Source organism: Nostoc sp. DSM 114161, assembly GCF_052692665.1.
On the sequence record NZ_CP195141.1, the window covers coordinates 1735146 to 1850488 of the forward strand.

Here is a 115343-nt window from a genome sequence, read left to right on the forward strand (position 1 = left end):
TGCTGAAGAAACTACAGAAAAAGCAAATTTCCATAATTGCGGCTGCGGCTCTGTTTGCCTTTTCAGCTGGGGCAATGGTATCAGCACCTGAGATTGGCAAATCTCTGGGGCAATGGCTCAAATTGGGTAAAAATCAGGTAGAGCAAACATCTGAGGCTAGCGTTGCCCAATCAGCGGTCTTTCCACTGATATCACAATCTCTGCCAGAACGGGCGGGAAAACTAGCTGCGATCGCACAGCAATCGCCTTCTGTTGACCGCAATCGCGCTCGTTATCTTTTGGCGAGCGATTACATTGAAAGAACCCAAGGAAAAAAAGCTCTGGCTTTATTGGAAGGATTAGAGAAAGACTATCCCATTCTCGCGCCTTACATCTTGCTAAAACAAGCTCAGGCAGAGGATCTGCTGGGTGAGGACGGCAAAGCCTCGGATCTCAGGCGAAAAGTGCTCAAAGCCTATCCCAAAGAAGCAGCCGCAGTTAAAGCCCTATACCTAATTGCCCAACCAAAGGAACAGGAAACCGCGATCGCTCAATTTCCTTCTAACCCCTTGACTTGGGAAATTATCCGCAAACGCTTACAAGAAAACCCCAATCAGCCACAATTACAGTTGATTTTGGCAAAATACGCCTACGACCAACCAGGCATAGTGGGGGTTTTGGATGCGTTAGTTAAACAACCTACTCTCAAACCCGAAGATTGGGAACTCATTGGTACAGCCTATTGGGAAAATAATCAATTTCTCAAAGCAGGGAATGCTTATGCCAAAGCACCCAAAACAGCCCGCAACCTCTACCGCACCGCACGGGGGTTACAGGTAGGAGGCAAAGATAGAGAAAAAGCGATGCCTGCGGCGGGCTACGCCTACGCCACCTATAAACAAGTGGTGCAGCAATTTCCACAAGCTAAAGAAGCTGGTACTGCACTGCTGCGATTAGCAGAAATGGCAAAAACTCCCAAAGATGGCTTACCTTATCTTGACCAGGTAATTAGTAAGTTTCCCGGTCAAGCTAGTACTGCACTGGTACAAAAAGCCAAAACTCTGCAAGCACTCAAAGATCAAAAGTCAGCTAGTTCAGCTTGGCAATTACTCTTGGGTAAGTACGGTAATTCTGACGAAGCAGCAGAGTATCGCTGGAAAATCGCCCAAGATAAAGCCAACAACAAAGATTATATCGGTGCATGGCAATGGGCAGAACCAATTGTTAGCAACAACCCCAACAGTATTTTGGCGCCGAGAGCAGGCTTTTGGGTAGGTAAATGGGCAGCTTTACTAGGAAAACAGCAAGAGTCTCAAACTGCCTATGAATATGTGATTAGCCAGTTTCCCTACTCTTACTATGCATGGCGATCGGCGACAATGTTGGGGTTGAATGTTGGCAACTTTGACAACGTGCGCTCAATGAACCCTGAAGTCATCGCACCCCAGCGTTCGTTACCTCCTGCGGGTTCTGAGACTTTCAAAGAATTGTATTTGTTGGGTCAAGACCGCGATGCTTGGTTACAGTGGCAAACAGAATTTCAAAACAAAATTCAGCCAACGGTAGCAGAGCAATTTACTGAAGGCTTGATACAGCTGGCAAGGGGAGAAAATCTCATAGGAATTGACAAAATTTCTAAATTGGAAGACCGGGAAATACCAGCTGAACTTGCTGAATATCAAACTTTGAGCAAACAAATCTCCTACTGGCAAGCCCGTTATCCATTTCCCTATCTGCGAGAGATTGAAAAGTGGTCTACTGAGCGTCAACTCAATCCTTTGTTAGTCACTGCCTTAATTCGTCAAGAGTCCAGGTTTCAACCAAAAATTAAATCTGTGGCAAATGCTACTGGGTTAATGCAGCTATTACCGAGTACCGCTCAATGGATCGCCCCGCAAATTAAGGTGGATAGCAAAACAATAAACTTAGAAAATCCCAATGACAACATCATGCTGGGTACATGGTATTTGGATCATACCCATCAGCAATATAACAATAACTCCTTGTTGGCGATCGCTAGTTACAATGCCGGCCCTGGCAATGTCTCTAAATGGCTGCAAACTTACACTACACAAGATCCAGATGAGTTTGTTGAAGACATTCCTTTTGATGAAACCAAAAATTATGTACGTCAAGTATTTGGCAATTACTGGAATTATCTTAGACTTTACAACCCAGAGATTTCTGGCATAGTTGCAAAGTATTCGACTACACATCCAAAATTGCCGACGCAGTGAGGGAAGAGAGCAGGGGGAGCAGGGGGGCAGGGGAGGCACGGGAAGAGGATAACTGTTAAATCCTCGCTAAGCACTTCCAATGCCCCATGCCCAATATTCAATACTCGAAGAGTTCCATTGACATTGAGCCGTCAGCTACTTTGGTGACGGCGGCGGTCATTGTGATTGTAAAATCTTCGCTGATGGCGATCGCAATTTGTCCTCCTGGCATGTGAACTACGATCTCTGAATCACACAAGTTCAATTTGTAGGCAACAGCCGCCGCAGCACTGCTACTACTGCCAGATGCTAAGGTGTAACCTGCTCCTCTTTCCCAAATCTCAATTTGAATATTTTGCCGGTCTTTAACTTTCATAAACTGAACGTTGGTACGGTTGGGAAAGTAAGGATGAACTTCTAGTAAAGAACCATACTGCTTGGCTATTTCGGGTGTGACTTCGGGTAGCTGGATAACGCAGTGTGGATTTCCAATAGTGGCTGCACAAAAGCTAAAAGTTTGGTCGCCAACGGTAATACTTTCTTTGAGAACTTCTCTGGAGTGCCCTGTCACCGGAATCTTTTCACTTTGGAAGCTTACACGACCCATTTCTACTCGAACACTTTTACCTGACTGGGCAACTCGCGCTATGACTCGCCCGCCAAGGGTATCAATATCAAATTCTTCTTCTCGAACAAGCTGGTTATCCCACAAATAGCGGGAAAAGATTCTCAACCCGTTGCCACTTTTCTCTGCTTCACTGCCATCTGGGTTAAAAATTCGCAATCCAAATTTGGCATTGTTGGATGCTAAGGGACCAAACAGAATGCCGTCTGAGCCAATTCCAAAGTTTCGATGACAAATTCGCTCAATTTTTTCTAGGGTTAATTCAAATGCTAAATCTTGAGGGGAAATAACTAAATAATCATTTCCGAGAGCATGATACTTGGAGTATTTCACTGGAGTATACATAACAGATATTAAAAAAATAAATATTTTTGGGTAATTAAATTATCTTTATATTTTCTGAATTTGCGTTGCTAATTTTTGAAAAATTTTAAGATTTGTATTATTTTAGCAAATAAATAATTCTAACTCTCTTTTTTATAAGTAACTATTCATAAAATGTATATAGAACTATGTATTATTAATGTAGTACAATAAAGTAGCAAGTCAAAATTCAGATTTCAGGAATTTTTAAAGTAGGAGTATTAAAGCCACCTATTCGTACATCTTTATTAGCTTTTTTCTGAGGTCGCGGCTTTTGCTAGCCAATAAGAGTATTATATTTTACAAAACTACCAGCACATATCATTAACGGAATATTATGCTGTTTAGTCTAAACAACTTGCCCTATTGGATTTTTCTGGGAATGGGGGTTTTGCTGTTCTTTTTTATGATAATTTCCGGCGGGGGAGGTGAAGATTTTGATATTGATGCAGATGTGGATGTAGATGCAGATGTAGACGCAGATAGCAATAGTGAATTGGGCTTTGGGCAATTTCTGGGATGGGCTGGGATTGGGAAAGCTCCATTGATATTATTACTGGCTACAGATTTGAGTTTGTGGGGCGTTTTGGGGTGGATGTTGAATGTTTGGTTTGGTGGAGCTTCCAATAATACTGGTAGCTTTATCGCCAGCATTATATTATTTGGTTCGCTGATTATTAGCTTGTTGTTGGGAGGATTAATAGCGCGACCAATTGGCAAAATATTTGCGGAGTTTGGTGAAGATGTGAGTAGCGATCGCTTAATAGGTTGCGTTGGAATTGTAACATCTGCTTATATCCCAACTGAGAATCAAGGCAGAATTGGACAAGTAGATGTGCTAGATGCAAAACGCAATCTTTTAACTATTAGTGCTGTTTTACCAGATTGGGGAACTGTTGCACCAGAACGTGGAGAAAGGGTTTTAATTATTGAACATAAGGCGCAAATTTACGTAGTTATTGCTAAAGATAGTCCTGACCACGAACACTGGTTAAATAATTCGTCTCGTAGAGATTCAATTTCTTAAGAGGTAAAAAAATGCTTTTTTTGTTAACTTTTATCCAGTCTTTACCGAGTATCGAAATAGCTGAAGTTCCAGAGATTAAGTTACAACAAAAACAAATAACATTAATTGACCAAACACTCCCAGTAAAAGTTATGCCTAATTTTGCTCAAGTCAATGGCGGATTAGTATTTCCAGTGGTGATTGCTGGCTTAGTTTTATTACTATTATTCAGCTTGTTTGCTTATACGCGGGTTTATGTAGTGACACCCAACAACGAAGCTTTCGTGAGGACTGGGGGTCTTTTTCTGAAAAAGAAAGCGGTGATTCTCTATGGGGGTTGTATTGTTTTACCCGGATTCCACCAGCTGACACGAGTACCTCTGCGAGAAATTTCTATTGATGTAGAACGCACTGGTAAACTTGCAGTCCGGACTAAAGATTACTTACGAGCAGATATCCGAGTGACTTTTTATGTATGTATTAATGCCTCTGAAGAAGATGTTTTGACAGCAGCCGCTAGACTATCTCAAAATGGTACTAAAATTACTCCAGAAGATATAAAAAATGCTTTAGAAAAAAGAGCAGATGACGCAATTAGGGCGGCAGCTAAAACCAAAGATTTAGCAGAAATTGATTCTGATAAATTGGGTTTTGCTCAAGAAGTACTGAACTTGGTAGGAACAGATTTGAAAAAAGTCGGCTTGACTTTAAATAACATTGCTATCTCCGAAATATTAGAAAGTGTTACTTACGATCCAGATAACTTTTTTGATGCTCAAGGTGTGCGTTTACGCACCGAAATTATTCAGCGCTCGATTCAACAAAAACGTGAAGTTGAGTTAGCAGCACAAGTGACGATTGAGCAAAAAGAACTCGATGCTCAAAAGCGATCGCTCCAAATTGCCCAAGAACAAGAAAGTGCAAAACTAGAACAAAAATTACAAGTAGAAGCACTAAAAGCACAGCGAGAACGGGAAATTCAAGAATCCAAAGACAGGGAAGCTGCAACAGTACGCCGGACTAAAATTTTGCAAGAAAAATCAGTTGAAGAAGAAGAAATTCGCAAAAATTTATCGGTGCAACAAAGTCAAATTGAAGCTGATATTGCTCTGGAAGAACGCAATAAACAGCTAAAGGTAGTACAAGCACTGCAAAAACAGGAATCCGAACTTGCAGAGATTACGCGTCAACAAACTGTAGAATCAGGAAAACTACAAGCACAAGTGCAGATAGTTGAGTCAGAACGACTGGCAAAACTGGCTCAAGAAGATGTGGCGATCGCTATTGCTAACAAAAAACGCGAAAGCTTTGTGGCGCAAGCACAACAAGCCAAAGCCGAAGAATCAGTTAAAACCGCCGGTGAAGTGGAAAAAGCCGAACGCAACAAACAGCTATCGATTATTGCAGCCGAACGAGAAGCGCAAGAAAAGAGTATTGGCGATCGCAACGTTGTCGAAATCGATGCTTTCCGCCGCCGCCGTCAAGCCGAAATTGCCCAACAAGCAGCAGAATTAGAAGCAGAAGCAATTCGCACCTTAGCAGCAGCTAACCGCGACCAAGTTTTAGCAGAAGCCGAAGGTATTCGAGCTAAAATCGCCGCCGAAAATTCCATTAGTAATGCCAATCTCACTGCCAAAATTATTACAACTATTTGGCCAGAATTAGCCGATAAACTACCAGAAATTGTTACTGCCTTAGCACCGCAACCAGGAGTTTTAGGAGATACTCGCATTTATTCATTCCCTGGTGCAAATGGTAGCAACGGCAGTCAGGATATTAACAAATTGCTACTATCTACTAGTGGACTTTCCTTAATAAATACTTTACTAGAGGAAGGTAAATTAGGCGAACTAATCGGTCAAATCAATCAGCTAGTGCATGGCAATAACCCAGTAATAACTGGCACATCAAGTCAAATTTCCTTAGAAAATCCTCCAATACAAGGTGCGATCGAAAACAATATACAAACTGATGGAAATAAATTGTAATTCAGTTTTGTAATGGTGATTTAGAAAAAGTACACAAAAGTACACAGTAAATAGAATACGCTTGGTGCTTTTACTCTGACAAATACAGTGTATTTCAGTTAAATGAAATACGCTGTATTTGATTTTTGGAGTACGCATTGACATAGCCACGACTTACGAAATAGATAGCCGAAAACCTTATTTTTGCATGGCGGTAATTCATGAATTAGGGCTACTTTCGTTATCTTTTGCAAAAATCAAAAACGTTGGTTTCTATCAATACCTCAAAAATCTATTGCATTATTTTAGCCGTGTCAGTCAAATAGGGTGCGTTATGCCTCTGATTAACCCACCATCAGGAAGTTTGGTAAGTTACGAGTCGCACAAGTTCTACCAATTCATGCTTTTAGCCGGTGTTGTCAAGCAGAAATGGCTCAGCAAGTAGCAGAATTAGAAGCAGAAGCTTAAGATATTGCTGTTGTGGACGATTTCTTTTTGCACTTCATTACAGAGAGATCGTGTTTGTAGCCTTCATTATTGCTTAAAAATACCAAGAGTCAAAATACAGTTTCTTTATGTACGGGATGTTATTTCACTCAAATTTTATAATTCTTTGTTGATTTAAATATTTACTTCATTTTTCTACCAGTAGAAATAGCATTTTAAAACTAATATCTGTTGAAAAAGCTACTCAAATATTAATTTAATGATGAGACATGAATCTAGTAATTTTGCCCTGTTATTTTCTAGGGAATAAATCACATAATTGGTGCATAAATAAGAAAAAACAGGAACTAAAAATAATGTTTATTAAAAAAATTGCTTGTATTGCTGCTCTCTCTACAATCGCTTCTATTAGTTATGCTGGTTCAGCACATGCTTTAGGATTTACATATGAAGCTGGGGCTTACCGCCAACCTACAGCAACAAATGAAGGTGTTTTTTCTGAGAATGTTAATAGCGCAGGTTATACAACCTTTGATTTTAATAATGGCCAAGTACCAGGCAATGACCTAGTAAAATATTCTTTTTCTAAAGGTACTTATTCTACTACAGCTTATTCTGGTCAAACTGGTATTTACTCCGATGTTTGGGCACCTTCTGGCGCTCACGCAGAAGTCAACCAAACTAATTATTTAGCAGTTTTCTCCGATAGCGATACCATCATTGAAGCTAAAGGTAATAATACTTTTAGTTATTTCGGTTTTGATGCAGGCGCTCTAAGTGTAGGCAACACATTGAAATTCTTTAGCGGCACCACTTTAATAAAAGAGTTAACATACGACATCTTAAATGGAGCAGCTACCGTTGGAGCTTCCCAACATGGTGGTCAAAAGAATGGCTTCTTTGAGTTTTTCTCAGAAGGTGGGAATGACAAGTTTAATAAAATTGTCATTTCTCAAACAGAAGGTGGTGGCTTTGAAAGTGATAACCATACATTTCGTGTTGAAAGCGTGCCCGAACCTAGTGTTACTTTAGGTATGTTAGCTGTCGGCGGGTTATTTCTACGCAAACGTAAAAACCAAAAATTGCAAACTGCAAAGGAATCTGCTTAAACAAAAGTTTAGTTTGGTTAACTTAATAAATTTTTCAGTAAGAGCGTTCGGTACATAGCGAAGGATTTTCAAAATCCTTCGCTTTGCTTTATTTGATGGAAGTATTTTTTCGCTGACTAGCTCAAGAAGATGTCGCGATCGCCATTGCTAACAGAAAATTACGAATATCTCAACTCAACACTGCAAATGGTTAAACCGGGATAAAACTGGATTCTACTAGTTGATTGGCTTTGACTCCAGCTAACAGCGCTAACGTATCATTACCAAAGAGAATCGCAGCACTGCCATTCACATTAGCAAAAGTTAGTTGACCAAAACTCAGTCCGCAGGATAAGCCGATCGAGTCTTGTCCAAGGGTAAAGTCTTGGATTGTGTCAGTGCCGTTGCCATTACGAGTAAAGACGAAAGTATCTCGACCATTACCACCATTAAGCAGGTCATCGCCATTACCACCGAACAACGTATCATTGCCAGCGTTACCAAACAAAGTATCTTTCCCATTCCCCCCGCTGAAGTTATCATCGCCACTAGTGCCAGTGAGGGTATCTTTGCCATTGCCGCCATTGACTGTTCTGCCGACTTCTAAGGTAACGATCGCCTGACTGGTGAGGCTGCCATCGCTCGCTGTGTACTTGAAGCTAGCCGTACCGCTAAAACTAGAGTTCGGGGTAAATATGACGTTAGTGCCGCTTATAGCAACGCTACCACCCACAACATTGGTAAATCCATTGGGCAAAATAGACAGCGTTGTGTTGGCATCGGGGTCAGTGTCGTTGGCCAGCACAGTGGCGATGGGGATTAGCTTCGCGACACTCTGGTTAGCTGTGAAGCCACTGTCATTATTCGCAGTGGGTGTCTCATTGACATCTGTAACTTTCAATATAAAGTTAGTGCTGGCATCAGGAGTGCTACCCACATTGGCATCATCCACCGCAACAGTAACCGCATAGCTAGATTTTGTTTCAAAATCGAGACTGGTGTTGGCTTTGAGGTACAGAACATTGCTAGCAATTTCAAAGGCGCTAGCATCAACTCCGCTGAGGCTGAGGACGTTAGTGCCTAGAGCATCATCGGTCGCCGCGATATCTGCCACTTTAATCCGTGTTGCGGTGCTGGTGTTTTCAGCGATCGCTGTAACCGGATTATTCAACACTACAGCCGTGGGAGCTTGATTCACAGTTACAGTCGTGCCTGGAGAGCCAGTCTCTGGAACATTGGTTGCAACGAACGCACCATTGACTCCGGCAACACTCAACGTCGAGACAGTCGGCAGCGGAAGCGTAGTGCTGCCCACACCGGCCTTGTTATCAAACGTGAAGCCTGTGGTGGATGTACCAAACCTAATACCAGTAATCCGGTTTCCGCTCAAATCAAAGAGATTTACTGCGTCGCCCCCGGTACTTAGACCTATGCCAGAACCACTGTAAGTACCGATAGTGAAGTTACTGGGGAAATTATTGCCAAACCATGCCGTCTTGAATGCGCTTGCGGTACTTGCATCACCTTCGATAAAGATAACCGATTGCCCAGGAGCGATGCTAGTAAGGCCGTTGAGCGCCACAGAATTAGCGAAGTTGTTCGAGTCGTCGTCTATTCTCCAGCCAGTAATGTTCGCAGTGCTGGTGCCTGTATTTGTTAACTCGAACCAGTCGGCACCATAGGGGCTGTTGCCACTGCTCCACGGTGACACCTCGGAGATGATGACGGAGGGAAGTGAGGGTGTTTCATTCACCACATCGGTGACAGCCAAAGTAAAGTTGGCGATCGCATCCGGAGTGTTGCCAACAGTTGGGTCATCTACATTGACGGTGACGCTATAGCTGGTTTTGGTTTCGTAATCTAGAACGGTTCCGGCTTTGATGTAAAGTCCAGTGCTGTCAACTTCAAAGAAGTTAGCATCAGTTCCAGTCACAGTTAGGTTATTTGTTCCTAGTCCATCGTCGGTAATGGTAATGTCTGCTACTTTCAGCCGGGTTGTGGTGCTGGCGTTCTCCGCGATCGCTGTAACTTGATTGTTCAGCACTACAGCAGTGGGGGCTTGATTCGCAACTGAAGAAGGCGCGTAGACCCAGAGTTGCGGGTGATTGATATTACCACCACCATTCTCACTGACGACATAAAGATAACCATCTTTATCCATCGTCAGACCTTCATGTTGCTGGTCTACAACGGACAGGGGATTACCTGGATTGGAGACAATCGTCAGCGAACTGTAGATATTTCCGGAGCGATCGATTTCGACGATTTTGCCCGATTCTTGACTCAACACCAGCAGGTGACTGTAATCAGCTTGTCCGTTCAGAGATGATAAATTCGACAACGCGTAAACATCCGCAAAATCCAAAAGGTTGGCCAGTGCAGGATTAAAAAGGTCAGTCGAGTTGACTGTGGTGGGCGAACCGTTTGTCGCAGTCCCGGCTGCAAAATCGATGTTGGTTTGAAATATCCCTTCTGGTTGCGTCTCCTTGACGGCGATGAATCCGTTTGTCAGTGGGTCATAGGATATGCCTTCAATGCCAATATTTCCCACCGTTGTACCGAGCTTGACGGTTTGTACGTCGCTTTTGGTAAGGGTAGTGTTTGGTAGGTAAGTAAACAAGTTGGCCTGCCGATCTCGCTCCTCAATCAAGACGAATTTGCCGCCGCCAATGTAAGTAAGTCCTTCCGTATCATAGAAGTCGGTACCTTGGGGACTATTGCCAGGAGCCAAGGTCATTGAGTCGATCAATTGCCCCGTCTTCGTTACTTGAACAATGGATGTGCTACCGTCGCCGACGACGAACAGCGTATCGGTGTCCCAATTGTAGGTTACGGCCGAGACTTCCTGAGCTAGTTTGCTGTTGGGAGGTGCAGTGGTGCGCGTAGGTTCGGGCAGGTCGTACCGATCGATTAAGGTATAGGTTGACAGATCTACTGAATTAATTGCTGGCATTACTATTTGTCCTTAGAAGGGTAAAAGTTTGCAGGAAAATATGGTGCAGAGTGAGCTAACCTATCAACCCAAAAAACCTGCAATATGGTCTAGGAAAACTTGCTATCAATAGCTTGTAGCGATTTTTAAATAAGATTTATATGAGAGTGCTATTTTGGTGTATGCGATCGCTACAAAAACAGAAGTATTTATTAACTTGATTAATGATTTTTATCGCACAATACTCATAAAATAGTTGAAACAACAGCTTTTATTGGACAATACACTTTAATTTCAAATAAAAATTTAAGAAAAATTTAAGAAGAGTTTATGGGTAAAAAGTTAGATACCCAGCTTTTAACCCCTTTATTGAATTTGCGATTGAAAATCTAGAGCGTACAATTGCTATTAGTAATAAAAAATATCAAGATAGAGCAAAAACTGACTCAAGTTTTGATAGTATTCGGGAAGATGAACGCTTTCAAGCATTCATTCAATAACCGCTAGAAAGACTAAACTAATATAGCAATCGCCCTAGATTGCTAGCCAAGAAAAAACGCGAAAGCTTTGTATGGAATATTCACTCAAAGAATATCTTGGCGTAGGAACGTTATTCAGTATCATCCAGGCGTAATTTGTGTGGATTTTTCAGAATAAATATATCGTTATACTTTATTAAGTCACCCGTGCAATAAACGGGTAGGTGTTCTTGGTAAGCCTTTAGTGCGAGAATGTAGTTGCGATCGCTTAATTCAGTGTAGATGAGACGCAGTTTATCAACAAAAATACCCGACTAAGTAAGCTTCTACTTGTAGCGGGTCGATATATTTGAATTTTTCCACATCCGGGAAAGAAAATAGCTGTCATAGAATGAATTCAGAGGCTTGAAAGCTGTTTAAATTTTGGATTTTGAATCTTCAATCCAAAATCCAAAATTTAAAATCTAAAATAGAATTGCTATATCATCGCCGATATTCATCACCACAATCGCCAATTATCTGATACAAATCGCGTGATTGACGAGAAACAGCATCAATGCGATCGCGATCGTCAGTATCTAAACTAAAACTAAAAACTTTGGCGTTATCTTCTATATGTTCGGATACTCCAAGTCTGGCACCAACTATTACACCTCCCACAGTTGGTTTATCTAAAATGTAACGCACTGCCACGTTGGCAATGCTTACTTTATGCTTATTAGTAATTTCTTTGAGGATAGCAAGCAACTCTTGAAATAATTGCCAACCACCCCAAGCATCAATCATATTTTTATATTTTTTCAAGCTAGCGGTAGTTAAATCAAATCCTCGCGGTTCTGGTTTACCCAAATACTTTTCTGATAACAAACCGCCGCAAACTGTACCGTAGGTAAAAAGTTTTATATCATGCTGCTGACAAAATTCAATCATCTTCACTTCCGGACGGCGATCGACGAGTGAAAATTGTACTTGGTTAGAAACAATTTTAATGCCTGCTTCGGTAATAATTTTTAAGTGTTCTGTGTCAAAATTAGTCAAAGCTAAATGCTTAATTTTGCCCTCAGTTTGCAATTCTGCCATATATTTGAGGGCATCTAGATAATTTTTATCTCGATATTCCCACCAATGGAATTGCATCAAATCTAATGATTGCACATTCATTCTTCTCAGGGAAATATCAATATTTTCCTCGACGAATTGTTTGGTCATTTTGCCAGGACGAGGCACCCATTTTGTAAAAGCTTGTACTTGAGATAAAGCATCTTTGCCACGGGTATCAACTAGTTGACAGCGAAACTCACCGATAAAATCTTCTGCGGGGCCGTAATGATCTGCTAAATCCCAAGTTGTGAAGCCTGCATCGAAATATTTGAACATAGTATCAATGGCAGCTTGGGGATTGATGCGTCCGTGTGCGCCAGAGACTTGCCACATCCCATTTAATATGCGGCAAATGTTTAAATCAGGAGTGAATTGGAGACGACTAGCTGCGGGTAAGTTCATTTTCAAGTTAGGAGTTAGAAGTGAGGAGTTAGGAGTTAGGAGTTAGGAGTTAGGAGTTAGGAGTTAATAGTTAATGAGTTGGCAAGAATTTTTACAGCCTTTTTAACTTTTCTACTTTATTATGAATGATTTAGCACTGCTAGAGATAATTAAGTGTTAAAGTTTAACTCTTAACTCCCAACTCTGAACTCCTAACTTTTTTTAATGCCAGCCTTTTTCAGCTTGTTCGATAACATAAACAGCAACATCTTGAATTTGCTGTTCGGTCAAGCGGTCTTTATAAGCTGACATATTATTTTTACCATTGGTAACTATCGATGTAACTGCCTCTATTGAATCCATACCATATTTCTTAAGTGCTTGCTTTTTGAGGGTTTTACCTCGCCTGACTATGTTACCACCATTAATATGACACCCAGCACAATGAACGCTGAATATTTGTTCGCCGTTAGCTGTATCTACTGCATTAGCTGGGAACGTCAAAGTACTTACCAATAATAAAAAAGTTACTAATACCGATGTTAAGAGTTTTTTCACTCAGTTTCTCCAGATTTTGAAATAGCGATCGCCAAAACAATTGTCATAATCAATACAAAATAAACTAAGTCTCACCCCCACGAATCAAGGCTGTTTTACTTCTAAATTCTCCTGTATTAAAGCGATTCAAAATCAGATGTGAATCCAGCAAATTGCGTACAATCTTCCTGAAAAGCTTCAGCATCGCTAACATCCTCAATTTTATATGACATGATGCGGGTGCCATCTGGCATTTTTTTAGAACCAATTAATTCACCTTGATATTTTTCGGCGATCGCCTTAAATTCAGTACCATATACCTTCCATGCATCGCCAGAACAACTAATATTTACTCGCCACATATTTGATTCTCAATTATTAGCAACAAATATTCATCATCTCACAAATAGGTAACACCTCTTTAGGATTATGGCTTTCTATCTAAAGGATGTGCCAAGCATAATAACCCTACGCCACAATGGGTATGTAGAAGCATGTCTATAAATTTTTATCCCAATTAGTAAAATCTCCAGAGTTGAAAATGCCTAACAATATCAAACAACAAATTCAAGCAGACTTACAACAAGCTAAAGAAACCGGACAATTAAGAACTGAAAGGATTCGGGAAATTGTCAAATCCGCAGTTTCTCAAGTAGCTTCTGAGTTCAAACAAGGTTCTAGTGAAATTCGTACTCTTGTTAAAGATGCCGTTTCTGCTGTGATTGACAACTTCCAAGAAAAAGGTAGCGAACTTAAAGATGAAGTAACAGCTTCCATTGAAGGAGCCTTGGAAGGAATTAATAGTCAAAGACACGAAAATATTGTTAAAACTCAGGCAGATATCAAACGGCTACAGGCTCAACTAGATGGTGAAGAAGAACAACTCCAGCAAGAAGTTGATGTAATTTTGGCAGAGATTGAAGAAACAAGTAAGGAAAAACCTGCTAGTACCAAAACTGCGATTGATTCTGCTATCAATGCCATTAAAGATAGCGACGAAATGGCATTGTTAAAGAAACGTTACGCGCAACTGCAAGCACAGCTAGCAATTGTTCGAGCTAATATGGCTGCACGCTATGGCGGACGTTCTATGGAAGTTCAAGATTATCTCAACGAAGCCAAACACTGGTACAATCAAGCTCGTCCCCAAGCGGAAACTCTTGCTACACAGGTAGAACAAAAGCGATCGCAGTTAGAAGACAAGCTAGGTGAAGCAGGTACATCTTTAGCTAGAAAAGAGTACCAAATTAAACAAACTTTGAGAGAGTTACTGTTAAGTGCGGCTGACTTGTTCAAAGATAAGGAACCTGCTGATAAAGAACGGGAAACTATCCACAAATAGACGGCTTTAGTATTTATCTATTAACTCATTTCTCGTAGGGTGCGTTACGCCAAAGGCTAACGCACCTGTTAATTTACGTAATCTGTGGAAATAATATCAAATCTAAAATTTAAAATTTGCTCACGCGCAAGAAACAGTTATGCGGTCAATTTAAAATTCACAATTGTTTCACGTTCAAAAACATTATTCTACTAATGTATTCGTATTATTCTTAAAATAATATCATGTTCGGTTAATTAGTAAACCCAAAGAACCCCACCCCGCCAAAGCTGTGCTTTGTCTCCCCTCCCCTTAGCAAGGGGAGGGGATTAAGGGGTGGGGTCTAATGATTACTGAAATCATAACTAATTACCCGCACATGATATAAAATGGTGCGTCAGGCTTTAGCCTAACGCACTTGAGATTACTAAACTTAATCTTGTTGCGTATTAATAAATACGTCCTTCTCGGCTCATTTGTTCGTCAAACTTGGCAATAACCCAAACTGCATGAATACTACCAGGAAGCCAACCGAGAAGTGTGAGCAAAATGTTGATAATTAATGTCGGCCCAACTCCAACTGTCAAGAAAACGCCTAAGGGAGGCACTAACAAACCGAGAAGATAACGAACTAATTTCATGATGTTGTTACAAGTGTGTAAATTTGTTTAATTTCATTCTCCAAAAGAGACCGAATTAGAAAATCCATCTAATGAGTTATCTTAATTCGGAAATTTTGTTTGGAGTAGAGACGCGAGTCAATTAGCATTTCTACTCCTGCCGATGTTTATCTAGAAGGTAATTCACCTTGTGTTTTGACATTTCCACCACTGGTTAACAGGTTTCTTTCAACAAAGTAGTTGTTAATCAAGGTGTTAGCAAAAGATAGAATTACAGGCCCAAGGATAAAACCTATAAGTCCGTGAACTGAGAACCCAGGCACTAAAGCGGCTGCTAACCAGAAGCAAAAACCGTTGATGATGAGGGAAAATGCTCCAAAAGTTAAAAAGTTGAGTGGCAAAGAAAGTGTAGAAAGAATCGGCTTTAAGGAACCGTTTATTAAACCGATTACGAAAGCCGCAATTAAAGCTGCGGGAAAATTAGCAATGTCAACATCTGGAACAATTAAATCAACAATTAATAAGCTTAAAGCTGTAGCTAGGGCTGTTAAAAATGGCGTCAACATTGTTTTTACCTAATAAAGATTTTTTCTTTTCAAACTTCTTATTTCATCTTTAACTAGGCACTAGATTTTAACCTCTCTTGAAAGATAGAATTTGCTTCTATCCTTAGGTCGAACGGTAAAAAACTACAGTAGGAACATCCAGCTATGCGTCCCTACTGTGTAATGTTTTTCAAGTAATGTTACATTTCTTTAACCACCCAAAAAATTTAATATTTATTTAATGCTAGAAGGTCGCGATCGCTCAGATTTTCCAGACTCAGGTTTATAGTAAAGGGCTGATTTATATAAAACTTGTTCTTGATGGGTTTCTAAAGTACAATCCGACAGCGGATAAGTTACACAAGTAACAACATAACCAGCCTGTATTTCACTTGGACGCAGAAATTTTTGCTCGCTTTGATCGACTTCACCACCGATAAGTTTGGCGATACACGCAGAACATTCGCCTTGCTTGCACCCAGATGGTAGGCGGATATGAGCGTCTTCTGCTATATCCAAAATATATTCATCGTCTGGTACTTGGATGGTGCAATCTAATCCCAGACTAGGATTGATGAGTCGGACTTGATAAACTGCCATTTGCTGTTTCTAATTATTGCTTAACTGCTTTCATCGACAAACTAATTCGCTTTAATTTCTCGTTGACTTCTAGTACTCGCACTTTCACAACTTGTCCCACCTTTACAATTTTCTTGGGATCGTCAACGAACCTATCCGCAAGTTGGGAAATATGCACCAAACCATCTTGATGTACGCCGATATCAACAAAGGCACCGAAGTTAGCGACATTGGTAATCATTCCCTCTAGTTCCATTCCTTCCTTTAAGTCGGTAATTTCCTTAATTCCTTCTTTGAAGGTGGCGTACTTGAACTCAGCACGGGGATCTCTCCCTGGTTTTTCGAGTTCGCTGAGGATATCGCGCAGTGTGGGTTCCCCGACGGTATCGGTTACGTATTTTTTCAGGTTGGTTTTTTTGAGTTTTTCGGCAATTTGCGTCACCTGATTTAATGGCACATTTAAATCCGATGCGATCGCCTCTACTACAGCATAACTCTCTGGATGCACTGCTGTATTATCTAATGGATTGTCACCACCGCGAATTCGCAGAAAACCCGCTGCTTGTTCAAAAGCTTTTGGCCCCAATTTCGCAACTTTCAACAGTTGACGGCGATTTTTAAAGGCTCCGTTTTGGTTGCGATGGGCAACAATATTATTAGCCACTGCTGCGGTAATTCCTGAGACGGAAGTTAGCAGTTCTTTGGAGGCGGTATTTAAGTCTACACCTACGTAGTTAACGCAGCTTTCTACAGTTTCATCCAATTTCTTTTTCAACAACTTTTGATCGACATCGTGCTGGTATTGTCCCACACCAATGGATTTGGGATCGATTTTCACCAGTTCCGCCAAGGGGTCTTGCAAACGCCGGCCGATACTAATTGCCCCACGCACGGTAACATCTAAATTGGGAAATTCTTCCAACGCCACTTTACTCGCAGAATATATAGATGCACCAGACTCGTTCACTATCACCTTAACTGGTTTGCGTTCCATAGTTTGGAGAACTTCCGAAACAAACTCCTCTGTTTCGCGGGATGCTGTACCGTTACCAATGGCGATTAACTCAATTTTGTACTTTTCAAGCAGATTTTTGATGGTTTGTGCAGCTTTAAGCCTTTGTTCGGCTGCTTGGTGAGGAAATACCGCTTGATATTCCAAAAATTTCCCCGTTTCGTCCAGAACTACAACTTTACACCCAGTTCTAAATCCGGGATCTATGGCTAGGGTTGGTTTCATTCCGGCTGGTGCAGACAACAACAACTCCCGCAGATTTGTTTCAAATGTCTTGATTGATTCTATATCTGCGTAGGTTTTTTTCTCAGAAACCACCTCTCCCATTAGAGATACTTTCATTAAACGGTTGAATGCATCCTTTAACATTGCTTGATAAAAATCGCGAATTGTTCGGACTTTAGTTTTGATTTCTTGAGATTCCAGATAATAAAGTACCGTATCTTCATCGAAAGCAATTTCAAAGCTTAATACTTTCTCTGCTTCACCGCGACACAAGGCCAGCATATTGTGGGGTGCAATATTTTTTACCTTGATTTGATAGTTTCGGTACATCTCAAATTTGGTTGTACCTTCAGGGTAATCATCTTTGATGCGGGAGACAAACACTCCTTCTTCAAGAAAATAATCGCGGATATGTGCGCGTAACTCAGCTTTTTCAGCGACCTCTTCCGCTAAGATGTCAGCAGCACCTTTGAGCGCTTCTTCTGGTGTTTTTACTCCCTTGGCTTCCGAAATATACTTAGCTGCTGCTTCCTCCAAAGAAGCATTAACAGCGTTTTTGGCATTTAGCGACTTGATGAATTCCGCTAGGGGTTCGAGTCCTTTTTCCCTGGCGATGGTAGCGCGGGTGCGTCGCTTTGGTCGATACGGTAAGTATAGATCTTCAAGTTCTGTTTTTTGTAAACAAGATGCGATCTTCGCTTTGAGTTCGTCTGTAAGTTTACCTTGTTCGGCGATCGCATTTAAAATGACAGACTTACGTTCTTCTAGTTCTGTTAAATAAGTATATCTATCAGCTAGTTCCCGAAGTTGCACTTCATTCATTTCATTAGTGCGCTCTTTACGGTAGCGTGCAATAAACGGAATCGTTGCACCCTCCGCCAAAAGTTCTAACGCGTTTTGTACTTGGTGGGGTTTGAGGTTTAATTCAGTTGCCAGTAATTGAGGAATGTTCAGCATCGAGTCTTACAGTTGAAAATGCTACTCCTAAAGCTAATATGCTAAATCGTTTTACCGAAACCAGCCCAAAGTTTTAAGCTAATTTACTGGATGACTTTTTTCCTTGATTTCCTTAACCACGATAACGTGGCCGTAGGACTATTTGTCGCCCGACTAGGGTGTAAAATAAGAGATTGCATAATCTTGACTTTTACTAAGATTTATATCGATAGACTGTTGTGGCTAAAACCTTCTTGGATGTAAAATTAACCACAATTCCAAAAACTTTTATAAACACCACATTTTTAGTCCATAGGTAATTGACAATGGCTTTGTTTTTCCTGATACCACTGTGTACGGCTTTAGCTACTGGCTACCTATTTAAAAAGAGTACTGATGAAATTGCATATCTCGCCGGGGTTTTTGCAGCTATTAGCCTCATTTTAAGTTTAGTATTAGCACCCTGGCAGATTCAGTTTGCATTGTTAATAGTTGTCTTCGCTATTACTAACAAGCTTTTGCAAGAAAATGACTCAAAACCGACTCAACTTACACAAAAATCACCTAGAGAAACTAAATGATCGCAACCGACACAATTAAATTTCTCTCAACTCGAAAATGCTGCCAATTATCCAGATAGTTGCTCAAATCAAGCCATGAACGCGGCTTTTTGACCTGTGAGCATGGTTTTGATTTATTTCAACTGACTTTTTAAATATAAATATTTCCTAACAAACTAGCTTTATATTCTACTCACCATATTAACCCGATCCTAAGTAAGGTAAGTCAACTTTTCCAGACTTAATTTACAAGAATTTCCAGTATCAAATCACGTTTTAATATCTAAACCAAAGTATGATTTTCTTACTTACTGTGTATCCAAACAAACTAGCAAGAAAGTGAGAACTCAAATATCTAAATTGGTAAATTATTACAGTTAGAGAAAAAACGATTCAACTTCTACTTTTTTGTCTGTGTTTACCGCTTGAAAGCAGTATCTTTTGGTTCTATCTTTAGCTATCACCTCGGCTACTATTCTGAAAATTATGCTATGGCAAAATAAACTTTAGGCTTTATAATTTCTTTAGAACTGAAAGAAAATTGCAACTTCGGCAAATTTATTACCGAAAAAGTGCTTTATAAATTTCCAGTTTTGACGAAATAAAAATTTATATAGCAGATAAGTCTATTAGGTTTCTTGTAAAAGTTCTGCTTTTAGCTTTCTCCTTGGCACTTTCATATCAGACCAAGAATGATTGATACAACAGACTCTGCGATCTGCACTCACAAAGAAAAATGAAAATTTCTCTTCCTTGCAATGTACCATGTATTATGACTGATTTCAAGGAAACTACTGACGGTAAAAATCCACAACTAACAATGAAAAAGGTTTCCTCCCCTAGTCCCTACTACCTTTTTCTGGCTAGTCTAGTGTAAGGAGGTCGGTGTTGAAAATCGTCGTGATGACGAGGCAGAAAGCAGAAGCACAAGGCAGAAGGGAAGAGCTTTTTGAGCAACTTTACTTTCCGTTACATACTTCGGTTTTTGGGTCATTCTACTTATAAATTTATTGTTTAGATGGATTTTAGTAAAGTAAATTTTTGATGTGGAATTGCCTTTTTTAGAAGTTCAGGAGCCAAAAGCCAATAAAAATACACAATGCAAGCAAGTAAAAATTTACATAGAAGAGACTGTCTATTTTATGAAGTTTTTGTTTAAGTAGATTTTCAACAAGTAAATTTTTCATGAAGTACAGCGATAAATTTGCAACATGCTTTTCTCGTGGTATTCTAGTAAGTAATTACATGTAGCAATAACTTTTGAGAAACAACTCTAGTAAAAACTATATGTAATCAATAAAAATCAACGAAAATCAATTAGACGTAACACCGATAATGTAAAAACACTTGAATCCTAATTCAATTGCTATGAAATCCGAATCGTCTTAGCCTGCCTTAGTTGAGATTAACGCTTCCTCTCATCAGAGCTTGAGTTTAGACATTGAGTAAAGTTTCGATAAAGCTCTAAAGTAATTCATCTATTTCAAGATTTTACTATAGAGCTTAAGATATTTTGCTAATTATTGTATTCGATGTCCAAATAGAGCAGAAAAACAAATTCAGCGACTTAGTTTCCAGCCTAGCTCACAACTATATATGTGAGGTTGAAGATACTTTATACAGAGGAGCAAAAAAATTAATAAACTCTCCACTACTAAATTGCAGGAAATTATTAATTTGAGTAGGTTCTAAAAGATAAAGTTAATAGCTTGACAATTTCAGTACTGTATTCAACCAGATTTCTACAGGAAGATACATAAAACTGATGAAACTTAATGGATGGATTGATAAAATTTTTACAATCCATGTTTACTGGCTGAAATGTTAAGAATGAGTATCCTCACCAAATATAGCGATCGCCCATTGGTAAACTTTATCTAGAAGGAATTGTTGGCAAAGCTGTTAATCTTTAGTATACGTGTATAGTGTGTTACATTTCCTAATAGTCATGAAGTGTGGGCGATTGGCTGCGAAATATGGCAAGCTGGCATGATGGACAACTATATATCCAAAGTTGATATTACTTAGTTTTGAACTTTTAGGACATGAGCTTCAATGGTCATTTTGATCTCAGTTCCTTCAACCCAAACCTCTGAATTTTCTTGTCTATTTGCTGAAATGAGAGGTCAAATTGCTGGGAAAGTGTGACCGAAATCCAAAATTTTTAAGTTAATACTTATTATTACCATTGAGGTAAATATATTATGAGATCTATATTACAAAATTCCCGTTTTCAAATAACTTCCTATATTATCTTACTGGTTAGCATTTTATTTAGTATTTCTGGACAATTGCTGATGAAACATACCATGAGCAATAGCCATGCAGGACTATTGAATTGGCAATTTCTTCAGCAATTGGCATTATCTGTGGCTGTTTATTGTTTAGGAATAGTAAGTTGGATATTAGCTTTGCGAACAGTAAAACTGAGTATTGCTTATCCAGTAACTAGCCTAAACTATGTCGGCATATTTTTAGGTTCGTATTATTTTTTTAATGAAGTAATTACACTAACTCGAATATTAGGAGTTCTCACTATTTTTACTGGTGTTCTTTTAGTGGTTATTCCCATAAAGAAGTCACAATAATTTTATAGTTAACTATCCCAGAAAGTATTAAAAAATGGACATCATAAACTGGCTAAATTTAATGTTTGTAGTTTTGCTTGGAACAGTGGCTAATGTATCCCTAAAGTACGGACTTTACATAACCAACTCTAGCAAAGAAGGAAGCGCATCGATTCGCAATTTGGTATTCTCTCCTTATTTTGCGATTTGGTTTATTTGCTATGGATTCATGACTTTATTGTGGCTGTATGTATTGCGGACAGTTCCTCTGAGCCAAGCATTTCCAGTTCTGGGATTAATGTATGCACTTATACCTATTGCTTCTTACTATCTTCTTAAAGAGAAGGTTGTATTGAGCCAGTGGCTAGGAATTTCAATTATCATCACTGGTGTAATACTTGTTGTACATTAATAGCTCAATCAGCTATCACCTTTAACAAAGTCGAAAGATAAATTTGAACAACATACCCAAGAAATATTTAAGTTTATGAAAATAGGCATCATTGGTGGAGGAATAACTGGATTAGTATTAGCCCAACGCCTTTCAAACCAAGGACATATAGTAACTGTTTTTGATAACAGCAAGCAGCTTGGTGGACTTACTACCTATCATGATTACGGGTTATTTACCTGGGATCGCTTTTATCACGTTATTCTACCTTCTGATACTCATTTAATAAATTTTATAAGAGATATTGGTCTTGGAGATAAACTACGTTGGCATCGTAGTTTAACGGGTTTTTATGACAATAAAAAGTTTTATTCTATCAGTAATGCTATAGAATTTTTGCGTTTTCCTTTGTTTGGGCTGATTGGAAAAATTAGATTAGCTTTTACTCTTTTATATGGTTCGCGCATCAATGATTGGCAGCGTCTAGAAAAGATTTTAGTTGAAGATTGGCTATTAAAACTTGGTGGTAAAAATACATACGAAAAGCTTTGGAAACCCTTACTTCTTTCAAAATTAGGAGAAAACTATAAGCGAATCTCAGCTGTTTTTATTTGGGCTTACATCAGAAGATTGTTTTCAGCGCGGGATTCTTCATTAAGTAAAGAACAACTTGGTTATGTTTCTGGCGGTTATAAAACTGTAATAGACCGTTTAGAAGAATTAATTAAGGCATCTGGAGGTCAGGTTCGCACAAGTACTGCGGTAGAGTATATTGCACCTGCTCAAGAAGGTGGAATTTGGGTAGAATCTCAAGGGAAAAAAGAACATTTTGATAAAGTCATATTTACCGGCCCGGTTAATGTCCTACAACAAGTTGTTGCAAATGACCTAGTGAAAGTTTCCCAAAGTGAAACAGTAGAGTACCTGGGCGTAATTTGCATGACACTTATTACTCGTAAGGCTTTAATTCCTTATTACGTAGTAAATATTGCCGATAGAAATATTCCGTTTACTGGAGTTATCGGCATGAGTAACCTAGTTTCTTTGCAAGAAACTGCGGGATATCACATGACATTCCTACCAAAATATATCCTTTCTACCGACCCATTGTTAAAACAGCCAGATGATGAATTGCGACAAGTATTTTTCCAAGGTATACGTTTGATGTTTCCAGAACTCAAACAAGATGACATTGTAGCAGCACACATAAATAGGGCGATGAAGGTACAACCACTACAAGTTTTAAACTATTCAAATCTTGTTCCTAAAGTGAGTACTGAAAACGCTGATTTTTTTGTTGTGAATACATCACAGTTCGTGAATGATAGCGTTAATAACAACGCTGTGGTCAGACATGTTGATGAATTCCTCAAAAAATCAACATTACTAAATTCTTGAAATTTGAGTACTGGTATTTTCAAAATTACACGAGGCATTTATGACTCTTTTTATTCTTTTACCCGCATACAACGAAGAAGCATCAATTCCCCCATTGTTCAAAAGATTTCAGGCATTGCAGGAAATCTCTAAGATGGACATCCAGCTGATTTTAGTTGATGATGGCAGTAGCGATCGCACTGCTGAAACTGCCATAGAACAATCTCAATCGCTGGGTGTATCGCTGAAATTGGTACAACATGCTAAAAATGGTGGTTTAGGTCAAGCAATTAAAACAGGCTTCACAACTTTCTTAGAAATTTCTCAAGAAGGTGATTTTTTAGCCGCAATGGATTGCGATGATACTCAACCACCAGAACTCTTAATCAAAATGTATGACACTACCATCGCTGATGGTTATGATATTGCGATCGCATCTAGATATCGCAAAGGCTCAAAAGTCATCGGCTTATCAAAATTTAGAGAGTTCATGAGCTACGGAGCAAGTTGGCTATTTAGAATTGCAGCTCGCGTTCCAGGTGTTAGAGATTACACCTGTGGTTACAGACTCTATAACCGGACTTTGCTCAGTAAACTTGATGCCTATTATGGCGACAATCTCTTCACAGAAAGTGGATTTGCTTGCATGATAGATTTACTGCTCAAAGCTAAAGTATTCAAACCGAGAATTGTAGAAATTCCAATGGTTTTGAGATACGATCAAAAGCCGACTGCCAGCAAAATGAAAGTTCTTAAAACTATTGTTCGCACGCTGAAGGTTTTGTTTAAAAATATATCATCCCCAAGACCAGTTCCGAATTTAGATCGAACTTTCGATGGTCGAGAAACAGTAAGAATTCCCTTGAAAATAGCAAATCGTAAATAAACCTAAGAGGAGAATCTGGATCGAATTAACCTTATCAGCAAATAAAATTACATATTTTGTAGGAGTTATATTAATTCCGAATTCGCAATTATCACTCCATACCTGTTAGCATTTTGTGGTACTTTTGGTAAACAAAAGTGCAAACTAAATACATATAAGGCATCTCGTTTATTTGAACCACAATCTCTTCTAGGGGCGTACACCGTGCGCCCCTTTATGGTTTAGTTAGCTCAAAATTGTTGTAATAGGAGGGAAATCCACACTGCCTTACTGCCAACTGTGGCTTTCACTCATTTGTTAGACTGAACACACCAGGATTTTTCAGTCAAATCTCTGAATTCCGCCAGCAGACGAGGCTACCCATGCTTACAAGTACGCTACTTCTCTCGAATCAACTTCCCACTCTACAATATTCTTCCACCCCAGAGCGTTTCGATGAAACCTGGGAAGCCCCACTGGCTACCCTCCTGGGACTAGGACGCGCCGCCGGTGCTGACTTCATCGAATTCTTCTTAGAACGTCGCAACTACATTAGTTCTCTTGCAGAAGACGACGCCATCACCAGCATTTCACCGAGTTTGTCTACAGGCGCCGGAGTCAGAGTCTTTCGCGGTAAAGCCGACTGCTACGTCAGCACTAATGACCTTTCCTTTTCGGGTTTGAAAGCAGCCTTAGAAAAAGGTCTTTCGATTTTGGGGTTACACCTACCCGCACCTAGTTCCTTCATTCCGGAAATCTACCTCGAATTACTCAGAGATTACGCCACCAAAAGAGGCAAAGATGCTTGGCTACCAGCGTGTAGTTCCATCCGCGAAATGGGAGAAGTCCTCCTTGATGGTACTGCTTACCTGAAACAAAAAGCCAGCCACATCCAATCGCGCCGCGCTAGTTATTTTCGAGATTGGCAAGAAGTTTTAGTCGCCGCCAGTGATGGTACTTTTGCCCGTGACATTCGCCTCACTCAATCAGTAGGCTTTAACCTGTTGTGTGCCGATGGTGCTAATCGCACCTCAATTGGCGATCGCGCCGGTAACACCAGCGATGCCAACTTCTTAAGAACCTGGGACTATCAACAAGCTGCCGAGAAAATATCAGAATCTGCTGGGAAAATGCTCTATGCAGATTACGTGGAATCAGGAACTTACCCCATAATTATGGCCAATCACTTTGGCGGCGTAATCTTCCACGAAGCTTGCGGACATCTCCTAGAAACCACTCAAATCGAACGCAATACCTCTCCCTTTGCTGATAAAAAAGGCCAAAAAATTGCCCACGAAAGTTTAACAGCTTGGGATGAAGGACGTTCTGACAATGCCTTCGGAACAATTGATATGGACGACGAAGGTATGCCCGCCCAAAGAACCCTCTTAATTGAAAAAGGCGTTCTCAAAAACTTCTTAGCAGATAGAACAGGTTCCACACTCACCGGACACCCCAGAACGGGAAGCGGACGCCGCCAAAACTATACCTTTGCCGCCGCTAGCCGGATGCGTAATACTTATATTGATTCTGGCGACTACACCATTGAAGATATATTTGCCTCTATTGATAAAGGCATTTACTGTAAAAAAATGGGTGGCGGTAGCGTTGGTGCCACAGGTCAATTTAACTTTGGTGTCGATGAAGCTTATTTGATTGAAAATGGCAAAATTACCAAGCCATTAAAAGGAGCAATTTTGATTGGTGAAGCCACGGAAATTATGAATAAAATTTCCATGTGTTCCCAAGATTTAGAAATTGCCCCAGGTTTTTGTGGTTCCGTCAGCGGCAGTATTTACACCACAGTCGGACAACCACACATCAAAGTTAATTCTATTACCGTGGGCGGAAGATAATAATTTTGGATTTTAGATTTTGATTTTGGATTTTCAACCAGCCAAAGCTACATCTAAATCTGCATAATATTAAACTCTACATTTCTTGTGGGGTGGGCCGGAAAGCCCGCCCTAAATATAAGAGTTTTATGTGCAATACCTTAAAATCCAAAATCCTAAATCTAATATTCCAAATAAATAGCTGCTAATCCCAAATCTCAAATCCCAAATCTCAAATTGGTCATGCCGAATATCAATGAAATCGCAAATTACGCCAAGGAAAATGCTGATAGACTTGGCATCAAAAAATTTGACATTTATGGCTCAACAGTAGATGATACTAACGTGCAAGTAGATCGAGGAGAGCCAAAACAAGTCAAAGCTTCAAATCGCTCTGGCGTTACCGTTCGTGTCTGGAATGAAGATAATACAATGGGCGTCACTAGCACCACGGACGTAGATCCCAAAGGATTAGAATTAGCTTTGAAAACTGCTTACGAAGCCAGTTTTTTTGGTGTTAAAGAAAATGTCCCTGATTTTAGCCCGGAAGCTACTATTCCTATTCCCAACAAACCTGAAAACAAAGCACCCCAAGCACCCGTAGCTGAACTTATAGACAAACTATTGCTAGCCGAAAAAGAATTACTAGCAGCCCATCCAGCAATTCAAGGTGTACCGTATAATAGCTTAGCCCAAAGAGATATTGATAGATTTTATCTCAATAGCGACGGTGCCCTCAGAACTGAATCTCACTCGTTTGCGTCAATTTATCTTTACAGTAAAACAGAAGAAGAAGGAAAAAAACCTCGCAGTGCAGGTGCTTTTAGAATCAACCACGGTTTAGAGAATCTAGACATAAATGGTTGCATCAAAGAAACCGCAGACAAAACTATCAGCCACTTGAATTACGAAAAAATTCAAAGTGGAAAATATCGGGTAGTTTTCTCACCCGAAGCTTTTTTAAGTTTGTTGGGCGCTTTTTCTAACTTGTTCAATGCCCAAAATATTTTGGATAAACAAAGTTTATCTACTCCTGACGATTTAGGCAAAGAAATTGCTTCCCCTCTGCTTTCAGTTTACGATGATGCACTACATCCAGCTAACATAGGCGCAGAAAGTTTTGATGGTGAGGGTACTCCAACTCGTCAAATTTCGCTGATTGAAAATGGCATTTTAAAAAGCTTTCTCCATAGTGCCGGCACTGCCAAAAGGTTAAATGCTCAACCTACAGGTAACGCCAGTATTGGTGCAAAAGTCAGCGTCAGCCCCAATTTTTATCACGTTTTTACGACAGCAACGCCTGAGCAAGAATTTAGCTTAGAAACTGCGGAAAACGTAATTCTTATTGATGATTTACGGGCCCTTCATGCAGGGGTAAAATCATTGCAAGGTTCATTTTCCTTGCCGTTTGATGGTTGGTTAGTAAACAAAGGTGTGAAAACGAGTATAGAGTCAGCAACAGTAGCTGGTGATTTCTTGGAACTGTTGAAGTCAATTATTTATGTAGAAAAAGAGGTGGAGTTAACACCAGGGGGAGTTTGTCCAAGAATCTGGGTGAATGAACTAGCGATTACTGGTGAATAAATTTTAGATTTTAAATTTTGGATTTTGGATTGTCAGATTCAAAATCCAAAATTGTTTAATATTTTCTGAAGTTTCTACACAGAGTCAATCCAAAATCCAAAATCCAAAATTGATTAATATTCACCACCAACGCTAATAGCAGTATTAAATACATCAGCACCGCTTAAATCGATATTAGCCAAAATTGCACCATTTACATCACTATTATATAAACGAGAATTACTCAAGTTAACATTGGTGAGATTAGCATTATTTAAGATAGTATCGCTAACGAATGCTTCTTCAAGATTAGCAGAACTCAAATTAGCACCAGTCAAATCAGCACCTTCTAAGTTGGCACCCTCTAAGTTGGCACCTTTCAAATTTGCATTTCTCAAATCAACACCTATTAGATGAGCGCCTTTGAGATTTGCTCCTGTTAAATCACATCCAAAACATTCTCTAGTTTCCAGCAAACGCCGGACAGGGGCGGAGTTTTCAGCTTTGACGGATATAGGAGCAGCAAAAGATAGCGTAGTGAGTAAAGCTGCTGCCGTCAAAAATATTGGTTTCATATTTATTTACCTCCGACACTTCTAAAAGCCATGAAATTCTTGACTTTTATAGTTAAATCTTCCCAAAATTCCAGAGTTGCGTCTTCATGCGATCGGAAGAAGAGATAATATCTTTGAGACCATGTATTTTGCCCTAAAATAATCCTATGGTATTAAAATCAAAAGATTGTTACCAATAACTTTAGGCATACGTAATCCTAAATAATTCGTGAAAAATTAGGGGATCTCGACAGCGCGAATTTCTGCAAAATGGTATTATGTCGCCACTATTGAAATTAACTTTATGGTTACCAGCCCATTGACATTAAAGCTAGACACAGTTCACCTCACAGACGAACAGTTCTACCAGTTATGTCAAAATAACCGCGAGTTACAATTTGAGCGAACGGTTAAGGGAGAATTGATAATTATGCCGCCCGTTGGAGGAGAAAGTGGTAACCGTGAAGCCGACTTAATAATTGATTTGGGCATTTGGAATCGGCAAACTGACCTCGGTTATACTTTTAGTTCCTCTACCATCTTTAAATTACCCAATGGAGCAGACCGTTCGTCTGACGCTGCTTGGGTGCAACGAGAACGTTGGCAAGCACTCACTCCCGAACAAAGACGTAAATTTCCCCCCATTGCACCGGATTTTGTCATTGAATTAAGGTCAGCAATAGATAATTTAGAAATGCTGCGCCAGAAAATGCAGGAATATCTGGATGCAGGGGTGAAATTGGCATGGTTAATTAATCCCCAACAGCAGCAAGTAGAAATTTACCGCCAAGGACAGAATGTAGAATTGCGAAATCTGCCTACACAATTATCTGGTGAAGATGTATTGCCACGATTTACCTTGAATTTATCTTGTTATTAAGCTTTACCACTGCCTAATAAATACAACAGCGCCATCCGAACGGCAACACCGCTGGTAACTTGCGATTGAATGAGACTAAATTCTGGGTCATCCATCAACTCAGAACTAATTTCGACACCACGGTTTACTGGCCCTGGATGCAAAACTTTAACATCGGGTTTACAAAGTTGCAGTTTTGTGCTTGTAATGCCAAATAGCTGATGATATTCTCGCAAACTTGGTAATAAATGAGCAGTCATCCGTTCCTTTTGCAAGCGCAAAGTCATCACAAAATCAGCATCTTGTAAAGCTGGTTCTAGCTGCCAATGAAGAAATAGTTGGGGAGTAGGGGACGCGGAGGTAATAAACTCCTGATTTGTGAATTCTGAATTCTGACTTCTGCCTTCTGATTCCAAGATGTACTCGGCGAATAGCTTGGGTAAAAGTGTGGGTGGTGCTGCCAAGTGTAGTTGGGCGCCACTGGCGATAAAACTCCAAATATTCGATCGCGCCACACGAGAATGCAAAATATCCCCAACGATCGCAATCTTTTTACCCTTTAAAAGTTCCAGTCGCGGATGATTTGGGTCAATTAAACTACAAATGGTAAATAAATCTAGCAGTGCTTGGGATGGATGTTCGTGCTGACCATCACCAGCATTCAGCACGCTAACTTTTACACCTAAACGATCCATTTCTTGAGCGATCGCATTTGGTACCCCCGCCTCCTTATGCCGGACTACCATAATATCAGTGCCCATAGCCAAATAAGTCTTCGCTGTGTCGAGAATAGTTTCTCCCTTAGTCATAGAAGACGTGGCTGCGGCAAAGTTCAATGTATCCGCACTCAAGCGTTTCGCAGCAAGTTCAAAACTGCTACGGGTGCGGGTAGAGGGTTCAAAAAATAAATTTGCCACCACCTGTCCCTGCAACGTTGGCACTTTCTTCGTCCGCCGCGATAGCACCTCTTGAAAAGAAGCCGCAGTTTGCAAAACGGTATCGTATTCAGCCGCCGTGAAGTCAGCGAGGGAAAGAACGTGGTGACGATTCCAGGTTGTTGTAGGCATATTTTAATATTGGGCATGGGGCATGGGAAATGGGCAGGGGAAAAGGTTAAAGGGAAAAGGTTAAAGGAATAAATTTAATCTTTCCCCTTTTCCCCAGTTGGTGAGCTTGCCTGTCCTGAGCTTTGTCGTTGGCGAAGCCTCTCGTAGAGAAGGGTCGAACCATACCCCTTTCCCTTTCCCCATACCCATGCCCAATGCCCCAATCCCTTCATGTTGGTAAGTGAAAAACGTTTAAAGCTAGAGAAATGAGGCTCAGGAATGTTAAAAAGCCAATTGTATCTAGCATTGTAGTCACTAATGGGCCGCTAACCAAGGCAGGGTCGAGCTTCAAACGTTTCAAAGCCATTGGCAATAAAGTACCAAGAGTCACGGCTACTATTGTATTTGTTGCCATGACCATACCGGCAATAAAAGCCACCCATCGTTCTTGGGGTCGCGCCCAAATCAAGGAAAGCAAAATCATCGTTGTGGCTAAAGCCAGTGCTGTACCTAAACCAGCGAAGATTTCCTTGCGGAGAATTTTCACAGTGTCTTTCGGTGTCACCTCTCCCACCCCCAAGCCCCGGATTGTCACGGTTAATGCTTGGATTCCCACGGTACCGCCGGTATTAGAAAAAATCGGCATGATCACTGCGAGAACTGGCACTGCGGAAATTACAGACTGAAAAGGAGCGATCGCGCTAGCTGCACCAATATACAAGGCCATGATGCCCAACAGCCAGGGTAAGCGGTTGCGGATGGTGAGTAAAGGAGAAGACAAAGCAGCTTCATCGCCACTTACACCTGCAAGTTTTTGAATATCTTCTGTGGCTTCCTCTTCCAAAATATCGATCACATCATCGATGGTGACAATCCCCACCAATCGGTCTTCCCGATCGACTACGGGAATAGCGATTAAGTCATAGCGCTTCATGACTTGGGCGACTTCTTCTTGGGAAGTTTCGGTTCTCACCTTAATGACGCGATCGCTGGCAATATCTCTGATATAAACATCGGGAAAGGTAAACAATAACTGGCGCAGTGAAACCACTCTCACCAGTGTCCGGTTGTCGTCTGTGACGTAGGCGTAGTAAATTGTCTCTTTATCTTCGTCTTGACGGCGGATTTTACTGAGGGCTTCACCTACAGTTAATCCTTCTCGTAACCGGACATATTCGGTGGTCATGACTCGGCCAGCGGTGCCTTCGGGATAACCGAGAATTGTTGCTGTGGCTTGCCTTTGTTCTGGACTCAATTCCTTTAACAGCCGTTTGATTACTCCAGCAGGTAATTCATCAAATAATTCTGCTCTTTCATCAGGACTCATCGCTTCTACAAGCTGCGCTACTTGTACATCATGTAGGGAATTAATTAGCTCTTCTTGTACCTCTGTTGGCAGATATTCAAATACATCTATTGCCTGATTTTTGTTGAGCAAACGAAATGCGATCGCCCGTTGTTTTTCAGACAATTGTTCAATGTATTCCCCTACATCCACTGGTTGTAACCGATTTAAATCCCATTTCAATTGATTTAAATCGGTAGCATCAATCAGTGCATCCCTAAGTTCCTGTGTGAGCATGATACATACCTCCTAATATCTCCCCCGCGCTGGGAGACTGCCTCACAGCTCAGAGGAGGTTGATACTGCCATCTTGGGGACTTTGGCCCATAAAATCTCAATAATTCAATATCGATATCCAATCAGGGCATCGCTAGTCATCATCCTAACCCGGAATCGCCATCTCCGGTAGATACTGGGTAATCTTATCGGGAATTTGTGACGTTCTTCACCAGTAACCAATTTCAAGCCTTGATTTTCAGGTAATTTTCGCGTAACTTAAAGTAGATTTTACTACTGTTAGCATCTGTGTCAAGCTAATCAATATATTTCCTGGTTAACTTCATACAGCTAAAATATTTAGTATTGCCCAATTTTAAATAATTCAGATAAATATATAGAAGCGTATAACAACTGTATGTTTATCTAGGCGATCGCGTGTTAGCAACTTTTTTTAAAGCAATAGATAATGGGCAATAGGCAATAGTAAAAATAACCTGCCCTAATAACTTGGTCAATACTATTTTTCGCATAAAATTCAAAGCCTCTTCCATACAAATGGAGAGGCTTCGACATATATTTACTACAAAATAAAAAACTAGAGCTTGCTTTAAGTTGACAATAGAGAATTACTTACTTTCACTTACCCAATAGAACGCTTAAGTGAACCATCAGCGTATAACTCTAGTGGTACTAATTCAATTTTTCCATTAACTTTCACTTGAGAGTAAACCACTTTCACTAACTGAGCATGATTTTCGTTGTAACGCAGAGACATAATTAATCTCCTTTTAGATAGGCTTTTGTTGTGTTAAAAGGTTTTTATACCTACTGATGTGCTCGATGTGTTTCTGGCTAACGTTGCCTATTTTCAAGTTATCAAAAACAAATTGAAGATCGGTATAAATTTATCTAAGTATTGATGAAGATTTGAACAAATGTTGTATTTGAGTCCAACTTCACTAAAATTCAGTACCTAGAAGCCTGTTAACACGAGATAATAATAAACTCACACCACCCTGGGCTGTTTCCCATCAACCATTACAAAACTTATTCTAATTAAGTTTAGGTCGTTCGCTTCACAGCCACAGGATAGAACTTCCGATGCTCCTGCCAACAAAATTATGAAAACATCTACCGAATTGCAAACTCGCCTAGAGTATTACTATCAACAAATAAAGAGGATCGTTCTCGCTCGTCAAAATCCCATCACAGGTTTACTGCCTGCGAGTACAGCAATTACAGCCCACGGCGATTATACAGATGCCTGGGTGCGGGACAATGTTTACAGCATTTTGGCAGTTTGGGGTTTAGCACTTGCATACCGCAAGATTGATGACCACGAAGGACACAATTACGAACTAGAACATAGTGTCATCAAGCTGATGCGGGGGTTACTGTTTGCAATGATGCGACAAGCTCATAAAGTAGAGACATTTAAACATACTCAATCGCTACTGGATGGGCTGCACGCCAAATACAATACCAGCACAGGGGACATCGTTGTTGGTGATGATGAATGGGGGCATTTACAACTTGATGCCACATCTTTATTTTTACTGATCTTGGCACAAATGACCGCTACGGGATTGCAAATTATTTATACGATTGATGAAGTTAATTTCGTTCAAAATTTGGTTTACTACATTGGACGAGCTTATCGCACACCAGACTATGGTATTTGGGAACGCGGTAATAAAATTAATCATGGTAATGCTGAGTTAAATGCCAGTTCCGTAGGCATGGCAAAAGCAGCTTTAGAAGCGATGAATGGGCTGGATTTGTTTGGTGTGCGTGGCAGTCAAGCATCAGTAATTCATGTGCTACCAGATGAAATTGCCCGCGCTCGAATTACTTTAGAATCCTTATTACCGAGAGAATCTGGTTCCAAAGAAATTGACGCGGCCCTGTTGAGTATTATTAGTTATCCTGCCTTTGCAGTGGAAGACTTACAACTGCGCGATCGCACTTTAAACGATATTATCAACAAACTCGCAGGTAAATATGGCTGCAAACGCTTTCTACGTGATGGACACCAAACCGTTTTAGAAGACAGCCAACGTTTGCATTACGAACCTTGGGAACTCAAGCAATTCGAGCATATTGAATGCGAATGGCCGTTATTTTTTACTTATTTAGTTTTAGATGGATTGTTTTGTGGCAAGCAAGAACAAGTTACAAAATACCAAGAACTTTTATCAACATTACTTATAGAGCAAAATGGATTATATTTGCTGCCAGAACTCTATTATGTTCCTGCCGAAAACGTAGAAGCTGAAAAATTAACACCCCAAACTCAACCACGTTTACCTAATGAGAATATTCCTTTAGTGTGGGCGCAAAGTTTATATTTCCTCGGTCAAATGTTGAATGAAGGGTTAATAGCAGTTGGTGATATCGACCCTTTAGGGAGACATTTGTGCGTTGGCAAACAGCGCGAAGTATTAGTACAAATTGCCTTGTTAGCAGAAGATGAAGATTTACAAGGCAAACTAGAAGTTCATGGAATTGAAGCCCAAACACCCACCCAAATAGAACCAATCCAGGTCAGAAAAGCTGGGGAACTTTCAGATATTTATACCCAAATTGGACGTAACAACAAACTTGGTTTAACTGGGCGTCCAGTGCGACGGTTGCGGAGTTTAACAACATCGAGAATATTTCGGATTCGCAATCAAACAATTGTATTTTTGCCATCATTCCTAGATTCCCAGCAGTTTTACTTAACCCTCGATTACCATTTTCTGCTAGATCAAATCAGAAGCGAACTAGCTTACATTCAAAAATATTGGAGCGATTTAGGGCGTCCTACCTTGACTTTAATGCTAACCCATACCATGTTAGAAATTGGTTTTGAGGCATTACTAGAATTGATGCAAGAACTCAAAGATGGAATTTGTAACGGCGTGCAAGTAAAATTAGGGCGGCTAAATCAGTTAATGCTAACAGCTGGAATACAAAGAATTGATTTTCTTGAAGATGTGGAATTTTCTCTATCGCCAGTGAAAAATGCCGGACTGCGTTGCTATTATCTGGCTTATCATCCTGAGAAAAACTGGCGCTTAGGACATACCCAAGAATTTAAGATGGAGTGTGAAACCAACTTAGGATTATTGCTTTCTTATTTGCGCTCATCAGAAAATCTTTACGAGCAAATTGAGCTATTACAAACTTTGACTCGTTTGCAAGGAATCGAATTTGATACAGGATATGGCGGCCCCGGACATGCTGTCACCGTAGCCGATTTACTAGATGAAGTTTACACCAAAGCTGGAGATTTAGGCATTTGGGCGGTGGTACGTCGGGCTGCGGGGTTGCGTAAAATGGTTGATATCAGCTTATCAGATGCGGTGACGAGTATTTTGGTGCAAGGTAAGCAAATTGCTGTGGGTAGGGCTTACAGTGAAGCTTCCTTAATTACCGTACCCATGTCACACCATGAGATTGCTGATAAGATTAGTCATTTTTGTCGTGAAGATATCCGCGATCGCGTCCTTACCCAAGAAATTTTAATCTATCTCGGAGTCCTAATCAAATCGGAACCCGAACTATTTCAGGGACTACTGACGGTGAGAGTCGGCTATCTCATTTTATTGATTACCAGCGAACTTACGCAGGAATTACATGTTACTCAAGATGAAGCATACGATCGCTTAATGCAACTTCCACCCTTTGAAGTGAAAATGCGCTTGCGTCAAGTATTAACTGGATATACTGGCATGAGTAACCTGTTACGCCAGCAAGAATCATTACACGTCAAGCAAAAAGAAAGCGATATTGATTGGGTGGTGTCACCAGGAATTTCAGAAGAAATGCAAGTTCCTTCAGGTGGTTGGCGGCGATTTCGCCAAAGCGAGGGGACGACAGGACGAGTACCAAAAGACTTTTTTAAGCAAGTTTGGCTAATAATGCAACATTGCAAAGGTTTGGTAATTGGCGATAAATTAGAGCGTCGCAATCGTTTAGATAGCGAGGTGATGTTGTCAGAAATGACAGCGGGAGAAAGGAATTTTGCTTTGTTAGTCGAACATCTGCTAAATAAAATTGAAGCTCCAGAATACCGCCAAGTTAATATTGAAGCATTAATAGAATTAGCAGCGATCGCCGCTAATAATCCCAAGCTGCAAATCGAAGAATATATAGTATTAGATGTGTTAATCGGTCATGCAGTGAGATTGGCATGGTTAGAACATCATCCAGATAAACGCGATCGCTATGATGAAGATAAGGCCAGTGCGTGGCGATCGTTTTACAACACCTCTCCTACAGATTGCGCTAGTTATATTTTGAAGGCTTTCCGATATTTAACGGAATTTGTGAAAGATTTTTAAACGCATAGCCAACAACCTCTAACTCTGACTTTGCGAACCTTTGCGTTTTCCTCTGCGCCGCTCTGCGTTAAAAAAATATCCCCTACTTCGGACGCCAAAAGTAGGGGGCTTATTAAATTGTATTTTATTATTAAAACTACTTGACAGAAACAGCATCGACATCAATGGTGCTTGCAGTGGAGGTAGAACCCTCAGTGGTACTCGATGCTTCTGTATTTAAATCGCCTTTACGAGCTTTCCAGCCTTCAATCACTAACCCGGACACCTCACTTACTAGCAGTGTCAAAAGGAAAACATCGTCAATCTGCCCAACGATGGGGAAAACATCAGGAAGAAAATCAATTGGGCTTGCCAGATAAACTAATGTTCCTAAAATTACCCACCAGCGGTATTTAGGGTTACGAAGCAAATTACGATACCAGGTATAAACTGATTGAATTGAAAATTTCATATTTTGGACCTCCAGTTATCTTTAATTCTGACAAATTATCTTTTAAACTCACGGTGGGAATAACCGCCCTAATTAGTCTGGAAGACGCTACAAATCTAAAGGGGAGTGCGGAGGCAGGGTAAAAGGTTAAAAGTTAAAGGGAAAAGGAATAAATTTAATCTTTCCCCTTACCTCTTTCCCTTTCCCCATGCCCCATGCCCTATGCCCTATGCCCATTAATCTCTAAAATTAATAATGCTTGGGGATAGTTGCTTTAGTTATGGAGGGAGGAAATTTAAACAGTGGATATTTTAGATTTGTTTTACAAGGGCGGACCAGCGATGTGGCCTTTGCTGGTTCTGTCGATTTTGTCTTTGAGTGTAATTTTCGAGCGTTTGTGGTTCTGGTTGCGAATTTTAACTCAAGAAAAGCAAATAGTCGATCGCGTCCTAGATGCTGCCCATGATGATTGGCAAGTCGCTGCGGATATTGCAAGACAAGCAAGCCATCAGCCTGTAGGGCGTTTTCTTTATTCACCCTTACATTTAGGCAAAAGCGATGCGGAAACCTTTCGTCTAGCCCTAGAGTCCACAGCCGAAGATGAATTAGCTGGAATGCGGCGGGGCGAAAAACTTTTAGAAGCCGTAATTGCCCTGGCACCACTACTAGGATTATTGGGTACCGTTTTGGGTTTAATCCACTCTTTGCGGGCAATTCGGATTGGCGATTTGGGAACTGAATCTACTGCTGGGGTGACTACTGGTATTGGTGAATCGTTAATTAGTACAGCAACAGGGCTAATAGTTGCCATCATTAGTTTGGTATTCTATCGCCTATTCCAAAGTTTTGTAGTTAACCAAGTCAAAGTTTTTCGTCGGGCAGGGAATGAGTTGGAATTACTCTACCGTCAGTCTCCGCCCGATTTTAGTAATATTACATCACCAGTTATGCGGGATAATTTAACGCCACCTCGCAAACAAGGGAAAAACAGGTTTTCTGAACCTCCTGAGCCGCCAATCCTACCTTAGTAATAGTCAAAAGTTCAACCCCTAAACCAGGCGATTAAATTGAGAAAATGAAAGTTAATCTGCATACTCCAATCGAAGAAGTTCAAATTCAAATTATTCCTTTAATTGATGTTGTCTTTTGTATTCTGACGTTTTTTTTGTTAGCAGCACTGCAATTTACGCGCCAACAGGCAATAAATGTTGATTTGCCTAAAGCCAGCGCTAAATCTGTATCTGGGATAACGTCACAAAGTGGCAGTCAGATTGTAACTATCGATGCCGTTGGCAACACCTACATAGAAAAACAGCCTGTAAAACGTGAAGATTTGGCACAAAGGTTAAAACTCTATCTCCAAGCAAATCCCAATGGGGTTGTGGTGCTGAATGCTTCCCGTACAGCAACTTACAATGATGTGATTGAGACATTAGACTTGCTGCGGCAAGTAGGAGGCGATCGCGTTTCTTTAGGAATTATTCCCGGGCCGTCTCAACCACCAACAAACCCACTCAACCAGCCTGCTGTGCCTTCTTTTCCAATTAATCCTGGCGAAGCACCAGTTCCAGGCATCAACCCCGAAGGCAATCTTGCCCCCAGATTTCCCTCAGCGCCCGGACAAAACATCAGCCCAATTAATCCTAATATTTCCAATCCACCAGCATCTATAGCACCCGGACAAAGCCAATCTTCTCCAAAAAGGTAAATGGGCATTGGGCATTGGGTATGGGGCATGGGGAAGCGGAAAGGGTTATGGGGAAAGATTAAATTTATTCCTTTTCCCTTTAACCTTTAACCTTTTCCCCTGCCTCCCCTACCCCCAAACCTAAAGATATCCAGAATAAAATTCCGCTAGAGAAAAAAATTCTGTTAATTTACAAATAATTGGTTGAGTTTGAAATATTTTTCCATAGGTAGGCTCGGTAGCTTATCACCAATTGCCATTCACGTTTCAGGGGTTGTGGCATGAATATTGTGACGCTTTTAATTGTTTGGATAGTAACAGGTATCAGCTTGTTAATAATTAGTAAATTGCCTTTGGGAGTTGAAATTGACACTCCAAGTAAAGCCTTCCTTTCCGCAGCAGTGCTTGGTATTGTGACAGCAATAGTTCGACCAATTTTAAGACTCATTTTCGCAGTACCAAATTTACTTACCTTGGACTTGTTATCCAGCATTTTCACATTTATGATTGCTGTAGTTTGTTTTAGTATTGCGGCTTGGTTAGTCGAAGGCTTTCGTTTGCGCTACGGTGTTTGGAGTGCTGTTATTGGAGCATTTGCGCTGACTTTAATTAACAGCTTAATCTACAGAATATTGGGTGTATAAAGTTATAGAGTTAAGAGTTAGGAGTTAGGAGTTAAGAGTTATTGACCCTTTTTAACTCCTCACTCATAACTCCTAACTATTTTTAATTCTTAACTATTCATTGGAAGCTGGAGGAGCAACTTGAGTAGTTGATTGTTGTTTGCGTTGTTCGCGTTTTTTGCGATCGGCTGAGAGCATATCTGCCATCACTACCAGGGCTTGCGCCATTTTGTCTAGGTTAGAACGGTATAGTTCCAAATCCTTGCTGAATTTGTCATCAGACAGATGTAAGCCAGCAGCGATCGCTTTGAGTGCTTCAGTGAGTCGTTTTTCGTCTTTTACTAGTTCAGGATCTGCCAATTCTAATAAAGAAAATACACCAATTGCAAACAAACGGTTGTATTTAAAGTTAGGATTATTGGCGATCGCTTGCAATTGCCCTTGCAAGTCAGCATCTCGATCTAAGTTGTTGGTTTGACTCAGCCACGCAATTAAATCTTGAACTGGCAAACCTTTAGCTACAGATCGCAATCTTTCGGCATCCTGGCGATAGCGTTGCGGGTCTTGTTCTATAGCCTGACATAAGGCGTTAAAAATAGATTCTCGATCCCGTTCTGGTTGATAGCCTTCCATGAAGCGGTCAAAAGTAGTGACGACGCCCAAGGCATAAATTGGATTGTAGCTAAAATCAATATTTACTGACAGCAGATGCATTTCCACCATCAACTCTTCTACTACCCGACGATAAATAGTGTTGATCGGACGGGTATGCAGATTGTAGAAAGTTCGCTTTGTATCAGAGACAGTACGGACGTTATTCACAAAGAAAATCTTAAGGAAGGGCGACGTATTTTTATTTTCCCGCTTAAAGGCTACTTTGCCAAGTTGAGGTTTTGGCTAGTGCAGTTTCATTTACAATATAGACAAATCAAAATTAGTTTGTAACTTGGTAGCCACAAGGGCTAAGAACTCTGCCCTAAAAAACTAACCAAAAATAATTACCTTTAAAAAATTCATCGATCTCATTTATGAACTTCTCGCCACAGTTAATTGCTTTGGGTGAGTACCTAGCTGGTGAATTTGATAATCGGGAACAAGCCATAGCAGAACCAGTTTGGTATGTCCACCTGCGCCTGTGGCAAAGACCAGTTAATCTGTTCGCAGAAGATAGCATCACCCTGTTTGCCGAACAGGCTAATATTATTAACCTAGATCGACCCTACCGCCAACGAATTATGCGCTTGCATCAGGGAGGCGATTCTCATGCGCCTCTGAAAGTGCAATACTATATGCTTAAAAATCCAGAAGCATTAAAAGGCGCAGGTGATAATTCTGCCCTACTAAATACACTCTCACCCGATGGATTAGAATTACTGCCAGGTTGTATCCTCACAGTTAATTACGAAACGTTAGCTGGCGATCGCTATAAGTTTACCGCTACCCCATTACCGGAAACTCGTTGTAATTTTACTTATCTTGGAAATACCATCGAAGTTTCCTTAGGCTTTGAAGCCACACAAGCAGAATTTTACAGCTACGACAAAGGAATCAACCCAGAAACTCGACAAGCAACTTGGGGAGCAATTATGGGACCTTATCGTTATACAAAGCGAAATCAGTATTGAGTAAGATCGAGTTATGAGTTATGAATTATGAATTTTCAATAAACTCCTCACTCTTGTACAGACGCGATTAATCGCGTCTCTACTCCTAACTCTTTTCTTAGCTCGCGATACTACGAGGTACACCTTCTAAAGCTTCCTCTTCGGTTTCAAAGATTTCAAACACAGTATCCATCATCGTCACTTCAAACACGAGTTTGGCCTCTGGATGTACGTTACAGATGCGGAAACTACCCTTGACTTTATCTGCATCACGCATTCCAGCTACCAAAGACGTGAGACCAGAACTATCAATAAAATTGACCTGACCCAGATTTACAACCACATGGCGACTGAGTTTAGAAATACACTCCTGTAACTTTAAGCGAAATTGCCAAGCGGTGGTGATGTCTAGGCGACCTGCTGGTGTCAAGACAATCACGGTATTTCCATCTTGGGTTGTATAACTTTTTTGGTCTATATGAATCACTCAAACCCTCCCCGTGGGATTTCTTTTAAATTGACTAGCTACAGAACCGTTATAATGCTGCCACTTGAGATTAGCAAGCTACAGCTAAAAATGTCACTTTTTTTATGCTAAGTGCTTATCTTTAGTAGTTTAACTCACCAAAACAGTGCTGAGTAGCAATTTTAAATGGGGAGTGGGGAGTGCGGAGTGAGGAGTGAGGAGTGAGGAGTTTGGAGTGGGGAGTGGGGAGTTTGGAGTTTGGAGTTATTGTATCCCTTGTCTCCCCATCTCCCCATCTCCCCATCTCCCCATCTCCCGTCTATTTCCAATCGAGCCAATCTTGAGGTTTTAAGAAGGTTTCATACAACTCGGCTTCGGGGGAATTGGGTTCTGGCTGATAGCCGTATTCCCAACGCACCAGAGGTGGTAGGGACATGAGAATTGATTCGGTGCGTCCGTTGGTTTGCAGTCCAAAAATCGTACCTCGGTCGTAAACCAAGTTAAATTCTACATATCGTCCCCGGCGATAGAGTTGGAAATTGCGTTGGCGATCGCCATACTCAAGCCCATGTCGCCGTTCTACAATTGGTACATAGCCTGGTAAAAATGCTCTGCCACAGTCTTGTACAAAGGCAAACAAATCTTCCCAATTACGTGGCGCTGGTTCTCCCACCTTATTGCTATGAATAGCTGCTGGCCCATTGGGATCGGGGCCGCGATATAAAGTACCCTGACCATCTTGGTAATCAAAAAATAAGCCGCCCACACCCCTTGTTTCACCGCGATGCTTGAGGTAGAAATATTCGTCACACCAACGTTTAAACACTGGGTAATATTCTGGGTGGTGTTGGTCGCAAGCTTGTTTTAAAGTTTTATGTAAATGTATTACATCTTCAGCAAAGGGATAATAAGGAGTTAAGTCCAAACCGCCGCCAAACCACCACACAGGCCCAGCTTCAAAGTAGCGATAGTTTAGGTGAACTGTAGGAACATAGGGATTGCGGGGGTGTAACACCATTGAAGTGCCAGTGGCATAAAAGCCGTGTCCTGCGCCTTCAGGACGTTGAGCTAAGATTGAGGGCGGTAAATGGGAACCCCAAACTTCAGAAAAATTGACACCACCTTGTTCAAATATTGCACCATCCCGTAGGACGCGCGATCGCCCTCCACCTCCTTCTGGGCGTTCCCAACTATCTTCATGAAACTTACCCACACCATCCAGTTCTGCCAAAGCTTGGGTAATCTCCTCTTGCAGCTGTTTCATAAACTGACTAACCCTTGCCTTAGCGTCAGTTGGTGGCAAAGACTTGGATGATTGAGCTGGTACAGTTGGTGTTTGCGAGTTGGTCAACATAGATTCCCGAACCTAAATTACAATTTCCAGAAAGCCACAAATTTCTCATCTTAAAATTTGGGGAAAACCGCGCCAACAATCAAGCTCTATTTGCCCAACCTGCTTTTTTCTTATCGGTTAAGCATTTTATAGAATTGATGGGCATCACTAGAGTTATTTTCCCTCAAATGCGTATAGGCTTGTATATTGACTGAGTTTTTTTTGAAATTTTTAATTGGAGTATTCTGGTATAAACACTAAAATTTAGTCTTAACCTTGAGCTATCAAGGGTTTGATTCTTCTACTCAAAACTTCTGCGCCATATTTATTTATGATATTGGCGGTTGGCATCTGCACTGAATATACCATTGCTATGCCCAGATAAATTTTGAGAAAGTTTTGGTCTAGGGGTTAAGCTTAGTCGCCAAAAATACCAGAATTACCAGAAAGTGTCTAGCGAGGAGGAGGATTAGGAAAATGCAAGGTTGGTTATCCAAATTCATCCACCGCAAACGTCGTCGGTTTTGCGCTTCTCTGGTGCGGACGTATCGAGAGATTAGTTCTGCTTCTGTAGATGAACTATGGCAAAAAGTGGTTGACTTAACAGATGTTTCTTGGCATCCACTACTTAAGAGTACTAACGTGCCCTACGGATTAGTACCCAAACCAGGATTAATTTTTCAAGCTGTAACGCGCTTTTCGCCAATTCCCATCCGGATTTTTGTGGAACGCGTCAATCCCAGAGAAATGCTCAGTATCCGAGTCCTGGCAATTCCTGGAATAGAAGAACGGATAACTTACCAAGTAGAATCAACAGTTTGTGGTACTTGTTTATCTTATTCTGTAACACTACGCGGTTGGTTGTCACCTTTAATTTGGTCTTTATCTCGTCCTTACGCAGACCGCGTTGCACGCTCTTTAGTCGAAGCAGTAGAAAAGGCGGCATTACCAGCAGTATCAGGTAATAAAAAATCTATTAATGACAGTTGTTTTGATTTTTAGGTATGGGGCATAGGGCATAGGGCAAGCAGCAGGTGTGGGAGGTGTGGGAGGTGTGGGAGGAGAGGGAGGTGTGGGAGGAAAGGGGGGCATAAATTCTCTTTCTCCCCACACTCCCCACACTCCCCCATCCCCCCACACTCCCCTCTCTCCCCACACTTCCTTGTCTCCCCTGCCCCCCACACTCCCCACACTTCCCCATCTCCCCATACCCCCTGCCCTATGTGCCATTCCCTATACCCAATAACGTTAAGATTCTATTTAGGTAATAATCCAGTTTCCTAAGTTTTATTACGGCAGCGATCGCGAAAATACCAATCTGCTCTTGCTTTTATTTGCATCCAGTTAATAGCTAAGATGCTGACTAGGATTGTATTTCATCAGTTGCAACAGAAGTCAGGAGCTTCAGCCTTCCTTAAATCAGAACTTCGGTAAATTTGGAATACTTCGACTACGCTCAGTACGAGTTTTGAATTTTTTATGTACGATGTCCTTGATTCCCGCTCTGTCTTAGAAGTATTGCGACCAGTGCAAGACCCAGAACTTCGCAAAAGTCTGGTAGAACTGAATATGATTCGCAATGTCAAAATTGATGGTGGTAAAGTTAGTTTCACTTTAGTGTTAACTACTCCTGCCTGTCCTTTACGTGAATTTATTGTTGAAGATTGCCAAAAAGCTGTTAAAAAATTACCAGGCGTTACAGATGTAAGTGTAGAAGTAACGGCAGAAACACCCCAACAAAAAAGTTTGCCAGACCGCACTGGTATTTCTGGCGTCAAAAATATCATCGCTGTTTCCAGCGGCAAAGGTGGTGTTGGTAAAAGTACTGTGGCGGTGAATGTCGCAGTGGCTTTAGCCCAAACTGGCGCAAAAGTTGGCTTACTAGACGCCGATATTTACGGGCCTAATGACCCGACAATGCTAGGGTTGGCTGATGCCGAAATTGCTGTGCGTTCTACTGAAAAAGGTGAAATCCTCGAACCTGCTTTTAATCACGGCGTCAAATTGGTTTCAATGGGCTTTTTGATTGACCGAGATCAACCAGTAATTTGGCGCGGCCCAATGTTAAATGGTGTAATTCGCCAGTTTCTCTATCAAGTGCAATGGGGAGAATTGGACTATTTGATTGTAGATATGCCACCAGGAACTGGAGATGCTCAGTTAACTTTAACCCAAGCAGTACCGATGGCAGGGGCAGTAATAGTCACTACACCGCAAAATGTCGCTCTGTTAGATTCTCGTAAGGGATTGCGGATGTTCCAGCAGATGAACGTCCCGGTATTAGGAATCGTGGAAAATATGAGTTATTTTATTCCACCAGATATGCCAGATAAGCAGTATGACATTTTTGGTTCCGGTGGTGGTTCCAAAACCGCTGCTGAATTGGAAGTACCACTTTTGGGGTGTGTACCACTAGAAATTTCCACGCGAGTTGGCGGCGATAATGGCGTGCCAATAGTCGTTGCTGACCCAGATTCAGCTTCAGCAAAAGCACTAAAAGCGATCGCTCTGACCATAGCTGGTAAAGTATCAGTTGCAGCTTTGACATAATAAATTTTAACTCTATCTGTTTCTTGGGCTATAGCCTGGGAATACTAGGGACTGGAGATTGGGAATTGGTGACAGGGCACTGGAAACTGTGGGAGACAAGGGAGAGGGGGGAGACAAGGAACAAAGATTGCTACCTTGTCCACCTTTTCTACCTTGTCCCCAATGCCCCATGCCCCATACCCAATGCCCAATGCCCAATGCCCAATGCCCAATGCCCAATGCCCAATGCCCAATGCCCAATGCCCAATGCCCAACAATTAAACCTAAAGTCTAAACTGACACAATGTTATTAAAACGATCGCTCCCCAAAGTTCGCTGGAAGTCTTGGGTTAAGCCTTGGCAATATGTAGATTGGTTATTATTTTGTTTACCAGTTGCTGTCAGTATTTTTGGCGGCGTAACGATTCTTAGTACGGAACTCAAGCAGCCAGTAACTGACTGGTGGTGGCACTGGTTGGTGGCTGGTATCGGTGTACTAATAGCACTTTTTTTAGCTCGTATCCGTTACGAAATCTTGATGCAGTGCCACTGGGTAACCTATGGACTTACGAATTTCAGCTTAATCGCCGTGATGATTGCTGGTACTAGTGCTAAAGGGGCACAGCGATGGATTAGTATCGCTGGTTTTAATGTGCAACCCTCAGAGTTTGCCAAAGTCGGCATGATTATTACCTTAGCAGCCTTGTTACACAAGCGCACCGCTTCTAAACTCGAAAGTGTTTTCCGTGTACTGGCAATCACCGCTATACCTTGGGGATTAGTATTTTTACAGCCAGATTTAGCAACATCAATGGTATTTGGGGCGATCGTCTTGGGAATGCTCTACTGGGCAAATGCTAACCCAGGCTGGCTAATTCTAATGATTTCTCCTGTAGTTGCTGCGATTTTGTTCAGCATATCTTGGCCTTTAGCACAGCCGATAGTTTTATTTAAAGAGCTATCTTTTGGGCCGTTAGGGATAGTTTGGTCAATCGCTATGGCTATTATCGGTTGGCGAACTCTGCCTTGGCATCGGTTTGGTTTGGGTGCTATCGGTGCGTGGAGTCTAAATATACTCGGTGGCGAATTAGGAGTTTTTGCCTGGAATCATATTTTGAAACCCTACCAAAAAGACCGACTCACTGTATTCATGGATCCAGATCACGATCCTCTTGGTGCTGGGTATCACTTGATTCAATCTCGCATTGCCATTGGTGCCGGTGAAATTTGGGGATGGGGTCTATTCAAAGGCCCAATGACCCAACTTAATTTCGTCCCAGAACAGCATACAGACTTTATTTTCTCCGCAGTCGGCGAGGAATTCGGTTTTGTTGGTTGTTTGGTAGTACTCTTTGTTTTTTGCTTAATTTGCTTCCGCTTATTGCATGTTGCTCAAAATGCCACAGACAATTTCGGTTCGTTGTTGGCTATTGGCGTTTTGTCCATGATTGTGTTTCAGGTAATTGTTAACGTTGGTATGACTGTTGGCTTAGCGCCTGTAGCAGGAATTCCCTTACCTTGGATGAGTTACGGACGTTCTGCCATGCTGACTAACTTCATTTCCTTGGGAATAGTAGAATCGGTAGCAAATTTTCGCCAACGGCAGAAGTATTATTGATTCGTTATTTGTCATTTGTCCTTTGTCAGTTGTCATTTGTCATTTGTTATTTGTTAGTTAACGAAAACCAATGACCAATGACCAATGACTATTAACAAGTATTAAGCTATTAACAGGAAACAAGTGAGGCTAAAAAGATGATTCTGCCTGGAGCAACTGTTCGCGTCAAGAATCCCGCAGATACCTACTATCGCTCTGAAGGACTCGTGCAACGAGTGAGTGATGGCAAGGTAGCCGTATTGTTTGAAGGTGGTAACTGGGATAAATTAATTACCTTCCGTCTGAAGGAATTAGAACTTGTAGAAACCACAGCCGGACGTAAAAAAGGAAAATAGACTAGTAATTTGTCCTTAGTCATTTGTCCTTAGTCATTTGGTAAGGACAAATGACTAATGACTAATGACTCTTGACAATTATGCGCCTCCCATTACCACAGTTTGACAGAAGCGATCGCCATCCCAATCACTTTGCGGAGGTGATTGAAACTAGTACTACTGAATTTTTGGCACAGTGTTTGGAACCGGAAGATTTAAGCTTTCCCTCTATGCCACCTTTTGGTAGTTGGGTTTGTGCTGTGGATGAAGAATCTGGCAATCTCGTTTACGCTGTGGTATACCATGCCACAACCATGCCCATAGATTCCGTACACCGAGCTAGAGCCTTGGGGCTGTCATTGCAGGACTTACGTGAAGAACAACCCCAGATATTTGCCATGCTCAGAACAGAATTTCGAGCTGCCATCGTTGGATTTGAACTATCTTCACAAAATCCAAGTTATAACCGAAGAGTATATCAGTATCTACCACCCCGTCCACCGCAAATTCATCAAGCTGTTTATCGGTGCGAAGCTGAAGCGATCGTTAAATTTACTGAAGAACTAGATTTTTTGCGGACACTTCTTTGTATCAATGGTGCGCCAGTGGACGCTTTGACCGCAGCTGCCATTCGAGATGTATATCAGTTACGTAAAGCTGACCGACAATGGCTAATTAAAGCTGGGCGAAACCTGAGCGTGTTACTTAAAGACGACTACGATCGCTTGCGGTTCATTTTGAGCCAAATCCACCCGTAGGTAGTTAGTTCTTAGACAATTGTCTAGTTTAGTGTAAGTTAAGATTTTTGATTTTTCGTCAGGCGGCTCCTACATCCATTTATATCAATCGAGCGATCGTCTTCAAGGCGATCGCCGTTTTACCATAGCCTCATCAATTCCTACCTATGGAACTCATATCACAAGTTCTTGCTCTGGAACCAACTTCCCAAGTTCTTAGCAAGGAACCAATTGTTTCCTTTGCTATTTTGCTCGTGGTCATTTTAGTTATACCGATCGTATTTGAGCGACTAAGATTACCAGGATTAGTGGGTTTAGTTTTCTCTGGACTAGTACTTGGCCCTTCGGGCTGGCATCTATTTCAATCCAACTCACCGATGATTAACCTACTATCAGATATTGGGTTAATATACTTGCTATTTGTTGCAGGGCTAGAAGTCGATCTAGAAAAGTTCCGCAAAAAGAAAAGCCGTGCCTTTGGATTTGCTAGCTTGACTTTCAGTGTGCCGCTAGTTATGGGAATCTTATTAGGTCTGATTTTAGGCTATAGCTGGACTACCTCAATTTTAATTGGCTCTTTATTCGCTTCCTACACCCTTTTGGCATATCCCATAATCACTCGTTTGGGAGTAGTAAATAATGAAGCGGTTACTGTCACTATTGGAGCCACTATTTTTACAGATATTGCTGCAATACTAATATTAGGCATTTGTGTAGCTGTGGGTCGCAATCAGGTATTCAGCTTAGCTCAAATACTCACCTTGTCGGGTTGGTTAACGATTTACTCTGTTGCCGTCGTAGCAGGATTTGATTGGGCAGGTAAAGAGTTTTTTCGCCGTTCAGGAGACGATGAAGGAAACAAATTTTTGTTTGTGTTGCTTTCTGTGTTTCTTGCTGCTGTAGGCGCTCAATTAATTGAAGTAGACAAAATTGTTGGTGCTTTTTTAGTAGGTTTGGCAGTAAATGAAGCTGTCGGTGAAGGCCCAGTTAAAGAAAAGGTGGTATTTATTGGCAGTGTGCTATTCATTCCGATTTTCTTTGTTGACCTTGGTTTATTAATCGATTTACCTACTTATTTAAATAACCTGAACGCTATCAAGTTAACGCTGTTAATTATAGTTTGTTTGATTGCCAGTAAATTAATCGCAGCTTTGTTAACAAAACTGGTTTACCGCTATAACTGGCAAGAAATACTAACAATGTGGTCGCTATCAATTCCCCAGGTTAGTACAACTTTAGCCGCAACGTTAGTAGGATATCGGGCTGGATTACTCTCATCAGAAATATTACACAGCATTATTATTTTAATGGTCGTGACCTCAACCTTGGGGCCCTTCATCACTAGTCGAATAGCCGTTGGTTTGACCTCTTCCCCAGCCGCAGATGCACCACCAACAGATCTAACCGATGGCGATGCACCAGAGACAGACGGTGCTTTGAGTATAGTCGTACCTGTCTATAATCCTCAGACGCAGCAGTACTTGATTGAGATGGCAGCGTTACTAGCGCGTCAGTCAAAGGGTAAAATTGTACCGCTAGCGATCGCTAATGCTGCTGCTCACATGGATGCACCCCAGTTAGAAGCTTCCCTAGAACGCAGCGAGCGCTTATTGACAAAAGCCACCGCCCAAAGTCGAGTATTAGGTGTAGCCGCAGAACCAGTGCTACGAATTGATGATGCTTTTGCTCAAGGAATTAGCAGAGCTGCCCGCGAACAAAAAGCTAGTTTAATTGTTATGGGTTGGGGTAAACGTACTGGGTTGCGAGCATTATTATTTGGAAATGTTGTTGATGGCGTGCTTTGGGCAGCGCATTGTCCTGTTGCAGTAACGCGTTTAGTGGAATCACCAAAAAAAATTCAGCGTATCCTAGTGCCAATAGAAAATTTAACGGCACCAATATTGCAGCCCGTACAATTTGCCCAAATGTTGGCACAAGCAAATCAAAGCCACGTTACTGTACTGAATGTGTGCGATCGCCGCACTAGTTCTAGTAAAATTGCTTGGAGGCGATCGCACCTCTCACTCTTAGTATCTAAATTGGCTTTGCCCAATACCCCAGAAATTCAAATTATCGCTCATGAAAATGTAGCTCAAGCAATTTTGCAAGCAGCACGTCTATACGATTTAGTCGTTTTACCTTTTATACGCAATCGCACTAGTCCCGGCGGGTTAGCCATTAGCGATGTCACAACTGAGTTAGCTAGGCAACTCACCTGTTCCATTGTCATGCTTGGAGAGCCACAACGCGCTCAAACAAATGTAGTTATTTCTAATACATCCAATAGCATGACATCTGCTGTATGATATGCATCGGTAGACTGGCAAGCATAGCATAAAAAATATTGGCAACAATATAGAATCGCCTTTAATGGCTACAGTAAAAACATTTTATATTGTTGAAGATTTGATGAACTTTAGGTAAAAGGCTGACAACTCTTAGACAATGTTTGTTATTTTGCTAGTTAAATTGTTAACAAAGCAGGTAAAAACATAACAAAACTATAACCTTAAACAGTTCCTGATTAAGCGTTGTTCATTTTTAGTTCTGTATTTTTGTGCCCAAGCTGGGTAACCTAAAAGATAAGTGCGATAGCTACTGAAAATATTTGTAAGTAACTGGGAAACTATGAGAATTTTGGTGACGGGCGGTGCTGGGTTTATTGGTTCCCATCTCATCGACCGACTAATGAACGAAGGGCATGAAATAATATGCTTAGATAATTTTTACACAGGTCATAAACGTAACATACTTAAATGGCTAGATCATCCGTACTTTGAATTAATCCGCCACGATATTACCGAGCCAATTCGATTAGAAGTCGATCAAATTTATCATTTAGCTTGTCCTGCTTCTCCAGTACATTATCAATACAACCCAGTAAAAACCGTTAAAACTAACGTGATGGGAACGCTGAATATGTTGGGGCTGGCCAAGCGCGTGAAAGCAAGGTTTTTCTTGGCTTCAACTAGCGAAGTATACGGAGACCCAGAAGTTCATCCCCAAACCGAAGAATACAGGGGTAGCGTTAATCCCATTGGTATACGTTCTTGCTACGACGAAGGCAAAAGAATCGCTGAAACTCTGGCATTTGATTACTACAGGCAAAATAAAGTTGATATTCGAGTTGCTCGGATCTTCAATACATACGGGCCGAGAATGTTAGAAAATGATGGTCGCGTAGTGAGTAACTTCATAGTTCAAGCCTTACGGGGTACTCCTTTGACGGTTTACGGAGATGGTTCGCAAACCAGGAGTTTCTGCTACGTTTCCGATTTGGTGGAAGGATTTATTCGCCTGATGAATGGCGATTACATTGGGCCAGTAAATCTGGGTAATCCGGGTGAGTATACAATTTTACAATTAGCTGAAGCTGTGCAAAATATGATTAACCCAGATGCACAGATTAAATTTGAGCCACTACCTTCCGACGATCCCCGGCGGCGCCAACCCGATATTACAAAGGCCAAAACTTGGTTAAATTGGGAACCTACCATTCCTTTGCAAGAGGGGTTAAAACTAACAATAGAAGATTTCCGCGATCGCATGAATAGCGATGCCAAGAATTCAGCCTCCTGAGCAGTGCTTCGCCCTGCTCTCAACTTTCGTGCAAGCTCATCTTATTTGGTAGCCGGTACTTTAGTGGCTGTGTTTCCTCTCGGTGTATAAGTGTCATATTGACTATTTCTTTTTTTAAACTAACGCTCAATCAAGCGAGGAGTTGAAAATGCGTGTTTGCGTAATTGGTACTGGTTACGTCGGTTTGGTTACAGGTGCTTGCTTAGCTCATATTGGGCATGATGTCATTTGCGTAGACAACAACGAAGAAAAAGTCAAATTAATGAAATCTGGACAGTCTCCGATTTTTGAACCGGGACTCTCAGAAATCATGCAGTCTGCCATTCAAACAGAGAAAATTCATTTCACAAGTGACCTCGCTGCTGGAGTCGCCCACGGAGAAATTCTGTTTATTGCTGTAGGAACACCACCTTTACCAACTGGTGAGAGCGATACTCGTTATGTTGAAGCTGTAGCCCGTGGTATTGGGGCAAACCTCAACAATGGTTATAAAGTAATTGTGAATAAATCAACAGTACCCATTGGTTCGGGTGACTGGGTACGAATGATTGTTCTAGATGGTATCGCTGAACGCCAGAAAAGTTTGGTAGCCGCAGGTGGAATATCTGAAGAGAAATTACCTGAGTTTGTAGCCGAGTTTGATGTAGTCAGCAATCCAGAATTTTTGCGCGAAGGTTCAGCAGTTTACGACACCTTCAACCCCGATCGCATTGTACTAGGAGGCAACAGCCCCAGAGCAGTAGCTTTAATGGAACAACTGTATGCCCCAATTGTAGAACGCAAGTACGCAGCCGATCCATCTTTACCCCCAGTACCAATTCTGGCAACAGATCTTAGTTCGGCGGAAATGATTAAATACGCCGCTAATGCCTTTTTGGCCACTAAAATTAGTTTTATCAATGAAGTTGCTAACATTTGCGATCGCGTTGGTGCTGATGTTACCCAAGTAGCTAAAGGTATTGGTCTAGACTCCCGCATTGGTAACAAATTTTTACAAGCAGGTATTGGTTGGGGCGGTTCTTGCTTCCCCAAAGATGTCTCCGCCCTCATTCATACCGCTGACGACTATGGCTATGAAGCTGAATTGCTCAAAGCCGCCGTTAACGTCAACGAACGCCAACGTTTAATTGCTCTAGAAAAACTCCAACAAGTCCTGAAAATCCTCAAAGGTAAAACCGTTGGGCTACTCGGTCTGACCTTTAAGCCTGATACCGATGATATGCGGGATGCTCCAGCGCTCAACTTAATTGAACAACTCAACCGACTCGGAGCTAAAGTCAAAGCCTACGACCCCATTGTCTCCCAAACAGGTATGCGTCATGGTCTTTCTGGTGTGTTAGTAGAAACCGATGCTGAAAGACTAGCTGACGGTTGCGATGCTTTGGTACTCGTCACCGAATGGAAACAGTTTAGCACTCTCGACTACCTGAAGATGGCAAAATTGATGGCTCACCCCGTGATTATTGATGGTCGTAACTTCCTCGACCCTGAAGCAATGGTGCGGGCTGGATTCCAATATGTAGGCGTTGGAAGATAAATGATTTTGCTATGAGTTAGAATTCAGAATGCAGAATTTTGAATTCACAAAATTGAATTTCAAATTTCTAGCTTTTTTAATTAGGTAGGGTCATAACATTGTTATGACCCTATTATTTTTCACATCTAACAAGATTTACTTTCAGTTTTATCTCATATCAATTTTGGATTAAAAGCATTTACTACAAAGCAGGCTGAGGCTCTGATACCATTTGACTTTAATGATGAACAAATACGTTTTTAAGGGTACGGCAATGCATCAGGATTTTAGTGAAATCAGATGATGCTGAGAATTTTGAATTATAAGTAATTAAGCGAGCTTGATATTAGAGCTAGGCTGATGAGCCTAGTCTATTTGAATTGTGAATTGTGAATTCTGCTATAGCAATCCTAAATGATTCATGAGAAAACACCATATTCATGTAGCTTAGGAAAGTCGAAAATTTGACAATCAATGGCTAATTCAAATAAACCCTTGACTACAGAGAAAGAATGACAAAAAAAGTAAAATTCTCGAATTAGTCTTTTTGCTTGTAACCAGATATCTTCTACAGCGTTTTGTTGTGGAGCATTTTCCTCACGTCGCCCAGCCAGCAATGTACAAATCTCTTTTTTTTTGACGCGACTAATTCTTCATCATATTTTGGGTTGTGAGCTTGAGTTTTCTTCCAACTAATACGTGCTTCGTTAAATAAATCATAGTAGCTTTGCTTTGAGGAGAAAGTAACGCCGTATTTGTGGCTGAGCTCATACTCTAACTCGTTCAATGTCCATCTATCTTTTGTTAACAGCCACTCTATTATGGATAAGCGCTGCTCTGGGCTTAATAGCCCAACACTTCCTCAATGAGCTAGTTTTAAACCTTCTACCCCATTTTGAAAAAATGCTTTTTTCCACTTACTTATAAAACCGCTAGACACTCCCAAGATAGGCATTATCTGCTCATGCTTGTATCCACATAGCAACATCTTAACTGCTATCGCTCGTTGAACTTCGCGCTTATCTTGGCTATTTTCGATAAACTCATCTAGCGATCGCATCCACATTACCGCACCCTAACCTTAGTCTTACATACTACTTACACCCTCTTACGTATTTTCTCACGAATGATTCCGGATTGCTATATATGAATTTTGGATTTTTGGATCTAAACGATGAAATTATGTGTTACGTGGAATTCGCTCAATCTCAGCATAGCCACTGAAAATTAATTTTTGACCTTCAGTTTCTAATCGGTTGAGTCGCATCTTTACTCCATCAAGGTCAAATCGATCCAAATCAACCATATTATCTAAAATTTCTACCAGTGCTACGCTCAAGGTTTTGGAAATTTCCCGTTGTGCTTCTGGCACTTGGTCAAGCTCAATTTTCGGGTCTTTAAAGGAAACTCGCCGCCGCCTTTCAATCCCTATGGTTAAAGTCATGCTTAAAGGCACAAGTTCGCCATTATTTAAATCCGCTTTGGCTTCAAGCTGCAACTTATTTTCAGGTAATAGCTGTACCGCGACTTCGGTAAAGGAAACTGGTTTGCCGCCAGATAATGCCGTCAACGATGGTACAGAGAGGTTAAGTAGGCGCTTTTTCACTAGTTCAGCCTTGAAGGCATCATTGATGCCCGCTTCTGATAAAATTACTTGAGCGACTGCCTGAGTAGGTTGCTTGAGAGTGAGTTTGCCGCTTAAAACCGAGCCAAAGTCAATAGCCACCGCATCAGTTTCAAATGACATCTCCTCCACCGCAAAATCCCTGCGGATTACTAAGCCACGACCGCTCATTTTGAAGCTATCAATACTGCCTTGCAACAGTTTGCTGGAGGGATAGCAGCGCACAAAGACTTCTACTGACTCGCTTTGAGTAAACAAGTGGCGAATCGTTTGGCTAGCGACCGTGTTGAGCATCTGCTCTCCCCAATCTGTGCCCTTAGGATTTTGTAGACCAGTAAGTCCGCCGAACATGTGGTTTTTAGTCTCTAGAAGTTCTTTGTACTTTTGTAACAAATTGTGAACGATAGAGCAAGCGATCGCACGATTGATTGTGCTGATAGGTAAGCGTAGGATGTCTGATGATTAGAACATAAATGTATCAGATATTACTTTTGATCTGGTGAGTGGGAATAATCTTACTAGGTTATCGGTAAGATTGTCACCACTACTAAGTATGATACAGCTAAACATTCTAGAACTTGCCAAGCAGGGTGATACAAATGCAATTAATAGTCTGGTAAATGAGTGGTTAGGCACACCTAGTATTACTACAAAAACCACTTTCAAACAAGATTGCTTGCAGGTGATGTTGGAATCCGACAAAGTACCAGAACAGCAATTATTAGTCCCATTAATTCATAATGGATTGATTAGTTTAAGTATTGCGTCTGTCAAGAAAGTAAAAATATACGGGCGAGAAAGAGGTGAAGATTTTCCAGATTGGCAGCAAGAGTTTGAGCTAGAACTAGAGCAAAATTCACCTTTATTAATATATCAAACAGACGTTAATATTGAATCCTCTAGTGCAATAACCAAAACAACAGCAGATAGTGAATTATCCTTACAACAACCGTCTTTTTTTGGCTCGCTATTTGGTGCAGTAGCAGGAACAGCAGGAGCAGTTGGTAGTGTTGCCGTTCAAGCAGGACAAGCAGTAGCAGGAGCGGCAGTTGGTATTGGTGGTACAATTGGTGGTGCAGCTTTACAGGCAACACAAATAGCAGGACAGGCATTAGCAATAGTTGGTAATAATCCTTCTCTACAATCAGGAATCAAATCTTTAAATAAAGACTGGTTGAATCCCTTAATTCAACAAGTTGATATAGTTAAAGCTGAGGCTGTTGTTAGAAAATTAGAGCTAGAACATCCAAATGAACAACCATCTGTAATTGCCCATCATCTGATGTTAGAGAAAGCTGTCTTGGCAGGAGTAACAGGGTTTACCACTAGTGCTGTACCAGGACAAGCTGTCGTAACATTTGCTGTTGATTGGGCTGCTACATCTGCATTATCAGTGGAGTTAGTTTATCAAATTGCTGCTGCCTATGGGATGGATTTAAAAGATCCAGAACGTAAAGGAGAAGCATTAGCAATTTTTGGTTTAGGGCTAGGTGGAAAAACAGCAATCAAAGCAGGTTTGGGTTTACTACGAAATCTACCAGTGGCGGGAGCGGTCATTGGTGCTAGTTCAAATGCAGTCATGATTTATGCATTGGGTTATGCTGCTTGTCAGTTTTATGAAGCAAAGCAGAATCCATTAACTTTAGAAGCGACTTTAGTCGATGTTCAAGTAGAGAGCGAACAATATCTTGAAGCTGCTATTTCTCAAGAAAAGATTATGGATCAAATTTTGGTTCATATTGTCTTAGCAGGCAAGCCAGATAAATCTTGGGACGATATTTTACCAGAATTACAAGCTGCTAATCTTAGTCCTGCCTCAATCGATGCGATCGCTTGTCATATTAAATCTCCACCATCTTTAGAAACCTTACTTGAGCAAATTAATAATGACTTTGCTGTACCACTACTAGCTCAATGTCAAAAAATGCTCATCTAGACGGAGTAATCACGCCAGAAGAAGCTAGGGTTTTAGAAACGATTCACAGAAAGTTAAACCATGATTTAGCTCGAATAAAATAAGCTAAACATTACTGTTGAAATTTATTACCAAAGGCGATCGCCACTTCAATAAAAAACGCGATCGCACCACATCCACTAATCATAAAACTATCTGGTAAATAGCAGGTCAATCTCTCGCTTCAGGAATATTTATTAGCAACCTAGTATCGCCACCAAAATACGCAGCAAATCTTCTATATCAGCAGGAACGCGATATAAATTTAGGTCTTGAGTTATTTGTTTATCTTCTCGATTCAATAACCCAAATTGCCAAATATCCCCTGTAGAAACAGCCCCCTGTAAATTTGCCTCTTGAGAGCCAGTCCACGCATCAATAGCAATCAATTCTACAGCAAGCTGAGTAAAACCTCTCGCCAAATCGGCGTTTTTGGCTTCTACAACTAAGAGTTTCTGCTCTGCGTGCAAATAATAGTCAAGGGAACCCTTTAATTGTTCTGTAACAATTAAAGGATATTCAATTCTAAGTTGAGCGCGGGTGTAGTGAATAACATCCAGTAAAATTGGTGCGATTAGTAACTCCCTGCGGGCTGCTTCACTAGTCAAACTAATATATGGCAAACTCTCCTCAATTCTAGATTTTAGATTTGTCAGTCTGTCTAATTCAATGTTCGACTTTTGTAGATTCAGTGAAGAACGTTTTAAAGAATAACCAAATTCAGCCAGTATGTCTTCTGGCTCGAATGACATCTCAAAATAGCTTCTGAAAGTGTATGACTGATTTGGTTGGAGGATGGGAATTTTGCTCATAGTATACGATTAAACTATTTTGCATAGTCTAGGCTTTCCCGAAATAGCAACCTAGAGCCACAATTTGCACCCAACACTGAAGGCAAATAAATGATGAATATCAATTAGCTGCTACCTCGTCAACAACTTGCGGCGCAAATTATCCAATGCTGCATTTGCACTCACATGGCGAATTAGAGAACGTCCTCGTGCAGCACCGAAATTATATTCAAAACTTGCCACTTCATCATTTGGCCCAGCCAAACCGACATAAACCAAACCCACTGGCTTAGTATCTGTTCCTCCAGCAGGGCCAGCAATACCAGTGATACTCAACCCCCAAGTTGTAGAAAGTCGGGTTTTGACTCCAATTGCCATTTGTTCTGCAACGGTAGCACTTACCGCCCCAAATTTATCTAAATCTTCCTGGTTAACTCCTAGCAACCTAACCTTCACTGAATTGTCATAAGAAATGACTCCACCCCAAAAGTAATCAGAACTTCCAGAAATTTCTGTTAACATTTGCCCTAGCCCACCACCAGTGCAAGATTCTGCCACCGAAAGCGTTTCCCCCGACGCACGCAACAACCCACCAACAACGGAAGCAGGAGTATCATCATTGATACCGTAAAAATCTAGTCCAGCAATTTCTTTAATTTGTTTTTCAACAGGTGCAATCAAAGCTTCTGCTGCTGCTTCTGAATTTGCTTTGGCGGAAACCCGCAATCTGACTTCCCCTTTGCCTGCATAAGGGGCTACGGTTGGGTTTGGCAATTTTAAATAAGAAGCAACCTTTTCCGCCAAAGCAGATTCGCCAATACCCCAAAACCTTAAACTCCGACTGTAAATAATTTCCTTACCCCAACCTTGACTTTTGAGAAAAGGAACGGCTGTTTCTTTCCACATCGGGTGCATTTCACTAGGAACGCCAGGAAAGGTAAAAATCGTGATTTCCGGACGGGGTTGCCAAATAATACCGGGTGCAGTTCCAGTGGGGTTGGGTAGAATTTCTGCACCTTGGGGAATTAAAGCCTGCTTGCGGTTACTTGGTGACATAACTCGACCGCGTTGGGCAAATTTCTGGGTTATGTCTTCGATGATTTCTGGGTGTTCTACCAAGGGGGCTTGAAAAAAATCGGCAATCGTTTCACAAGTGAGATCGTCCGGGGTGGGGCCAAGACCGCCAGTAAAAATGAGAATTTGCGCCCTGGAAATAGCAATTTCTATAACTTGCTTCAACCGTTCTGGATTATCACCAACTACGGTTTGATAGTAATGGGGAATACCTAACTGGGCTAATTGTTTCGCCAAAAATTGAGCATTGCCATTGAGGATATCTCCTAGTAGCAATTCTGTACCAACACAAATAATTTCTGCACTCATTGGAAGGAATGGTTAGGAGTTAGGAGTTAGGAGTTAGGAATTAAGAGTTAGAAGTTGAAAACTTAAATCGATCGCTCTTAACCCTCTAATTATCATCTCAGGCTATAGCTGTTACGAGTTAGGAGTTGAAAACTTAAAACTCATCACTCCTAACTCTTAACTCCTAACTATGATTTCAGGCTAGTGCTGGTACGGGAATTTCCAGGTGAGGGTATAAGGGGAAGCGATCGCACAATGCAGCCACCCGTCGTTTACAATCTTGGGTGACTTCCTGTAAATCTGGAGAAAGCAGGCGATCGGCGATAATATTTGCAATCTCGGTAAATTCTACTACTCCTAAGCCCCGTGTTGTCATAGCTGGGGAACCTAACCTCAGACCGCTAGTCACAAACGGCGACTGCGGATCGAAGGGAACAGTATTTTTGTTAGCAGTAATATTCACACTACTGACTAACTGATCTGCTTGCTTACCCGTCATGCCAATGGAACGTAAATCCACGAGCATTAAATGATTGTCAGTGCCATCAGACACTAACTTTAAGCCACGGTTTTGTAATTGTTGTGCCAAGGCACGAGCATTTTCAATTACTTGGGCAGAATATGTTTTAAACTCTGGCTTGAGGGCTTCTCCAAAAGCTACTGCTTTAGCGGCAATTACATGTTCCAATGGGCCGCCCTGGTTGCCAGGAAAGACCGATTTATCTAACTTTTTACCCAGTTCTGCATCCCCAGTCAAAATTAAACCTCCTCTAGGGCCGCGTAGAGTTTTATGCGTAGTTGTTGTTACTACATGACAATGAGGAATTGGGTCGGGATGAAGACCGCTGGCAACTAAACCAGCAATGTGGGCTATATCTGCCAGTAAGTAAGCACCGACTTCATCAGCAATACTACGGAATTTCTCAAAATCAATTATCCGAGGATAAGCCGAATAACCACAAATCAGCAGCTTAGGACGCTCCCTTAGCGCCAGCTCCCGAATTTGGTCATAGTCAAGTTGTTCTGTCTGTTGACTGACACCGTAATGGCTAACTTGGAACCACTTACCTGAGACGTTTACAGGGGAACCGTGGGTGAGATGTCCGCCATGAGACAAATCCATCCCCATAATTTTGTCCCCTGGTTTCAGGAGCGCGAGAAATACAGCAAAATTCGCTTGTGCGCCAGAATGGGGTTGTACATTGGCATGAGCAGCACCAAATATTTGTTTGGCACGGTCGATGGCCAGTTGCTCGATTTTGTCGATAAACTCACAACCGCCATAGTAGCGTTTACCAGGTAACCCCTCGGCGTATTTATTTGTCAGTACTGAACCTTGAGCCGCCAGTACAGCAGCCGAAGTAAAGTTTTCACTAGCAATCAACTCCAAATGGTCTCGCTGACGCTGGAGTTCGTCGTTGATTAACTCCGCGATCGCCGGATCGCTGGAGCTGAGAAAATCTGAATTAGTCTTAGTCACTTCAATTATCCTTATGGAAATTTGTGCAACGGCTGGCTGATACGTGGTTCTATCAGCACCTAAATAACAGTCAAGTGCCCATAGCTCAAAGTAGTTCAATGGTTTTTGACTGCTCTAGAGAGGCGATTAATTGAATTAAAGTTAGACTCAAGCTCGATTAATGCATTAACAATCATAACGTTAGCAATATTAAATCAAATAACAATACTCCCGACTTCACAAAGAAATCGGGAGTCAGAGGCTTGCTATTTTCACAAATCAAATAGGATTCATATACCGATTTTGATAGTAAGCCAAAATCTGGTTAACTCGTTGCCGACTTTCTAAAGTAGAATTTTCTGCCCACGAAAGCCCTAAGCCACCAATTTGGCTTTGATTGTAATCAAACTGTTGAGATGACTGGGGAATTAAATCTATTTCTACCCCTTCCACTTGACGTAAATGCGCTGCGATTTCTCGATAAACTGCTAAAGGCAAACCAGGGAATTCAATTTTTTCCTTAGTCTCCATCTTTTATGAAGCTCCCACATTAACTGCATTTTCGGGGGCCGTTGTCCCTAAAATAGAATTGCCAGTAGCAGAAGCCGCTGATGGCGTTGCAGCTGATGGCGTTGAGTTGACAGGGCCTTCCCCTACCATTTTGGCAACTTCGATGCCATTTTGTTCCAAAATCACAATCGGGTTGGAACCGCCATTCATTTCAATGCGTTTAATCAGCACGCCATTGGCTAATCGCTGTCCCGCTTGCACATAGCGACTTGTGGGTTCATCAGGTACTTTGATAATTGCTTGGGGTTGTTTAGTAATCAGAACTACACCAGTCACAACCACTGCCCTTGCTAAGTCGGGTTGCGGTGCTGGTGGCAATACAGATACTAAAGTTGGATTGGGAACAACTTGAGGCAAAACTCTAGGCAAAACTGAAGTCAAAGTAGCATTGGCTTTTTTTGGTACAGTAGCAACGTTATTTTTCTTTTGATTTGCAGCTATAGTACCTGTTGGCAGTTTTCGCCCTGAAGTTGATGCGAGTTGTCGAGTTGATGCAGTAGGTAGCTTAGGCACCACAGGAACAGGTCTTCCTGTGGTTTTCGGTACTCCAGCAGCGGTCTGTCCGAAAATTTCGGCAAAGGGGTCAGTGCGATTTTTTGATACCAAAACTACTCGTGCCCGTTCTGTAGCATTAGTAGATTGAATTAAGCTCAGACTAGCAGGAGAAACTTGTGAAACCTGTTTGGCAGGTATAACTGGATTCTTGAAGGATTGAGCCGCTGGCGGCGACTTTTTTGCTATTTTCGGAATTGGTGCTGGCTCTGCGGCTTGTGGTGTTTCTTCAGAAGCGCATCCAGCGATCGCCAAGCTTAAAATAGCTGCAATTGTAATTGTTAAATTTCTGCCCATGAGTCTTTCTCAAAAGCCATTGGAGAATTGAAAAGTCGAAATCAACATGCCTGAATTTTCTCTTCAAGGCAAAGTCTGTTCCCGTTATAACCTAATTTTTGGATTTTCAAGGGTTATTTTTCGCACAATTAACCCAGCATAACTGCGGATTCATTTTGTGGCGGTTAATCCTCTGCTACACCCATGAGCTGTTTCATCAAATCCAGCCCTTTCTTAACTCTACGGGAAACAGTTACTACACTGATGCCTAGATGTTCTGCTACTTGTTTTTGGGTCAAATCTTGCAAAAACACGCATTCCAAGACATCGCGGGTACGCTTTTCTAGCTGAACCAATGCTTGTTGCAAGCGAAGTTGGTCTTCTTGTGCTAATTGAAAGCTGCGGTAGTGAGGATCTGGAACTAATTCACCCAAACAAGTAGAACCTTCTTCTCCATCCTGGATTGGCACATCTAAACTCAAAGGAGCGCGATTCACCCATGCTAATTTAATTTCTTGCCATTCAGTGGGAGAAATTTTTAGTGCTGCTGCTAATTCCGAATCTGTTGGTTGGCGATTATGCGTTTCACGCCAAGAACGTGAAACTCCTATTGCTTGCTGTTGCAGTGCCAACCATCTCCGAGGAATTCGCACGGTGACGCCTTTATCTCGCAGATAGTGTTGAATTTCGCCTCGAATATACGGAAGAGCATAGGAACTAAAGGCGTGTCCCTTGGAAAGTTCAAATCTTTCAATAGCTCTAATTAAACCCAAACATCCAACTTGGAGCAAATCATCATAGGTTTCATGACATTGATTTGTCCAGTAGTGAGCTTCTTTTCTCACAAGTCCAAAATTGAGTTTTACCAGTTGATTACGAACGTGTTCCGAGCGAGATTGCTGATATTCTCGTAACAACTGCCAAATTTCATGTTTTAGTTCATTGGTGACTGTGGTAGGCATAGCACCGGGTTTATTGAGCAAATAAATAATTAATAATTCGTGCTTAAATTAAGCTGCGATCGCACAGCATTTCAAACAAAATATCGTTTTTTTATGCCCGATCAAATCTATGGAAAAGAAAAAATTTTCTAGAAATTTCCCATATCTAACTTGGCATCGATCGATATTTAAATGGTCAAAATCCAAAGCTTTTAGTTTTTTATTGGCAAAGACTTCAGGAGTTCAGAGTTGAGCCAAAGACACTCTTGAATTGTGACTTCTGATTTATTCTTCAATTAATTTGGGTATTATCTGTAGTTTGGCTTTGGGAACTACATAGAAATAAAATATATAATTAGTTACTAAATATCAAACCGAAATTGTACTTAATTTTATTAATAAATGCTGAAATTAAGTTGTACAAACAAAAGTATGAAAGTTAAAATTTGAGCGGATGGGCGAAAATTAATTTTCCAGTAAAATTACATATAAATTTAAATAAAATTATTAGAGTTCAAAAATTCATAAATACAAATTTCAAAAATAGTATGTATTTTTACGCAAATAATAAAAAAAGGGCAAAATGCCCTTTGTTGTAGTTAATTTATAGCCATTTCGCAAAAACCTACTTACCACCAAAATATAAGAAGGTAAGGGGTAACTCTTGTAATGAAAGCTGATGCCCACAGAATGGTGGTTCTGAATGCCAATCAGTTACGTAACTCAAAAGGATTTGGCTATGATTTGGATTCAACCCGACCGTAAAATATACCGCGAATCTTAACTTCTTTAGGTTCGCCAGCACCTAAATCTGTATCAGATGGTTGTTCGCTCAGGAAAGTACCAGCAATTTCACCACTACCGCTATCTACCTTAGCTATTTGCAGAGAAATCTTGCCGTTGAGAATTTCTGCACGCTTGACGTTAGTGCGGGTGAGTTCTTCATCATCCGCTTGAGCAGGTAGAGCCACGGCGTTATCATAACCGCTAACGACACCACGACCTTTGGGATCTAGGAAAGCAGCACCACGATAGGAAGGAACCTTGAAAGTGCCTTCAAAATCAGTGGAGGTATTAATGCTGGTTAAATTGGGTTGGGTTTGAGCAACCAAGTTTTTGATGGTGAACAGGAAAGGTACTCGTTCGCCACCAGGTAGTTGCACAGTAATGGCTTGGAAGTCAAGACCATCAGTTTCCACAAAAGTCAGGCTATTATCTGAGTTGATTTTTAGGTCGCCTTGTACCTGGTCAATGGTGGAAGTGTATCTAGTCAACAATTTGCCAGCAACAAATTCTGCTTCTTGGCGTTTATTAGCAGGTTCTTCTTTAACAAAGAAGCTAGTTGGTTCCAAGCAAAGTTCTTTGATGGTGTAGGACTTAGAATCAAGGGGAATAGAACCACGGCTTGTTTCTGATAGCTGAGGGCATTTATTAGCCAAGCCAGTGCCCCGAATTTGTTCGTAAGTGAGTACATCCCTACCACTACTAGTAGTAGGAGCATCACTACAAGCAGTTATTAGTCCCAGGCATAAAGCCAAGAATGCGACAATTAAAGCGCGATACCTCATGGTCAACCTCAATCTCAAAAATTAATATCTAAGTTGTAAAACTGCATCGAACTGTGTTATGTATGTGACGCCACTACATACGCCTATTGTTTGATGGGTAAATCAGCCAGATCATACGATTTTTTTTAACTCAAAATCAAAGTACTCTAGTCGCAAGCAAGAATGTTCCGATCCCCTCTAGCTCCCGTGAAGGCTGTGCTAAACGGTACTGCGCTGTTTTACAAGCGATCGCAATTGCTTTTCATAAAGATACAAATCTAGTTATACTCAGGCGCGATCGAGGGGGTGGGGACGTGGGGACGCAGAGAGTTTAAAAAAATTTCTGGAAAATTGTACAGACGGTTGCCCTGGTTCGGTAAAGTGACGTGAATGAATCAATACTGGCAAACTAGGGAAAATTAAAAATCTCCGGTAAATTTGAGTTGACCTCATTTACACGGAAAGGGTGGGATGAACAACAACAAAACTATTGAGTCTGAAAATTTGCTTTCTAAACTCCAAGCGATCGCAACTGTAGTAAACGATACAGTTGATACCTGTCAAGGCGATACTGTAGCTCTTTTGTCTTTGCTGCGAGAATTAGAGCGTTTACACCGAGAAATTCGAGATGGAATTTTTCAACAGAGTTTGCCTGTCAACCGTCGCCAACTCTACTCGCTGCTAAAAGATATTGAATCTGAGGGAGGCTGGCCTTATATTGAGCGGATGAAATTACAAGCTTTTTTAGCGAATTTGACCCAAGAAGACACCCAAGAAAATAGCCCTGAGCTTTTGGAGAGCGATCGCTCCTTTGGTTAATTCACCAAGAGTCATTAGTCATCGATCATTGGTCATTTGTTTGTGACAAAACCAATGCCCCATGCCCCATGCCCTGTGCCTAGAATATGCCATCACAAAGATGGCGATCGCGCTGTTCGAGATTGCGATTATGTTTGAGGTAATCATCCACCCACTGGCAACCACGAACAACTAAGTCATCTAGATTTAAATTCCAGAGAATTATGGTGTTGTCATCACTAGCTGATGCTAGTGTTTGACCATCTGGGCTGAAGCTGACACTTAATACTGGAGCCTGATGCCCATTGAGGCTTTTAATTAATTTACCTTCACGGCTCCAGAGTTTCACTGTACCGTCCCAACCAGCGGCGGCGAGTAATTTTCCATTGGGACTGAAAGTGACGGCATTGACGCTATCGCTGTAGCCCTTTAACAAGGTTTTTAGCAATGTACCATCCCGTCGCCAAAGTCTTACAGTGTTGTCCCAACTCGCAGAAGCTAGCAATTCGTCAGTAGGACTAAAGCTGACACTCAATACCCAGCTGTCATGGGGCGAAAAAGTTTTGAGTAAAGTACCATCTCGCCGCCAGAGTTTTACTGTTTGGTCATCACTGGCAGAGGCTAAAAACTGATTATCAGGGCTGAAATTCACGCTATTCACCCAGCCTTGATGCCCCACTAATGTTTTGAGTAACTTGCCTTGACGATTCCAAAGCTTTATCGTTTTATCTTTGCTAGCTGATGCCAAAAGCTGGCCATCTGGGCTGAAATTCACGCTCATCACGCTATCGGTATGTCCCTGGAGAGTCACGATTGAAGTACCGTCAAGCCGCCAAAGTCTTACAGTTTTGTCATAACTTCCTGAAGCTAGCATTTTACCTTTGGGGTCAAAACTAACACTGGGAACTTTATCTGTATGCCCTACCAAGGTTTTGTAGAGTCGGGTTCTGAGTTCGCCATTACTGGTGTCTCTTTGCCAAAGTTTGACGGTCCGATCGCTACTACCAGAGGCTAGCATCTGGCCATTGGGACTCCAAGCAACGCTCAAAACTCGATTCTCATGGCCTTGGAGAATAGGCGGTCTTGGCGCATCTAAACTCCACAGTTTCACGTTTTTGTCAAAACTTCCCGAAGCGAGCAATTTATTATTGGGGCTGAAAGCTACGCTAGCAACGGCATCGTTGTGTCCTTTGAAGGTTTTGAGTAAGTTGCCAGTAATACTCCAGAGGTTTATGGTGTTGTCTTCACTTCCAGAAGCTAATTTTTTCCCATCGAAACTAAAGCTTAAACTCCACACTGTACTTGTATGCTGGCGTAAAGTTTTGTAAGGAAGAAATTTAAAACTGTTGGTGCTGGTGTTTTCCTCTCGCCGCCAAAGTCTTACTATTTTGTCTCGGCCTGCGGATGCCAAGAGTTTTCCGTCAGGGCTGAAAGCAACCACCGTTACACCGTGCTGATGTCCCTGCAAAGTTGTAACCAATCTGCCATTCCTTCGCCAGATTTTTACCGTTTTGTCGTCACTTCCTGAGACGATGAATTGCCCATCAGGGCTGAAGGTTACCCAATTAACCCAGCCGTGATGTCCTCTGAGTATTTTTACTAAACTACCGTCTTTGTGCCAAAGTTTTATCGTTGCATCTTTACTGGCGGTAGCTAATAACTCGCCATCAGGGCTGAAATTAACGCTATAAACCCAATCTCCATGCGCTTTTAAGGTTTTAGATGGCTGGGGATAAAATTCTCCTGTAATGGGGTTTTGACGCCAGATTTGCACTGTTTTATCAAGACTGGCGGAGGCTAGGGTTTTACCATCAGGGCTAAAACTGACGGCGGTTATCGCGTCATTATGACCTTTGAGAGTCTGGAGTAAGGTTCCGTTAGGACGCCAAAGTTTCACTGTCCGATCTCGACTCCCTGATGCCAGTAACCGGCCATCTGGGCTGAAAGCTACTCCCCAGACAATATCGGTGTGCCCTTCTAAGCGGTTGACTTCGGTTACTCCATAAACTGCTTGTTGGAGGGCTGTGACTACCCGCATTCGGGTGTCTGGTTGCACAAACTCTGCCTTTTCAAGTCGTTTCCAAGCGCGTAAACTTTCTAATAAGGCATCAAATTCTTTATTAGAAGCAAATAAAGCTTCGCTAGCAGCTGCGATCGCACTAATTTTTAAGTTGGTTTCACTGCGTTCAGCTCGTAAAGTTTGGCTTATTGCTGCTCTTTTCTGTAAATCGGCTTGCCACCATAATGCTGCTATTGTTCCCCCCATGATTGACAGCACTAAGCCTGCTATACGTGCTTCTCTTAATCGCCTTTGTAAAATCAAATTGAGTTGCTGTTGACTCAGTTTTTGAGCAACTTCTGCTTTCTTTTTTTCTAGTTTAATTTTTTCTAATTCCGCCGCGATACCATAATTGTTCTTTTGGCGAATTGGTTCGACTAAATAATCGTGAACTAGCTGGTAGCGATCGCCTAATTCTTCTCTGACTCGCAACACCAACCCCGAACCTACCAATATTTCTAGAATCAGTTCGCAAACTTTGTTAAAACCTGATATTGTGCCGAGTTCGTGATTATTAGCTAATGCACCAGCTAAATCAGCTTTGGATTTTAATGGCCGCGTGCCTTTTTCATCAGTTAACTCAAATAATAATTTCCAACTTAATTTTTCGTTTTCCTGACCGCAGTCTTTGATAACTTCCCCCAGCCAGCGTTCCACTAATTTTGTCCAGCCACCGCAAAGCTTATATTGTCCAAGTGTGGTGATGTTTTCTATTTCCAGTTGAGCGCCGACTATTTGTAATTCAATTGGATGTACTTCGTCTAGTTCTCCTGTTAAATCTTCTACTAATCGATTGATTAACTCCTCACTCAATTCATAATGGGAACGTTGAGTCAGACTATAAATTATTGCCTTGGCATCCTGGCTAGAAAATTTTCCTAAATAGTAACGAATGTCTTTATCAAGAATATTTTGATTGATGACTCCTAAATCATACATTTCGTTAGTGCTTTTCTGACTTAACCGTTCAAATTCTAATAAATAATGTAAATAATCTTCTCGTAATGAAAGAATTATTTTTACATAAGGAATGTTTAAACATTCGCTAAAAAATTTGTAAAATTCTATTCTTTGGGTACTAGGATTACTAACAAAGAAAAACTCTTCAAACTGGTCGAATATCAGAATTATTGTATGATTGCGCTCAGTTGCCAATCGAATATTTTCAAGAAGTACGGTAGTTGTATAGTCGAGATTAACTGATATTCCTGTGTTTGCTAGAGCTTGGTTGATACTGCTTAGCAAAACTGTAACCCAGTCAGTATAAACAGATAAAACAATAGGTACAGGAATGCGTTCGCCGATAGCTTTTCCCCTGAGTGCTGGTACTAAACCAGCTTTGAGAATTGAACTTTTTCCTACACCTGATTGCCCATAAATTACTGTCAGTTTATAGTCGGCACGAGCAATTCTTTCAATTAAGCGATTGACATCCTGCTGTCGTCCAGAAGCAGATATTTCTGGGGCAACTTCTTCAGGAATAAATGGTATTTTTTCAGCTTCTAATACTGGATTAATTTTAGATCGTTGTGGCTGCAATTGACTTGCACCAATAAAGGCACGAAAGCCATATTGATGTTCTATTTGAATTTTTTCTCGTTTGAGCTTGAAGGCTTCTGTGTAGTCGTGACGTTCAAAAAAGTAAAGCGATCGCAATTCCTCTAAAATCTCTAAGTAAAGTGACGGTTGATGTTGCAGTTCGCAAACTACCTTCGCCCATTCCAAGTTATTGATTGCTTCTTCCCACTCACCTAAATGCCGCTGTGTACGTGCTAGTAACAGAAGATACCAACTTTCTTGTTTTTGGGAAACTTCTGTTGCTGCTTCACAGATAGAAAGTGCTGTATTCGCTAGCTCATGAGCCAATACCCAATTTGACTCAGAAGCTGCTACATTTGCCAAAAAACCATAACTTTGAGCAATTTGTAATGGACTTCCGTAAGTTTTCTGTAGGCCTAAGGACTTTTGAGCTAATTGTTTTAATTCATCCCAAGCTTGTAAACGTTGCAGCATTTCACAAACAGGTGAAATAAATTTAGCAACTAAATCTTCTCTTTCTACCTCGTCTAATATTTCCAAGCATTGTTTAAACCATAAAAGAGCATGTTGGCAGTAGCTAGTATTAGCACTGTGGTTTAAGTCTGCCATCCGCCGATAACATAGCCCCAGGTGAAATAGTACTATTGCTTGCTTAAGTAAAGATGAGGGAGATAATGGGCATGAGGGGGATGAGTGTAATTGTTCGCTAATTTTCCCCACTTTTCCACTTTCCAATTTTGCCACTCTTATCGTTTCTTTTTGCCACAATGCTAAGCTTCTTTGATAATTAGCTAAAGCAGCATTAATTCGATCGTTAGCATATTTATCTCGCCCTAAAACAAACTCTAAACTTGCTTCTAATCCTGGCGTTAATTGAATGCCATACAAGCGAAGCAAATCGTTACGTGCTGATTCTATTTCGTGGCGATGTTGGGATTTAGGATCTAAATCTAGGGAAGCATTAGATAAAAATATTTCGGCACCTGCTTCTAAAACTTTGGCAAATAAAGATTCTGCTTCTTGATTAATCAAAGCAACTAAATCTGTTTTTGCCATTTCAAATTTAATAGTGGTTGCAGCCCAGCTTTTGAAATCAGGGGCTAATCTCGAAAGCAATGATGCTACTTCATCTTGTAGCCACAATACCACTGGAAATGGAAAAGTTGCTGCATAAATATCTCTTGCTTGGTTGATGCCTGTAAGTAAGTTTTCCAGGTCGATAATTGACTCAATACCAAAAATCATTACAGCTGATGGCAAAGAGTCTGTGGCAACAACAGGATTATCTAGAAATAGTTCTGAAACTATTGTGTTGTGTAAAGAAGTAGTTGATGGATTAAGAACGATTTCTTTAATATTGATGTCTTGACTGACGGAGCGAATGTTTTCTAACATTTGCTCCCGTAGCTGCCCGTAATTACACCGTACTAAAATCAGAGCAAATTGACCTTCAGAAAGGGCGATCGCTCTAATCAATCTTTGCAAAGTATGTTGATTTTCTTTGGTCATTGGGTATGGGACATTGGCCAAACAGGGCATGGGACATTAGTCATTTGTTATTTGCAAAGGACAAATGACTAATTGACTACTAATTACACTTAACTTACCCAACAGTGTTATTTATTTTGTTGCCAAGCCAAAACTTTTTCTGTTTCTGCTAAGGCTGGACTGATACCAAACCAGCGCCCCACAGGATCGCGATATTCAAACAGATACATGCTTCGTAATAAGCTTTGATAGTCTGACTCGCCTTTAACTCTTTGCTGTTGCACTACTTCAAACAATAATTCCCATTGAGATTCATCAATAGCTAATAGCAAATCGTCGCGGTAGTCTTTAATTACGGCTTCTAAGCAGTCGCTAGAAAAAGGCGGATCTTGTCGTTGCAGACAGCTATAAAGTAAACCCAATAAGTTACGAATGTGACCGCCACTAACGCGACATAAACGATCCAAGGTTTGGGGGTTCTCGAATAATTCTGTAACGAGTGACAGTCTTGTATCTAAAGGAACTTCTGGAAAAGCCCTTGCTAAGACTAACTGGCGTACCAGTGACATCCCTGGTTCGTAGTCACTACCATCTCTTTGTCGCAGCAGCACCATCGGTAATACTTTAGGTGCAATTCCTCCTCCCAAGCGATTTTTCAATGTCTCGTACTCATTAGAAAAAATCAAAGCTAGGGGAATTGTGTAAACTAGGTGGCATTTGAGTCGGCGTAACTGTTCGCCTCGGTCGATGAATAGGTATTCTGGTTGCGATCGCCCTGATGCTAAGGGACGCATATCCACTCGATCCAAGTTATCTACAATCACTACCAGCCCTTTTTGACCCCGCAGCTTTAGCTGATTAACAGCTTTTTCTAGAATTTCTTCGTTAATCGCTTGCAAAATACTATTGGTACGTGGTTCTAGATATTGCCTCAGTTGATTACGCAACTGGTTGCTATCTTTGGTTTTAGCGGTAATTTTGGCAATTCCTAAGGATAATTCTGCTTCTGCGGAAATTTCTAGGGGACTTTGCAAAAAGTCGCCTACTTCTTTAAACAAATTGCTAAAGTAACCGGGTTTAAGTTTGATGCCAATCGCTTCTAAACTAACACTGACTTGACGGGCTACACTCAGCAAAATATCGCTGACATCAATATCCGCCATGTCTAAGTCTTGGCTAGACTCAAAATAAACCACATGAAATCCCGCCAATTCTAATTCTGTTTTCAGGCGCTGCAATTCTGTAGATTTGCCACAGCCAATGTGACCCGTAAATAACTGGCAGGTTGGCTCATCCGGAGAAATACGGCAGATTGTCCGTTGCAATTCTTCCACAATCTTGCAACCGCGTACATCAGCAAAATCTATGTAATACTGCCGATCTAGCACGTTACTTACATTTAAGGTGTAGCTGGGATTACATGCTTTATAAAAACGTGACAAATTTAATGTCATTCTCATGTATGTTGAGGTGTATGTAAATGTGTGTGTAGATGCAGTTTAATTTGTATTTTTTATACAAGTAATCTCTAGCCTACATTTAGGCACATGCTTGGTTTGCAAGTTGGTAGTGTCTTGCAACAGACAGTACTCTTAGCGATCCTGGAACGAGTAACTGTGAGTATATGGTAGAGATTTAATTGACCCTAATAACGTTAAGCATATCTGTCCTTTTTACACCTGCTATTGAGGTTTTGACAATCTCTAGTTTTGGCTTAACCAAGAGGAAAACAAGGGTAAGGGAAACTGCTTAGGATAAGAGGTTTTTCCTTATGGCTTTGTCCTCTTGGTAACTTAAGCACAAATCTTTATGCTTAAGTTACCAAGTCAAAAAACTACTAGACTGGATGATTCTCAGTTTCTATAGCTGATGAGGTATGACTGGTATTAATTATAGCAAGGTATACAGAGATCTAGGGAATACTTGCTTATCATTTCACATTGTATTTGTCAATAAAACAAAATCATAAATATCCAAATTAATATTTTGTAATCATTGGCAGAAGAAAGTTCGATGAAAACTTGTCAAAAAGACTACAGTCAGTTAAAAATGGACACCGGAAACTTTAATAACAACAATGGCTAGCGCCACGATTTTTGTGTAGTTACTGTAAAGTGTTACTAAAAATAAAAAAAGTCTTGAGGAGTGCGGCTAACAGATGCCGACAGTGTTTACTGAAATTAATAATGATACAAACACATCAAGGAATTTGGACTGCAAGGAAAAAGGGGTTTGAATGGCTGGCATAATATCAGTTTCCCGCACGGATCTAGCCCAGCGTCGTAAAAAATTACGTCGCCAACGGCAAATGAAAATTATTCAGGCTATTTGGCGAACTTTTGCCATTACCAGTTTGGCAAGTGGATTGCTGTGGGTGGCAGTCCAACCAATGTGGATGCTCAAAGCTCCTAAGCAAATAGTAATGAAATCAGGCAATAAATTACTGTCGGATGAGACAACTAAATCGCTGTTGGCGCTATCTTACCCCCAGTCATTGTGGCGAATCGAACCGACGGCGATCGCCAACTCCTTGAAGAAACAGCCAACTATTGCTAATGCGATCGTTAGACGCCGCCTATTTCCTCCTGGATTAATCATCGATATCCAAGAACGAGTACCTGTGGCGGTGACTCAAACACCAACAGTCCAAAATCAAGGCACTACTAACAAAAAAGTCACAATCGGCTTACTAGATGCGAATGGAGTTTGGATACCCTTAGAAAAATACACATCACTCAATCCCAGCAGAAAATTACCCAATCTCAGAGTTATTGGATTGCCAAAACAATACTGCCTTTATTGGACTCAAATTCATCAAGCTATTAGCCAAAGTCTGGTAAAAGTGATGGAAATTGATTGCCAAAATCCAACGAATTTAATTTTGAAAACAGAATTAGGAAACGTGCATCTTGGTACTCCAGGCCCCCAATTATCCGAACAAATCAAGGTACTAGCCCAAATGCGCCGTTTAACAGCAAAACTCAATTCTGGCGAAATAGAGTATATTGATTTGAAAAATCCGGAATTTCCATTAGTACAAATGAACCAAGTAAATCCCAAATTAACTCCCAAAATCCCTGGAAATATTTAGGGTGTTCGGTGTATTGAGCGCTCTTAGTAAATTAAGAAGCTTTATGCTGATAAATATATTTATTATTTTAGCTTTCTCGCAAATCGCAGGAAAATCGGCATTAACTTCTAATTAAAATGAGAAGATCCACCATAAAATCTCTATTGTGAGTAAAAAGCCCCCAGTTACGATCCTAATATCTATGTAGTGGGGTGCAAGATGCCAGACAATCTAATGATGGCATTTAGCGTGCAAACACTTTCTGCCCATACATTTTTCGACCCAAGCCAATGCTCAAAGGAGAAAAATGTTGGAGTTTTCGATTAAAATCTGACTCACAAGCAGAGAACATTGATGAGAACGGTTGAGGCCGCCATTCAAGTGGAGAGCCGAAAATACTCTGGCTTTGGTCTTTTTAGGACACTTTGGAACTGGTCAAACAGGGCATTGCAAGAGAGATTTTAATCTTTTGTTGTCGGTGCATCTCATATAGTCTCTTGCACTAGACTATTGCTACAACAAAGTGTCCATTAAGACTCCCCAAATAACAAATTAATCAGGTATAGTCTGACAAGCAAATTTTTCCTTACTTACATCTCCAAGATAAGTAAGTATCATGTAAATTTTGTGTCTTAAATTGCAATCATCCCCAATGGTGAAATCTATTAACAATATTATTAAGGCGGATAAAACCCACTGTAGTGTGTGCTTACAAGTTATGCCATTTGCCCAAGAAAATGAACAAATTAATGTCTGGTTGAAGTTATACAGAAGGGTTTTAGATATATGTAGGTATTTAAATATATTCAACGTAATTATGCAGAAATTATTGTTGTTCCGACATATCTGTAGTAGTGTGGCTATATTTGACTACGTAAGATGGAATTATACTTCTGTAGAATTCGCTGCGCGATCGCTTACCTTAAAACCTTACCCCAGAGTAAATTTTCGCACAGCGAATTCTGTTAGGCTTGGCAGTAGTGAAAACAATAAAAAACACTGCCATAACATTGTGGCAGTGTCAAACTATAGTTGACTCCTAGTTGAATAACACCCCAAATAGTCGTTTATCTACCTCTCACAAATCCAATGACACTTGATAATAACCAAGGACTTACCTATAAAGATTCCCAATCTACCGGACAGCCCGGTTTCTCCATAGCAGTTAACTCGACCAATCCTTTTAACTCTGGATTGAACTTCGGACAAAATCACGATAATAAGAAGATTTCTACTGAAAATAGCCGTATTGGCGAGATTGTCCCCGGCCGGGTTGCCAACATAAAAGTAATTGGTGTCGGCGGCGGTGGCGGCAATGCTGTTAACCGGATGATAGAGTCTGATGTCTCTGGTGTGGAGTTTTGGTCAATTAATACTGATGCCCAAGCCTTGACTTTAGCTGGCGCTCCCAGTCGATTACAAATTGGACAGAAGCTAACACGGGGTTTGGGAGCAGGGGGTAATCCTGCCATTGGGCAAAAGGCAGCAGAGGAATCACGAGACGAAATTGCCACGGCTTTAGAGGGTGCAGACCTAGTATTTATCACCGCTGGTATGGGAGGCGGTACTGGAACAGGCGCAGCTCCGATTGTGGCAGAAGTAGCTAAAGAAATGGGTGCTCTGACTGTTGGCGTGGTTACACGTCCATTTGTTTTTGAAGGACGCCGCCGCACCAGCCAAGCGGAACAAGGTATTGAAGGATTAAAAAGTAGGGTAGATACGCTAATTATTATTCCGAATAACAAACTCCTGGAAGTGATCCCCGAACAAACCCCCGTGCAAGAAGCTTTTCGTTATGCAGATGATGTGCTGCGTCAAGGGGTGCAAGGTATTTCAGATATCATCACGATCCCCGGATTGGTAAATGTTGACTTTGCCGATGTGCGAGCTGTGATGGCAGATGCAGGATCGGCATTGATGGGAATTGGCGTTAGCTCTGGAAAATCTAGAGCCAGAGAAGCGGCGATCGCTGCTATTTCTTCACCTTTACTAGAATGTTCCATTGAGGGCGCTAGAGGTGTAGTCTTTAATATTACTGGCGGTACTGACCTGACTTTGCATGAAGTAAATGCTGCCGCAGAAGCAATCTATGAAGTAGTCGATCCCAACGCTAATATTATTTTTGGTGCTGTAATTGATGACAGGCTCCAAGGTGAGGTGAGAATTACCGTAATTGCTACCGGGTTTACAGGTGAAGTACAAACAGCACCACAACAAAGCGTGGCTAACGTTCGGGTAGCACCCAATACTCCCAAACGACCGACAACACAGCAACCAACAGTTAATCCTCCAACCCCAACTCCACCTCCAGCTCCCATTCCAGAGCCAAAAGAAAAACTGGGATTGGATATACCTGATTTTCTGAAAAACCGACGCACACCACGGAATTAAGAAAATTTGGATTAACTTACCAGTCTAAGACTAGGCTGAGTGTTGTATAAAATCTGCTAGTTTCAGGGTTTTACCAAAGGTAGGGGTAAGCAATGACGTTGCCATCCCTAATATTGCTAATTGGTAGAGAAACTTCTCAAAACTACTTACAAAATGAACTTGGGCAGGAATCAGCTGATTTTCATGTCTAGCTGTGCTTTTTTTAGAAAAAAAAATGAATACCTGCTCGACTGAGGATATGTAGGCCTAGCTCCTCGTAGATATCCCTACATCTACCGCTGCGATCTCTTTAACTCAGTAAATATATTTACTTAATGTTAAGTGGCGTAAAAAATTAAGCAAGTGTCCTAACTAAGTATATTTCCTTAGAATAGGACACAAATAAAAAACGTAAATAGAAATTATTTTTTAATTTGTAAAATTTGTTCAATCCATTGAATCACCTGATGACCGAGGCGAGTACCATCTAAGCGATCGATCTCACGAATTCCGGTGGGGCTGGTGACGTTGACTTCTGTTAGGTAGCCACCGATAACATCAATACCTACAAAAATTAAGCCATCTTGGCGTAAACGTTCGGCTATTTGGGTACAGATTTCATGCTCTCTGGGAGTAATTTCGGTTTGGGCGACAGTACCGCCAGTTGCCATATTATTGCGAAAATCACTGCCGCTAGAAAGGCGATTGAGGGCGCCTATGGGTTCGCCATTGAGTAAAATAATTCGCTTATCTCCTTCTTTTGCCTGTGGTAGATAGGTCTGCACCATTACTGGTACATTACCTTGGAGAGTACTGAGTTCGATAATAGAGTTGAAATTGCGATCGCCCGATTGCAAAATCAAAATTCCTTCCCCAGCTTTGTTACCCAATGGTTTGAGAACCGCAGTCCCCTTTGCTTCCACAAATTGTCGGATAAACTGCTTATCAGCACTAACAATAGTTTCTGGAACCGCTTTGGTAAATTGCAGCGCATACATTTTTTCATTTGCACCGCGGATACCGCTAGGACTGTTAATTACCAAAGTTTTATTTTGGTCTATGTAATCCAGAATATAGGTGGCATAAAGGTAGGAATCATTAACTGGTGGATCTGTCCGCATAAATACGGCGTCCATTGTTTCTAAGGAAGCCAAAATGCTTTCGCCTAACTTGTACCAAGGATTTGCTGCTAGCCAGCGTCCCTCAACCAACTGCACTTGTACAAGTTCGACTTGCTGTAGGACAGCCCAAGCTTTGCCCTCCACCACACTCAGCAGATTTGCCTGAGTCACCCAAACTTCATGTCCCAGGATTTGCGCTGCTTCCATCAGGGCAACGCTGGTATCATGACACGGGTCAAGCTGATGGATGGGATCAATGATAAAAGCCAGTTTCACGCTGTCTGCCTCGATCGCCAGAAAATTAAATGGTTATTCAATCATTATCTCCTGATGTTCTCACCAATTGACGTATAGGCAGAAATTGGAAGCTAACATCTTGATAGACGCCGCTTTTCGCAGACAATAAGTCTGTAAATCAGGCAGCGCCTTGCTTTTCGAGAATTGTAGCGACTACCGTGTGTGTCCCGCCGCTTGTTGCCAGGGTTTGCAATACCTTTTGAATCTAAACGCTACTGCTTGAAGCTAGTAATTCATCCAGCTTGCCTTGATTGTCTAAAGCGTGGATATCATCACAACCACCAATATGAGCATCATTGATGAAAATTTGCGGTAAAGAACGGCGTCCATTTGCTCTTTGAGCCATTTTATTTCTGGCTGCCTCATCTCCATCAATGCTGTATTCGATAAATTCAACTCCCTTGTTTTTCAACAAACTTTTGGCACGGATGCAAAAAGGGCAAGTCCTCCAAGTGTAAATTTCTACTTTTGCAGCCATAAAGTCCTCAAATTGATTTAATACTTCTTATTTTAGAACTTTGTCGCTGACTGTGGATTCGCAGATTATTGTCATTGTTTCTGTTGCTCAAATTTTTTCACTACTAAGCGCTACAGGATTCCCATTTAATTTTTGAAAACAACTCAGTATACTTTAATCTTCTAGGATCTTGTTGCCTTTTGCCTATTGCCTAATAAAACAGGCAATTTCAGAAATTCAACTCGATTCCTATAGTTAAAAACCAGAAATTATCTAAGTGAGTTCTAGTTTCGTATTTCTTCCATCTAACAAAAAATGGTTTAGAAGTGCTTGCGCTCCTCTAAACCCAGATTTAAGCTATGGTACTGCTAAAACTCAGCAGTCTAGTTTAACTTTGGGAAGTATCTTTTTTGTTTTTCTTCTTGAGTCCGAAAACACCCAAGCCTAATAATCCTAACGCTGCGGTTGTACTAGGTTCAGGTACTTGTTTTGGTTGAGGTGTGGGTGCAGGAGGTTGATAATAAGGTGGTACTGAGGGTGCGGGTGCGGGTGCTGGTGCAGGTGCGGGTGCTGGTGCTGGTGCTGGCGCTGGTGCTGGTGCTGGTGCTGGTGCTGGTGCTGGCGCAGGTGCGGGCGCTGGGGCGGGTGCTGGGGCGGGTGCTGGCGCTGGTGCTGGCGCAGGTGCTGGGGCTGGCGCAGGTGCTGGGGCGGGTGCTGGTGCGGGTGCTGGTGCTGGCGCAGGTGCGGGCGCTGGGGCGGGTGCTGGTGCTGGCGCAGGTGCTGGTGCTGGGGTTGTGGCAGGTTTTATACTAGTTTCGGCTAGTGATGTACCGTACTGAAAGCGGATGTTGCCAATCTTAGTGATGTCAAAGTCAGAGGTTAGCCCTGATAGCAAGAAAGTAGCTGAACCTTTAACAAAAGTCCCCGAACTTACAGCTGGATTTGCATCATTAGCGTAACCACTAACGATTCCGTAATTGAATTGCTGTCCGCCACCACCTTGGAAAATACCTAAGCCGGCTGTACCCAGACCATAATGTTGGTCAATGCCAGGAAGCCCTCCAGTATTACTGGTATTTGGCAATTTCCATTCATTTAGAGCTAGAAGATCGACATTGTTTGTGGTAGTAGAGCCTGCGTTTGAGGTTACCGTGGGAGCTAGAGCTGAAACTAGCGATAAGTTAAGAGCAGAACCAGCATAGTCCCAGAAGACTGAGGTTAGAACATCAGAAGGGTTTGAGATTCCAACAGAAGAATTGTTTGTCAGGGTCACTGACAATAAACCATTGCTTAGGTAATTAAAGAGGACTGACGCTCCCAGAGGGTCATTAGAGCCGTCATAGGTATTGGTTCCTGTTGCTGAAAAACTTTTAGACCCCAAAATTGTGGGTGCAGGTGCGGGCGCAGGTGCTGGTGCGGGTGCGGGCGCTGGTGCGGGTGCTGGTGCAGGTGCGGGCGCAGGTGCGGGTGCAGGTGCGGGTGCTGGTGCAGGTGCGGGCGCAGGTGCGGGTGCAGGTGCGGGCGCAGGTGAGTTTTTGTTGTTGCCATTACCGTTGCCGTTACCGTTTCCTGCCTGTGCTTGAGGCATTTGCGATCCTACAGCTAAGCTGAATGATAAAAGACCACAGGTTATATACCCTATTATTTTTTTTGAATATGCTTGAGACATGTAAATCAAACCTCTTTGTCTTAAAACAATATGTGCAAAAGCTTCCTAATTAATGATGTTTATCCAAGCATTATTTACATCATTAACTAATCCACATTGGCATACAAAAATGAGATGTAGTACTGTTTTATTTAAGCTTTATCTAAAATTTAATAGAGTATAAATAAATGACTATTACGCAATTATTTTTCAATATCTAAGTGTTTATCGCATGAAAAATATTTTTTGCTAATTTACGTAATATTTCTAGTTTTAATTAATAAATATATCTTGATTATTAAATATTAAATAAAGTATTTAAGTAATTTCGATCGACTATTTATAATGTACTGAAAGATATATATCTTTCATAAAGTCGATTGACTACAAGTATGCAATAAATTACAGAAGGCGATTGCCTTCCATAAAGTTAGATAGTTATTGTAGTAGTATTGATACTGAATTGGTTTATCGACGCACCCAGCCATTGATAGTAAATCGACTATCTTTAAAAGCTTGAGAGGGACAATTCACGGGCAGTACTTCGTGCAAATAGCGGCTGAGGAAGAATATAATGCTGTTGTTGCGAGGTTCGACTGTTTTGAATGTCTCAGTATTTATGTAGATGTTATTTTCAATTTTGCTGTCGTATATTCGCAATTCACCACCAGAGAATGATTTTGGTTCTTGATAAAAGTAATAAACATATGTTAGTTCTCTGGTAGCTGTATCTGGACTGCCATTATCATTATGAACTTTGTAATAGTTACCATGATTATGTGCAGTTAGTTGACTTTCAATCTGCGATACAGAAAATGATGGTATGTTTAATTTGCTCATAATATCAGGAATCATTGCTTGAATTTTCTTTAATATCAATTCAGAAAATTCCGGGAATGAGTAAAGAACCAATGAGTGGCGATAATTAATATCGTTTGTAGAAGTATTGCTTGGCAAAAAATCTGATTCTTTTTCTAGAACATATTTGAGTAAGCGTTCGTGTTCTTCTGGCGTAAGAAAATTATCTATGTGGATATAATCAGAAGCCTCAATATAACTATTTTCAAGTTGTATGTTCTCTGATTGTTGTATAAAGATTGGGGGTTCTGTAACCACGCCTATAAGATGTTCGCTAGGAAAACATAAAACCGAGCGACCTTCATTAATGGGAATTTGAAATAAATTCTCTAAATCAGATTCTTGTTTGTAAGCACGAGCCACAATTTTTGTTAAAAGACTGTGCAGGAGAGGTGCATCGGATTTTAAATAAACAGTGTATTGATGTCCTCCAGTTAGAAGAAGCTGAACTTTGACATCTTTGGACTCAAACTGCTGTGAGGCCAATGGCATATAATTTCCCTTGTATAGATATTGATAACTGAGAAAATTTTAAAAGTTTTCCTGAAAGGCTAATACAGTACTTGTAAAAGTAATTAATAAGTAGTTAAGAATTTAGAGCCTTATATATTATTAGACTTTATTCAAAAAATAAATGTAATTACTGTATTAGTTACAAACAGAAAAATACTATTAATAAATTGTTTTAGCACGTATTTTCCTATATTGTCATTCAGCAAATTCCACATAATCCGATAAAGCTTCAGTAAAGTACAGAAGAAATATCTGTTATTTTCAATAAAAAATGCCGTAGCTAATATAGTTACGACATTTTTAAACTAAAAATTTAAGATTTATTGCGGTATTTACCGAGAGTCAACGGCGTATTCAATCAATTGACCAAGGCGCTGACGTAGGGTTTCTAGCCCTAACCTCTGACTCGCGGAAATAAATACTGCTAGGGGAAACTCTTCTCTTGCTAGAGCTAGAGTCTCACTGTTAGCTAGATCGATTTTATTAAAAACAACCAGTGCGGGGCCGGGAGTCACTGGCATTTGCGCGAGAATTTCCCGAACTGAACGAATATGTCGCAACCAAGCTGGGTGAGACAAATCTACCAAATGCAATAAGGCATCAGCTTCTGTGACTTCCTCTAAAGTGGCGCGGAAGGCATCCATTAAGGATGGAGGCAGTTCGTGTATGAACCCTACTGTATCTGTTATCAGAATTTCTTGAGGTTCATCAGTTTCGCCATGAGGAATTACTAAGCGGCGGGTAGTCGGATCGAGAGTGGCAAATAGTTGGTCGGCTGTATAAACTTCTGCGTTTGTTAGAGCATTTAACAAAGTAGATTTACCAGCGTTGGTGTACCCAACTAAAGCTACTGAGGGAACCTCTCTATGTTGTCGTCGCTGTCGTAGGCGGGAACGATGCGCTTGTAGCTGGTTGACTTCTTTTTGTAAGCGAGAAATCCGCTGTCCTATGGCACGTCGTTCTGTTTCTAGTTTAGTTTCACCAGGGCCGCGAGTCCCAATACCACCACCCAGTCGGGACATAGCGCGACCTCTACCAGTCAGTCGCGGCTGCATGTATTCTAACTGTGCTAGTTCTACTTGCAATTTACCAGCACGGGACTGAGCGCGTTGGGCGAAGATATCCAAAATTACTTCGGTGCGGTCAACTACGCGCACGCCAATTTGCGCTTCTAAGTTGCGGACTTGTGAGGGCGAAAGGTCGCGGTCGAAAACGACGAGATTCACTCCTAATGTTTGGGCTGTAAGGGCGATTTCTTGCACCTTACCTTCGCCGACTACCGTCTGGGGATGAATGCGCGATCGCTTTTGTTGTATTGTCTGCAATACTTCTCCCCCAGCGGTATCAACTAAACGTGCCAATTCTGCTAGGGTGTCTTGGAATTGTTGGGGGGTCATTTCATCGGTCATTAACCCCACAATTAACACGCGATCGCGATCGGCATCTACTTCCTGAGCGATAAATTCCCGCTGGAATTCCGCTTCCAGATTTTCCACCAAGTCGATCAAATCCTGCTGTGCCAGATCCTCTAAATCTAGAGGTGGCGATATGTTCCAACTCGGAGATTGGACTTGTTTTTCGTCTACCTTCAACCCCGCAGGAGTAGTAATCAAGGTGCGAGAGTCTTGAGGTGTTAAATGAGCTAAATAAGCTTCTTTGACGTACCCAGTCGCGCCGCCTCCCCGACGTGTAAATCCCGTCCCAGTAATATTTAGCACAACTAAAGCATCTAAGCGTTGGAGCGCCATAGCCGTGAGTGCCGCTTCATTGGGCGGTTCTGACTTGAGATGAGTGGCGATACAACGAACGCCACTAAGTCGTTCAGCACCGTAACGCGGCAATTCCAGTGGTGGAATTTGCGTTTGACGCGGCGTGCCTACCCCTACGCGAATCACTTGTCCGCGACGGTTGAGGTAGATACATACAGGATGATTGATTTCTGTGCTAATTGCTGCCAGACGTTGGGAAAACTCAGGCGTGGTGATGCGATCGCCTGGTATGCGCTGGTGATAAAGCCGCTGTAGTTGTTTCAGCTGGCTGGTCTTTAGACCTTGGAGATTTCCAAAGATAGTCTCTATAGGCGTTTCTGACCAGTTAAATGGTCCCCCGAATCCTTCTTATGTCTATTTTACAACAGGCTAAAGGGTGCAAGCTCTTTCCTCTGACAGATGCAATCTTAATTACTTTCTGTGAAGTCTTAACTATTTTGGATTTTGGATTTTAGATTCTCAAAGAGTTAGTGGTAATAGCTTGTAGGGATCGATGTGTCTTTTAAGATTTTAACTTTTCAATGAACAGGCCAAAATTTAAAATCTCAAATCTTAAATTTGCCGATCGCGCTATTTAACCTACCCGTATTTCCACAACCAGCTTAGGATAGACTAAAAGAATTTTTTGAGGGAAATGGTAGAAAAAATTACAGCCATTTTTAATGGCAAAGTGTTCTATCCGTCTGAACCGATCGCACTGCCAACCAATACTCGCGTGCGAATGAGTATTGAAATTTTACCAGCTAGCGAACATGAAACAGTATCATTTTTGCAAACAGCACGATCGCTCAGCCTGGAAGGGCCAAGTGATTGGTCTACCAATATAGATAAGTATTTATACGCTAAATAAACTTTTCATGCATTCTGAAGTTTTTCTTGATACATCATTTGCGATTGCTTTATCTGCACCAAGCGATCGCTTGCATCACCGAGCTTTACATCTAGCTAAAATGTTACAAGCGGCAGAAACTCGTTTAGTGACGACACAGGCCGTGATGTTGGAAATTGGCAACGCTTTATCCCAACTACCTTATCGTCAGGCGGCAATAATATTATTGAATTCTTTAGTGGCAGATTCCAAAGTAGAAATTGTCCCCCTTTCCCAAGAACTTTACGAACGTGCTTTTCAGCTTTATTGCGATCGAACTGAGAAAGAATGGGGATTGGTCGATTGCGTATCTTTTATTGTGATGGAGTATAGTGGAATCACTGAAGCGCTAACTGCTGATGAGCATTTTCAACAAGCAGGGTTTCGAGCATTATTGCGAGAGAATTTGCCGTAATTGGGCATGGGGCATGGGGCATGGGGAGATGAGGGAGATGAGGGCAGGGGGAGCAGGGGAAAAGGTTAAAGGGAAAAGGGAAAAGGGAAAAGGAAGAAATTTAATCTATTTCCCTTTTCCCTTTCCCCATGCCCTGTTTGGCCAATGCCCGACATTATTATTTCGTTACAATCAGCTTGTGCGTTAGGCATTCACGAGTTATCAGCCATGAATTTGATTTTCGATCCACCGATTCCTGTAAAAATTCAAAAGATGAAGGAACGGGTGCGGTGGATGCATCCGAGTTTTGTGCAACGGGGAATTGACCAAACCCGGTTGGTTATTGACGATCGCAAAAATGATAGTCCAGAATTTTCCTTTATGGTTATCGGTGATTCTGGTACCAAATCCCATTCTCTACACCACCCCCAGCGAAAAGTTGCCGAACTGATGCTTCCTCACCGGGAGGATTGCAGTTTTGTGTTGCACACAGGAGATGTAATTTATGTAGTGGGTTCTCAAGAGTATTACTCAACAAACTTTATTGAGCCTTACCGAGAATTTCTTGTAGGTGGCGACAAACCAAAAGGTATTTCCTATGACCATATGGTGTTTAATTTGCCGTTCCTACCAGTACTTGGTAACCATGATTACTACGATGTACCGTTGATGTACCGTTTATTGACTGGAACAACATCATCATTACGTCGGCTGTTGGGCTACAAAGATATCGAGATTGGCTGGCATGGTTCGTATCAAGGTAATGCCTATGCACGGGCGTTTATGGATTATACGCTGCGGATGTCTTCGCAAGAGTTAGAACGGCATTTAGATCGGCACTATACTGCAAAAACCGACACAGGACGCTGTTTGCGTTACGAAGCAGGACAATTCACTCGGTTGCCCAATCGGTATTATACGTTTCGTTACGGGGGGATTGACTTTTTCGCGCTAGACTCTAACACCTTTAATACACCATCACCTTTACCTGCAACTCAAGAGGGGGAAATTTACCGCCGGGAATTGCAAAAGCGTCGCCATGAGATAGATAGAGAAGAATTACAGATTTTGAAAATATGCGAAGGACTGAATCCAGATAAACCCACTGAAGCGGAAAAGCTTGATGAACTGAATGCCAAATTAGACCAAATTGATGAAATCAAAATTGATATTGAAAAACAGTTAGCATCTGAGAAAATGCCTGCGATCGATTTTGAACAACTTGAATGGTTACGTCACAAACTCATCGAATCTTGGAATACTTCCCAGGTGCGCGGACGTGTCATCTTTTTCCACCACCCGCCTTATGTTACAGAGGCTACTAAATGGCATCAGGCACAAACCTTGGCGGTTCGCCATCGCTTGCGCTGGGTGTTTGAACAAGTAGCTGAAACTCTTGGTTCTTTAATTAAAGAGCGTTCCATAGTGGATTTGATTTTAAACGGTCACGCTCACTGTTTGGAATATCTCCGCACAACTGATACCGGATTTGCTGATTCCCACATTAACTGCATTATCTCTGGTGGTAGCGGTCATCGTCCCCGGTATCAACGGCGAGAGGGGGCTGAATTGATGGAGACTTTTGCAGAAATTACTGGCGATCGCGCTCGTAAAATTGCTGACTCCAAGCTTTTTATAGGTCGCTATGACTACAATTTACAGAAGCGACTCCCTTACTCATGCGTGCGGATTGATGTTTTAGATGGCAGTCCACCCAAGTTTATTGTAAAACCGCTGGTTACTGAGCGTATTGGGTATGACTGGTATAACAGTGAACCTGAACCTTTTGTGATTTAGACAGTAAAAAGACTATGGTGCAGTAATGACAGCTACAGGGCAATGTGCTTTATTCAGAATTGCATCTACTCTGTGACCGAAGAAAACGCGACCCGTAACCATTCGGATATTGCTCCCTAGAATAATTAAGTCAACTTTCTTGGTTTGGGCAAACTTGAGGATTTCCCTTTCTGGGCTGCTTCCTTGAAGAACGCAGGTTTTGACATCAGCACCAAGATTGCGCCCAATGGCTGCTTGCCGTTCTAGCAGATCTTGAGCAATTTCCTTTACTGGAGCAAGCGATCGCTGTTCGTAAAGAATATACTCAACCTGTGGTAAGTTAATCACGTTGACGATCGTTACTAGTGCGCCAGTCTGAGCTGCGATCGTACTTGCTACTTCTACAGCATTTTTGCTGTATTCTGTCCCCACTGTTGGCACAAGAATGTTTTTTAGTTGTTGTTGGGCAATTTTGCATGTGTCACCTTTGGGTTGGGGCAGGTGTGACTTCACGACCATCGTTGCACAAGGCGCTTCTTGTACTACCCGGTCAACAAGCAAATTGAACAATGCTTTTTGAGGGCGTATCTGTTCTGAGGCTCCTAGTACAATTAAGTCATAGTTTTTGTTCGCTTCATTCAGAATAACCTCTGCTTTACTGCGCCCAGACTCGGTTTTTGTTTGCAGGGTGGTATCGGCAGGTAGCTGCATTTCCTCAGTGACAGAAGCAAGAGCTTGTTCGGCGGCAGTATCTTTAACTTGGGTTGCCGTTTTACGTGCTTTTTTTTGGGGCTGCTTGTCGCTCAGAGCGTATAAAGCTGTAACTTCTACTTGGTTTTGATGAGCCATGTAACCAACTAGCTGCGCTGCAAGTTGGATATTAGGCCCGCCGCTAGTGGGCACTAAAATCCGGTGTATCCGCTTGATAAAGCTACGGCTGGCTTGTTCTTCTTGTTCTAAACGTCGAGCTTCCTCTTCACCCATAACCACTTTCGACAAACACCAGCGCAAAAGAGGTGGAGCCATCAATGAGGTAACGATCGCCACCATGACTATAATTGAGTACATCTGTGGGTTGAGAACTCCCAAAGATAAACCAATTGTGGCAACGACAATTTCCATTGCCCCCCGCGCATTCATCCCGGAACCCATCGCTAAAGCTTCCCAATGGCTCAAGCCGCCTACACGAGAACCAAGATAAGCACCTGTAAATTTACCAATACAGGCGACAGCAAGCACAATCAAGCCAAATAACAAGGTCTGGGGAACTAACAAAGCTAGCAAGTTAACTTTCAAACCGGCGGCTGCAAAGAAAATCGGCGCTAAAAAACTGGCAGTGAATACTTCTAGCATGTGTCCGGCTTCATTGCTAAAGCGGCGGGACTGACCTGCGAGAATTCCCAGCACGAAAGCACCTAAAGCTGCTTCCAAACCTAATGCATGAGTAAGTGCTGCTGCTGAGAGTGAAAGAATCAACACAACCGACATACTAGCAGCAATGCCACCAACGTAGTCATCAACCCAGCGCAAAATCTGGTCTACTATGGTACGCCCAATTGTAAAGGCAATTGCTAGAAACAAAACCGCTGCACTCACCGAGTGGAAAATTGTTGCAAAGTCAAATTTGCCGCTGCTAGCTAAACCTGAAACCACAGAAAGTAAAATCCAGCCAATGGTGTCGTCGGTCATGCCGGCTGCTAAGGTAACTTGACCAATGTCACGGCGAATCAGGTTCAAGTCCATCAACACTTTAGCAATGACTGGTACTGCTGAAATACTCATTGCTGTGGCGATAAACAGAGTAAATACCAGTCGCTTTTCTGGGTCGGCTAAAAAACTATCTGGCAATAGCCAGCCTAGTCCAAATCCGGTGATAAATGGGACAATAATTCCACCTAATGAAATCAACAGAGCCGTTTTACCCTTACGCAGAATTAGTTTTAGATCGGTTTCCAAGCCAGTCACAATTAGTAAAAATAACACCCCTAACCAAGAAATTACTGAAAGTAGATCGGACTGTTCTTGGCTTTTGGGAAAGATATGCGCCTGTAAGTCTGGAAGAAGCAAACCAAATAAAGAAGGGCCAAGCAGCACACCTGCCAGTAATTCTCCAACAACAGGAGGTTGGTTAATCCGGCGCATGAACTCACCTAATCCCCGCGCTACTAAAAGCAACAGCGACAGTTGTACCAGTACCAAAAGCAGTTCGTGATGGCCGAGAGGTTTAATTAGACTAGCACCTGCTCCTTTCTGTGCAGCTAGTACGGGCAGTAACATTAGGGATAGGTTTTCCATATCAGCGTCTAAAGGTGGGATAACGAATTTTGAAAGAGCCGTTTTTAGTAAATAATGTTAGTGTTTACTTCCACATCGCTCTAGAAGATTAATTTGTGATTCTTAAAGGCATGATTACGATCGGCGAGCGCTCGATGCATGGTTACAGTTGTAGGTAAATTTTCAGCTAATACAAGAATTTGGCGATCGATAAGTGACACAATTCATTTCAAAAACTGACAACCTATCAATGAAGCGATTAACTACACTTAATATGAGTCATAATTCCAAATCTAATTTTTTACCTTTTATACTCATTTTTGTAGTGATATTGGGGTGCTTACTACTGAATCCAATTGCCATAGCAAAAGCAGATTCCCCTTCTACAACATACGAACAACGTGTAATTCATAGTCCAGATGGTATTGGCAAATATTACATGGGGCGAGAAATTGCGAAAGTTATGGGATACACTGGCGCTGGTTGGCTAGAACGAGCGAGCCGAGAACAACAGGAACAACCAAGTAAAATAGTCAGCGTCTTGAATCTGAAACCAGATGATATTGTAGCAGATATTGGTGCTGGTACTGGTTATTTAAGCTTTCGTATTGCACCGTTATTAACAACAGGCAAAGTATTGGCTGTAGATGTTCAGCCAGAAATGTTGGAGATTATTGAGTTGTTTAAACAAGAGAAAAATATTACTAATGTTGAACCTGTTTTAGCAACTCTTACTGACCCAAATTTACCATTTGAAAGTGTTGATTTAGCGTTGATGGTAGATGCATATCACGAACTGGAATATCCCCAAGAAGTGATGCAAAAAATTGTCAAAGCACTGAAACCGGGAGGTAGGGTGGTGCTAGTTGAGTATCGTGGCGAAAATCCTTTTATTACGATCAAACGTCTGCACAAAATGACTCAAAAACAAGTCCGTAAAGAAATGCAAGCTGTTGGTTTAGTTTGGCGAGAAACTAAAAATTTGTTACCTCAACAGCATTTAATCATATTTGAGAAACCTGATTCTAGCAAATCTTTGACAAGATAAATATGCAGCAATTCATAATAAAATAATATCCATTGCTAGAGCCAAAAATTATGGTAGACTTAGCACTCAAGCAGAGAATTCCTTTTTTAGAAAATGGCGATCGCCTCACTCGCTACGAATTTGAGCGACGCTATCAAGCAATGTCCCGCCATCAAAAGGCAGAATTAATTGAAGGAGTTGTATACTTGGCATCACCATTACGTTTTGAAAGTCATGCTGAACCACATAGTCATACAATCACTTGGTTAGGAGTTTATGCAGCATCAACCCCTAGTGTGAAATTGGGAATTGAGCCAACTGTCCGTTTAGATGCAAATAATGAACCTCAGCCAGATGGGGTTTTATTAATCACACCGACAGCTAAAGGACAATCTCGTTTGGGCGATGATGATTATATAGAAGGTGCGCCTGAACTTGTAGTCGAGATAGCAGCTAGTAGTGTTGCTATTGATTTACATGACAAGAAAAAAGCTTATTGTCGCAATGGGGTTAAAGAATATATTGTTTGGCAAATATTTGAAAATAAATTAGATTGGTTTCGGCTGCAAGAAGGAGAATATGTGTCCTTAGAAGTGGGTGGAAATGGAGTCATTAAAAGTCAAGTATTTCCTGGTTTGTGGTTGTCAATATCTGATTTACTTGTGGGGAATATGCAGCAAGTTTTGGCTGTGTTGCAGTTGGGGTTAAATTCGCCAGAACATCAACTATTTGTACAGGAGTTGTCTAGTTAAAATTTAGGAGTCAGAATAGTTCAGGTATTTGGTATTAGTTGACCTCTTGCGTAAATATTTTTTTCACGCAGAGGCGCAGAGGCGCAGAGAAGAGAACGCAGAAGGAAGGCTTTTGTAAGAAGTCTAGTCTATGTTTTGAGGAATGAGAGTGGCGGTTTTGGCTGTACTGTCCCAAACTATCCAGTTAATAGAATTATCTAAATTATCGGGACTATTGGAGACTTTAAAATAGAGCTTTTCTATGCCTTTTGTTTCTATGGCAAAGTCGGCATTTTGGGCGTAAACAACTTTAAAGCCTTTATCTCGCAAACAATACATCGCCCAGGCTTTTAATGATTGTTTGTATGGTTCGTGTGGTATTGGCGGTTTGGTAATTGTGTCTTCAATTACTTTAAATATTTGCGTGAGGTTGGCGGGCATAAGAGACAGTTTTGCTATTATTCCTAAGTTAACTAGCTTCTGGATCGCAACGAATTTCAATCATAAAGCCATCTGGGTCGTAGAAGTACACACCTCTACCAGTGGGACGAGTGACTGGGCCGTGAGCGATCGCTATTTTATTTTCTCTGATTACTGTCACCGCGCGATCGAATAACTCCGGATCGATATCAAAAGCTAGATGGTATGCTCTAGTGAATGTCTTTTCTGGATTGGGATCTGGTGGTGACAACTCTGGTTCCCCAAATAAATCTAGTATCGTACCATCTGGGGTGATGAAATTGGCTACTTTTCCAGATGTGACGAGTTCCACCAAGGTTGCGGGTACTTCGTCGCCTATAAGTTCGTGCAAACCCAGGATAGTCCCATAAAAATGTCGGGAAGCTTGCATATCTTTGACGTTCAGCGCAATATGATGCACTCTACGCAAATTCCCTGGAGCAAGGACGCTATTTGCAGATTGGATGTTAGATAGCATATTAAACAAAATTTACGTACACAGATAGAAGTCGAACTTTTTTCTTAAAGTTTACTCTTTTTAATAAGAATCTATCAATAAAATAGTCAGCATTTACAAGAGATTTTGTCCGACTAATGTATAAATACAAGGTTTTAATATATACCCTCATTTGTTCTGACACCTGAATTCTGAATTATGAATTCTGTTTTACCATGCCTTTTGATTATTCTTTAGACTTTCCAAATATTGATTTTCGGCAACATCCCGAACTTTATCGCGTTGGTAAGGGCGAGCAAGGTGTACTTTTGGTAGAACCATACAAATCAGAAATTCTTCCTTACTGGCGATTCAAAACTCCTGAAATTGCTAAAAAATCAAGCGAAAAAATCTACGAGATGTTTCTTGCTTATCTCGAACAAGATGATTTTGTGGGAGCAGATATGGCAAGAAAATTTATTCAAATGGGTTATACTCGCTCTCGCCGTTATGCAAATCATAAAAGCGGTAGAAAATACAAAAAGGATTCGCCAAAAGAGATTTTACCCTATGAAGTAGACCCGATAAAAGCTGAATCAGCAGCAATATTTAAAACCAAATGGATACAAGCAAAAACAAATGAGAAATACCTCCAGCTTATGGCTACACATAAACAGAGGTATGAAGTAAATTAGCTTCGGTGTGATTATGAAATCTCTATTTTTGGCATCGCTGAATTTGAATATGAAATTCAAAAATTAACTATTCTCAACTCTTACTCTCTGCGACTTTGCGTCTCTGCGTGAGTTAAATTCAACTCACCAACGCCCTATTTTTATTGCCTAAGCTACTAACTGAACTACACCCCATTGTCCATTTGTCAACCAAGAAGAATCAGATTTTGCTACTTGCTCGATAACTTCTGATTTTAAACCTGCTGCTACTTCTGATTTTAGGGTACGTAGAGCCACCATTGGCACTGGTAGGTAACTGACTATATCTGCAATATTAGTAGTGAAATCCCAATGGCGATCGCCTAATAATCTACGATAGTTTGCATCACCTTTAATTATAATCAAATTGGCTTTAGCTAACTCATTTTTCAGTGATTCAGGTATTTCCCAAAAGGCTAAAGGTGATGTCCAAAAATAATCTTCAGCTAGAATTAAACGCCCTGCTGCTATATTTTGTTGCAATCTTTGGGCAAAGGATATCACTTGTTGATGGCTAGTAGCGGCTAAAAATTTTATTGTTGAATGTACATCCTTAATCGTGGCATCAGATACAAAAGTTGGATGTGGCTTTAAGTGTAGATAAACTCGATTAATCACGCCGCTATTTAAGAGAAAATCTACCAAGCATAAATCGCACACTAGTTCAAAACCAGCATTATCGACAACAAAATCAATTCGCCCTCCCTGAGAATTAGTTAACAATTTTGCAACTTGAGGAGCATCATCTACTAAGATGTGAGCTAGTTGGCTTTGAATGTCAAAACGACTGCGGTCATCCTCGAATGCTGACCATAAACTCAAATCAACTCGATTTCCCCATAAAGCAAAATGTAAAAGTGCGATCAAAGCTGTTTGCTTTGATTCTTCATCTGGTTGTGAATTTTCCAACCAATTATTTACTTGAGTACACAATAAAAGACTTGAATCAAGAGATGCTTCCAAACCTTGAGATTTTTGCAATCCAAAGGGATCTACACCTTGCCATTCACCAAGACGAAAATAATTGGTAATATCCAGAATTAACCGATAGAAATAAGTTTCGGCAAAAAACCAAGGAACATCTACCCAACGCTGATTTTTGTAAGATTCTAAATATTTATTCCAAGCAGAAAAATCTATACCTGTATCATTTCCCAGAGGTCGCACGTATCCCGTTGGCAATTCTGTAGCTAGATTTTCCAAACTGCTATTAATCTCTGATGAGAAGTTATTTTCTACAATAACTCGGCGGGCGATCGCAGGCATTCGCACAGTAACTGTAAACTCAGTAAAAGAACCAATTTCTGACCCTACAAGCGGTGGCGGTACGGGTAATCTGGGTATGTGGGATGTATTCACCACAAACTTTTTTGCCCTCATATTTTTTAGTTATTTTAACTTGAGTCGGAAATTGAAACTAAAAATTTGTCAAATCAACTCAAAAACACGATAATTTTCACCAAGTCCTCGCGTTCTCTGCAAAAATGGCAGCAAATAAAGCGTTTAAGAAAGTCAAAAAATCTCTTCAGGAAGCTGGAATCAAGTTTGTCCGTATTCTTTGGTGCGATAACGCCAACATCATTCGCGCTAAAGCCGTTCATGTAGGAACTTTATCTGAGTACTTTGACTATGGCGTTGGCATTTCCGCAGGACAGCAGGGAGTACCTGTAATGTACGATGCTGTGATTCCCGAAACTGGTTTAACTCCAGTAGGCGAAATCCGGTTAGTACCAGATTGGTTTAGCTTCACTCCTTTACCCTACGCTCGCGGTCATGCTCGTGTTATGGGAAATATGGTACTTGATGGCAGTCCTTGGGCGTTGTGTCCGCGTAATTTCTTAATCAGGATGATTGAAGCGGCTAGACGCGAGGGATTGGAAATTCGCGCTGCATTTGAAAATGAATTTTACCTGTTACAGCAAACATCACAAGGAATTGTACCCGCAGATTCTAGTGTTTTTGCTTCTACCCAAGCAATGGATAGAAATCGCGAAGTAATTGATGAAATTAGCCAAGCACTCATTGACCAAGGCATTCCTGTAGAGCAGTATTATCCAGAATCCGGCCCCGGTCAACACGAAATCTCTATGCGGTATACTGATGCTTTACGGGCAGCAGACTGGCAGATTACTTTTAGAGAAACTGTTAGAGCGATCGCTCATCAACACAACCTCACAGCCTCTTTTTTACCGAAAATTTTTGCTGATGCAGCTGGTAGCGGTTGCCACATCCATCTTAGTCTTTGGCGTAACGGTCAAAATCTCTTACCAGACCCCCAAGGTGTCTGCGGGGTTTCCCAAATAGGTGAAGCATTTATCGCCGGCATACTAGATCGTTTGCCTGCACTGATGGCTTTGACTACCCCAAGTACTAATTCTTACCGCCGCATCCGTCCGCACTGTTGGAGTGGTGCTTTTCGTTGTTGGGGACTAGACAACCGTGAAGCCACTGTGAGAGTCCCAAGCAATCCTGCATTCAATGGTTCCACCCATTTCGAGTTAAAAACCGTTGACGCATCAGCCAATCCTTACCTCGCTTTAGGTGCTGTAATTGCAGCCGGACTCGACGGCGTGCAACGAACCCTCAAACCAGGCAATCCCGTTACACAAGACCCCGGACATTTGCCAATTGAAGAACGTCAAGCCAATGGTATTGACCTTTTACCACAAAACTTAGGGGAAGCTTTAGAATACTTAAAGCGAGATAATGTGCTTTTAAGCGCTTTAACCCCATACTTGTCACGAGCCTTTTTAGCAGTGCGTCAAAGTGAGTGGGAAGCGATGAAAGATTGGGAATTGCAAGCAGAAGTCAAACTTTTATTAGAGAAATACTAAACTTGTAGTGGTTTTCACAGGAATTTTTAGGTAATGATAATAAGAGGTTATTTACTTGATCTGCTAAATTGCGACCCATCCAGGTTTCATTTATGAATAAGTCTTTTTCTCAAAACCAAGCAAGACGAAATCGTCAACAAAACCTGTGGCAACAAAAATGGAGTTTAAAGACTAAAGCAATAATTTGGGCACTCAGCATCAGTGTCCTACCTGTGGTTGCAATTGGAACAGCTACTTACTACTATGGCATTGATGTAATTAGCAAAAAAATCCCGCAAGTCAGACAAGAGAGTGGGAAAAGTTCAAGAGAAATTGAACTAGATTTAGAAAAACAACTATCACTTTTGTTAACTGGTGCGGGTGTAGCAGCAGTTTTGGCAGGTGCGATCGCAACTTCTGTAGTTAATCGAACTATTACTCGAATCAAAAACGTTGCTGAAACTACTAATAGCATCAAAAATAATTTGCGTCCAGACAGCGAGTTTACTCAAGTTTACATCGCCAATCAAGATGAATTAGTGATGTTAGAGAGAAACATCAACTTATTCACAGAGTTGCTTTCAGTTTTGCGACAAGAGAAAGAAGCCGAAACTGACTACTCCCAACTATCGACAAAAATTACCCGCTGGGTTCGAGAATCATTCAACGAGGAAGATGTTCTTAAAACTACCTCAGAGGAAATTCGTAGAGCTTTAAGCCTCGATCGCGTAACCATTTTTTCCTTCAATTCCAACTCTAATGGAAGCTTTATCGCAGAATCAGTAGCACCAGGTTTACCAAAAATATTGGGGGTTACAGTCTCCGATGCTGGGTTCGAGACAACCTACATAGAAAAATACCAGAATGGTGCTATTCGCGCCATTGATAATATTTATAAATCCGATCTTACAGATGTTGATATTGAGTTGCTGGAGCAATTTGCTGTCAAATCTAGTTTAGTAGCACCTATTCTCAAAGATAAACAGCTATTTGGTTTATTAATTGCACATCAGTGTTCGAGAATTCGCTTTTGGCAGCAATCTGAGATTGATTTGTTCGCTCAAATAGGTATGCAAGTCGGATTTGCCCTTGACTATGCCACAGTTCTAGAACAGGTAGATACCAAAGCCAATAGAGCTGAGCTATTTATAGAAATTACCCGCTCAATTCGCCAATCGCTCAACGAAGAAGATGTCCTCAAAACCACCGTAGAAGAAGTCCGCAAAGTACTTGGCTGCGATCGCGTGCTAGTTTATACCTTTAATGCTGATTGGTCTGGAATTATAATTGCCGAATCAGTGGTTCCAGGTTATCCAAAAGTTTTGCGTTCTGAAATTGAAGACCCATGTTTTGGTAACGGTTACGTACAAAAGTATCAGTCTGGGCGCGTTCAAGCCACAAACAACATTTACCAAGCAGGTTTGACCGATTGTCACATCAACCTGCTAGAAACCTTTGCAGTGAAAGCAAATTTAGTCGCACCCATTATCAAAGATGAGCAGCTATTTGGCTTATTAATTGCACATCAATGCTCCAGATCTCGTAATTGGCAACAGCCTGAGATTGATTTATTTTCCCAAATAGCCATGCAAGTGGGGTTTGCTCTCGACCACGCTAGACTGTTGCAACGAATCGAGGCTGAAGGCGTGCAAAGTCAGTTGCTTGCGGATATTATCCGCAGCATTCGCCAATCACTTAACGAAGAGGATGTCCTCAAAACCACCGTAGAAGAAGTTCGTAAACTACTTAGCGCCGACCGAGTACTGATTTATAGCTTTAATAGTAATTGGTCTGGAACCGTAATTGCCGAATCAGTTGTTCTCACCTACCCAAAAATTTTACGAGCAGAAATCCAAGACTTATCTTTTGGTGAAGCCTATGTAGAAGACTATCAATCCGGTCGCGTTCTAGCCATAAATAACATTTATGAACTCGGTTTAGATGATTCTGACATTAGCCTGCTGGAATCCTTTGGTGTGAAAGCAAATTTAGTTGCACCCATTATCAAAGACGAGCAGCTATTCGGCTTATTAATTGCACATCAGTGTTCTAGACCCCGTAATTGGCAACAGTCTGAAATTGATTTATTTGCTCAAATAGCCATCCAAGTCGGATTTGCTCTTGACCATGCTAGGCTGCTGCAACGAATCAACGCTGAAAGTACGCGAAGCCAGTTACTGATGGATATTACCCGCAGCATTCGCCAATCGCTCAAAGAAGAGGATATCCTCAAAACCACTGTGGAAGAGGTTCGCAAAGCACTTAATATTGACAGAGTGTTAATTTATAGCTTTTATGCCGATTACTTCGGAATTATAATTGCTGAATCAGTGGTTCCGGGTTATCCCAAAGTTTTGCGGTCTAAAATCCATGACCCCTGTTTCACTCAAACCTATGTGGAAAAGTACCAATCTGGTCAAGTTGTAGCAATAAACAACATTTATCAAGCAGGTTTGGCTGAGTGTCACATTAATCTGTTGGAATCCTTTAGCGTGAAAGCAAATTTAGTCGCACCCATTATCAAAGATGAGCAGCTATTTGGCTTGTTAATTGGACATCAGTGTTCTGCACCCCGCGACTGGCAACAGCCTGAGATTGATTTATTTGCTCAGATAGCCATGCAAGTAGGATTTACTCTCGATCATGCTAGGCTCCTAGAAGCGTATCAAATTGCTGAAACTAACTAAGCGTCGCTTGAGTCCAATTAAAAATATTAAATATGAAAAATTCAAATCCATTTTTCATTTTTAATTCTTAAAACGCCTCTAAATTTATTTATGGGTATGTTAACTTTTCATTTGAATTCTTTATTAGTTTTACCTCCTGCCTCCTGCCTCCTGCGCCTCCTGCCTCCTACCTGGTCACTGAGCGTAGTCGTTCGCGCAGCGTCTCGTAGAGAAGTGCTGCCTCCTGCCTTCTGCCTATATCAATGAATCTTGCTGACATTCCCCTAATCGATCAACACGCGCACAACTTGTTACGACCTGAAGTAGCTGCCCGTTATCCTTATGCTGCTGCTTTTACGGAAGGTTATGATTCAGAGATTATTAATTATCATGCCCGCGAAACTTTCTTTTATCGGCGCAGCTTGCGAGAGATTGCTATTTTATTAGAATGTGAAGCCCAGGAAGAAGCAATTTTGGCACGTCGGGAAAGCTTAGGACTAGAAAATTTAACACAATTATATTTCACCGCTGCCAACTTGCAAGCAATTTATTTAGATGATGGATTGCAGTCAGAAAATATTTTACCTATATCATGGCATGAAAGATTTATTTCAGTGCAAAGAATTTTACGTTTAGAAGTATTGGCAGAACAGCTAATTCCTCAAATAGAAGATTTTGATACTTTTCTTGAAACATTTAACAGCCAACTTGACCCACCACCAAATGGAGTTGTAGCTTTTAAAAGCATTGTTTGTTACCGCACTGGTTTAGAGATTCAACCTGTTGCTATGGATGTCGCTGCTACTAACTTTTATCGCATCAAACAACAGCCGCAAAATCAACCTCTGCGGCTTGTAAACAAACCGCTGATTGATTTTCTCTTACAACAAGCGTTATTAATTGCTGCTAAATATCGCCTACCAGTGCAATTGCATACTGGTTACGGCGATCCCGATCTAGATTTACGATTAGCGAATCCTTTGCATTTGCGATCGCTCTTAGAATCACCCCAATATCGCAATGCCCCCATTGTACTGCTACACGCTTCTTATCCTTATATGCGAGAAGCTGGATATCTTGCCTCTGTTTACCCCCAAATCTATTTAGATTTTGGGTTAGCAATACCATTTTTAAGTGTATCTGGAATGCGAGAGACTATACGCCAATTATTAGAATTAACTCCTACGAGTAAATTGATGTATTCCTCTGATGCACACTCAATTCCAGAGTTATATTATTTGGCAGCAAAATGGGGGCGTCAGCTGTTAGCAGAAGTGCTAGAACAAGCAATTCAAGATTCTGATATTACTGCAAGCGAAGCAGAGGCGATCGCATTTGCAATTTTACGTCAAAATGCCTTGGCTTTGTATGCATGAGCGATTAGACTTACTCGCGTTCATAGTCGTATATCGTATTAGCATTGCCCAATGATGATAGTTGTAACTCAACTGCGCTGAGGTAATATTTATCATTTATAGCTTCTGCTGGCAACCTTTTAGCTTTCACACCAGCTTCAACTACATCTTTTGCACTCACCTTTCCGATTTGGTATTCATATAACAAAGTCCCCATACTCGGAATACCCTGTCCTTCCAAATATCCTTGATAAGCCAGAAAGACAATATTGAAGGGTTGGAGATAACTGCCGTTATTATTATTAACTGTTTGAGCGCCAGCAATTCTAGGCATAAAAGTAATAGAGGCAATAATCAGGGCAGAATTTATTAAAGCTCTAAATTTCATAAATTTATCCTCGTCAAAAAGTTTTTTGTTTGCACGAAAGTATTGGCATGAATCCTAGATATCAGAATTCATAAATTAGAAGAAATTCTCGATATGGCTTCTATAGCTAGATAAAAAAGCAAAGAAGATGTCAGGCAATGATTTAGGCGATCGAACAGCTTACAAATTACCCAAACCCATCATGTAATATGCAATAAAAGCAGTATCAAAAGGTTTGAGGCAATTAACGTTTGCAGAATGTTTAGGCAAACTTTTAAAGCTGACACCTGTCTTGATTGGGGTTTTATCGTTGTTATTTTGGTTTGGCAAAGCTCTAGGAATTTTTAGCATCTCACAAACTCCTAATAAAAATATATTTAGACTTTATAGAACTGATACCATGAATTCAGAATTAAAAAGCCAAGACGCTTCTTTAAGGCGTTATGATTCACAACCAGAACAGCTTCCGATCTAGTTTTCACACCTAGAGCCTGTTCTCGACACTTCTTGAAGCCTGCTGTATTTGTAATTATGATATTTTTCAGCTTTTTTGTGTGAATCAATAGCTAAAATTTTACTTGCTTTTAGCTAATTAGATTTCCATAAAAATATATTAGAAAATTTTTAAAACAAAAACAAATATTTTTAGTTTTTAAATTAATAAATAAAATTGATTAAATTAAATAATGACATCGAACAATCGCAATTAACCTCGTTAACATCAGCTTCAGTTAAAGACTTATCATTCAGACTGAAGCACGAAAGCGGGGAGTTGTGATTAGCGAGTAATTATTTAAACTTGATGTCGCTGTTGAGTTGATATGAAATTAGTTCTTTTGTAAGCCATCGTCAACCTGAAAAAAATCTGCTTAAAGGATTATTTTTTTAGAGGAAGAACAAAGTATTGGCTGAGTTACATTGCAATTTATTAAACGAATTATCTAACTTTTGTAGGAGGGGTAATTTTGAGAAGATTTCATAATTAAGTAGCTATACTCTATACGGAGGCGAGTATATGAATCGTCTAGCATCGATCGCTTCACTTGGATTCTTGTCTACCGCACCTGTTGTAGCGCTAAGTTGCGATTTTTTTAGCTGCTCAACAAATCCCTACTCCTACTCAGACGCCGATACCAACACCAACTACTCCAGCGCCGAGGCCGACTCCTTAATTGCTTTTCGATTCAAATAAAACCAGTAAGCTATTCAGTTCTTAAGTTGTACAGTCGCTGATGAAGTTTGTTGACCGATGACGGTTAACTGTCAACCGTCAACAATTAACAGCCAAGACGAGAAAATATACAATTTCAACGTTTCTATTTCTAATTCTCAAATCGAGAATTCTTCAAAAACATTACTTTTTGAGCGCTAGAGTCAATCCATCTCCGATCGCAATGACACTGAGGCTAACTCGCTCATCTTGATGCAACTTTTGATTAAAAGCACGAATTCTTTTAGTTCTGTTATCCTGCACATCGGGGTTAGCAACTTTGCCTGACCACAGGACATTATCAATCGCAATCAATCCCCCCGGACGTACTAATTGCAGCGATCGCTCATAATAGCCATCATAGTTGCTTTTATCTGCATCGATGAAAGCAAAGTCAAAAGTTTCTGCTTCTCCTGTTGCCAATAGCCAATCTAAAGTATGCAAAGCTGGAGCGATATGCAGCTGAATTTTATTTGCTACTCCTGCTTGCTGCCAATAACGCCGAGCGATCGCTGTAAATTCTTCACTAATCTCACAGGCTACTATCTTACCGTCCTTAGGTAACGCCAATGCCACCACTAGAGCACTATAGCCCGTAAAAACACCAATTTCTAAAGTTTTCTTTGCTCCCAACAACTGCACCAGCAATGCGAGAAACTGGCCTTGTTCGGGAGCAATCTGCATTCTACCTACTGGATACTGGGCTGTTTCTTGCCTCAATTGAGTTAAAATTTTCGGTTCTCGAAGAGAAATTGACAGTAAATAGTCATATAAATTTTGTTCGAGTCCTAGTGTTTGAGTTGTCATGATATTGGGGCATTGGGCAGAAGAGGCGGAGGGGCAGAGGGGCGGAGGAGCAGAGGAGAAAGAATTTGTACAACAACTCTCCCCTGCTCCCCTGCTCCCCACCTCCCCATCTCCTCACTCGACAAGTAATATTTATTGGTAATCTTTTTGCCAATCATACACTTTCAATGGATGGGCTTTGTTAGCAAGTTCTGTAAAATGTTGGCAGAAAGCAATATTCCACAGAGCAAGGTCAATATGCGATTACTACATACAATGTTGCGGGTGGGTAACCTTGAAGAGTCGTTAAAATTTTATTGTGAAATTCTGGGTATGAAATTACTGCGACGAAAAGATTATCCAGGAGGAGAATTTACCCTAGCTTTTGTGGGCTATGGTGATGAAAGCGATAATACAGTCATTGAATTAACTTACAACTGGGGAGTAGAAAAATACGAATTGGGTAATGCTTACGGTCATATTGCTCTTGGAGTTGATGATATTTACACCAAGTGTGAAGAAATCCGCAATCAAGGCGCTAAAATAGTGCGAGAACCAGGGCCAATGAAAAATGGTTCAACAGTTATCGCTTTTGTAGAAGATCCCGATGGGTATAAAATTGAATTAATTCAACTGGGTACTCAAGGTTCTGCCATCAAACAGGAATCACAAGAGCAACTTGTAAGCCAGTAATTCCCACAGTAATAATCTATAGCAATCCTAAATCAGTCGTGAAAAGTTAGATCCTCGACTTCTTACCAGAAGTCGGGGATCTGGACACCGAGAATTTTCACAAATCAGATAGGATTGCTATATATACTGTCATTGATGGGCAACATTAACAGCTTAGGCTTAGTCCTTTGTAGACATCGCTCCAATAGCACCATCTAGCAAACCACGCTCATAGCCATGTTTTCGTTTTAAATTAGGGAATAGGTGGAGACTGGGGCATAGTGATTGGGGACTAGGGACTGGGGAATAGAAAATAAATATTTGAAGAATACTTTCTCAGTAGCCAATACCTAATGCCCCATGCCCAATACTTCTCTGCGAGAGGCTGCGCCAACGACTTACCTCGACTTACCTCGACTTCGCTCGGCACAAGTCGCTCGGCACAAGTCGCTCAGTACAAGTACCCCATGCCCTAAACTAAAAATCTCAAATCGAAAATTTTAAAGATGCAACCTACAGATCCTAATAAATTTACAGATAAAGCCTGGGAAGGGATTGTTAAATCTCAGGATATAGTTCGTGCTTATCAACAACAGCAACTAGATGTTGAACATTTAATAATTGCCCTTCTAGAAGAACCCACTAGTCTAGCAATACGTATTCTGGCTCGATCTGAAGTCGATCCAATTCGCTTGCAGCAACAATTAGAAGCCTTTACCCAACGTCAGCCAAAAGTTGGTAAAAGCGATCAGCTTTACCTTGGTCGCGGTTTAGATGTTTTACTAGACCAAGCCGAGGAAATTAGAGTCAAGATGAAAGATTCCTACATTTCTGTGGAACACATCCTGCTGGCTTTTGCTGACGATGAACGCGTTGGACGGCGGATACTCAAAGGCTTTAATGTGGATGCGGCAAAGTTAGAAACTGCAATCAAAAGTGTTCGCGGTAGCCAAAAAGTAACAGACCAAAACCCAGAATCCCGCTACGAAGCTTTACAAAAGTTTGGCAGGGACTTGACAGAACAGGCAAAATCTGGCAAGCTCGACCCGGTGATTGGGCGGGACGACGAAATTCGTCGGGTAATTCAAGTATTGTCTCGCCGCAGCAAAAATAATCCGGTGTTGATTGGGGAACCTGGAGTTGGTAAAACTGCGATCGCTGAAGCTTTAGCACAACGAATGGTCAACGGTGATGTTCCCGAATCCCTGAAAAATCGCCAGTTGATTTCTTTAGACATGGGTAGTTTGATTGCTGGGGCAAAATATCGGGGTGAATTTGAAGACCGCTTAAAATCCGTTCTCCGGGAAGTGATGGAATCAAACGGTCAAATCGTCCTATTTATTGACGAATTGCACACCGTAGTCGGTACAGGTTCCAATCAACAAGGGGCGATGGATGCGGGAAATTTACTCAAACCCATGCTGGCGCGGGGAGAATTGCGTTGCATTGGCGCGACTACCTTAGATGAGTTCCGCAAACACATTGAGAAAGACGCCGCCCTAGAACGCCGCTTTCAGCAAGTATTTGTCGATCAGCCAACCGTAGAAAATACGATTTCCATTCTTCGGGGGTTAAAAGAACGCTACGAAGTGCATCACAACGTCAAAATTTCTGATTCAGCGTTGGTAGCAGCAGCAACATTGTCGGCGCGTTATATTAGCGATCGCTTTTTACCAGATAAAGCCATTGACTTAGTAGATGAAGCCGCCGCACAGCTGAAAATGGAGATTACCTCCAAACCAGCTGAACTAGAAACCATTGACCGCCGCCTCATGCAGCTAGAAATGGAAAAGCTATCATTAGCTGGCGAAGAAAAAGGTATTCCCCAAACCAGAGAACGTTTGCAGCGAATTGAGGAAGAAATCACCAATTTAACTGAGAAGCAGCATATATTCAACGATCAATGGCAAGGTGAAAAGCAGTTATTAGAAGCGATAAGTGCTTTAAAGAAAGAAGAAGATGCGCTGCGAGTGCAAATTGAACAGGCCGAACGTGCTTATGACTTAAACAAAGCCGCTCAATTGAAGTATGGCAAATTGGAAGGAGTGCAACGCGATCGCGAAGCCAAAGAAGCGAAACTTTTAGAAATTCAAAGCCAAGGTTCCACCTTGTTGCGAGAACAAGTCACCGAAGCCGATATTGCTGAAATCGTCGCCAAGTGGACAGGAATCCCCGTTAATCGCCTCTTGGAATCGGAACGCCAAAAATTACTGCAACTAGAAAGTCACTTGCATCAACGAGTCATTGGCCAAGAAGAAGCAGTAGCAGCAGTAGCAGCCGCAATTCGCCGCGCCCGTGCGGGAATGAAAGACCCCTCGCGTCCCATTGGTTCATTTTTATTCATGGGGCCGACAGGTGTTGGTAAAACCGAACTCGCCCGTGCTTTAGCTCAGTTTCTCTTTGATTCTGACGATGCATTGATCCGCCTAGATATGTCCGAGTATATGGAAAAACACTCAGTTTCGCGGCTGGTGGGAGCGCCTCCGGGATACATTGGCTACGAAGAAGGCGGTCAACTTTCTGAGACAGTTCGCCGCCGTCCCTACTCAGTGGTGTTGCTGGACGAAGTAGAAAAAGCACACCCCGATGTGTTTAATATTTTATTGCAGGTACTAGATGACGGCAGAATTACTGATTCACAAGGGAGAACGGTAGATTTTCGCAACACCGTTATTGTCATGACCAGTAACATTGGTAGCGAACATATATTGGATGTCTCTGGTGATGATTCCCAGTATGAAACCATGCGGAAGCGGGTAATGGACAACTTGCGATCGCATTTTCGCCCCGAATTTCTCAACCGCATTGACGATCTAATTCTCTTCCATACCCTCAGCCGTTTGGAAATGCGGCATATTATCCGCATTCAACTCAAACGCGTAGAAAATCTCCTCCGCGATCAAAAAATCTTTTTTGAAATCTCCCCAGGTGCTTGTGATTACTTGGTAGAAGCAGGCTATGACCCAGTTTACGGTGCCCGCCCACTCAAACGCGCCATTCAGCGAGAAGTAGAAAACCCCCTTGCTACCAAGTTATTGGAAAATACCTTTATCTCTGGAGACACGATTTTCATTGACAGAAGTGAAAACGGCCTGTCTTTTAGTAAAAAAGTCCCTGTGAAAGTTTCAGTAACACAGATTGCTACCTAGCCCACACATGTAATGATGTAGAGACGTTGCATTGCAACGTCTCTACCCGTCCACGAATATCAAAGATTTATCAGCGAATATCAAAGGTTCATTGCCTTTTAATCCAAAATCCAAAATCCAAAATTGGTATTAGCTTTTATAATTTCCTGCGTGGTGTTCGCACAACCACAAATAATGTCCCTCTGGAGTCAAGACTTTTTTTAATCCACCCCAGTGCTGCTGGGGATCTTTTTCTTCTAATAATTGGCGCAAACTACGCAAAGCAGCACCATCAGCGCGTTCTGGATCTAAATCTTCACCCCTAGCAATTTTGCCTGCTAATTCTAAATCTTCAGATTCTTTGAGTTCAGGTAATTTTGCTGCTAGTTCTTTGGTGAATTCGAGATCGTTCTTAAATACTTTTTCATATTCTTGTTCGTTTACCAAACCTACAAATGGCCCTACTATGGGCGCAGCATATCTCAAGACGCGAAATAATCTACTAATATAAGGTGCTGTTACTCTGAGCCATTTGGCTGGTTCATTTATTTCATATAAACCGCCTTCTTGGGTGGGATGCCAACAGCCTGGTGCTTGGCAATAGAGTTGTAAATATAGCTTTTGCCCGACTAGATTTTTCTTCCAAGCTTTAGCATCATGGGGACGCAAGACAAATACATTGGGACAATGAGCATTAATGCTTGCTTGTTCACGGCGGAATATATTGGTAAATTCCCGTTGTATATGTTCCCGCATCTCTTTGAACTCGTCAAGAATTGCTTCTTGTCCGCCAACAACTGTTTTTTCTAACTGGTCGATACGTAACAGCACTCGATCCTGGGTGCGCCAATCCAAACCGAAAAGCAGAGTTGATACCGAGACAAATTCAAAACTCTCCTGGCATTGCATATCTGGAATTGTTTTAGCGATCGCTTTCTCTAAATTTGCATAATTGAACAGGTGAATACACTCTTGGCCATCATGACCGGGACAGGGAATAAAGCGTTGAATCTCCAATCCGGGAAACCTTGCCAGAGTTAGCTCAATGCCATCTTTGAGTAATGCAAAGAAATTCTGGGGGTATGCTCCTCGGACTGTTAATTGCAAATAGCGATCGCGAGAAAACGCTTGCACTAAAGCTAAATGTTTTTGCTCGGAATCAGCAAATAAAACACCATTACGCCAATGAATGCCAGTTGTGAAGCGGTGCTGACGCGCAATAAACCAAGTAGGAATACCCGCAGGAATGGTATCGAGTTGAAATTTCATCGAAATTTCTTTGCAGTTGTCTGTTTGTTTAATTTGCTGCCATTTCTGCTCGTAATTAGGCGCATCCAAGGGCAAACGTTCCACAACCAAACTAATATCCCGGTTTTCTAAAGTCCGGTAGGAAAGGTCAAAACGCTCCATCAGCCGTAGGAAGTGGTCGCGCATCCATCGCTCTAAATCGTGCCAAAGTCGATCCATTTCCTGACGAGTGAAAATGCCAAAGCGATCGCTTACGTCTTTGCTTTCCAACACTTTGCTGATATATTCAGTTACCCACTGAGGCTTGAGAATAACAGTATCGTTAAGTTCTTCATTGTCTTGGAAATAGAGAATTTCGCCTAATTCATGGAGCCATTGCGCCAGCACTTCTTTGCTGATGTCAGCAACATTGGAATCAGCCATGATGTCCCACAATTGCTGCGGTGTAATGTATTTGTTTGCCTCGCTGCGGATGGCATTGGCAGCATTTAGCCAGGTGGTAGGCCAGATTTCGCCCATTAAAGGTAACTTGGCGGCTGCTTCTGCAATTGCTTGCCGCAGTTCTTCAATGCCATCACCTTTTTTAGAACTAATTTTATAGTGTTCGACAATCTGGGGGTACTTGTCGCGTAACTCTTTGAGGGGAAGGTCAGCATCTCGCTCATCGATGTGGGTAGCAACGAGTAAAATCGGAGATTCCGGTGCTAAGGCTTTGATGGTATCTAGCCAGTAATAGAGTTTACTTTGCTCAAATCCCAGTCGGGCATTCCAGGCGAGTAAGAATAGTGAACGGTTGGTGAGGAAGAATTGATGGGTAGCGTGATAAATTTCTTGTCCCCCAAAGTCCCAGGTGTTTAACTCCATGCTTGTATCTGCTTGCGTGAGATGGGTTAATTCCAAGGATTTAATTTCAATGCCGTGGGTGGTAGATTCCTGGGCGTCGAACTCTTCACCGCGCAAAGCTCTTAATAAAGATGTCTTACCCACACCTCCTTCACCGACAACTAGCAACTTAGAAACCCACTGCCGTTGGCTACCCTCTAACCTTTCTCGTAGATAACTGAAAATCGCTTGTATTCCCTGCTCGACAATCTCAGGCGGTGGCGAGGTTAATGGATTGTTCTGGAGGTATAGCCTTGTCAGGCTGGAGAGTTGGCTGATTTCTGGCGGCAGGCTGCTGAGTTGATTGTTCTGGAGGTATAGCCTTGTCAGGCTGGAGAGTTGGCTGATTTCTGGCGGCAGGCTGCTGAGTTGATTGTTATCGAGGTATAGCGTTGTCAGGCTGGAGAGTTGGCTGATTTCTGGCGGCAGGCTGCTGAGTTGATTGTTATCGAGGTCTAGCCTTGTCAGGCTGGAGAGTTGGCAGATTTCTGGCGGCGGGCTGCTGAGTTGATTGTTAGAGAGGTATAGCGTTGTCAGGCTGGAGAGTTGGCTGATTTCTGGCGGCAGGCTGCTGAGTTGATTGTTAGAGAGGTATAGCGTTGTCAGGCTGGAGAGTTGGCAGATTTCTGGCGGCAGGCTACTGAGTTGATTGTTATGGAGGTATAGCGTTGTCAGGCTGGAGAGTTGGCAGATTTCTGGCGGCAGGCTGCTGAGTTGATTGTTATGGAGGTCTAGCCTTGTCAGGCTGGAGAGTTGGCTGATTTCTGGCGGCAGGCTGCTGAGTTGATTGTTAGAGAGGTATAGCCTTGTCAGGCTGGAGAGTTGGCTGATTTCTGGCGGCAGGCTGCTGAGTTGATTGTTAGAGAGGTCTAGCTGCGTTGCCTTTTCCTTAGCAGCTTGTTCAATAATTCGCAGCAGTTCTTCGTTTGTCACCTGCAAACCTCATCAACTCTGTAGCCATATTTACTCAAGTAGTATATCGTAACTAAGCATTACAGATTGGATGAGTGTGTTCATGCTCATGAAAACGGCTGTAATGTTCAAATTAGCAGGGTGCGTAGGCGTAGCCCGTCGTTCGCGTAGCGTCTCGTAGAGAAGACATCGTTGACTTCCTTAAAATCTTTATTCCTTAATGAAGGTCAAAGGCTCGTTCACGAGTATCAAAGACTCGTCGGCGAGTATTAAAGACTCGTTCACGAATATCAAAGACTCGTTCACGAGTATTAAACACTCGTCGGCGAGTATAAAAGACTCGTTCACGAGTATTAAACACTCGTCGGCGAGTATCAAAGACTCGTTCACGAGTATCAAAGACTCGTCGGCGAGTATCAAAGACTCGTTCACGAGTATCAAAGACTCGTCGGCGAGTATTAAAGACTCGTTCACGAATATCAAAAGGTGCGTTACGCTTTTGCGCTAACACACCCCACGACTAGGATCGCTTTATAATTGCCATGTCTACGATGGTCACTGAGCTTGCCGAAGTGCGGGTTACGCCTACGCACTACCAAGGCTACAGGCGATCGCCTTATGGCATACATTGAATATAGTTAGCGATCGGCAATTCCATGAATATTCGTCAAGAACTTCTAAGTCCGATTGAACAACTCAATGATGAGCAGTTATCAGCATTGCTAGATTTAGCTGTTTCTTTCAAGAATGCCGAAAAATGCGTTAATCCTGCTGTAGAATTTCAGGCTTATCAGGATTGGGTAAGCCCTGAAAATGATATTTACGACGAAGTATTTGCTGATGAACTTACAGCGCGGTGATGTTGTGTCGAGTCCTCATGCCTCGTGCCTGGTTGGTGAGCGAAGCGCCGCCCTGAGCCTGTCGAAGGGTCGAACCACTGCCCCCTGCCTCCTGCTTATCCCAATTCTCTTGATGGAGAAACGGTTTCAGTAGTTTGAGAAGATAGTTTATTGAAGAAGAAACTCCAGATTCTTTGAATAGCTACTATTAGAAAACCAATTACGATTATTCCTGCTACCGCTGGTAAAGCTAGCGCCAGCAAAGATAGTCCGATTGCAACGAGCAACTCAATAGTTGACACAACTGGATTGGTTAATCCACCAGAAACCCCTGTAGAACTTATCCGCAATATATTCGTTAATCCCTGAGTTAATCCTGCGGTTCCACCACCAGCAACTAAAGCTAACGTCCATTGCACCAGTGGATTCATCTCTGGAGCTACAGATGCTGTTACGATTGTCCCGGCGATAAATGCCGCAGGTGTAGCAACAATATCCAGCAGATGATCTAACCAAGGAATGTAATAACCGATAATTTCCAGCGAACAAGCGACTGCAAAAACAATTACAGCTTCAGGTGTTTCCACCCAATCAAAGTTACTTGGCAAATCTAAATGTCCAAAAACTGAAGCCACACTTAATGCTAGCAGTGGTACAAAGACTCTAAAGCCAGCCGCCGCGCTCAAACTAATCCCCAGTAATAATTCAATAAATGTATTGATATTAAACAAAGAATTTAAATCCATAGTTGAACTCAAGTTATACACCTGGTGTTTTTTCCATCTTTGAGCTGAACGGAGTGACAACTCTCAGTTACAATCCCAAGATAAGAAACTTGATGAAAATATTTCATCTGACTATGTGTAGACTCAGCCAAATTCCACCTATGTCAATTTGAACAATGGCGAAGATCCTTCGCACGCCAGTTAACCAACTCAGAGCTTTTAATACCAATCGCCTCAAGTCGGCACGTCTGAAATAGCACCCTGAAATCTCAATCCTATCGTCGCCCACCTCGATCGATACGGTTCGATTAAGATCCCCCCGCCTACGGCGACCCCCTTAAAAAGAGGGTTAGAAGCCCCCCTTTCCAAGGGGGGTTGGGGGGATCTTCGAGGAATAAACAGGTTAACCCAACTGTATTGCCACCTTGATAAATCAGGTCAAAATTAGCCAATGGTGAGTTTCAGCAAAACAGACTTTATTAAACACTGCCGAAACTCCCAAAATTTTGGAAAATAATAAAGTAAGTCGAGTATCACAAGACTCACTTGATTTCCTCATTTCTTCTAGGAAAATATGACTCATCCCTTCCTTGAACGCCTGCGTAGTCCAGATAGCCCAGTCCTCGTATTTGACGGTGCAATGGGAACTAACCTGCAAACCCAAAACCTGACAGCAGAAGACTTTGGCGGCGCCCAATATGAAGGTTGCAACGAATACTTAGTCCACACCAAACCCGAAGCCGTCGCCAAAGTTCACCGCGACTTTCTCGCTGCTGGTGCTGATGTCATCGAAACGGATACCTTTGGCAGTACTTCCATTGTCTTAGCAGAATATGACTTAGCAGACAAAGCCTACTACCTCAGCAAAACAGCCGCAGAACTCGCCAAGCGCGTAGCCGCCGAATTTTCCACTCCCGAAAAACCCCGGTTTGTCGCCGGTTCCATCGGCCCGACAACCAAACTACCCACCTTGGGACACATTGACTTTGACACCATGAAAGCGTCTTTCGCCGAACAAGCCGAAGCGCTATGGGATGGTGGCGTCGATTTATTTCTTGTGGAAACTTGCCAAGATGTGCTGCAAATCAAAGCAGCGCTGAATGGCATTGAAGAAGTGTTTGCGAAAAAGGGCGATCGCCGTCCGTTGATGGTGTCTGTGACAATGGAAAGCATGGGCACAATGTTGGTGGGTTCAGAAATCAGTGCTGTGCTGACAATTTTAGAACCATACCCAATAGACATTCTCGGCTTAAACTGCGCCACAGGGCCGGACTTGATGAAACCACATATCAAGTATTTGGCAGAACATTCACCTTTCATCGTTTCCTGTATTCCCAACGCGGGTTTACCTGAGAACGTCGGCGGTCAAGCACACTACCGCCTCACACCGATGGAATTACGTATGGCGCTGATGTATTTTGTTGAAGATTTGGGTGTCCAAGCGATCGGGGGTTGCTGTGGGACTCGTCCAGAACACATTCAACAATTGGCAGAAATCGCCAAAGAACTGAAGCCAAAAGTTAGACAACCAAGTTTAGAACCAGCAGCAGCATCAATTTACACCACTCAACCCTACGATCAAGATAATTCCTTCTTGATTATCGGCGAACGCCTCAACGCCAGTGGTTCCAAGAAGTGCCGCGATTTGCTAAATGCCGAAGATTGGGATGGACTCGTCTCAATGGCGAGGGCGCAAGTCAAAGAAGGCGCACACATCCTCGATGTCAACGTCGATTATGTCGGACGTAACGGCGTGCGCGATATGCACGAACTCGTTTCGCGCCTGGTGAATAACGTGACATTGCCTTTAATGCTTGACTCCACCGAATGGGAAAAAATGGAGGCAGGTTTAAAAGTAGCCGGCGGTAAATGTTTGCTGAACTCCACCAACTACGAAGACGGCGAACCGCGCTTTTTGAAAGTGCTGGAACTAGCGAAAAAGTACGGTGCTGGCGTCGTCATTGGTACAATCGACGAAGAAGGCATGGCGCGGACAGCCGAGAAAAAGTTTCAAATTGCCCAACGCGCTTACCGTCAAGCCGTAGAATACGGCATACCTGCCACAGAAATATTCTTTGATACCTTAGCTCTACCAATTTCCACGGGCATTGAAGAAGACCGAGAAAACGGTAAAGCCACCATAGAAGCTATTCGGCGCATTCGCCAAGAATTGCCCGGATGTCATGTAGTTTTGGGTGTCTCTAATATATCCTTCGGTTTAAATCCCGCAGCCCGGATAGTGCTGAACTCAGTGTTTTTGCACGAAGCAACACAAGTGGGAATGGATGCAGCAATTGTGAGTGCCAGCAAGATTTTACCGCTGTCCAAAATTGAAGAACGCCATCAAGAAATTTGTCGCCAATTGATTTATGACCAGCGGAGATTTGAGGGCGATGTTTGCGTTTACGATCCTTTGGCAGAGCTTACCACATTGTTTGCCGGAGTAACGACAAAACGCGATCGCTCCTTAGATCAAAGTCTCCCCATCGAAGAACGCCTCAAACGCCACATCATCGATGGCGAACGCATCGGCTTAGAAGAAAACCTCAAAAAAGCCTTAGAACAATATCCTCCCCTAGAAATTATCAATACTTTCCTCTTGGATGGCATGAAAGTTGTCGGGGAATTATTCGGTTCTGGACAAATGCAACTACCCTTCGTGTTACAGTCTGCCGAAACCATGAAAACAGCGGTAGCATTTTTAGAACCCTTCATGGAAAAATCCGAATCAGGCAACAATTCCAAAGGAACCTTTATCATTGCCACAGTCAAAGGCGATGTCCACGACATTGGTAAAAATTTAGTAGACATCATCTTATCCAACAACGGCTACAAAGTGATTAACCTGGGAATTAAACAGCCGGTGGAAAACATCATTCAGGCTTACGAACAGCACAAAGCCGATTGTATTGCCATGAGTGGTTTGCTAGTAAAATCCACCGCCTTTATGAAAGAAAATTTGGAGGTATTTAACGAAAAAGGAATTACCGTCCCCGTAATTTTAGGTGGTGCAGCCTTAACTCCCAAATTCGTGCATGAAGATTGCCAAAATACCTACAAAGGTCAAGTAGTTTATGGCAAAGATGCCTTTTCTGACTTGCACTTCATGGATAAATTAATGCCAGCGAAAACCACTGGTAACTGGGATGATTTGCAGGGATTTTTGAACGAAGTTCAAACAGCTGAAGTTTCGACAAATGGTCATAAAGAATCAGCAGCCACAACTACTCAGGAAAAAGTATCTACAGAACCAAAAGAGATAGATACTCGACGTTCTGAGGCAGTAACCATAGATATTGAACGTCCCACACCGCCTTTTTGGGGAACAAAATTATTGCAGCCTAGTGATATTCCTCTAGAAGAAATATTCTGGCACTTAGATTTACAAGCACTAATAGCCGGACAATGGCAATTCCGCAAACCAAAAGAACAATCTAAGGAAGAATATCAAGCTTTCTTAACTGAGAAAGTCTACCCAGTTTTAGAAACTTGGAAACAGCGAATTTTAGAGGAAAATCTCTTGCATCCGCAAGTGATTTATGGTTATTTTCCTTGTCAAGCTGAGGGAAATTCTCTACATATATATAACCCAGAAAAGCGATCGCAACAAATTGCGACTTTTGAATTTCCCAGACAAAAGTCATTAAGGCGGCTGTGCATAGCAGATTTCTTTGCACCAAAAGAGTCGGGAATCATTGATGTCTTCCCCATGCAGGCGGTGACAGTAGGTGAAATTGCCACAGAATTTGCTCAAAAGCTGTTTGCAGAGAATCAATACACAGACTATCTGTATTTCCACGGTATGGCAGTGCAGATGGCAGAGGCATTGGCAGAGTGGACACACGCCAGAATCCGCCGTGAATTAGGCTTTGCTGCCGAAGAACCAGATAATATTCGGGATATGTTGGCACAACGCTATCGTGGTTCCCGGTATAGTTTTGGCTATCCCGCTTGCCCAAATATTCAAGATCAGTACAAGCAACTGGAGTTATTGCAGACTGACAGAATTAACTTATATATGGATGAAAGCGAACAGCTTTATCCAGAACAGTCTACAACAGCGATTATTACCTATCACCCAGTAGCGAAATACTTTAGCGCCTAAAATCCCATACCCTATAGCGGTTTTCAGTCAAATTTATAAGCCTTTCGTAGGGTAGCACAGCTAGCTGTGCTACCCTACTGGCTATTGATAACTAGTAATTTTAAATTACAAGATTCACAACTTCTCTAGTAAGCCACAAATCTGGGGCAAACTCCGATTATTTTAATGTGAATTCCACAAACCTCTCCCTGCCTTGAACTTTAGTTCAAATTTCTTTCCGACTCGCAAAGGAACGGTTTTGGGTAGTAAAACCAGGGATAAGTCTTTTTCAGCTAATTAAACGGACACTATATCAGCCTTATAATTCACATTATTTTATATCGAACTGATATCTTTCCTTTATAAGTGGGTACTATAAGTTTGTTTTCCTAACATCATCTTTATAAACTTGCCTGCCAATAAGATACATTTCCGCAAATTTACTGTCAAATTCTGTTCTTATTCTTCCTCAGAATCATTTGAAATAATTCTGAAAAAATCAGTATTTACCGGATCAAATGAACAATTCATGAATGATATAACTTTAATAAATTGTCTTTTTTGTGTAGCCCTTGATTTTTAATTTTGTAAAAACGAGGCACTTGTTATATAAATACAGTCTCATACTTTCCCTGAAAAATTACTTTTCAGGCCTAATGAAAAATTTGGTAACAATCAAAAATCTGGTAAAAACCACTTGACAGGAAAGCAGCTATGTCTGGAAAAAATAAGCTAGTCAAGGCAATTCAAAAAACCTTCAAACTAATTGGCAAGAATTTTTTATCCGCAATAAACAAGCGAATTATTTGGCTATTACGCACCATCTTTCTCACAAGAAGAAGACGCACTCCAGCAAATGCAGGCTTTGTGTTACCAACAGTGGCAATGGTCACTTTGGTAGTCGTATTGTTAACAGCTGCAATTTTGTTTCGCTCATTTGAGCGAGCCAAAAACGCTAGTAATGTTCGGGTAAATGAGGCGACAATGCAAGCTGCTACTCCTGCATTAGAGAGAGCAAAAGCAAAAATAACTGCCTTGTTTACCGACCCCACTTTGCCACGTTCTGTCCCATCAAACGTAACACTATACAATACCTTAACCAATAAACTTCCTGCCTATACATTTGGTGACGAAACTCCCATTACTGTGCCTTATAACATCAATAGGAACAGTACAATCGAAGCAACCAATACTATGATTTTGGAGGATAGAGAAAACATACAAACAGCCTGGAAATTTCCTGCCGATACAGATAATAACGGAAAATTTGATAGCTTTATTCTTTATGGTATCTACTTCCGTACTCCTCCCCAAAGTGGTACAAGCCAAGCCAGGAAGAGAAGCCCACTAGATGCTAGAACTCCCCCGATGCTACCTGCCAAAGCAGGTGGAGCTTGTGATGTAGCTGGTGAGACGAGTGCCAGCTTAGTGGGTAATTCTGGTTGGTATAAGCTTCCAAGTGGCGAATTGAAAAAAAGCTTTTTCGTATATACAGTAACGGTTCCCATCACTGATGATACTCTTGGTAATCCGTATGAAAAGTATAGAGGTAATAAAGGCTTCTCAGCTTTAGAAATGCAGCAAGATCGCAGCCAAGTTTCTATTACTAATAATGCTGTTGTATATGAAGATGACTTAGATATTACACCTGGTCCTAGATTCCGTCTTAATGGACGTATTTTTACCAACAGTAACTTATTTACTGCAAAAAGTGATAAAGATATAACCCTATTTCAAGTCAGTAGTAGGTATTCTTGTTATTACGAACGAGAAAATGGCAAGATAGTTGTTGGTGGTAATATTGGAGTTAGTGGCCCAATTAGTGCAAGTAATCCAGGTGGAACGCGTGTAGATCTATTTAAAGAAAACAATACACCTGATACAAATAAAACTTTAGCTTCTGAGAATAGAACTACCTCAAATAACTCGAATGAGATTGCCTATAACACTCAAGCTTATGCTGAACGCATAGACTTATTAGTGAAGGCACAACTCCTTCATGGCACTACTACCGATCCTACGGAAGTCCAAACTAACACAAACAAACGGACTACAAACGATCCAAGCTTAGACGCGAATAAAGTACGTAAGGAAGAATTGGAAACTTGGTTTCGTAGACGTACTCGGCGTGTACCATTTAGAGAAGTTCCTTATGGTACTTCTGGTGTTGATACTTACACTACAGCAAATGTTTTGGCAGGATATAACGCCTCAGGTCCAAGTAACTCCCTACGTCCCCCAGATATTTGGATTTACGATCCCACAGATACTACTAAAAAATTAACACTAAACACAGCCCAACTACCTACTAGAGATCCAGAGGTTGTAGATGACACTCCGGTAACAGAAACAGAGCTAGGCGATCGCATTGTAGTAGGTAACAACCTGCCTGAACTTCGATGGGACAGCACACAAGGAGAGTTTCTAGGAGAGAATAGTCCCCAAACCATCACTGGTGTGAAGTGGACAGGTAGCACTACTAAAGATCGTACTCGTACCACTCGCGTCAAACAATTATCAGATTTGGGAGTAACCGGGCGTGATGGTTTTTGGGAAATTTCAGCCGCTTCACCCAGAGCTAATATTCTTGATGTGATTGGTGGGCTGAGGGTGATTACAGGTGCGGGAATATATAGACCTACAGGTTCTAACCTCCCCACACCTCCCTCAACAGTTAATGACGACCCCACTACAACAAACGTATTAGAAAATAATGCCAGCGCCACAAATGTAGTCTGGCCGGACACAATGCCGATGCTTGTGCCTGATTCTAGTAATCCTCTCAATGGTACGCCAACACGCGGTCATTTGGTAATGCGTGCCACAGCAGTGTATCACTACAATTTTGATTCTTACGCTCCTAGAGCCACCACAGCAGACGATTATCAAACACCTATGGCCTGTGTAAGTAGCTACTACGATCCCACAAACAAAGATACGGCAAGGAATACAGGTACACTGCCGGATGTCAGCGGTGAAGTAGTTGGTGCCAAACCTGGTGGGGCCAAATCAAATAATGGGGTTGTTTACGAAGCTCCCAGCACTACAGCAGCTAGTATAACCAGAGGACAAGCAGTAGACAGCAACGGTTTTTTTGCAGCTGTGGCTAACGATGATGATGTTACTAACACTAGCGTAGCTTTGCTAGACCGCTTGAAACATCAAGCCAACTTGGTATTTCCCAATGGTCGCCTTGTTAATCCTCTACTGCGGCAAGCACTGGCCAAAGCAACAACCAGCAAACTTACTCTCTCTGAGCAATCAGCAATTGACTCTACCATCTGTGCAATCAAGATTGCTGATGGCTCTCTGACTCGGAGTACTACTTACATTCCTGATGGCGCAATCAAAGAAACTACATTTCTTGATGCCCGACAAATTAAGGCTATAGATAAAGGTGGTACATTAACTGGAAAATACAATCTGGAAGTCGAACAGCGTCAGCCTCTAGAAATTCGTGCCACTGTCATAGATTTAGGTCTGCTTCGCGCACAAACTAACACCAATCCAGACGCTAGTAAAAATTGGGCTAACGAATATTTATTTCCCAATAGCGGTATTATCTATGCCTCTCGTGATGATGCTCAAAAAGACCGCAGTGACACAACCAG

Annotated in this window: 89 protein-coding genes and 1 pseudogene (2 of these 90 cut by a window edge); 47 read left to right on the plus strand and 43 right to left on the minus strand. The window is 41.6% G+C overall.

Translation table 11 applies throughout. The features are described 5' to 3' along the window. Positions 1–2216, plus strand: partial view of a lytic transglycosylase domain-containing protein gene (locus NSTC745_RS07395; RefSeq protein WP_445636572.1) — the 3' portion only. The gene continues 1 nt to the left of window position 1, outside the view; only the last 2216 of its 2217 coding nucleotides appear in the window; the start codon is cut by the window's left edge — 2 of its three bases fall inside, at positions 1–2; the stop codon is at positions 2214–2216. 97 nt (positions 2217–2313) lie between these two features. Here NSTC745_RS07395 and dapF read toward each other — a convergent pair whose 3' ends face one another. Further along, the gene (gene dapF / locus NSTC745_RS07400; RefSeq protein WP_445636573.1) at positions 2314–3153 is read right to left on the minus strand and encodes a diaminopimelate epimerase; all 840 of its coding nucleotides are present in this window, start codon (positions 3151–3153) and stop codon (positions 2314–2316) included. A 412-nt stretch (positions 3154–3565) separates the two neighbouring features. On the opposite strand from dapF, the gene NSTC745_RS07405 reads away from it, so the two are divergent. The 4 genes from NSTC745_RS07405 to NSTC745_RS07420 all read left to right on the plus strand — a co-directional run bounded on the left by NSTC745_RS07405 (position 3566) and on the right by NSTC745_RS07420 (position 7712). After that, positions 3566–4210 (plus strand): DUF1449 domain-containing protein, encoded by a 645-nt coding sequence (locus NSTC745_RS07405; RefSeq protein ID WP_445638551.1) that lies wholly within the window; start codon positions 3566–3568, stop codon positions 4208–4210. 11 nt (positions 4211–4221) lie between these two features. Then, positions 4222–6177, plus strand: coding sequence for a flotillin family protein (locus tag NSTC745_RS07410; protein WP_445636574.1), 1956 nt, complete (start codon positions 4222–4224; stop codon positions 6175–6177). A 118-nt stretch (positions 6178–6295) separates the two neighbouring features. After that, a complete protein-coding gene (locus tag NSTC745_RS07415) occupies positions 6296–6601 on the plus strand; it encodes a hypothetical protein (protein WP_445636575.1) in 306 nt (101 codons plus the stop codon). Between the two features lie 271 nt (positions 6602–6872). Next, the gene (locus NSTC745_RS07420) at positions 6873–7712 is read left to right on the plus strand and encodes an Npun_F0296 family exosortase-dependent surface protein (RefSeq protein ID WP_445636576.1); all 840 of its coding nucleotides are present in this window, start codon (positions 6873–6875) and stop codon (positions 7710–7712) included. 190 nt (positions 7713–7902) lie between these two features. Here the strand turns inward: NSTC745_RS07420 and NSTC745_RS07425 are convergent, their stop codons facing one another. Further along, positions 7903–10644: an SdiA-regulated domain-containing protein gene (locus NSTC745_RS07425; protein ID WP_445636577.1), complete on the minus strand. Its 2742-nt coding sequence runs from the start codon at positions 10642–10644 to the stop codon at positions 7903–7905. Positions 10645–11003: 359 nt separating this feature from the next. Between NSTC745_RS07425 and NSTC745_RS07430 the strand changes: the two genes are divergently transcribed. Continuing rightward, positions 11004–11123, plus strand: coding sequence for a TPR end-of-group domain-containing protein (locus NSTC745_RS07430; RefSeq protein ID WP_445638552.1), 120 nt, complete (start codon positions 11004–11006; stop codon positions 11121–11123). Between the two features lie 462 nt (positions 11124–11585). Here the strand turns inward: NSTC745_RS07430 and NSTC745_RS07435 are convergent, their stop codons facing one another. The 3 genes from NSTC745_RS07435 to NSTC745_RS07445 form a co-directional block, all read right to left on the minus strand. Then, positions 11586–12605, minus strand: a complete 1020-nt coding sequence (locus tag NSTC745_RS07435) for an aldo/keto reductase (RefSeq protein WP_445636578.1) — start codon at positions 12603–12605, stop codon at positions 11586–11588. A gap of 201 nt (positions 12606–12806) precedes the next feature. Beyond that, entirely contained in the window at positions 12807–13142 is a 336-nt protein-coding gene (gene petJ, locus NSTC745_RS07440) for a cytochrome c6 PetJ (protein ID WP_445636579.1), read from the minus strand. A gap of 116 nt (positions 13143–13258) precedes the next feature. Then, the gene (locus tag NSTC745_RS07445; RefSeq protein ID WP_445636580.1) at positions 13259–13483 is read right to left on the minus strand and encodes a hypothetical protein; all 225 of its coding nucleotides are present in this window, start codon (positions 13481–13483) and stop codon (positions 13259–13261) included. A gap of 179 nt (positions 13484–13662) precedes the next feature. Between NSTC745_RS07445 and NSTC745_RS07450 the strand changes: the two genes are divergently transcribed. Beyond that, on the plus strand, positions 13663–14463 hold the full coding sequence (locus tag NSTC745_RS07450; protein WP_445636581.1) for a histidine kinase: 801 nt from the start codon (positions 13663–13665) through the stop codon (positions 14461–14463). 428 nt (positions 14464–14891) lie between these two features. Here the strand turns inward: NSTC745_RS07450 and NSTC745_RS07455 are convergent, their stop codons facing one another. The 4 genes from NSTC745_RS07455 to NSTC745_RS07470 all read right to left on the minus strand — a co-directional run bounded on the left by NSTC745_RS07455 (position 14892) and on the right by NSTC745_RS07470 (position 18380). Continuing rightward, on the minus strand, positions 14892–15083 hold the full coding sequence (locus tag NSTC745_RS07455) for a YqaE/Pmp3 family membrane protein (RefSeq protein ID WP_096535234.1): 192 nt from the start codon (positions 15081–15083) through the stop codon (positions 14892–14894). Between the two features lie 146 nt (positions 15084–15229). Continuing rightward, positions 15230–15628, minus strand: a complete 399-nt coding sequence (locus NSTC745_RS07460; protein WP_445636582.1) for a phage holin family protein — start codon at positions 15626–15628, stop codon at positions 15230–15232. A gap of 213 nt (positions 15629–15841) precedes the next feature. Beyond that, positions 15842–16207 (minus strand): 2Fe-2S iron-sulfur cluster-binding protein, encoded by a 366-nt coding sequence (locus tag NSTC745_RS07465; RefSeq protein ID WP_445636583.1) that lies wholly within the window; start codon positions 16205–16207, stop codon positions 15842–15844. Positions 16208–16220: 13 nt separating this feature from the next. Continuing rightward, a complete protein-coding gene (locus NSTC745_RS07470; protein WP_445636584.1) occupies positions 16221–18380 on the minus strand; it encodes a Tex family protein in 2160 nt (719 codons plus the stop codon). Positions 18381–18685: 305 nt separating this feature from the next. On the opposite strand from NSTC745_RS07470, the gene NSTC745_RS07475 reads away from it, so the two are divergent. From NSTC745_RS07475 to NSTC745_RS07505, 7 genes are all read left to right on the plus strand, one after another. Beyond that, positions 18686–18940: a hypothetical protein gene (locus tag NSTC745_RS07475; protein ID WP_445636585.1), complete on the plus strand. Its 255-nt coding sequence runs from the start codon at positions 18686–18688 to the stop codon at positions 18938–18940. Between the two features lie 2183 nt (positions 18941–21123). Then, a complete protein-coding gene (locus NSTC745_RS07480) occupies positions 21124–21507 on the plus strand; it encodes a DMT family transporter (protein WP_445636586.1) in 384 nt (127 codons plus the stop codon). A gap of 34 nt (positions 21508–21541) precedes the next feature. Beyond that, positions 21542–21898: an EamA family transporter gene (locus NSTC745_RS07485; protein WP_445636587.1), complete on the plus strand. Its 357-nt coding sequence runs from the start codon at positions 21542–21544 to the stop codon at positions 21896–21898. Positions 21899–21973: 75 nt separating this feature from the next. Continuing rightward, positions 21974–23275, plus strand: coding sequence for an NAD(P)/FAD-dependent oxidoreductase (locus tag NSTC745_RS07490; RefSeq protein ID WP_445636588.1), 1302 nt, complete (start codon positions 21974–21976; stop codon positions 23273–23275). Positions 23276–23315: 40 nt separating this feature from the next. Beyond that, a complete protein-coding gene (locus tag NSTC745_RS07495) occupies positions 23316–24140 on the plus strand; it encodes a glycosyltransferase family 2 protein (protein ID WP_445636589.1) in 825 nt (274 codons plus the stop codon). Positions 24141–24502: 362 nt separating this feature from the next. Then, complete coding sequence (locus NSTC745_RS07500; protein WP_445636590.1) at positions 24503–25975, plus strand: TldD/PmbA family protein; 1473 nt, start codon at positions 24503–24505, stop codon at positions 25973–25975. Positions 25976–26197: 222 nt separating this feature from the next. Then, a complete protein-coding gene (locus NSTC745_RS07505) occupies positions 26198–27538 on the plus strand; it encodes a TldD/PmbA family protein (protein ID WP_445636591.1) in 1341 nt (446 codons plus the stop codon). A gap of 113 nt (positions 27539–27651) precedes the next feature. Here NSTC745_RS07505 and NSTC745_RS07510 read toward each other — a convergent pair whose 3' ends face one another. Beyond that, positions 27652–28092 carry a pentapeptide repeat-containing protein gene (locus tag NSTC745_RS07510; RefSeq protein WP_445636592.1) on the minus strand — a complete coding sequence of 147 codons (441 nt, stop codon included), beginning with the start codon at positions 28090–28092 and terminating at the stop codon, positions 27652–27654. Between the two features lie 283 nt (positions 28093–28375). Between NSTC745_RS07510 and NSTC745_RS07515 the strand changes: the two genes are divergently transcribed. Next, complete coding sequence (locus NSTC745_RS07515) at positions 28376–28951, plus strand: Uma2 family endonuclease (protein WP_445636593.1); 576 nt, start codon at positions 28376–28378, stop codon at positions 28949–28951. Here the strand turns inward: NSTC745_RS07515 and NSTC745_RS07520 are convergent. The 3 genes from NSTC745_RS07520 to NSTC745_RS07530 form a co-directional block, all read right to left on the minus strand. Then, positions 28948–29997 carry an aspartate carbamoyltransferase catalytic subunit gene (locus NSTC745_RS07520; RefSeq protein WP_445636594.1) on the minus strand — a complete coding sequence of 350 codons (1050 nt, stop codon included), beginning with the start codon at positions 29995–29997 and terminating at the stop codon, positions 28948–28950. The two genes, NSTC745_RS07515 and NSTC745_RS07520, sit on opposite strands and share 4 nt — an antisense overlap. Before the next feature lie 208 nt (positions 29998–30205). Beyond that, a complete protein-coding gene (mgtE, locus tag NSTC745_RS07525) occupies positions 30206–31558 on the minus strand; it encodes a magnesium transporter (protein ID WP_445636595.1) in 1353 nt (450 codons plus the stop codon). 622 nt (positions 31559–32180) lie between these two features. Next, entirely contained in the window at positions 32181–32315 is a 135-nt protein-coding gene (locus NSTC745_RS07530; RefSeq protein ID WP_255264324.1) for a hypothetical protein, read from the minus strand. A gap of 346 nt (positions 32316–32661) precedes the next feature. Here NSTC745_RS07530 and NSTC745_RS07535 point away from each other — a divergent pair, with 346 nt between their 5' ends. Further along, positions 32662–35868 carry a glycoside hydrolase family 15 protein gene (locus tag NSTC745_RS07535; RefSeq protein WP_445636596.1) on the plus strand — a complete coding sequence of 1069 codons (3207 nt, stop codon included), beginning with the start codon at positions 32662–32664 and terminating at the stop codon, positions 35866–35868. Between the two features lie 136 nt (positions 35869–36004). Here the strand turns inward: NSTC745_RS07535 and NSTC745_RS07540 are convergent, their stop codons facing one another. After that, positions 36005–36319 (minus strand): YkvA family protein, encoded by a 315-nt coding sequence (locus NSTC745_RS07540; RefSeq protein WP_445636597.1) that lies wholly within the window; start codon positions 36317–36319, stop codon positions 36005–36007. A 281-nt stretch (positions 36320–36600) separates the two neighbouring features. Here NSTC745_RS07540 and NSTC745_RS07545 point away from each other — a divergent pair, with 281 nt between their 5' ends. The 3 genes from NSTC745_RS07545 to NSTC745_RS07555 all read left to right on the plus strand — a co-directional run bounded on the left by NSTC745_RS07545 (position 36601) and on the right by NSTC745_RS07555 (position 38629). Beyond that, positions 36601–37326, plus strand: coding sequence for a MotA/TolQ/ExbB proton channel family protein (locus NSTC745_RS07545; protein ID WP_445636598.1), 726 nt, complete (start codon positions 36601–36603; stop codon positions 37324–37326). 47 nt (positions 37327–37373) lie between these two features. Then, positions 37374–38006 (plus strand): biopolymer transporter ExbD, encoded by a 633-nt coding sequence (locus NSTC745_RS07550; protein ID WP_445636599.1) that lies wholly within the window; start codon positions 37374–37376, stop codon positions 38004–38006. 260 nt (positions 38007–38266) lie between these two features. Next, positions 38267–38629: a phage holin family protein gene (locus NSTC745_RS07555; RefSeq protein WP_445636600.1), complete on the plus strand. Its 363-nt coding sequence runs from the start codon at positions 38267–38269 to the stop codon at positions 38627–38629. A gap of 93 nt (positions 38630–38722) precedes the next feature. On the opposite strand, the gene psb29 is transcribed toward NSTC745_RS07555, so the two are convergent. After that, positions 38723–39430, minus strand: coding sequence for a photosystem II biogenesis protein Psp29 (psb29, locus tag NSTC745_RS07560; RefSeq protein WP_445636601.1), 708 nt, complete (start codon positions 39428–39430; stop codon positions 38723–38725). A 206-nt stretch (positions 39431–39636) separates the two neighbouring features. Between psb29 and NSTC745_RS07565 the strand changes: the two genes are divergently transcribed. Beyond that, complete coding sequence (locus tag NSTC745_RS07565) at positions 39637–40233, plus strand: chromophore lyase CpcT/CpeT (RefSeq protein WP_445636602.1); 597 nt, start codon at positions 39637–39639, stop codon at positions 40231–40233. A gap of 97 nt (positions 40234–40330) precedes the next feature. Here the strand turns inward: NSTC745_RS07565 and NSTC745_RS07570 are convergent, their stop codons facing one another. Further along, on the minus strand, positions 40331–40699 hold the full coding sequence (locus tag NSTC745_RS07570) for an STAS domain-containing protein (protein ID WP_096535210.1): 369 nt from the start codon (positions 40697–40699) through the stop codon (positions 40331–40333). Positions 40700–40997: 298 nt separating this feature from the next. Next, positions 40998–42032, minus strand: a complete 1035-nt coding sequence (gene hemF / locus NSTC745_RS07575; protein WP_445636603.1) for an oxygen-dependent coproporphyrinogen oxidase — start codon at positions 42030–42032, stop codon at positions 40998–41000. 456 nt (positions 42033–42488) lie between these two features. On the opposite strand from hemF, the gene NSTC745_RS07580 reads away from it, so the two are divergent. The 8 genes from NSTC745_RS07580 (at position 42489) to NSTC745_RS07615 (ending at position 52325) form a co-directional block, all read left to right on the plus strand. Next, on the plus strand, positions 42489–43013 hold the full coding sequence (locus NSTC745_RS07580) for a polyketide cyclase / dehydrase and lipid transport (protein WP_096535208.1): 525 nt from the start codon (positions 42489–42491) through the stop codon (positions 43011–43013). A gap of 477 nt (positions 43014–43490) precedes the next feature. After that, positions 43491–44561 carry an Mrp/NBP35 family ATP-binding protein gene (locus NSTC745_RS07585; RefSeq protein ID WP_445636604.1) on the plus strand — a complete coding sequence of 357 codons (1071 nt, stop codon included), beginning with the start codon at positions 43491–43493 and terminating at the stop codon, positions 44559–44561. A 283-nt stretch (positions 44562–44844) separates the two neighbouring features. After that, positions 44845–46158: a rod shape-determining protein RodA gene (gene rodA, locus NSTC745_RS07590; protein ID WP_445636605.1), complete on the plus strand. Its 1314-nt coding sequence runs from the start codon at positions 44845–44847 to the stop codon at positions 46156–46158. A gap of 137 nt (positions 46159–46295) precedes the next feature. Continuing rightward, complete coding sequence (locus NSTC745_RS07595; RefSeq protein WP_096535205.1) at positions 46296–46493, plus strand: NAD(P)H dehydrogenase subunit NdhS; 198 nt, start codon at positions 46296–46298, stop codon at positions 46491–46493. A gap of 80 nt (positions 46494–46573) precedes the next feature. Continuing rightward, complete coding sequence (locus NSTC745_RS07600; RefSeq protein WP_445636606.1) at positions 46574–47230, plus strand: HAS-barrel domain-containing protein; 657 nt, start codon at positions 46574–46576, stop codon at positions 47228–47230. Positions 47231–47376: 146 nt separating this feature from the next. After that, entirely contained in the window at positions 47377–49515 is a 2139-nt protein-coding gene (locus NSTC745_RS07605; RefSeq protein WP_445636607.1) for a cation:proton antiporter domain-containing protein, read from the plus strand. A 322-nt stretch (positions 49516–49837) separates the two neighbouring features. Continuing rightward, a complete protein-coding gene (locus NSTC745_RS07610) occupies positions 49838–50788 on the plus strand; it encodes a UDP-glucuronic acid decarboxylase family protein (RefSeq protein WP_445636608.1) in 951 nt (316 codons plus the stop codon). Between the two features lie 148 nt (positions 50789–50936). Then, positions 50937–52325: a UDP-glucose dehydrogenase family protein gene (locus NSTC745_RS07615; protein ID WP_445636609.1), complete on the plus strand. Its 1389-nt coding sequence runs from the start codon at positions 50937–50939 to the stop codon at positions 52323–52325. A gap of 398 nt (positions 52326–52723) precedes the next feature. Here NSTC745_RS07615 and NSTC745_RS07620 read toward each other — a convergent pair. Continuing rightward, positions 52724–53364, minus strand: a pseudogene (locus tag NSTC745_RS07620) (helix-turn-helix domain-containing protein). A gap of 120 nt (positions 53365–53484) precedes the next feature. Beyond that, positions 53485–54279, minus strand: coding sequence for an LmeA family phospholipid-binding protein (locus NSTC745_RS07625; RefSeq protein ID WP_445636610.1), 795 nt, complete (start codon positions 54277–54279; stop codon positions 53485–53487). A gap of 202 nt (positions 54280–54481) precedes the next feature. On the opposite strand from NSTC745_RS07625, the gene NSTC745_RS07630 reads away from it, so the two are divergent. Further along, positions 54482–55864, plus strand: a complete 1383-nt coding sequence (locus tag NSTC745_RS07630; RefSeq protein WP_445636611.1) for a hypothetical protein — start codon at positions 54482–54484, stop codon at positions 55862–55864. A gap of 215 nt (positions 55865–56079) precedes the next feature. Here NSTC745_RS07630 and NSTC745_RS07635 read toward each other — a convergent pair whose 3' ends face one another. From NSTC745_RS07635 to NSTC745_RS07665, 7 genes are all read right to left on the minus strand, one after another. Next, complete coding sequence (locus tag NSTC745_RS07635; protein ID WP_445636612.1) at positions 56080–56694, minus strand: hypothetical protein; 615 nt, start codon at positions 56692–56694, stop codon at positions 56080–56082. Between the two features lie 111 nt (positions 56695–56805). Then, the gene (locus NSTC745_RS07640) at positions 56806–58056 is read right to left on the minus strand and encodes a competence/damage-inducible protein A (protein WP_445636613.1); all 1251 of its coding nucleotides are present in this window, start codon (positions 58054–58056) and stop codon (positions 56806–56808) included. A gap of 175 nt (positions 58057–58231) precedes the next feature. Continuing rightward, complete coding sequence (glyA, locus tag NSTC745_RS07645; protein WP_445636614.1) at positions 58232–59515, minus strand: serine hydroxymethyltransferase; 1284 nt, start codon at positions 59513–59515, stop codon at positions 58232–58234. Positions 59516–59773: 258 nt separating this feature from the next. Beyond that, on the minus strand, positions 59774–60025 hold the full coding sequence (locus NSTC745_RS07650; protein WP_445636615.1) for a hypothetical protein: 252 nt from the start codon (positions 60023–60025) through the stop codon (positions 59774–59776). A gap of 3 nt (positions 60026–60028) precedes the next feature. Then, the gene (locus NSTC745_RS07655; protein ID WP_445636616.1) at positions 60029–60913 is read right to left on the minus strand and encodes a hypothetical protein; all 885 of its coding nucleotides are present in this window, start codon (positions 60911–60913) and stop codon (positions 60029–60031) included. Between the two features lie 164 nt (positions 60914–61077). Next, positions 61078–61854, minus strand: a complete 777-nt coding sequence (locus tag NSTC745_RS07660) for an RNA polymerase sigma factor SigF (protein ID WP_096535194.1) — start codon at positions 61852–61854, stop codon at positions 61078–61080. Between the two features lie 716 nt (positions 61855–62570). Beyond that, on the minus strand, positions 62571–63401 hold the full coding sequence (locus NSTC745_RS07665; RefSeq protein WP_445636617.1) for a photosystem II manganese-stabilizing polypeptide: 831 nt from the start codon (positions 63399–63401) through the stop codon (positions 62571–62573). Positions 63402–63851: 450 nt separating this feature from the next. Between NSTC745_RS07665 and NSTC745_RS07670 the strand changes: the two genes are divergently transcribed. Further along, on the plus strand, positions 63852–64199 hold the full coding sequence (locus NSTC745_RS07670; RefSeq protein ID WP_445636618.1) for a hypothetical protein: 348 nt from the start codon (positions 63852–63854) through the stop codon (positions 64197–64199). Between the two features lie 79 nt (positions 64200–64278). Here NSTC745_RS07670 and NSTC745_RS07675 read toward each other — a convergent pair whose 3' ends face one another. Together NSTC745_RS07675 and NSTC745_RS07680 are read right to left on the minus strand one after the other, a co-directional pair. Next, complete coding sequence (locus tag NSTC745_RS07675) at positions 64279–69285, minus strand: WD40 domain-containing protein (RefSeq protein WP_445636619.1); 5007 nt, start codon at positions 69283–69285, stop codon at positions 64279–64281. Between the two features lie 107 nt (positions 69286–69392). After that, a complete protein-coding gene (locus NSTC745_RS07680) occupies positions 69393–70724 on the minus strand; it encodes a P-loop NTPase fold protein (protein WP_445636620.1) in 1332 nt (443 codons plus the stop codon). 776 nt (positions 70725–71500) lie between these two features. Between NSTC745_RS07680 and NSTC745_RS07685 the strand changes: the two genes are divergently transcribed. Both NSTC745_RS07685 and ftsZ read left to right on the plus strand, forming a co-directional pair. After that, entirely contained in the window at positions 71501–72355 is an 855-nt protein-coding gene (locus NSTC745_RS07685; protein ID WP_445636621.1) for a cell division protein FtsQ/DivIB, read from the plus strand. 1068 nt (positions 72356–73423) lie between these two features. Further along, positions 73424–74725: a cell division protein FtsZ gene (gene ftsZ / locus NSTC745_RS07690; RefSeq protein ID WP_096535188.1), complete on the plus strand. Its 1302-nt coding sequence runs from the start codon at positions 73424–73426 to the stop codon at positions 74723–74725. A 401-nt stretch (positions 74726–75126) separates the two neighbouring features. Here the strand turns inward: ftsZ and gshB are convergent, their stop codons facing one another. The 5 genes from gshB to hflX form a co-directional block, all read right to left on the minus strand. Then, positions 75127–76101, minus strand: a complete 975-nt coding sequence (gshB, locus tag NSTC745_RS07695; protein ID WP_445636622.1) for a glutathione synthase — start codon at positions 76099–76101, stop codon at positions 75127–75129. 226 nt (positions 76102–76327) lie between these two features. Then, positions 76328–76600 (minus strand): glutaredoxin 3, encoded by a 273-nt coding sequence (grxC, locus tag NSTC745_RS07700; protein WP_445636623.1) that lies wholly within the window; start codon positions 76598–76600, stop codon positions 76328–76330. A 367-nt stretch (positions 76601–76967) separates the two neighbouring features. Next, positions 76968–78167, minus strand: a complete 1200-nt coding sequence (locus tag NSTC745_RS07705) for an XDD4 family exosortase-dependent surface protein (RefSeq protein WP_445636624.1) — start codon at positions 78165–78167, stop codon at positions 76968–76970. A 528-nt stretch (positions 78168–78695) separates the two neighbouring features. After that, positions 78696–79577, minus strand: coding sequence for a 2OG-Fe(II) oxygenase (locus NSTC745_RS07710; RefSeq protein ID WP_445636625.1), 882 nt, complete (start codon positions 79575–79577; stop codon positions 78696–78698). A 353-nt stretch (positions 79578–79930) separates the two neighbouring features. Continuing rightward, positions 79931–81676 carry a GTPase HflX gene (gene hflX / locus NSTC745_RS07715; protein ID WP_445638553.1) on the minus strand — a complete coding sequence of 582 codons (1746 nt, stop codon included), beginning with the start codon at positions 81674–81676 and terminating at the stop codon, positions 79931–79933. Positions 81677–82001: 325 nt separating this feature from the next. On the opposite strand from hflX, the gene NSTC745_RS07720 reads away from it, so the two are divergent. The 3 genes from NSTC745_RS07720 to NSTC745_RS07730 all read left to right on the plus strand — a co-directional run bounded on the left by NSTC745_RS07720 (position 82002) and on the right by NSTC745_RS07730 (position 84426). Then, complete coding sequence (locus NSTC745_RS07720) at positions 82002–82217, plus strand: hypothetical protein (RefSeq protein WP_445636626.1); 216 nt, start codon at positions 82002–82004, stop codon at positions 82215–82217. A 7-nt stretch (positions 82218–82224) separates the two neighbouring features. Next, entirely contained in the window at positions 82225–82650 is a 426-nt protein-coding gene (locus tag NSTC745_RS07725) for a type II toxin-antitoxin system VapC family toxin (RefSeq protein WP_445636627.1), read from the plus strand. 207 nt (positions 82651–82857) lie between these two features. Further along, positions 82858–84426, plus strand: coding sequence for a metallophosphoesterase family protein (locus NSTC745_RS07730; protein WP_445638554.1), 1569 nt, complete (start codon positions 82858–82860; stop codon positions 84424–84426). Positions 84427–84438: 12 nt separating this feature from the next. Here NSTC745_RS07730 and NSTC745_RS07735 read toward each other — a convergent pair whose 3' ends face one another. Beyond that, positions 84439–86682 (minus strand): cation:proton antiporter domain-containing protein, encoded by a 2244-nt coding sequence (locus NSTC745_RS07735; protein ID WP_445636628.1) that lies wholly within the window; start codon positions 86680–86682, stop codon positions 84439–84441. 271 nt (positions 86683–86953) lie between these two features. Between NSTC745_RS07735 and NSTC745_RS07740 the strand changes: the two genes are divergently transcribed. Further along, a complete protein-coding gene (locus NSTC745_RS07740) occupies positions 86954–87727 on the plus strand; it encodes a class I SAM-dependent methyltransferase (protein WP_445636629.1) in 774 nt (257 codons plus the stop codon). Between the two features lie 50 nt (positions 87728–87777). Continuing rightward, positions 87778–88458 carry a Uma2 family endonuclease gene (locus NSTC745_RS07745; RefSeq protein WP_445636630.1) on the plus strand — a complete coding sequence of 227 codons (681 nt, stop codon included), beginning with the start codon at positions 87778–87780 and terminating at the stop codon, positions 88456–88458. A gap of 123 nt (positions 88459–88581) precedes the next feature. Here the strand turns inward: NSTC745_RS07745 and NSTC745_RS07750 are convergent, their stop codons facing one another. Next, a complete protein-coding gene (locus tag NSTC745_RS07750) occupies positions 88582–88878 on the minus strand; it encodes a hypothetical protein (protein ID WP_445636631.1) in 297 nt (98 codons plus the stop codon). Positions 88879–88906: 28 nt separating this feature from the next. Next, positions 88907–89374, minus strand: coding sequence for a VOC family protein (locus NSTC745_RS07755; protein ID WP_445636632.1), 468 nt, complete (start codon positions 89372–89374; stop codon positions 88907–88909). A 194-nt stretch (positions 89375–89568) separates the two neighbouring features. Here NSTC745_RS07755 and NSTC745_RS07760 point away from each other — a divergent pair, with 194 nt between their 5' ends. Beyond that, complete coding sequence (locus NSTC745_RS07760; protein ID WP_445636633.1) at positions 89569–90027, plus strand: DUF4385 domain-containing protein; 459 nt, start codon at positions 89569–89571, stop codon at positions 90025–90027. 147 nt (positions 90028–90174) lie between these two features. Here the strand turns inward: NSTC745_RS07760 and NSTC745_RS07765 are convergent, their stop codons facing one another. Further along, positions 90175–91425: a damage-control phosphatase ARMT1 family protein gene (locus NSTC745_RS07765; protein ID WP_445636634.1), complete on the minus strand. Its 1251-nt coding sequence runs from the start codon at positions 91423–91425 to the stop codon at positions 90175–90177. A gap of 104 nt (positions 91426–91529) precedes the next feature. Between NSTC745_RS07765 and NSTC745_RS07770 the strand changes: the two genes are divergently transcribed. From NSTC745_RS07770 to NSTC745_RS07780, 3 genes are all read left to right on the plus strand, one after another. Next, positions 91530–92879: a glutamine synthetase family protein gene (locus tag NSTC745_RS07770; RefSeq protein WP_445636635.1), complete on the plus strand. Its 1350-nt coding sequence runs from the start codon at positions 91530–91532 to the stop codon at positions 92877–92879. Positions 92880–92971: 92 nt separating this feature from the next. After that, positions 92972–95545 carry a GAF domain-containing protein gene (locus NSTC745_RS07775; RefSeq protein ID WP_445636636.1) on the plus strand — a complete coding sequence of 858 codons (2574 nt, stop codon included), beginning with the start codon at positions 92972–92974 and terminating at the stop codon, positions 95543–95545. Positions 95546–95787: 242 nt separating this feature from the next. Continuing rightward, complete coding sequence (locus NSTC745_RS07780) at positions 95788–96900, plus strand: amidohydrolase family protein (RefSeq protein ID WP_445636637.1); 1113 nt, start codon at positions 95788–95790, stop codon at positions 96898–96900. Positions 96901–96910: 10 nt separating this feature from the next. Here the strand turns inward: NSTC745_RS07780 and NSTC745_RS07785 are convergent, their stop codons facing one another. After that, on the minus strand, positions 96911–97267 hold the full coding sequence (locus NSTC745_RS07785) for a hypothetical protein (RefSeq protein WP_445636638.1): 357 nt from the start codon (positions 97265–97267) through the stop codon (positions 96911–96913). Between the two features lie 159 nt (positions 97268–97426). Beyond that, complete coding sequence (locus tag NSTC745_RS07790; protein WP_445636639.1) at positions 97427–97597, minus strand: hypothetical protein; 171 nt, start codon at positions 97595–97597, stop codon at positions 97427–97429. A gap of 664 nt (positions 97598–98261) precedes the next feature. Here NSTC745_RS07790 and NSTC745_RS07795 point away from each other — a divergent pair. Further along, a complete protein-coding gene (locus tag NSTC745_RS07795; protein ID WP_445636640.1) occupies positions 98262–98438 on the plus strand; it encodes a hypothetical protein in 177 nt (58 codons plus the stop codon). A 162-nt stretch (positions 98439–98600) separates the two neighbouring features. Here the strand turns inward: NSTC745_RS07795 and NSTC745_RS07800 are convergent, their stop codons facing one another. Next, positions 98601–99263, minus strand: coding sequence for a class I SAM-dependent methyltransferase (locus NSTC745_RS07800; RefSeq protein ID WP_445636641.1), 663 nt, complete (start codon positions 99261–99263; stop codon positions 98601–98603). Between the two features lie 237 nt (positions 99264–99500). On the opposite strand from NSTC745_RS07800, the gene gloA reads away from it, so the two are divergent. Together gloA and clpB are read left to right on the plus strand one after the other, a co-directional pair. Next, positions 99501–99935, plus strand: coding sequence for a lactoylglutathione lyase (gene gloA, locus NSTC745_RS07805; RefSeq protein WP_445636642.1), 435 nt, complete (start codon positions 99501–99503; stop codon positions 99933–99935). 485 nt (positions 99936–100420) lie between these two features. Then, positions 100421–103063: an ATP-dependent chaperone ClpB gene (gene clpB / locus NSTC745_RS07810; RefSeq protein WP_445636643.1), complete on the plus strand. Its 2643-nt coding sequence runs from the start codon at positions 100421–100423 to the stop codon at positions 103061–103063. Between the two features lie 129 nt (positions 103064–103192). Here the strand turns inward: clpB and NSTC745_RS07815 are convergent, their stop codons facing one another. Continuing rightward, positions 103193–106105: a leucine-rich repeat domain-containing protein gene (locus NSTC745_RS07815; RefSeq protein ID WP_445636644.1), complete on the minus strand. Its 2913-nt coding sequence runs from the start codon at positions 106103–106105 to the stop codon at positions 103193–103195. A 196-nt stretch (positions 106106–106301) separates the two neighbouring features. After that, the gene (locus NSTC745_RS07820) at positions 106302–106595 is read right to left on the minus strand and encodes a hypothetical protein (protein ID WP_445636645.1); all 294 of its coding nucleotides are present in this window, start codon (positions 106593–106595) and stop codon (positions 106302–106304) included. Positions 106596–106740: 145 nt separating this feature from the next. Between NSTC745_RS07820 and NSTC745_RS07825 the strand changes: the two genes are divergently transcribed. Next, entirely contained in the window at positions 106741–106944 is a 204-nt protein-coding gene (locus NSTC745_RS07825; protein WP_445636646.1) for a hypothetical protein, read from the plus strand. 95 nt (positions 106945–107039) lie between these two features. Here NSTC745_RS07825 and NSTC745_RS07830 read toward each other — a convergent pair whose 3' ends face one another. Beyond that, complete coding sequence (locus tag NSTC745_RS07830; protein ID WP_445636647.1) at positions 107040–107669, minus strand: DUF4126 domain-containing protein; 630 nt, start codon at positions 107667–107669, stop codon at positions 107040–107042. 553 nt (positions 107670–108222) lie between these two features. Here NSTC745_RS07830 and metH point away from each other — a divergent pair. Both metH and hpsA read left to right on the plus strand, forming a co-directional pair. Further along, positions 108223–111753, plus strand: coding sequence for a methionine synthase (metH, locus tag NSTC745_RS07835; RefSeq protein ID WP_445636648.1), 3531 nt, complete (start codon positions 108223–108225; stop codon positions 111751–111753). A 693-nt stretch (positions 111754–112446) separates the two neighbouring features. Next, on the plus strand, positions 112447–115343 hold the 5' portion of the coding sequence (hpsA, locus tag NSTC745_RS07840) for a hormogonium polysaccharide biosynthesis protein HpsA (protein ID WP_445636649.1). Its footprint extends 2056 nt past the window's final position; the window shows 2897 of its 4953 coding nt (coding positions 1–2897); its start codon is at positions 112447–112449; its stop codon lies off the right edge, out of view.

Bases quoted from the DNA above. Each gene is read 5' to 3' on its own strand.
- NSTC745_RS07410 (WP_445636574.1), top strand. From the start codon at position 4,222: ATGCTTTTTTTGTTAACTTTTATCCAGTCTTTACCGAGTATCGAAATA.
- NSTC745_RS07565 (WP_445636602.1), top strand. From the start codon at position 39,637: ATGAACTTCTCGCCACAGTTAATTGCTTTGGGTGAGTACCTAGCTGGT.
- NSTC745_RS07460 (WP_445636582.1), bottom strand. From the start codon at position 15,628: ATGTTGACGCCATTTTTAACAGCCCTAGCTACAGCTTTAAGCTTATTA.
- NSTC745_RS07595 (WP_096535205.1), top strand. From the start codon at position 46,296: ATGATTCTGCCTGGAGCAACTGTTCGCGTCAAGAATCCCGCAGATACC.
- NSTC745_RS07470 (WP_445636584.1), bottom strand. From the start codon at position 18,380: ATGCTGAACATTCCTCAATTACTGGCAACTGAATTAAACCTCAAACCC.
- NSTC745_RS07825 (WP_445636646.1), top strand. From the start codon at position 106,741: ATGAATATTCGTCAAGAACTTCTAAGTCCGATTGAACAACTCAATGAT.
- NSTC745_RS07530 (WP_255264324.1), bottom strand. From the start codon at position 32,315: ATGTCTCTGCGTTACAACGAAAATCATGCTCAGTTAGTGAAAGTGGTT.
- NSTC745_RS07580 (WP_096535208.1), top strand. From the start codon at position 42,489: ATGCAAGGTTGGTTATCCAAATTCATCCACCGCAAACGTCGTCGGTTT.
- NSTC745_RS07435 (WP_445636578.1), bottom strand. From the start codon at position 12,605: ATGAACTTACCCGCAGCTAGTCGTCTCCAATTCACTCCTGATTTAAAC.
- NSTC745_RS07635 (WP_445636612.1), bottom strand. From the start codon at position 56,694: ATGAGCAAAATTCCCATCCTCCAACCAAATCAGTCATACACTTTCAGA.
- NSTC745_RS07800 (WP_445636641.1), bottom strand. From the start codon at position 99,263: ATGACAACTCAAACACTAGGACTCGAACAAAATTTATATGACTATTTA.
- NSTC745_RS07505 (WP_445636591.1), top strand. From the start codon at position 26,198: ATGCCGAATATCAATGAAATCGCAAATTACGCCAAGGAAAATGCTGAT.
- NSTC745_RS07675 (WP_445636619.1), bottom strand. From the start codon at position 69,285: ATGACCAAAGAAAATCAACATACTTTGCAAAGATTGATTAGAGCGATC.
- NSTC745_RS07485 (WP_445636587.1), top strand. From the start codon at position 21,542: ATGGACATCATAAACTGGCTAAATTTAATGTTTGTAGTTTTGCTTGGA.
- NSTC745_RS07425 (WP_445636577.1), bottom strand. From the start codon at position 10,644: ATGCCAGCAATTAATTCAGTAGATCTGTCAACCTATACCTTAATCGAT.
- NSTC745_RS07550 (WP_445636599.1), top strand. From the start codon at position 37,374: ATGAAAGTTAATCTGCATACTCCAATCGAAGAAGTTCAAATTCAAATT.
- NSTC745_RS07535 (WP_445636596.1), top strand. From the start codon at position 32,662: ATGAAAACATCTACCGAATTGCAAACTCGCCTAGAGTATTACTATCAA.
- NSTC745_RS07730 (WP_445638554.1), top strand. From the start codon at position 82,858: ATGAATTTGATTTTCGATCCACCGATTCCTGTAAAAATTCAAAAGATG.
- NSTC745_RS07540 (WP_445636597.1), bottom strand. From the start codon at position 36,319: ATGAAATTTTCAATTCAATCAGTTTATACCTGGTATCGTAATTTGCTT.
- NSTC745_RS07685 (WP_445636621.1), top strand. From the start codon at position 71,501: ATGGCTGGCATAATATCAGTTTCCCGCACGGATCTAGCCCAGCGTCGT.
- NSTC745_RS07755 (WP_445636632.1), bottom strand. From the start codon at position 89,374: ATGCTATCTAACATCCAATCTGCAAATAGCGTCCTTGCTCCAGGGAAT.
- NSTC745_RS07490 (WP_445636588.1), top strand. From the start codon at position 21,974: ATGAAAATAGGCATCATTGGTGGAGGAATAACTGGATTAGTATTAGCC.
- NSTC745_RS07630 (WP_445636611.1), top strand. From the start codon at position 54,482: ATGATACAGCTAAACATTCTAGAACTTGCCAAGCAGGGTGATACAAAT.
- NSTC745_RS07740 (WP_445636629.1), top strand. From the start codon at position 86,954: ATGAGTCATAATTCCAAATCTAATTTTTTACCTTTTATACTCATTTTT.
- NSTC745_RS07450 (WP_445636581.1), top strand. From the start codon at position 13,663: ATGCCTAACAATATCAAACAACAAATTCAAGCAGACTTACAACAAGCT.
- NSTC745_RS07445 (WP_445636580.1), bottom strand. From the start codon at position 13,483: ATGTGGCGAGTAAATATTAGTTGTTCTGGCGATGCATGGAAGGTATAT.
- NSTC745_RS07615 (WP_445636609.1), top strand. From the start codon at position 50,937: ATGCGTGTTTGCGTAATTGGTACTGGTTACGTCGGTTTGGTTACAGGT.
- NSTC745_RS07405 (WP_445638551.1), top strand. From the start codon at position 3,566: ATGGGGGTTTTGCTGTTCTTTTTTATGATAATTTCCGGCGGGGGAGGT.
- NSTC745_RS07775 (WP_445636636.1), top strand. From the start codon at position 92,972: ATGAATAAGTCTTTTTCTCAAAACCAAGCAAGACGAAATCGTCAACAA.
- metH (WP_445636648.1), top strand. From the start codon at position 108,223: ATGACTCATCCCTTCCTTGAACGCCTGCGTAGTCCAGATAGCCCAGTC.
- hemF (WP_445636603.1), bottom strand. From the start codon at position 42,032: ATGTTGACCAACTCGCAAACACCAACTGTACCAGCTCAATCATCCAAG.
- NSTC745_RS07610 (WP_445636608.1), top strand. From the start codon at position 49,838: ATGAGAATTTTGGTGACGGGCGGTGCTGGGTTTATTGGTTCCCATCTC.
- mgtE (WP_445636595.1), bottom strand. From the start codon at position 31,558: ATGCTCACACAGGAACTTAGGGATGCACTGATTGATGCTACCGATTTA.
- NSTC745_RS07710 (WP_445636625.1), bottom strand. From the start codon at position 79,577: ATGCCATTGGCCTCACAGCAGTTTGAGTCCAAAGATGTCAAAGTTCAG.
- NSTC745_RS07790 (WP_445636639.1), bottom strand. From the start codon at position 97,597: ATGCTAAAAATTCCTAGAGCTTTGCCAAACCAAAATAACAACGATAAA.
- NSTC745_RS07770 (WP_445636635.1), top strand. From the start codon at position 91,530: ATGGCAGCAAATAAAGCGTTTAAGAAAGTCAAAAAATCTCTTCAGGAA.
- NSTC745_RS07475 (WP_445636585.1), top strand. From the start codon at position 18,686: ATGGCTTTGTTTTTCCTGATACCACTGTGTACGGCTTTAGCTACTGGC.
- NSTC745_RS07665 (WP_445636617.1), bottom strand. From the start codon at position 63,401: ATGAGGTATCGCGCTTTAATTGTCGCATTCTTGGCTTTATGCCTGGGA.
- NSTC745_RS07765 (WP_445636634.1), bottom strand. From the start codon at position 91,425: ATGAGGGCAAAAAAGTTTGTGGTGAATACATCCCACATACCCAGATTA.
- ftsZ (WP_096535188.1), top strand. From the start codon at position 73,424: ATGACACTTGATAATAACCAAGGACTTACCTATAAAGATTCCCAATCT.
- NSTC745_RS07670 (WP_445636618.1), top strand. From the start codon at position 63,852: ATGAACAACAACAAAACTATTGAGTCTGAAAATTTGCTTTCTAAACTC.
- NSTC745_RS07745 (WP_445636630.1), top strand. From the start codon at position 87,778: ATGGTAGACTTAGCACTCAAGCAGAGAATTCCTTTTTTAGAAAATGGC.
- NSTC745_RS07600 (WP_445636606.1), top strand. From the start codon at position 46,574: ATGCGCCTCCCATTACCACAGTTTGACAGAAGCGATCGCCATCCCAAT.
- NSTC745_RS07420 (WP_445636576.1), top strand. From the start codon at position 6,873: ATGAATCTAGTAATTTTGCCCTGTTATTTTCTAGGGAATAAATCACAT.
- NSTC745_RS07625 (WP_445636610.1), bottom strand. From the start codon at position 54,279: ATGTTCGGCGGACTTACTGGTCTACAAAATCCTAAGGGCACAGATTGG.
- NSTC745_RS07640 (WP_445636613.1), bottom strand. From the start codon at position 58,056: ATGAGTGCAGAAATTATTTGTGTTGGTACAGAATTGCTACTAGGAGAT.
- NSTC745_RS07555 (WP_445636600.1), top strand. From the start codon at position 38,267: ATGAATATTGTGACGCTTTTAATTGTTTGGATAGTAACAGGTATCAGC.
- NSTC745_RS07680 (WP_445636620.1), bottom strand. From the start codon at position 70,724: ATGAGAATGACATTAAATTTGTCACGTTTTTATAAAGCATGTAATCCC.
- NSTC745_RS07705 (WP_445636624.1), bottom strand. From the start codon at position 78,167: ATGCCTCAAGCACAGGCAGGAAACGGTAACGGCAACGGTAATGGCAAC.
- NSTC745_RS07500 (WP_445636590.1), top strand. From the start codon at position 24,503: ATGCTTACAAGTACGCTACTTCTCTCGAATCAACTTCCCACTCTACAA.
- NSTC745_RS07520 (WP_445636594.1), bottom strand. From the start codon at position 29,997: ATGCCTACAACAACCTGGAATCGTCACCACGTTCTTTCCCTCGCTGAC.
- NSTC745_RS07655 (WP_445636616.1), bottom strand. From the start codon at position 60,913: ATGGGCAGAAATTTAACAATTACAATTGCAGCTATTTTAAGCTTGGCG.
- NSTC745_RS07795 (WP_445636640.1), top strand. From the start codon at position 98,262: ATGAATCGTCTAGCATCGATCGCTTCACTTGGATTCTTGTCTACCGCA.
- NSTC745_RS07830 (WP_445636647.1), bottom strand. From the start codon at position 107,669: ATGGATTTAAATTCTTTGTTTAATATCAATACATTTATTGAATTATTA.
- NSTC745_RS07605 (WP_445636607.1), top strand. From the start codon at position 47,377: ATGGAACTCATATCACAAGTTCTTGCTCTGGAACCAACTTCCCAAGTT.
- NSTC745_RS07760 (WP_445636633.1), top strand. From the start codon at position 89,569: ATGCCTTTTGATTATTCTTTAGACTTTCCAAATATTGATTTTCGGCAA.
- NSTC745_RS07455 (WP_096535234.1), bottom strand. From the start codon at position 15,083: ATGAAATTAGTTCGTTATCTTCTCGGTTTGTTAGTGCCTCCCTTAGGC.
- clpB (WP_445636643.1), top strand. From the start codon at position 100,421: ATGCAACCTACAGATCCTAATAAATTTACAGATAAAGCCTGGGAAGGG.
- NSTC745_RS07515 (WP_445636593.1), top strand. From the start codon at position 28,376: ATGGTTACCAGCCCATTGACATTAAAGCTAGACACAGTTCACCTCACA.
- NSTC745_RS07660 (WP_096535194.1), bottom strand. From the start codon at position 61,854: ATGCCTACCACAGTCACCAATGAACTAAAACATGAAATTTGGCAGTTG.
- NSTC745_RS07650 (WP_445636615.1), bottom strand. From the start codon at position 60,025: ATGGAGACTAAGGAAAAAATTGAATTCCCTGGTTTGCCTTTAGCAGTT.
- NSTC745_RS07720 (WP_445636626.1), top strand. From the start codon at position 82,002: ATGGTAGAAAAAATTACAGCCATTTTTAATGGCAAAGTGTTCTATCCG.
- NSTC745_RS07495 (WP_445636589.1), top strand. From the start codon at position 23,316: ATGACTCTTTTTATTCTTTTACCCGCATACAACGAAGAAGCATCAATT.
- NSTC745_RS07465 (WP_445636583.1), bottom strand. From the start codon at position 16,207: ATGGCAGTTTATCAAGTCCGACTCATCAATCCTAGTCTGGGATTAGAT.
- NSTC745_RS07585 (WP_445636604.1), top strand. From the start codon at position 43,491: ATGTACGATGTCCTTGATTCCCGCTCTGTCTTAGAAGTATTGCGACCA.
- NSTC745_RS07735 (WP_445636628.1), bottom strand. From the start codon at position 86,682: ATGTTACTGCCCGTACTAGCTGCACAGAAAGGAGCAGGTGCTAGTCTA.
- NSTC745_RS07785 (WP_445636638.1), bottom strand. From the start codon at position 97,267: ATGAAATTTAGAGCTTTAATAAATTCTGCCCTGATTATTGCCTCTATT.
- NSTC745_RS07750 (WP_445636631.1), bottom strand. From the start codon at position 88,878: ATGCCCGCCAACCTCACGCAAATATTTAAAGTAATTGAAGACACAATT.
- NSTC745_RS07725 (WP_445636627.1), top strand. From the start codon at position 82,225: ATGCATTCTGAAGTTTTTCTTGATACATCATTTGCGATTGCTTTATCT.
- NSTC745_RS07780 (WP_445636637.1), top strand. From the start codon at position 95,788: ATGAATCTTGCTGACATTCCCCTAATCGATCAACACGCGCACAACTTG.
- NSTC745_RS07510 (WP_445636592.1), bottom strand. From the start codon at position 28,092: ATGAAACCAATATTTTTGACGGCAGCAGCTTTACTCACTACGCTATCT.
- grxC (WP_445636623.1), bottom strand. From the start codon at position 76,600: ATGGCTGCAAAAGTAGAAATTTACACTTGGAGGACTTGCCCTTTTTGC.
- rodA (WP_445636605.1), top strand. From the start codon at position 44,845: ATGTTATTAAAACGATCGCTCCCCAAAGTTCGCTGGAAGTCTTGGGTT.
- NSTC745_RS07480 (WP_445636586.1), top strand. From the start codon at position 21,124: ATGAGATCTATATTACAAAATTCCCGTTTTCAAATAACTTCCTATATT.
- gloA (WP_445636642.1), top strand. From the start codon at position 99,501: ATGCGATTACTACATACAATGTTGCGGGTGGGTAACCTTGAAGAGTCG.